General features: G+C 64.2%; 119 protein-coding genes, 1 tRNA gene and 3 pseudogenes (2 of these 123 cut by a window edge). 66 read left to right on the plus strand and 57 right to left on the minus strand.

Annotated features, from left to right (window positions below; genetic code table 11):
* The 7 genes from NO364_RS03580 to NO364_RS03610 all read left to right on the plus strand — a co-directional run.
* On the plus strand, positions 1-544 hold the 3' portion of the coding sequence (locus NO364_RS03580; protein WP_157688597.1) for a DUF7524 family protein. 38 nt of this gene lie to the left of the window's left edge; 544 of the gene's 582 nt are visible here — the last part of the coding sequence; its start codon lies beyond the left edge, outside the window; its stop codon occupies positions 542-544.
* A 67-nt stretch (positions 545-611) separates the two neighbouring features.
* Positions 612-1307, plus strand: a complete 696-nt coding sequence (locus NO364_RS03585; protein WP_233255297.1) for a YqjF family protein — start codon at positions 612-614, stop codon at positions 1305-1307.
* Entirely contained in the window at positions 1304-1726 is a 423-nt protein-coding gene (locus NO364_RS03590; protein WP_157688596.1) for a thiol-disulfide oxidoreductase DCC family protein, read from the plus strand. Before NO364_RS03585 ends, NO364_RS03590 begins: the two co-directional genes overlap by 4 nt.
* A 57-nt stretch (positions 1727-1783) precedes the next feature.
* The gene (locus NO364_RS03595) at positions 1784-3049 is read left to right on the plus strand and encodes a CaiB/BaiF CoA transferase family protein (protein ID WP_157688595.1); all 1266 of its coding nucleotides are present in this window, start codon (positions 1784-1786) and stop codon (positions 3047-3049) included.
* Between the two features lie 63 nt (positions 3050-3112).
* Positions 3113-6559 (plus strand): PAS domain S-box protein, encoded by a 3447-nt coding sequence (locus tag NO364_RS03600; protein WP_257628543.1) that lies wholly within the window; start codon positions 3113-3115, stop codon positions 6557-6559.
* 68 nt (positions 6560-6627) lie between these two features.
* Positions 6628-6990, plus strand: coding sequence for a DUF5518 domain-containing protein (locus NO364_RS03605; protein ID WP_257628544.1), 363 nt, complete (start codon positions 6628-6630; stop codon positions 6988-6990).
* A 626-nt stretch (positions 6991-7616) separates the two neighbouring features.
* Positions 7617-8285, plus strand: a complete 669-nt coding sequence (locus tag NO364_RS03610; protein ID WP_157688592.1) for a helix-turn-helix domain-containing protein — start codon at positions 7617-7619, stop codon at positions 8283-8285.
* 216 nt (positions 8286-8501) lie between these two features.
* Here the strand turns inward: NO364_RS03610 and NO364_RS03615 are convergent.
* Positions 8502-8585 (minus strand) — tRNA-Leu (locus tag NO364_RS03615).
* Between the two features lie 78 nt (positions 8586-8663).
* On the opposite strand from NO364_RS03615, the gene NO364_RS03620 reads away from it, so the two are divergent.
* Positions 8664-8972, plus strand: coding sequence for a transcription initiation factor IIB family protein (locus NO364_RS03620; protein WP_157688591.1), 309 nt, complete (start codon positions 8664-8666; stop codon positions 8970-8972).
* Positions 8973-9000: 28 nt separating this feature from the next.
* Here the strand turns inward: NO364_RS03620 and NO364_RS03625 are convergent, their stop codons facing one another.
* The 3 genes from NO364_RS03625 to NO364_RS03635 form a co-directional block, all read right to left on the minus strand.
* The gene (locus NO364_RS03625; protein ID WP_157688590.1) at positions 9001-9483 is read right to left on the minus strand and encodes a phosphopantetheine adenylyltransferase; all 483 of its coding nucleotides are present in this window, start codon (positions 9481-9483) and stop codon (positions 9001-9003) included.
* Between the two features lie 78 nt (positions 9484-9561).
* Positions 9562-10062: a winged helix-turn-helix domain-containing protein gene (locus NO364_RS03630; protein ID WP_157688589.1), complete on the minus strand. Its 501-nt coding sequence runs from the start codon at positions 10060-10062 to the stop codon at positions 9562-9564.
* Positions 10063-10111: 49 nt separating this feature from the next.
* On the minus strand, positions 10112-11188 hold the full coding sequence (locus NO364_RS03635) for a glutamate--cysteine ligase (RefSeq protein ID WP_157688588.1): 1077 nt from the start codon (positions 11186-11188) through the stop codon (positions 10112-10114).
* 404 nt (positions 11189-11592) lie between these two features.
* Here NO364_RS03635 and NO364_RS03640 point away from each other — a divergent pair, with 404 nt between their 5' ends.
* Complete coding sequence (locus NO364_RS03640; protein WP_049936312.1) at positions 11593-11892, plus strand: PadR family transcriptional regulator; 300 nt, start codon at positions 11593-11595, stop codon at positions 11890-11892.
* Between the two features lie 216 nt (positions 11893-12108).
* Here the strand turns inward: NO364_RS03640 and tenA are convergent, their stop codons facing one another.
* From tenA to NO364_RS03680, 8 genes are all read right to left on the minus strand, one after another.
* Positions 12109-12768, minus strand: coding sequence for a thiaminase II (gene tenA / locus NO364_RS03645; protein ID WP_157688587.1), 660 nt, complete (start codon positions 12766-12768; stop codon positions 12109-12111).
* A gap of 160 nt (positions 12769-12928) precedes the next feature.
* Positions 12929-13564, minus strand: coding sequence for a fibrillarin-like rRNA/tRNA 2'-O-methyltransferase (locus NO364_RS03650; RefSeq protein ID WP_157688586.1), 636 nt, complete (start codon positions 13562-13564; stop codon positions 12929-12931).
* Positions 13561-14406, minus strand: coding sequence for an NOP5/NOP56 family protein (locus NO364_RS03655; RefSeq protein ID WP_157688585.1), 846 nt, complete (start codon positions 14404-14406; stop codon positions 13561-13563). Before NO364_RS03655 ends, NO364_RS03650 begins: the two co-directional genes overlap by 4 nt.
* Before the next feature lie 70 nt (positions 14407-14476).
* Positions 14477-15616 (minus strand): mandelate racemase/muconate lactonizing enzyme family protein, encoded by a 1140-nt coding sequence (locus NO364_RS03660; RefSeq protein ID WP_157688584.1) that lies wholly within the window; start codon positions 15614-15616, stop codon positions 14477-14479.
* Positions 15617-15982: 366 nt separating this feature from the next.
* Positions 15983-16717, minus strand: a complete 735-nt coding sequence (locus tag NO364_RS03665) for an energy-coupling factor ABC transporter ATP-binding protein (RefSeq protein WP_157688583.1) — start codon at positions 16715-16717, stop codon at positions 15983-15985.
* On the minus strand, positions 16714-17439 hold the full coding sequence (gene cbiQ, locus NO364_RS03670) for a cobalt ECF transporter T component CbiQ (RefSeq protein WP_157688582.1): 726 nt from the start codon (positions 17437-17439) through the stop codon (positions 16714-16716). Before cbiQ ends, NO364_RS03665 begins: the two co-directional genes overlap by 4 nt.
* Positions 17423-17695, minus strand: coding sequence for an energy-coupling factor ABC transporter substrate-binding protein (locus NO364_RS03675; protein ID WP_257628545.1), 273 nt, complete (start codon positions 17693-17695; stop codon positions 17423-17425). Before NO364_RS03675 ends, cbiQ begins: the two co-directional genes overlap by 17 nt.
* Complete coding sequence (locus NO364_RS03680; protein WP_420191777.1) at positions 17692-18354, minus strand: energy-coupling factor ABC transporter permease; 663 nt, start codon at positions 18352-18354, stop codon at positions 17692-17694. The genes NO364_RS03675 and NO364_RS03680 overlap by 4 nt, the downstream gene beginning before the upstream one ends.
* A gap of 144 nt (positions 18355-18498) precedes the next feature.
* On the opposite strand from NO364_RS03680, the gene cobA reads away from it, so the two are divergent.
* From cobA to NO364_RS03740, 12 genes are all read left to right on the plus strand, one after another.
* Positions 18499-19395: a uroporphyrinogen-III C-methyltransferase gene (gene cobA / locus NO364_RS03685; protein WP_257628547.1), complete on the plus strand. Its 897-nt coding sequence runs from the start codon at positions 18499-18501 to the stop codon at positions 19393-19395.
* Positions 19396-19473: 78 nt separating this feature from the next.
* A complete protein-coding gene (cbiT, locus tag NO364_RS03690) occupies positions 19474-20031 on the plus strand; it encodes a precorrin-6Y C5,15-methyltransferase (decarboxylating) subunit CbiT (RefSeq protein ID WP_157688578.1) in 558 nt (185 codons plus the stop codon).
* On the plus strand, positions 20028-20735 hold the full coding sequence (locus NO364_RS03695; RefSeq protein WP_157688577.1) for a cobalt-factor II C(20)-methyltransferase: 708 nt from the start codon (positions 20028-20030) through the stop codon (positions 20733-20735). The genes cbiT and NO364_RS03695 overlap by 4 nt, the downstream gene beginning before the upstream one ends.
* Entirely contained in the window at positions 20732-21544 is an 813-nt protein-coding gene (locus NO364_RS03700) for a cobalt-precorrin-4/precorrin-4 C(11)-methyltransferase (protein WP_157688576.1), read from the plus strand. The genes NO364_RS03695 and NO364_RS03700 overlap by 4 nt, the downstream gene beginning before the upstream one ends.
* The gene (cbiG, locus tag NO364_RS03705; protein ID WP_157688575.1) at positions 21537-22505 is read left to right on the plus strand and encodes a cobalt-precorrin 5A hydrolase; all 969 of its coding nucleotides are present in this window, start codon (positions 21537-21539) and stop codon (positions 22503-22505) included. Before NO364_RS03700 ends, cbiG begins: the two co-directional genes overlap by 8 nt.
* Positions 22502-23314: a precorrin-3B C(17)-methyltransferase gene (locus tag NO364_RS03710; RefSeq protein WP_257628548.1), complete on the plus strand. Its 813-nt coding sequence runs from the start codon at positions 22502-22504 to the stop codon at positions 23312-23314. Before cbiG ends, NO364_RS03710 begins: the two co-directional genes overlap by 4 nt.
* A 2-nt stretch (positions 23315-23316) precedes the next feature.
* Positions 23317-24315 carry a precorrin-3B C(17)-methyltransferase gene (gene cobJ, locus NO364_RS03715; RefSeq protein WP_257628549.1) on the plus strand — a complete coding sequence of 333 codons (999 nt, stop codon included), beginning with the start codon at positions 23317-23319 and terminating at the stop codon, positions 24313-24315.
* 1 nt (position 24316) lies between these two features.
* A complete protein-coding gene (locus tag NO364_RS03720) occupies positions 24317-24559 on the plus strand; it encodes a ferredoxin (protein WP_157688572.1) in 243 nt (80 codons plus the stop codon).
* The gene (locus tag NO364_RS03725; protein WP_257628550.1) at positions 24556-25215 is read left to right on the plus strand and encodes a cobalamin biosynthesis protein; all 660 of its coding nucleotides are present in this window, start codon (positions 24556-24558) and stop codon (positions 25213-25215) included. The genes NO364_RS03720 and NO364_RS03725 overlap by 4 nt, the downstream gene beginning before the upstream one ends.
* On the plus strand, positions 25212-26423 hold the full coding sequence (locus NO364_RS03730; protein WP_157688570.1) for a CbiX/SirB N-terminal domain-containing protein: 1212 nt from the start codon (positions 25212-25214) through the stop codon (positions 26421-26423). Before NO364_RS03725 ends, NO364_RS03730 begins: the two co-directional genes overlap by 4 nt.
* Entirely contained in the window at positions 26423-26800 is a 378-nt protein-coding gene (locus tag NO364_RS03735) for a DUF3209 family protein (RefSeq protein ID WP_157688569.1), read from the plus strand. The genes NO364_RS03730 and NO364_RS03735 overlap by 1 nt, the downstream gene beginning before the upstream one ends.
* A complete protein-coding gene (locus tag NO364_RS03740) occupies positions 26800-28038 on the plus strand; it encodes an outer membrane protein assembly factor BamB family protein (protein WP_257628551.1) in 1239 nt (412 codons plus the stop codon). Before NO364_RS03735 ends, NO364_RS03740 begins: the two co-directional genes overlap by 1 nt.
* Here NO364_RS03740 and NO364_RS03745 read toward each other — a convergent pair.
* The gene (locus NO364_RS03745; RefSeq protein WP_257628552.1) at positions 28035-30203 is read right to left on the minus strand and encodes a VWA domain-containing protein; all 2169 of its coding nucleotides are present in this window, start codon (positions 30201-30203) and stop codon (positions 28035-28037) included. The genes NO364_RS03740 and NO364_RS03745 overlap by 4 nt on opposite strands.
* Positions 30204-30252: 49 nt before the next feature.
* Between NO364_RS03745 and cobN the strand changes: the two genes are divergently transcribed.
* Genes cobN through NO364_RS03765 form a run of 4 tightly spaced genes read left to right on the plus strand, consistent with a single transcriptional unit; the run spans position 30253 to position 36865 of the window.
* Positions 30253-34131: a cobaltochelatase subunit CobN gene (gene cobN, locus NO364_RS03750; protein ID WP_257628553.1), complete on the plus strand. Its 3879-nt coding sequence runs from the start codon at positions 30253-30255 to the stop codon at positions 34129-34131.
* Complete coding sequence (locus tag NO364_RS03755) at positions 34124-34801, plus strand: precorrin-8X methylmutase (RefSeq protein ID WP_157688565.1); 678 nt, start codon at positions 34124-34126, stop codon at positions 34799-34801. The genes cobN and NO364_RS03755 overlap by 8 nt, the downstream gene beginning before the upstream one ends.
* Complete coding sequence (locus tag NO364_RS03760; protein WP_257628554.1) at positions 34794-35561, plus strand: cobalt-precorrin-7 (C(5))-methyltransferase; 768 nt, start codon at positions 34794-34796, stop codon at positions 35559-35561. The genes NO364_RS03755 and NO364_RS03760 overlap by 8 nt, the downstream gene beginning before the upstream one ends.
* Positions 35558-36865: a cobyrinic acid a,c-diamide synthase gene (locus NO364_RS03765; RefSeq protein ID WP_257628555.1), complete on the plus strand. Its 1308-nt coding sequence runs from the start codon at positions 35558-35560 to the stop codon at positions 36863-36865. The genes NO364_RS03760 and NO364_RS03765 overlap by 4 nt, the downstream gene beginning before the upstream one ends.
* On the opposite strand, the gene NO364_RS03770 is transcribed toward NO364_RS03765, so the two are convergent.
* Entirely contained in the window at positions 36866-38662 is a 1797-nt protein-coding gene (locus NO364_RS03770; RefSeq protein ID WP_257628556.1) for a PAS domain-containing protein, read from the minus strand.
* A 141-nt stretch (positions 38663-38803) separates the two neighbouring features.
* Between NO364_RS03770 and NO364_RS03775 the strand changes: the two genes are divergently transcribed.
* The 5 genes from NO364_RS03775 to NO364_RS03795 all read left to right on the plus strand — a co-directional run bounded on the left by NO364_RS03775 (position 38804) and on the right by NO364_RS03795 (position 42637).
* Positions 38804-40318 (plus strand): sensor histidine kinase, encoded by a 1515-nt coding sequence (locus tag NO364_RS03775; protein ID WP_257628557.1) that lies wholly within the window; start codon positions 38804-38806, stop codon positions 40316-40318.
* A gap of 2 nt (positions 40319-40320) precedes the next feature.
* The gene (locus NO364_RS03780) at positions 40321-40758 is read left to right on the plus strand and encodes a response regulator (RefSeq protein ID WP_157688560.1); all 438 of its coding nucleotides are present in this window, start codon (positions 40321-40323) and stop codon (positions 40756-40758) included.
* Between the two features lies 1 nt (position 40759).
* Entirely contained in the window at positions 40760-41989 is a 1230-nt protein-coding gene (locus NO364_RS03785; RefSeq protein WP_257628558.1) for an ATP-binding response regulator, read from the plus strand.
* Between the two features lie 67 nt (positions 41990-42056).
* Positions 42057-42173, plus strand: coding sequence for a rubrerythrin-like domain-containing protein (locus NO364_RS03790; protein ID WP_157688558.1), 117 nt, complete (start codon positions 42057-42059; stop codon positions 42171-42173).
* A 38-nt stretch (positions 42174-42211) separates the two neighbouring features.
* Positions 42212-42637, plus strand: a complete 426-nt coding sequence (locus NO364_RS03795) for a DUF8009 family protein (RefSeq protein WP_157688557.1) — start codon at positions 42212-42214, stop codon at positions 42635-42637.
* Positions 42638-42703: 66 nt separating this feature from the next.
* On the opposite strand, the gene NO364_RS03800 is transcribed toward NO364_RS03795, so the two are convergent.
* From NO364_RS03800 to NO364_RS03820, 5 genes are all read right to left on the minus strand, one after another.
* Positions 42704-43675, minus strand: a complete 972-nt coding sequence (locus NO364_RS03800; protein ID WP_157691071.1) for a tyrosine-type recombinase/integrase — start codon at positions 43673-43675, stop codon at positions 42704-42706.
* Between the two features lie 38 nt (positions 43676-43713).
* Positions 43714-44091 carry a DUF5805 domain-containing protein gene (locus NO364_RS03805; RefSeq protein ID WP_257628559.1) on the minus strand — a complete coding sequence of 126 codons (378 nt, stop codon included), beginning with the start codon at positions 44089-44091 and terminating at the stop codon, positions 43714-43716.
* A 175-nt stretch (positions 44092-44266) separates the two neighbouring features.
* The gene (locus NO364_RS03810; RefSeq protein ID WP_257628560.1) at positions 44267-44956 is read right to left on the minus strand and encodes an SOS response-associated peptidase; all 690 of its coding nucleotides are present in this window, start codon (positions 44954-44956) and stop codon (positions 44267-44269) included.
* Positions 44957-45243: 287 nt separating this feature from the next.
* The gene (locus NO364_RS03815) at positions 45244-46920 is read right to left on the minus strand and encodes a transposase (protein WP_420191776.1); all 1677 of its coding nucleotides are present in this window, start codon (positions 46918-46920) and stop codon (positions 45244-45246) included.
* Between the two features lie 24 nt (positions 46921-46944).
* Positions 46945-47094, minus strand: a complete 150-nt coding sequence (locus tag NO364_RS03820) for a hypothetical protein (RefSeq protein WP_257628561.1) — start codon at positions 47092-47094, stop codon at positions 46945-46947.
* Positions 47095-47273: 179 nt separating this feature from the next.
* Between NO364_RS03820 and NO364_RS03825 the strand changes: the two genes are divergently transcribed.
* A complete protein-coding gene (locus tag NO364_RS03825) occupies positions 47274-47753 on the plus strand; it encodes a P-loop NTPase family protein (protein WP_257628562.1) in 480 nt (159 codons plus the stop codon).
* Here NO364_RS03825 and NO364_RS03830 read toward each other — a convergent pair.
* Together NO364_RS03830 and NO364_RS03835 are read right to left on the minus strand one after the other, a co-directional pair.
* A complete protein-coding gene (locus tag NO364_RS03830) occupies positions 47721-47999 on the minus strand; it encodes a DUF7521 family protein (RefSeq protein WP_257628563.1) in 279 nt (92 codons plus the stop codon). The two genes, NO364_RS03825 and NO364_RS03830, sit on opposite strands and share 33 nt — an antisense overlap.
* Positions 47996-48328, minus strand: a complete 333-nt coding sequence (locus NO364_RS03835; RefSeq protein ID WP_257628564.1) for a winged helix-turn-helix domain-containing protein — start codon at positions 48326-48328, stop codon at positions 47996-47998. Before NO364_RS03835 ends, NO364_RS03830 begins: the two co-directional genes overlap by 4 nt.
* A gap of 142 nt (positions 48329-48470) precedes the next feature.
* On the opposite strand from NO364_RS03835, the gene NO364_RS03840 reads away from it, so the two are divergent.
* Positions 48471-48935: a hypothetical protein gene (locus NO364_RS03840; RefSeq protein ID WP_257628565.1), complete on the plus strand. Its 465-nt coding sequence runs from the start codon at positions 48471-48473 to the stop codon at positions 48933-48935.
* 208 nt (positions 48936-49143) lie between these two features.
* Here the strand turns inward: NO364_RS03840 and NO364_RS03845 are convergent, their stop codons facing one another.
* The 6 genes from NO364_RS03845 to NO364_RS03870 form a co-directional block, all read right to left on the minus strand.
* Positions 49144-49692: a hypothetical protein gene (locus tag NO364_RS03845; protein ID WP_257628566.1), complete on the minus strand. Its 549-nt coding sequence runs from the start codon at positions 49690-49692 to the stop codon at positions 49144-49146.
* The gene (locus NO364_RS03850; RefSeq protein WP_257628567.1) at positions 49689-50300 is read right to left on the minus strand and encodes a DsbA family protein; all 612 of its coding nucleotides are present in this window, start codon (positions 50298-50300) and stop codon (positions 49689-49691) included. Before NO364_RS03850 ends, NO364_RS03845 begins: the two co-directional genes overlap by 4 nt.
* 199 nt (positions 50301-50499) lie before the next feature.
* Positions 50500-50853, minus strand: a complete 354-nt coding sequence (locus tag NO364_RS03855; protein ID WP_257628568.1) for a hypothetical protein — start codon at positions 50851-50853, stop codon at positions 50500-50502.
* Between the two features lie 384 nt (positions 50854-51237).
* Positions 51238-52485 (minus strand): carboxypeptidase-like regulatory domain-containing protein, encoded by a 1248-nt coding sequence (locus tag NO364_RS03860; RefSeq protein WP_257628569.1) that lies wholly within the window; start codon positions 52483-52485, stop codon positions 51238-51240.
* A complete protein-coding gene (gene ccsA / locus NO364_RS03865; protein ID WP_257628570.1) occupies positions 52485-54884 on the minus strand; it encodes a cytochrome c biogenesis protein CcsA in 2400 nt (799 codons plus the stop codon). Before ccsA (NO364_RS03865) ends, NO364_RS03860 begins: the two co-directional genes overlap by 1 nt.
* Positions 54881-55363: a thioredoxin family protein gene (locus NO364_RS03870; RefSeq protein ID WP_257628571.1), complete on the minus strand. Its 483-nt coding sequence runs from the start codon at positions 55361-55363 to the stop codon at positions 54881-54883. Before NO364_RS03870 ends, ccsA (NO364_RS03865) begins: the two co-directional genes overlap by 4 nt.
* A gap of 323 nt (positions 55364-55686) precedes the next feature.
* Here NO364_RS03870 and NO364_RS03875 point away from each other — a divergent pair, with 323 nt between their 5' ends.
* From NO364_RS03875 to ccsA (NO364_RS03885), 3 genes are all read left to right on the plus strand, one after another.
* Positions 55687-57171 carry a c-type cytochrome gene (locus NO364_RS03875; protein ID WP_257628572.1) on the plus strand — a complete coding sequence of 495 codons (1485 nt, stop codon included), beginning with the start codon at positions 55687-55689 and terminating at the stop codon, positions 57169-57171.
* 25 nt (positions 57172-57196) lie between these two features.
* Positions 57197-57877, plus strand: coding sequence for a cytochrome c biogenesis CcdA family protein (locus tag NO364_RS03880; RefSeq protein WP_257628573.1), 681 nt, complete (start codon positions 57197-57199; stop codon positions 57875-57877).
* A 119-nt stretch (positions 57878-57996) separates the two neighbouring features.
* On the plus strand, positions 57997-58650 hold the full coding sequence (ccsA, locus tag NO364_RS03885; RefSeq protein WP_257628574.1) for a cytochrome c biogenesis protein CcsA: 654 nt from the start codon (positions 57997-57999) through the stop codon (positions 58648-58650).
* Positions 58651-58776: 126 nt separating this feature from the next.
* On the opposite strand, the gene NO364_RS03890 is transcribed toward ccsA (NO364_RS03885), so the two are convergent.
* From NO364_RS03890 to NO364_RS03920, 7 genes and pseudogenes are all read right to left on the minus strand, one after another.
* Complete coding sequence (locus NO364_RS03890; RefSeq protein WP_114450606.1) at positions 58777-59451, minus strand: heme exporter protein CcmB; 675 nt, start codon at positions 59449-59451, stop codon at positions 58777-58779.
* Positions 59448-60209 carry a heme ABC exporter ATP-binding protein CcmA gene (ccmA, locus tag NO364_RS03895; protein ID WP_257628575.1) on the minus strand — a complete coding sequence of 254 codons (762 nt, stop codon included), beginning with the start codon at positions 60207-60209 and terminating at the stop codon, positions 59448-59450. The genes NO364_RS03890 and ccmA overlap by 4 nt, the downstream gene beginning before the upstream one ends.
* The gene (locus NO364_RS03900; protein WP_257628576.1) at positions 60206-60589 is read right to left on the minus strand and encodes a cytochrome c maturation protein CcmE domain-containing protein; all 384 of its coding nucleotides are present in this window, start codon (positions 60587-60589) and stop codon (positions 60206-60208) included. Before NO364_RS03900 ends, ccmA begins: the two co-directional genes overlap by 4 nt.
* Positions 60590-60627: 38 nt before the next feature.
* Positions 60628-62006 (minus strand): annotated as a pseudogene (locus NO364_RS03905) (transposase); the annotation flags it as partial.
* Positions 62007-62170: 164 nt separating this feature from the next.
* Positions 62171-62947: a sulfite exporter TauE/SafE family protein gene (locus NO364_RS03910; protein ID WP_257628577.1), complete on the minus strand. Its 777-nt coding sequence runs from the start codon at positions 62945-62947 to the stop codon at positions 62171-62173.
* 3 nt (positions 62948-62950) lie between these two features.
* Positions 62951-64225, minus strand: coding sequence for an NRAMP family divalent metal transporter (locus NO364_RS03915; RefSeq protein ID WP_257628578.1), 1275 nt, complete (start codon positions 64223-64225; stop codon positions 62951-62953).
* A 458-nt stretch (positions 64226-64683) separates the two neighbouring features.
* Positions 64684-66435 carry a transposase gene (locus NO364_RS03920; protein WP_420191774.1) on the minus strand — a complete coding sequence of 584 codons (1752 nt, stop codon included), beginning with the start codon at positions 66433-66435 and terminating at the stop codon, positions 64684-64686.
* A 252-nt stretch (positions 66436-66687) separates the two neighbouring features.
* Between NO364_RS03920 and NO364_RS03925 the strand changes: the two genes are divergently transcribed.
* Positions 66688-67098, plus strand: a complete 411-nt coding sequence (locus tag NO364_RS03925) for a DUF7475 family protein (RefSeq protein ID WP_420191773.1) — start codon at positions 66688-66690, stop codon at positions 67096-67098.
* A 67-nt stretch (positions 67099-67165) separates the two neighbouring features.
* Here NO364_RS03925 and NO364_RS18250 read toward each other — a convergent pair whose 3' ends face one another.
* The 8 genes from NO364_RS18250 to NO364_RS03960 form a co-directional block, all read right to left on the minus strand.
* Positions 67166-67315, minus strand: coding sequence for a DUF7563 family protein (locus tag NO364_RS18250; RefSeq protein WP_420191772.1), 150 nt, complete (start codon positions 67313-67315; stop codon positions 67166-67168).
* Positions 67302-67820 (minus strand): thiol-disulfide oxidoreductase DCC family protein, encoded by a 519-nt coding sequence (locus NO364_RS03930; protein WP_257628580.1) that lies wholly within the window; start codon positions 67818-67820, stop codon positions 67302-67304. The genes NO364_RS18250 and NO364_RS03930 overlap by 14 nt, the downstream gene beginning before the upstream one ends.
* Before the next feature lie 8 nt (positions 67821-67828).
* Positions 67829-68212, minus strand: a complete 384-nt coding sequence (locus tag NO364_RS03935; protein ID WP_257628581.1) for a 2Fe-2S iron-sulfur cluster-binding protein — start codon at positions 68210-68212, stop codon at positions 67829-67831.
* A 36-nt stretch (positions 68213-68248) separates the two neighbouring features.
* Positions 68249-68908, minus strand: coding sequence for a DNA protection during starvation protein (gene dps / locus NO364_RS03940; RefSeq protein WP_257628582.1), 660 nt, complete (start codon positions 68906-68908; stop codon positions 68249-68251).
* A gap of 121 nt (positions 68909-69029) precedes the next feature.
* A complete protein-coding gene (locus NO364_RS03945; RefSeq protein ID WP_257628583.1) occupies positions 69030-69668 on the minus strand; it encodes an IS6 family transposase in 639 nt (212 codons plus the stop codon).
* Positions 69669-69801: 133 nt separating this feature from the next.
* Positions 69802-70518, minus strand: coding sequence for a DUF2270 domain-containing protein (locus NO364_RS03950; protein ID WP_420191771.1), 717 nt, complete (start codon positions 70516-70518; stop codon positions 69802-69804).
* A gap of 75 nt (positions 70519-70593) precedes the next feature.
* Entirely contained in the window at positions 70594-71079 is a 486-nt protein-coding gene (locus NO364_RS03955) for a DUF6691 family protein (protein WP_257628584.1), read from the minus strand.
* Entirely contained in the window at positions 71076-71567 is a 492-nt protein-coding gene (locus NO364_RS03960; RefSeq protein ID WP_251328398.1) for a YeeE/YedE family protein, read from the minus strand. The genes NO364_RS03955 and NO364_RS03960 overlap by 4 nt, the downstream gene beginning before the upstream one ends.
* A gap of 290 nt (positions 71568-71857) precedes the next feature.
* Here NO364_RS03960 and NO364_RS03965 point away from each other — a divergent pair, with 290 nt between their 5' ends.
* The gene (locus NO364_RS03965; protein WP_251328397.1) at positions 71858-72103 is read left to right on the plus strand and encodes a sulfurtransferase TusA family protein; all 246 of its coding nucleotides are present in this window, start codon (positions 71858-71860) and stop codon (positions 72101-72103) included.
* A 9-nt stretch (positions 72104-72112) separates the two neighbouring features.
* Complete coding sequence (locus NO364_RS03970) at positions 72113-72685, plus strand: DsrE/DsrF/DrsH-like family protein (RefSeq protein ID WP_251328396.1); 573 nt, start codon at positions 72113-72115, stop codon at positions 72683-72685.
* A 291-nt stretch (positions 72686-72976) separates the two neighbouring features.
* Here the strand turns inward: NO364_RS03970 and NO364_RS03975 are convergent, their stop codons facing one another.
* Positions 72977-73981 (minus strand): arsenic resistance protein, encoded by a 1005-nt coding sequence (locus NO364_RS03975; protein WP_251328395.1) that lies wholly within the window; start codon positions 73979-73981, stop codon positions 72977-72979.
* Between the two features lie 258 nt (positions 73982-74239).
* The gene (locus tag NO364_RS03980; protein ID WP_257628585.1) at positions 74240-75097 is read right to left on the minus strand and encodes a universal stress protein; all 858 of its coding nucleotides are present in this window, start codon (positions 75095-75097) and stop codon (positions 74240-74242) included.
* Positions 75098-75302: 205 nt separating this feature from the next.
* On the opposite strand from NO364_RS03980, the gene NO364_RS03985 reads away from it, so the two are divergent.
* Genes NO364_RS03985 through NO364_RS03995 form a run of 3 tightly spaced genes read left to right on the plus strand, consistent with a single transcriptional unit; the run spans position 75303 to position 77987 of the window.
* A complete protein-coding gene (locus NO364_RS03985; RefSeq protein ID WP_257628586.1) occupies positions 75303-76730 on the plus strand; it encodes a cytochrome ubiquinol oxidase subunit I in 1428 nt (475 codons plus the stop codon).
* Positions 76723-77724 carry a cytochrome d ubiquinol oxidase subunit II gene (gene cydB / locus NO364_RS03990; protein WP_251328392.1) on the plus strand — a complete coding sequence of 334 codons (1002 nt, stop codon included), beginning with the start codon at positions 76723-76725 and terminating at the stop codon, positions 77722-77724. The genes NO364_RS03985 and cydB overlap by 8 nt, the downstream gene beginning before the upstream one ends.
* Before the next feature lie 2 nt (positions 77725-77726).
* Complete coding sequence (locus NO364_RS03995; protein WP_251328391.1) at positions 77727-77987, plus strand: hypothetical protein; 261 nt, start codon at positions 77727-77729, stop codon at positions 77985-77987.
* A 550-nt stretch (positions 77988-78537) separates the two neighbouring features.
* Here NO364_RS03995 and NO364_RS04000 read toward each other — a convergent pair.
* Both NO364_RS04000 and NO364_RS04005 read right to left on the minus strand, forming a co-directional pair.
* Positions 78538-79575: a sulfite exporter TauE/SafE family protein gene (locus NO364_RS04000; protein WP_251328390.1), complete on the minus strand. Its 1038-nt coding sequence runs from the start codon at positions 79573-79575 to the stop codon at positions 78538-78540.
* Entirely contained in the window at positions 79572-79721 is a 150-nt protein-coding gene (locus NO364_RS04005) for a DUF7512 family protein (protein ID WP_251328389.1), read from the minus strand. The genes NO364_RS04000 and NO364_RS04005 overlap by 4 nt, the downstream gene beginning before the upstream one ends.
* Positions 79722-80058: 337 nt before the next feature.
* Between NO364_RS04005 and NO364_RS04010 the strand changes: the two genes are divergently transcribed.
* The 5 genes from NO364_RS04010 to NO364_RS04030 all read left to right on the plus strand — a co-directional run bounded on the left by NO364_RS04010 (position 80059) and on the right by NO364_RS04030 (position 84266).
* Positions 80059-80301: a sulfurtransferase TusA family protein gene (locus NO364_RS04010; RefSeq protein ID WP_251328388.1), complete on the plus strand. Its 243-nt coding sequence runs from the start codon at positions 80059-80061 to the stop codon at positions 80299-80301.
* Positions 80298-81443, plus strand: coding sequence for an NAD(P)/FAD-dependent oxidoreductase (locus tag NO364_RS04015; RefSeq protein WP_257628587.1), 1146 nt, complete (start codon positions 80298-80300; stop codon positions 81441-81443). Before NO364_RS04010 ends, NO364_RS04015 begins: the two co-directional genes overlap by 4 nt.
* Position 81444: 1 nt before the next feature.
* Complete coding sequence (locus tag NO364_RS04020; RefSeq protein ID WP_257628588.1) at positions 81445-82071, plus strand: helical membrane plugin domain-containing protein; 627 nt, start codon at positions 81445-81447, stop codon at positions 82069-82071.
* A gap of 82 nt (positions 82072-82153) precedes the next feature.
* A complete protein-coding gene (locus NO364_RS04025; RefSeq protein ID WP_257628589.1) occupies positions 82154-83332 on the plus strand; it encodes an NAD(P)/FAD-dependent oxidoreductase in 1179 nt (392 codons plus the stop codon).
* A gap of 10 nt (positions 83333-83342) precedes the next feature.
* Positions 83343-84266, plus strand: a complete 924-nt coding sequence (locus NO364_RS04030) for a DUF1641 domain-containing protein (RefSeq protein WP_251328384.1) — start codon at positions 83343-83345, stop codon at positions 84264-84266.
* A gap of 36 nt (positions 84267-84302) precedes the next feature.
* Here NO364_RS04030 and NO364_RS04035 read toward each other — a convergent pair whose 3' ends face one another.
* Positions 84303-84545 carry a hypothetical protein gene (locus NO364_RS04035; protein ID WP_257628590.1) on the minus strand — a complete coding sequence of 81 codons (243 nt, stop codon included), beginning with the start codon at positions 84543-84545 and terminating at the stop codon, positions 84303-84305.
* A 130-nt stretch (positions 84546-84675) separates the two neighbouring features.
* Positions 84676-85866, minus strand: coding sequence for an MBL fold metallo-hydrolase (locus NO364_RS04040; protein WP_251328382.1), 1191 nt, complete (start codon positions 85864-85866; stop codon positions 84676-84678).
* 162 nt (positions 85867-86028) lie between these two features.
* Here NO364_RS04040 and NO364_RS04045 point away from each other — a divergent pair, with 162 nt between their 5' ends.
* The 3 genes from NO364_RS04045 to ctaD all read left to right on the plus strand — a co-directional run bounded on the left by NO364_RS04045 (position 86029) and on the right by ctaD (position 89455).
* Positions 86029-86748, plus strand: a complete 720-nt coding sequence (locus NO364_RS04045) for a helix-turn-helix domain-containing protein (protein WP_257628591.1) — start codon at positions 86029-86031, stop codon at positions 86746-86748.
* Between the two features lie 2 nt (positions 86749-86750).
* Positions 86751-87677, plus strand: coding sequence for a sulfurtransferase (locus NO364_RS04050; RefSeq protein ID WP_257628592.1), 927 nt, complete (start codon positions 86751-86753; stop codon positions 87675-87677).
* Between the two features lie 101 nt (positions 87678-87778).
* Positions 87779-89455 carry a cytochrome c oxidase subunit I gene (gene ctaD, locus NO364_RS04055; RefSeq protein ID WP_257629140.1) on the plus strand — a complete coding sequence of 559 codons (1677 nt, stop codon included), beginning with the start codon at positions 87779-87781 and terminating at the stop codon, positions 89453-89455.
* Between the two features lie 60 nt (positions 89456-89515).
* Here the strand turns inward: ctaD and NO364_RS04060 are convergent, their stop codons facing one another.
* Positions 89516-89917 (minus strand): helix-turn-helix domain-containing protein, encoded by a 402-nt coding sequence (locus tag NO364_RS04060; RefSeq protein ID WP_257628593.1) that lies wholly within the window; start codon positions 89915-89917, stop codon positions 89516-89518.
* Between the two features lie 242 nt (positions 89918-90159).
* On the minus strand, positions 90160-90621 hold the full coding sequence (locus NO364_RS04065; protein WP_257628594.1) for a ferritin-like domain-containing protein: 462 nt from the start codon (positions 90619-90621) through the stop codon (positions 90160-90162).
* A gap of 644 nt (positions 90622-91265) precedes the next feature.
* Here NO364_RS04065 and NO364_RS04070 point away from each other — a divergent pair.
* Positions 91266-91880 carry a class I SAM-dependent methyltransferase gene (locus NO364_RS04070; protein ID WP_257628595.1) on the plus strand — a complete coding sequence of 205 codons (615 nt, stop codon included), beginning with the start codon at positions 91266-91268 and terminating at the stop codon, positions 91878-91880.
* 273 nt (positions 91881-92153) lie between these two features.
* Here the strand turns inward: NO364_RS04070 and NO364_RS04075 are convergent, their stop codons facing one another.
* Together NO364_RS04075 and NO364_RS04080 are read right to left on the minus strand one after the other, a co-directional pair.
* Positions 92154-93443, minus strand: coding sequence for an MFS transporter (locus tag NO364_RS04075; RefSeq protein WP_257628596.1), 1290 nt, complete (start codon positions 93441-93443; stop codon positions 92154-92156).
* A 3-nt stretch (positions 93444-93446) separates the two neighbouring features.
* Positions 93447-94559, minus strand: a complete 1113-nt coding sequence (locus NO364_RS04080) for an MBL fold metallo-hydrolase (RefSeq protein ID WP_257628597.1) — start codon at positions 94557-94559, stop codon at positions 93447-93449.
* A gap of 88 nt (positions 94560-94647) precedes the next feature.
* On the opposite strand from NO364_RS04080, the gene NO364_RS04085 reads away from it, so the two are divergent.
* A complete protein-coding gene (locus NO364_RS04085; protein WP_257628598.1) occupies positions 94648-95382 on the plus strand; it encodes a helix-turn-helix domain-containing protein in 735 nt (244 codons plus the stop codon).
* 1042 nt (positions 95383-96424) lie between these two features.
* Here NO364_RS04085 and NO364_RS04090 read toward each other — a convergent pair.
* Positions 96425-96580 (minus strand): hypothetical protein, encoded by a 156-nt coding sequence (locus NO364_RS04090; RefSeq protein WP_257628599.1) that lies wholly within the window; start codon positions 96578-96580, stop codon positions 96425-96427.
* A gap of 338 nt (positions 96581-96918) precedes the next feature.
* Here NO364_RS04090 and NO364_RS04095 point away from each other — a divergent pair, with 338 nt between their 5' ends.
* The 12 genes and pseudogenes from NO364_RS04095 (at position 96919) to NO364_RS04130 (ending at position 107682) form a co-directional block, all read left to right on the plus strand.
* Complete coding sequence (locus NO364_RS04095; RefSeq protein ID WP_257628600.1) at positions 96919-97179, plus strand: hypothetical protein; 261 nt, start codon at positions 96919-96921, stop codon at positions 97177-97179.
* Between the two features lie 417 nt (positions 97180-97596).
* Positions 97597-97854: a hypothetical protein gene (locus tag NO364_RS04100; RefSeq protein ID WP_257628601.1), complete on the plus strand. Its 258-nt coding sequence runs from the start codon at positions 97597-97599 to the stop codon at positions 97852-97854.
* A gap of 2 nt (positions 97855-97856) precedes the next feature.
* Positions 97857-98006: a DUF7563 family protein gene (locus tag NO364_RS18255; protein ID WP_420191770.1), complete on the plus strand. Its 150-nt coding sequence runs from the start codon at positions 97857-97859 to the stop codon at positions 98004-98006.
* Positions 98003-98374: pseudogene (locus NO364_RS18260) on the plus strand (DUF7718 family protein); the annotation flags it as partial. The gene NO364_RS18255 and the pseudogene NO364_RS18260, both read left to right, overlap by 4 nt.
* 96 nt (positions 98375-98470) lie before the next feature.
* Complete coding sequence (locus NO364_RS04105) at positions 98471-98641, plus strand: hypothetical protein (RefSeq protein ID WP_257628602.1); 171 nt, start codon at positions 98471-98473, stop codon at positions 98639-98641.
* Between the two features lie 64 nt (positions 98642-98705).
* Positions 98706-98921 carry a type II toxin-antitoxin system HicB family antitoxin gene (locus NO364_RS18265; protein ID WP_420191769.1) on the plus strand — a complete coding sequence of 72 codons (216 nt, stop codon included), beginning with the start codon at positions 98706-98708 and terminating at the stop codon, positions 98919-98921.
* A gap of 156 nt (positions 98922-99077) precedes the next feature.
* Positions 99078-99452 carry a hypothetical protein gene (locus tag NO364_RS04110; RefSeq protein ID WP_257628603.1) on the plus strand — a complete coding sequence of 125 codons (375 nt, stop codon included), beginning with the start codon at positions 99078-99080 and terminating at the stop codon, positions 99450-99452.
* 147 nt (positions 99453-99599) lie between these two features.
* Positions 99600-99803, plus strand: coding sequence for a hypothetical protein (locus NO364_RS18270; RefSeq protein WP_157688186.1), 204 nt, complete (start codon positions 99600-99602; stop codon positions 99801-99803).
* Positions 99804-100571: 768 nt separating this feature from the next.
* Positions 100572-104675, plus strand: coding sequence for a PAS domain S-box protein (locus tag NO364_RS04115; RefSeq protein ID WP_257628604.1), 4104 nt, complete (start codon positions 100572-100574; stop codon positions 104673-104675).
* A 176-nt stretch (positions 104676-104851) separates the two neighbouring features.
* Positions 104852-105175, plus strand: a complete 324-nt coding sequence (locus NO364_RS04120; protein ID WP_257628605.1) for a cupin domain-containing protein — start codon at positions 104852-104854, stop codon at positions 105173-105175.
* Positions 105176-105960: 785 nt separating this feature from the next.
* Positions 105961-106659, plus strand: coding sequence for a TIGR00266 family protein (locus NO364_RS04125; protein ID WP_257628606.1), 699 nt, complete (start codon positions 105961-105963; stop codon positions 106657-106659).
* Positions 106660-107439: 780 nt separating this feature from the next.
* The gene (locus NO364_RS04130) at positions 107440-107682 is read left to right on the plus strand and encodes a hypothetical protein (RefSeq protein WP_257628607.1); all 243 of its coding nucleotides are present in this window, start codon (positions 107440-107442) and stop codon (positions 107680-107682) included.
* Positions 107683-107857: 175 nt separating this feature from the next.
* Here the strand turns inward: NO364_RS04130 and NO364_RS04135 are convergent, their stop codons facing one another.
* Together NO364_RS04135 and NO364_RS04140 are read right to left on the minus strand one after the other, a co-directional pair.
* Positions 107858-108034: a hypothetical protein gene (locus tag NO364_RS04135; RefSeq protein ID WP_251330625.1), complete on the minus strand. Its 177-nt coding sequence runs from the start codon at positions 108032-108034 to the stop codon at positions 107858-107860.
* Positions 108035-108209: 175 nt separating this feature from the next.
* Positions 108210-108527, minus strand: coding sequence for a hypothetical protein (locus tag NO364_RS04140; RefSeq protein WP_257628608.1), 318 nt, complete (start codon positions 108525-108527; stop codon positions 108210-108212).
* 202 nt (positions 108528-108729) lie between these two features.
* Here NO364_RS04140 and NO364_RS04145 point away from each other — a divergent pair, with 202 nt between their 5' ends.
* Both NO364_RS04145 and NO364_RS04150 read left to right on the plus strand, forming a co-directional pair.
* The gene (locus NO364_RS04145) at positions 108730-109188 is read left to right on the plus strand and encodes a hypothetical protein (RefSeq protein ID WP_257628609.1); all 459 of its coding nucleotides are present in this window, start codon (positions 108730-108732) and stop codon (positions 109186-109188) included.
* Positions 109181-109513: a DUF3784 domain-containing protein gene (locus tag NO364_RS04150; RefSeq protein ID WP_257628610.1), complete on the plus strand. Its 333-nt coding sequence runs from the start codon at positions 109181-109183 to the stop codon at positions 109511-109513. Before NO364_RS04145 ends, NO364_RS04150 begins: the two co-directional genes overlap by 8 nt.
* Here the strand turns inward: NO364_RS04150 and NO364_RS04155 are convergent.
* Both NO364_RS04155 and NO364_RS04160 read right to left on the minus strand, forming a co-directional pair.
* Positions 109477-109662, minus strand: a pseudogene (locus NO364_RS04155) (hypothetical protein); the annotation flags it as partial. The gene NO364_RS04150 and the pseudogene NO364_RS04155 sit on opposite strands and share 37 nt — an antisense overlap.
* Before the next feature lie 245 nt (positions 109663-109907).
* Positions 109908-110852 carry a hypothetical protein gene (locus NO364_RS04160; protein WP_257628611.1) on the minus strand — a complete coding sequence of 315 codons (945 nt, stop codon included), beginning with the start codon at positions 110850-110852 and terminating at the stop codon, positions 109908-109910.
* Between the two features lie 540 nt (positions 110853-111392).
* Here NO364_RS04160 and NO364_RS04165 point away from each other — a divergent pair.
* Positions 111393-112167 carry the 5' portion of an ABC transporter permease gene (locus NO364_RS04165; protein ID WP_257628612.1) on the plus strand. It continues 107 nt past the right edge of the window, so the window shows 775 of its 882 coding nt (coding positions 1-775); its start codon is at positions 111393-111395; its stop codon lies beyond the right edge, outside the window.

Raw genomic sequence — 112167 nt, forward strand, 5'->3', positions numbered from 1 at the left:
GCTTCACGACGTCGAGGCCCCCGCGGAGTTCGCGACCGCCGAGCCGTTCTCGGTCGAGCTCCGCAACCACGGTGAGGCCGTCCACGTCCACGTTCGCGCCGACGACGCCCTGTCGCCGGTCGCCCGCATCGACGCCGACGGCAATCTCTTCGTCGAGCGCGAGACCACCCGCTCGGTTCCCGTCGGCGTGAGCGACGTGGACGAGTCGGTCACGGGCACCCTCGAAATCTCCACCGGCTACGGCGCCGAGACACGCACCGTCGAGGTGACGGTCGAACCAGCCGACGACGGGGGGGCGGTCGACGTCGACGAGACGCTCTCCAGCCCCGCGAACGCGGCCGAGAGCACCGACACGACGCCACTGAGCCGGCGGCTCGCCGGGGCGCTCCCCGGACGACGGGCGCTGCCGGTCCTGCTGCTCGGCCTCGTCGCCGTGGGCGTCGCGGCGGCCGTCGCGAACGCCGTCGACAGCCAGCTGGTGCTCGTCGGTGCGGGCGTCGTCGTCGGCGCGGTACTCGTCGCCCTCGTCGTCCTCTTTCAGTGACCCGGCGACCGGTGACCCCCCGGCCACCGGACGGCGACGTTTTGGGGCCGGCGCCCCACGGTCCGGTATGGTCCCGCTGGAGATGGGCTGGCGACACCTGCTGTTCGAGAACTGGCCGGTCGACCCCGCCGTCGTCGACGCGCACGTTCCGGACGCGCTGACCGTCGACGAACACGACGGCCGCGCGTGGCTCTCGGTCGTCCCCTTCACCAACGTCGCGGTCCGCCCTGCGGGGCTGCCGGAGTGGGGTGGCTTCCGACTCCCGGAACTCAACTTGCGGACTTACGTCACCCGCGACGGCGAACCCGGCGTCTACTTCTTCAGCCTCGACGCCGAGGGACTGCTCGGCGTCCTCGGCGCGCGCCTCTTCCAGCACCTCCCGTACTACTACGCCCGGGTCTCGTTGACGGGCGACGGCGACGACGGGGTTCGGTTCGTCAGCCGGCGGCGCCATCCCGGCGCCCGCCCCGCGGTGTACGCGGCGACCTACCGCCCCGTCGGGCCGGGGTTCGAGGCGCGCGAGGATCCCCTCGCTCGCTTCCTCGTCGAGCGCTACCGCTTCTACACCGAGGCGCCGGACGGCACCCTCCGCTATGCCGACATCGACCACGACCCCTGGACGCTGTATCCCGCCACCGCCGACGTGCGGACGAACACGCTCTTTGCGGCCAACGGCTTCGAGCGACCGGACGCCACGCCGACGCGCTACTACAGTCCGGGGCTCGACGTGACCGCCTCGCCGAGCAAGGTCTGGGAGCGATGAGCGACGACGCGCTCCCCGAGGACCCGGTCCTCCTGTTCGACGGCGTCTGCAACCTCTGTAACGGGTTCGTTCGGTTCCTGGCTCCCCGCGACACGGCGGGGCGCATCCGCTACGCGTCGCTCCAGTCCGAGGCGGGGCAGGCGTTGCTGGCGCGGGCGGGGCTCCCGGAGGATCCGGACACGGTGGTGCTCGTCGAGGGCGACCGGGCCTACACGAAGTCCGCCGCCGTCGTCCGGGTCGCGGAGTTGCTCGGGTGGCCCTACCGCCTCCTCCGGGTCGCCCGCCTCCTCCCCCGACGGCTCCGGGACGCCGGCTACGACGTCGTGGCCGCCAACCGGTACGACTGGTTCGGCCGCCGGGAGCGGTGTATGGTGCCGGACGACGACGTGCGCGACCGTTTCCTCGACGACGGAGTGTGAGCGCGTCCCCGGCGCGCCCTCGGAAGGATTTTAGTCGGGTCGCTCGCAGGTTCGTGTATGACATCGAACGACGACGCGGACGCGGATCGCATCCTCGACGGCATCACCGTCGTGGATCTCACCACGTTCGTGACCGGCGGGTTCGCGACGCTGATGCTGGCGAACCAGGGCGCGGAGGTCATCAAGGTCGAACGGCCCGAGGTCGGCGACGACAACCGCCACTCCGGACCGCCCTTCGTCGAGCCGGACCCGGACTACGACGGCCCGGGGCGGACCGCCGACGACAACGGCGAGTCGCCTTACTTCTGGACGATCAACTACGACAAGCTGAGCGTCGAGTTCAACCTCAAGACCGACTCGGGGCTCGAAGCGCTGTACGACCTGGTCGAGGAGGCGGACGTGGTCGTCGAGAACTTCCGGCCGGGAACCGCAGAGCGCCTCGACGTCGGCTACGACGACCTCCGCGAGGTGAACGAGGATATCGTCTACTGTTCCATCTCCGCGTTCGGCGAGACGGGGCCGTGGAGCAGTCGCCCGGGGTACGATCTCCTGGTGCAGGGAACCAGCGGCATCATGAGCGTCACGGGACCGGAGGACGGCGACCCGGTGAAGGTCGGCCTGCCCCAGACCGACCTCATCACCGGCATGTGGGCGGCGTTCGGCATCGTCGGCTCGCTGTTCCGGCGGGAGCTCACGGGCGAGGGCGACCGGATCGAAATCGGGATGCACGACGCCGCGCTCCCGTGGCTCACCAAGCAGGCCGGCAAGGCGTTCGTCGGCGAGCAACCGGAGCGCATGGGGACGAAAGACCCCGTGCTCGCCCCCTACCAGGCGTACCCCACCGCCGACGGCTACCTCAACGTCGGCTGTGGCAACCAGAAGCTCTGGGAGGAGCTCTGTGCGGCTATCGACCGACCGGATCTGGCCGAGGACGACCGCTTCGCCAGCAACCCCGACCGCGTCGCCAACATGGACGAACTCGAAACCGAGCTGTCGGCGGTGTTCCGCGAACGGCCGACCGACGAGTGGGTCGACCTGCTGGCCGACGAACACGGCCTCCCCGTCGGCCCGGTCTACGACGTGCCGACCGCCCTCGACAACGAGCAGACCGAGGCCCGCGACGTGATTCGCGAGGTCGACCATCCCGCGCTCGGGACGGTTCCCGTGATCGAACACCCGCTCAACTACGAGCACGCCGACGCCGGCTTCGACGGCGCGCCGCCGCTCCTCGGCGAGGACACCGAGGCCATCCTCCGGGGACTCGGCTACGACGACGCCGCGTTGACGCGACTCCGGGACGAGGGCGCGATTCCGGGCGAGTAACGTCCGTGGGGGGCGGCCACACGCTTATATCCCGCCCCCGGTAAGGGGTGGCACTCACCGACGATGACCCCGAGTACGGAGCGAATCACCGTCCTCCACGTCGACGACGACCCGGCTTTCGCCGACATGGCTACGACCTTCCTCGAACGCGAGGACGACCGGTTCGACGTCGAGACGGCCACCGGCGCGGAGGAGGGACTGTCGCTGCTCGGGTCGATGGACGTCGACTGTATCGTCAGCGACTACGACATGCCGGGGCGGAACGGCCTCGAGTTCCTCGACGCCGTCCGCGAGGACCACCCGGATCTCCCCTTCGTCCTCTTCACCGGGAAAGGGAGCGAGGAGATCGCGAGCCGGGCCATCTCGGCGGGCGTCACCGACTACCTCCAGAAGGGCGGCGGCACGGGACGGTACGCCGTCCTCGCGAACCGCATCACCAACGCGGTCGAACAGTACCGCTCGCAGCGGGAACTCGAAGCCAGTCAACAGCGACTCTCCCTGTTCATCGAGCAGTCGCCGCTCGGCGTCCTGGAGTACGACAGCGACTTCGAGATCGTCCGCCTGAACGACGCCGCCGAGGAGATTCTCGGGTACTCCGAGTCGGAACTCCGCGGGGAGACGTGGGAGAAGATCGTCGCCAGCGACAGTTACGAGAGCGTCGATGCGGTCACGTCCAAGCTGGCGAACGGCGAAGGGGGCTATCACAGTATCGACGCGAACGTCCGCAAGGATGGCGAGCGGATCGTCTGTGAGTGGCACAACCGAGTCATCACGGACGAGGAGGGCGAGGTCGTCGCCGTCTTCTCGCAGTTTCAGGACGTCACCGAGCGCCGGGAGCGCCGGCGGCGGATCGAGGCGCTCCACGAGGCGACCCGCGAGTTGATGGCCGCCGATTCGCGTCAGACGGTCGCCGAGCGGGCGGTCGAGACGGCCCGCGACGTCCTCGGCCTGCAGATAAACAGCGTCTACCTCTACGACGGGGACGCCGACGCCCTCGTGCCTGCCGCGGTCACCGACGAGGCCGTCGAGTTGATCGGCGAGCCACCGGTCTACGACCCCGGCGAGAGCCTCTCGTGGGAGGCGTTTCGGACCGGCGAGGTCCGCGTGTTCGAGGACGTCAGCACCGAACCCGGTCGCTACAACCCCGACACGGCGTTCGGCTCGGAGATCATCCTGCCCCTGGGCGACCACGGCGTGATGTACGTCGCGGCGACCGAGGCCGGGGCCTTCGACGAGTCCGACGTCACGCTCGCGCGGACGCTCGCCGCCAACACGCAGGAGGCCCTCTCCCGGATCGAACGCGAGCGGACGCTCCGCGAGAGCCGTCGCCGCTACCGGACGCTCGTCGAGGACTTCCCCGACGGCGCCGTCTTCCTCTTCGACGAGGATCTGGAGGTCGTCCTCGCCGGCGGCGCCGAACTCGACGCCCTCGGGCTGGCCCCCGAGACGTTCGTCGGCCGGACCGTCGAGGGCGTCTTCGGCACCGACGTCGCCGACGTGCAGGCTTCCCACTACCGTGCGGCCCTCGACGGCGAGGAGCGGATGTTCGAGCAGTCCTATCACGGGGAGTGGTACCAAACACACATCGTCCCCGTCGACCACCTCGATACGATCGAGGGCATGGTCGTCGTGCGGAACGTGACCGAACGCAAGGAGTACGTCCGGCGCCTGGAGACGCTGATCAGCAACCTCCCGGGGATAACGTATCGCTGTCGGAACGAACCGGGGTGGCCGATGGAGGATCTCCGAGGGGAGGTCGAGGCGCTCACCGGCTACACCGCCGCAGAACTGGAGTCCGACGCCGTGAGTTGGGGCGACGACGTCCTCCACTCCGGAGACCGAGCGGAGGCCTGGGAGGTCGTGCAGGACGCCCTCGACGACGGCGACTCCTTCGAGGTCACCTACCGCATCCACGCGGCGGACGGCACGGTCAAGTGGCTCTGGGAGCGCGGCCGAGCCGTCCCCGACGCCGACGGCGAGCCGGCCGTCCTGGAGGGGTTCATCACCGACGTCACCGAGCGCAAGGAGCACGAGGCGACGCTCCGTGCCGAGCGCGAGAAGATCCGGCGACTGTTAGAGACCAGCCCTGTCGGCATCATGATCGTCGACCCCGACGGCTCGTTCCGACGGGCGAACGAACGCGCCGAGGAGATCCTCGGCCTCTCGCGGTCGACGATCACCGACCGCACCTACGACGACGCGGCGTGGAGCGTCGTCGACGCCGACGGCGAGCCCATGCCCGCGTCGGAGCTCCCGGTCAGGCGTGTCTTCGAAACCGGCGAGCCCGTGATGAACCACGAACAGGGAGTCGACCGCCCGGATGGGGAACGTCGGTGGATCTCGGTCAACGCCGCACCCCTGACCACGGCCGACGGCGAGGTCGAGGCCGTCGTCGCCGCGATGATGGACGTCACCGACCGACGCGAGGGGGAGCAGGCCCTCCGCCGCCGGACCGCGGAACTGGAGGCGACGACGAGCCGACTCCGGGCGCAGTACCGCCGCCTCTTCGAGGAGGCGCCGGTCATGGCCGTCGTCACCCGCCTCGAGGAGGGCACGCTGATCGTCGAGGACTGCAACCGCCTGTTCGCCGAGACGGTCGGTTACGACCGGACGGACGTCGTCGGCCGCGAACTCGGGTCCTTTTACACCCCCGACTCACGCCGTCGACACCGGACGGATGACGGCTACGAACCCGCGACCGTCGGCGAACTCGTCCGCACCGACCGAAAGCTCCGCACGGCCGACGGCGACGTCGTCGAGACGCTCCTCCGGTCGGTCCCTCGTCGGGACGCGGACGTGACCGGCACGCTCACCTTCTACATCGACGTCAGCGAGCGACGGGAACTGGAACGCGAGAAGGAGCGACTGGACGAGTTCGCGAGCATCGTCTCACACGACCTCCGCACCCCGCTCAACGTCGCCCGCGGGCAGGCCGAACTGGCACGGGAGGTCTGCGAAGCGGGCCGCGACAACCTCGATTCGGTGATCCGTGCCCACGAGCGCATGGAGTCGCTGATCGACGACCTGCTCGCGCTCGCCCGGAGCGGGATGGGGATCGACGAAGTGGAACCGGTCGCCCTCGACGACCTGGTCCGGGAGTGCTGGACCACCGTCGAGACGGGTGCAGCCGAACTCGTCGTCGCCACCGACCTGACGATCCGCGCCGACCGGAGTCGCCTCCGACAGCTGCTGGAGAACCTCGTTCGGAACGCAGTGGAGCATGGCTCCACGACCGACCCGGACGCCGGGACCGACGCGGAGACCGGCGTGACGGTCACTATCGGGGCGCTCGACGACGGCTTCTACGTCGCCGACGACGGCCTCGGCATCCCCGACGCCGAGCGCGAGGACGTTTTCGACGCCGGCTACTCCACCGTCGAGGACGGCACCGGGTTCGGCCTCAGCATCGTCGAGGGGGTCGCCGACGCCCACGGGTGGGATATCCGCGTGGTCGACGGTCCCGACGGCGGCGCGCGCTTCGAGATCACCGGCGTCGAGATCGTCGAGTAGGGTCCCGGGTCCATCGACGGCGATCCACCACCGAGCGGGTTTTCCCCCCGACCGCCGTGCGTGTGGGTATGACGGATTGGACCGCGGTCCTCTGGGGGTTCGTTGCCGGAATCGTCGCCGGCCTCCTGGCCTTCTTCGTCCCGATCATCGGGCACATCGGCGCGGGGCTCGTCGCCGGCGGCGTCGCCGGCTATCTCGCCGGCGGCGGCCTCGGCTCCGGTGCGTGGCACGGCCTGCTCGCCGGCGCCCTCGACGGCATCGTCATCGTCCTCCTGATCGTCCCCCTCGCCACCCTCGTCGGCGGCATCGGGGCCGGACCACTCGGTGGCCTCGTCGGCGGGCTCGGCGTCCTGACCGTCGGACTCGTCATCGCGTTCGTCGTCGCGCTCGACAGCGCCATCGGCGGCGCCATCGGCGCGCTGGTTTCGTAACCCGACGATCGATTCCGGTGACGACTGTGGAGTGTCCCGCCGAGCGTTCGAGCGTGGATCCATCCCCTGTTGTCGGCTTCCTCCCACGTTCGCGGGAGCGACGTCCTCGTACAGCCCACCGGCACACGGAGCGTTCCGAGGACGGCTGCAGCCGTGGGCTTTCCCCTGTGCATATAAGTGGGTTATAGGCTTAAGCTACAGAACGATGCGGTTACGTCCCTTCCGTTCGTTCGTATGGGACAGCGAAACCATGCCGACGACCGAGACAGCGCGACCGACTCGAAATTCTACCTCCCCGCCGGGATCAGCCCGTCGTCCGAGGCCAGTCGGGTCGAGTCCCTCCGGGCGATGCTGTTCAGTGATCGTCCCTAACACGGCGGGATAGCCGGGACCGATTCCGGTGAGCGGAGCGGTCTCGGGGAGTCCCGCACTGCCTGTATCGATCCTCCGAGCCGGTCGTGACGTGAAAAAACGAACGGCACCCCCTCTTCGGAGCTCGCGACCGACTCAGTTAAGCCACCACACGGCCACCGTTACAGTTCCAGTAGCACGCACGACAACGTCGGTACCGATCGGCCGTCTGAAAGACCGTAACCGCGGAACCACAAATACCACGCGATGGAACAATGACCGATATCAAAGCGGTCGTCCGAGTCGAGCATCCCGATATCGTCCTCACGGAGACAGTCACTCACGATCGAAGTTCGAAGGTCACGTCGGTGTCGGAGGCGGGAACCGACCCGACGTCGGGGAGATTCTTCTATCACATAGAATCATCCGATTTCTGCCGGTTCGAAGACGGATTACGGCACGACAGTACTATTGGCGAATTCGAACGAGTCATCGAAACCAGGGACGACGAGGCGATCTATAGCTTCGAGTATACCGACGACGCGAAGGTTCTCTCACCGGTCATCTCGGCTGCGAACGGTGTCATCCTCGACATGGAAAACGACGGACGCGCTTGGGTCCTAACGGTGTGGATGCCCGACCGATCCGATCTGGTTCCCCTCTGGGAGTATGCACAACAGCATGACGTCGATATCGATCTACTGCGTGTGAACGAATACGCTAGTTTGGGAACGACCGACGCCGGATTGACCGATAGCCAACGCGAAGCACTCCTCGTGGCACTCGAAACGGGATATTTCGAAGAACCACGGGACGTAACCCTCGGCGAGGTCGCCGCTGATCTGGATATCTCACAACCTGCAGCCAGTGGTCTCCTTCGGCGTGGAATCAAGCGACTCGTCATCTCGTCTCTGGTGGACGACGGTGACTCTCCGTCGGCGTGATTCGTGCTGCTCGTTCGTTCAAGCCCAGAAGTGCGCGAGACCGGATTCGAACCACGGTCACTCCGCATTGCTCCGTTCCCTGCTTCGAATCCGTTCCTGCTCTTCGCTCACTTCGTCCGCTCATGCGCGGGACCGGATTCGAACCGGACGAAACCTCGCTTCGCTCGGTTTCTAGGGTTCAAACCGCTCCTGCTCGTTCGTCGCTTCGCTCCTCACTGCGCGGGACCGGATTCGAACCGGCGGACCCCTACGGGACAGCGTCCTAAGCGCTGCGCCTTTTCCTGGCTTGGCTACCCGCGCGCATCACCGACTTGCCGCCGAGCGGGGTAAGAAGCTGTCGCCTCGAAGATTAAGTAGCCGGACGGCGAAGGGTGACACATGTATCGCGCGCGGGACCGCGTGGACAACGAGGAGTGGGTGGCCCGACTGACGCGGGCGGCCGACGGGCTGGACCTCGACACCGAGGCGCGGTCCAACGCGGTCGATCTCTTCCTCTCGAACGTCCCCGACGAGGAGCGCTCGAAGCCCGCCGTCGCGGCCGCCAGCCTCTACGCCGGCGCATTGATCGCCGGCGAGGAGCGCTCGCAGGGATCGGTCGCGGCGGCGATGGACGTGACGCGACTGAGCGTTCAGACGCGGTGGAAGGAGTTGCTTGCCGACTCGGGGTTTCGTCCTCCGGAGTGGTGACACGTAGCGGGCGGAAGGACGTCGAGGGTCAGTCGGTCTCGGGGGTGCGCTCGGGCGTGAGGTTGCCGTGGCGGTCGATCTCGCCGCGGACGATTCGCGTCGAGGAGATGCGCTCGCCGTCCTCGGCGGGGACGTGATCGACCACTTCGATCCGGAGTGGGGCGAGCCCGCGGGCCTCCCTGATCTCGTTGATGCGCTCGGCGCCGCTCCGGGTCTCCGGCGAGACGACGATGGCGTCGAATCCCGGTTCGGTGGCGATGCCGGTGGGTTCCTCGAGGCGTCGGATCCGGTAGGTGTGGTCGTACGCCGCGGCGAGGGCGTCGAGTTCGGCGTCGACGTCCGCACGCCGGTCCTCGAAGGGGCGCACGCGCCGGGGGACCTTCCGCGTCTCGGCGGCGAGGGCGTCGCTCGTGAGGCCGACAGTGACGTCGCCGAGTTCGAACGCACGGTCGAACAGGGCACGGTGTCCGTCGTGCACCGGGTCGAACGTCCCGCCAAGCGCGACCTGCATGTCCGGGCCCACGACTCGGCGAGACTTAAACGGGTCGACTCGTGGGATCCGGCCGTCCCCGACCGCAGTCCGGCGGTGTTACTCGTCGGCGTCCTCGACGGTGATTCGGACGGGGTCGGCGTCGCCGGCGTCGTTCGACTCCCCGTCCGATCCTCGCTCCAGGTTGAACACGGCGTTCAACTGCTCTTGCACCTGGCCGACGGCCCCCTGGACGAGCGTGCTCGGCGCGATGGCCTCGTACTCGTAGGGGTTGTTGCCGGCGCCCGCGCTCTCGCGCTTGTGGCGCTCGACGGTCCCCTCCTCGTGGAGCTGTGCCAGGGCCTCCCGGACCGTACTCGGGTAGAGACCGGTCCCATCCGCGACTTCGTCGCTCGTCGATCCGGGATGCTGCCTGAGGTAGACGTAGATCCGCGCGCGCGTCTCCGTGTCGAGGATCCACGCCAGCAGGTCGACGACGCCCTCGTCGAACTCCGTGACCGCGCGGTCCGCCTCGGCCTCCAGGCGCTCGCGAGGCGACACGTCGTCGTCGGTCGCCTCCGCGTCCGCGTCGAGCCGTTCGGAGCCGTTCTCTTCTGACATGTGTTCTCTAACGAAGGTCAGAACCCGGCGACCAAAAGGCTTGCTGCGCTCAGGCGAGCAACAGGGACTCACGGAGCGCCTCGGGCCCCTCCTCGCGGTTGAGGCGGCGCTGGCTGGCCGCGCCGCTGGGCGCGTCGAGCAGGTCGTGGAGGCCGTCGACGCCGAGGCGGTCGCACTCCCGGTCGACGAACGCGTCGAGCGAGACGGTGTCCTCGCCCGAGCGTTCGACGAAGTCGGCGTCGTGGCCGTAGCGCATGGCGCGCCACTTGTTCTCGTCGAGGAACTCGCGGCGGAGCGAGGGGAGCGTCTCCCCGTCGTCGTACCGGTCGGCTAGGTCGAGGACCAGCGCGTGGACGTACTCGGCGATGGCGAGGACCCGATCCGGGTCGGCCTGGGCGTCGGGTGTCCGCACCTCCACGGTGCCGTGGCCCGTGTGCGGACGCACGTCGTACCAGAGTTCGCCGCGGTCGTTGATCGACCCCGTCTCGACCATCCGCCGCTCGAACCGCCGGTAGGCCTCGAAATCCTCGAACGCGGTGGGGATGCCCGTGTTCGGGAGGTTCTCGAACACCTTCGCCCGGGCCGAGGCCAGTCCGGTGTCGAAGCCGTTCCAGAACGGCGAGTTCGCCGACAGCGCGAGGATGGGTGGCAGGTACCACCGGAGGCGGTTGGCGATCCAGGTCGCCTTGTCCGCGTCGTCGACGCCGACGTGGACGTGGAGGCCCGCGGTCGTGTTGCGGTGCTGTGGGTACTGGATGCGGTCGAGTTGGGCGCGGTACCGCTCCTTGGTGGCGTGATCGAGTTCGCGCCACTTCGCCGTCGGGTGGAGGCCGGCCGCGGCGATCCGGTAGCCGTGGTCGGCGGCGTGGTCGACCAGCGCCGTCCGGACCGTCCCCAGCGCGTCGGCCGCGTCGTCCGGTCGCTCGATCAGCGGCGTCTGGGTCTCGATGGTGAACTGGAACAACTCGTGATCGAGGCGGTCGACGAGGGGTTCGGGCGGGTCGCTCCCGTAGACCAGGTCGTCGATGCCGGCGGTCGGTCGCCCCGCCTCGTCGACGATGTAGAACTCCTCTTCGATGCCGAGCGTGCCCATCCGCTCGAACGCGTCCCGCGAGCCGAGATCCATCGACGCGTCGTTCGAGGCGGTCGATTAAATAAGTCGTGGACGCCGATCGAACGCGGCGACGGCCGTGTTCCGAACTACTGTAAGTCTCCCGAGACGTCGCCGGAGGACGGCCGGACCCGGTGCCCGCCGACGTGGCCGCTCGTCACCGTCGCGCAGGCAACGGAATCGTCTTCGGTCCCCGACCGCTCAACGACGGCCGGTGGGTGCCGACGAGAGGGCCCGATACCAGTATCAGCGGACGGTGACGTCGTCGGATTCCACCGTCGTTCCGAGCCCTCGGAATCCTCGGCCACCGTCCACGAATCGGGCTCACGGGCGATTTCGACGGTCATTCGCCCGAACGGAACTTTTCGTGTCCCACCGCGGAAGACATATAAGTATCGAGAGATAAATATAGGGCGACGATGCACGACTTGACCGGTTTCCAGCGAGATCTCCTGTACGTGATCGCCGGACTCGACGAACCACACGGACTCGCGATCAAAGAGGAACTCGAGGATTACTACGAGAGCGAGATTCACCACGGCCGACTGTATCCGAATCTCGACACGCTCGTCGAGAAGGGACTCATCGACAAGGGCCAGCGGGACCGCCGCACCAACTACTATACGCTGACGCGCCGGGGGCGCCGGGAACTCGAGGCACGCCGCGAGTGGGAGGACCAGTACGTCGCCGACCTGATCGAAGAGGCGACGCCGGCCTAACGGAAAAACAGCCGCGTCCGGGAGGGGGGGAAACTCCCGGGGCACCGTGCCCGTGACGCGGCACACCATCTAGATGCTCCGGACGCTTCAACTTCGCGGACGTGTGCATCGCCGTTACTCGACCCGATCGGCGAGGGTTCGCACTCGCCATCGACGGATCCTCGTCCCGCCGTAGTCTGCGGGTCCGGTGCTCGCTGGATCCGGTCGCGAACGCGGTTAGACTCCCCAGTCCTCCCGTGTGTAGGCCATCTCCCAGAATCGGTATTCGAGGCGGGCACTGGTCAGGAACGCCTCGCGCATGGCGTCGTGCTCGCCCGGATACCGTTCACCACACCGGTCGACGAAACCCCGCATCAGGCCGACGACGTCGCGGAACTCGTCGCTGGTGTACGTCTCGATCCACGGCGTGTATCGGTGTTCCTCCGTCGCGAGTTCCGCCGTGTGTTCCCCGATATCGAGGAAGCCCTGTCCACACGGGAACAGTGCTGCACTGATCTCCGCGAGCGACCCCTCGTATGCCGTCCGAATCAGGAAGTTCGTGTACGCTTCGCAGGTCGGAGCCTTCCGAACGCCCTCAAGGTCCTCCCGTGACACCCCGTAGTCGGCGGCGAACTCCCGGTGTAGCTCCATCTCGTGACTGAGCGTGCTGTGGGCGACGCTCAGGAGGTCCGTCATCGTCCCCTCGTCGCGCGCCTTCGCCCCGGCGATGGCGAACAGTCGAGCGTAGTCGAGGAGATAGCGATAGTCCTGTTCGATCCAGTACTGGAACGCCGATTCGTCCAAGGTTCCCTCCGCGAGTTCCACGACGAACGGATGCTCCTTCTGTGCCTCCCAGAGGTGGTCACCCGCCTCGAGCAGTCGGTCGCTGAACGCCATCGTACGGACTCACCTACCGAAGCCACCGTGATATATATATTGGTGGTATAACCGTATTATCACAGTGTGCACGGCCGACGTCGCCGACCGTCGTCGCGTCCCGCCGAATCGGACTCCGATCGGGGTCGATCGGTCGTGGTCCCGACGCCGCCGTCGGCGTCTACTCCTCCCGTGGACTGGCGACGACGACGAGGTGGTCGTCGTGGTGCCGGTCGAGCCGAGCCGTCTCCAGGATCTCGTAGTGCGCCCGCAGGTCGGCGAGGACGTCCTCGAAGACGGATGCGGGGTCGCGGGTCACGTCCTCGCTTCGGGCCTTGATCGCCGCGAGGAGTCGCCCGTCCGGGGCCAGAAAGCGCCGGTTGCGGGCCGCGACGCGGGCCTGGCCGCGGGTCGCCACGTCCTGGACGAGGGCGTCGAGATCCGACTCGACCACGTGGGCGTACGTCTCGGGCCGGCGGGCGTCCTTCAACAGCGGAAACAGGTTGGGGCGGGAGGCCGCCACATCGACCAGGTCGCGGGCGGGTCGGGGCGCGAACTCGACGGCGTAGGTCGGTCCCGCGAAGTCGGCGACGTGGCTGACCGTCGTCCCGCTCGCGGCGCCGAGATAGAGGACGCTCTCCCCGCCGGTCAGGCCGGTGTCGAGGCCCAGTTCCAGGGTCGCGCCGAGTTTCGACCGACCGGCGTCCCACAGGCGCCACGGGCCGTCCGTCGGCTCGCCGTACACCGGCTCCCCGCGGGTGGCGAGGCGCTCCCGGCCGTCGACCCGGCGCCGCTCGACGCCGTCGGGGAGGCTCATCGGTCGGCCCTCGCGCGGATGGTCGCGATGCGCTCGTCGAGTTCCTCGTGGAGCGACGGCCGGAGGTCGCCTGCGTAGTGGTCGATCCGCGCCGCGATGGTGAGTTTCCCTGCCAGCGCACGGGCGGCCGATCCGCGGTCCTCGGGCCGGGTGTTCCGGACGTAGTCGTGGGTGAAGATGACGCCGTGTTTCGGGGACGGTGCCCGTCCGGAGAGGTGGGCGAACAGCGCGTCCTCGGCGCCGAGCACCTGGACCGTTCCCGAGGGCTTCTTCGCGAGGGAACCGAGGCCGCCCGCGAGGGCGATCAACCGCGCGGCGAGCACCGGCCCGGCCATCCGGGTCAGGTTGGGCGCCACCGCCGGCGCCGCCCGCTCGATGTACGCGCGTAAGTCGTCGGCCTCGTCAGCCAGGTCGACCACCCGCTCGGCGAGGGAGACGGCGCGACGCTCCGCCGCCGTCTCGGCGTCGTGTCCGGCGATCGATCGGGCGCCGTCGACGCCCGGCTGGGCGTCGTCGAACAGCGCGCCCGCCCACTCGGCGACCCGCTCCGCGAGTTCGTTCGCCGTCCGCTCGGCGTCGTCCATCGCCCGGACACAGTGGATCAACTGTCGGTCGTCGGCCCGCTCGCGCTCGCGGACGGCCTCCCGAGTCGCGTGTACCGTCGCTTCGTGCAGGCGCTCGTAATACTCGTCTCGGTCGGCGGCGAAACCCTCTTCGACGGCGCGGGCGGGCCAGTCGTTCGGTTCGTCCGCACTCCCGCCTTCGATGGTCTCGCGGGCCGCGTCCACGTCGCCCGGGTCGACGTCTCGGAACCAGGCGACACCCCCGGATTCGTCACTCATATACGGGTCTTAGACACCCGGGTTGTAAATGCGCTTCCGATACGGCGCCTCGGAAGTCGCGTCGTCGGTTTCAGCCGTCTATCCGGTAGTCGGCCACCGCATCGAGGTCGACCTCCACGCCGAGACCGGGAGTGGACGGAATCGGTACCGTTCCGTCGTCCGGCGCCATACCGGGACCGGCGAGGGCGTCGCGGATCGGGTTCGGCGAGCGATCGTACTCCAACCACGGTCGGCCATCGACCGTCGCGATGAGGTGGAGGCTGGCTGCCAGTCCGACCGGCGTCCCCCACGCGTGTGGCACGACGTCGATCCCGTGTTCTTGGGCTCGGGTTACGATGCGCCGTCCGGGGGTGAGTCCCCCGACGATGCAGACGTCGGGTTGTGCGACGTCCACGCCGTGGACGTCGAACAGCCGAGTGAAGTCGGTCGGCGTGTGACATTCGCCTCCCGCGATCGGTACGTCCAGGTCGGCCCGAAGGGCGGCGTAGCCTTCGATATCTTCCGGTGCAACGGGCTCTTCGAACCATTGGACTCCCAGTTGGTCCAGCGCCCGTCCCACCCTCCGTGCTTCGCGCCGTGTGTAGGCGTAGTTGGCGTCCACCATCATCGTCACGTCGTCACCGACCCGCTCCCGGACGGTTCGCACGAGTTCGATGTCCTCGTCGGGCCCGTATCCGAGAAGCGAGAGACCGGTCTTCAGTTTCAACGCGCCCAACTCCTCCGCGTTCGCCGCCGCTTCGTCGGCTATCTCGTCGTATTGAACCGAGAGGTCGTCGGTATCCCTGAAGTAGTGACCGGTGGCGTACGCGCGGACGTCCCCGCGTTCGCGGCCGCCCAAGAGCACGGAGACGGGTTCGTCCAGCAGCTTTCCCTTGAGGTCCCAGAGTGCGATGTCCAGCCCGCTGATCGCGGGCAGTGGGACGACCGTCTGGTACGTCGCCCGACCGGCATCGTAGAGGTGATCGTAGAGGCGTTCCACGTGCAGCGGATCCTCGCCGAGAACGGTCGGTGCCAGGACGTCCTCGACTGTCTCCCGCGTTCCAGCCACCGGGCCCCAGCACTCCCCCCATCCGACCGTCCCGTCGTCCGCTTCGACCTTGACGAGGACCGCCGAACGGCGGTCCACCCACTCCTGTGCGTATCCGAACCGGTCTTCCAGCGGTGCCGATAGACCCACCGTCTCTACGCTCTCGATGGACACGTCGATCATGGAAGTGTGACGTCTACGAGGGTTCGTCCCGTCGTGTTGAAAACCCTGCCGACGGACGGGGTGGTCCCGCGACACGTCCACGCGCCGTCGCCGGGGCCGTGTCCCGAAACCGGGCGCCGTGGAAAACCCGCCGTGGACGGCCGGTACCAGCGCACCCGGCGGAGCGACCGCTGTCGGGGGTGTACGGAGGATCCGAGAGACGACGACGCTTTCGTGGGCGGGAGAGCGTTCCTGATCGGCATGGCATGTCGGTGGCAGTCATCCAACCCGGGCCCGCCGACACCGGCCGCCTCTCGTTCGGGAGGTGTAACTTCGGACGGTTAAATAACCGGGTCGATTCCCAGTAACGTTGGCTCGGGTGATTACTCATTTCCGACCGCGATCGGTCACGTCACCCACCTCGAACCGCCGGAGGCCGAACCGCTCGGGGTCGACGCCGTCGAGCGATCGACCGTGGTACGCGATCCGCCCCTCGTCGAGGACGCCGAAGCGGTCGCCGACGGCCGCGGCGAAGCCCGGGTAATGCGTGGAGACGACGAACGTGAGGCCCTCGTCGGCCAGGCCACGGATCAGGTCGACGAGGGCGCGCGTGCCCGGCCCGTCGAGTCCCGCGGTCGGTTCGTCGAGGACGAGGTAGTCGGGATCCATCGCCAACACGCCCGCGAGCGCGACCCGCTTTCGCTCGCCGTTGCTCAGCCGGCTACAGAGCCGGTCCTCGTAGCCGTCGAGGCCGACCCGGGAGAGCGCCCGCTCGACGCGGGCCTCGGTCCCCGCGTCGCCGTCGCGGTTGGCCGGGCCGAAGGCGACGTCCTCGCCGACCGTCGGGGCGACGAGTTGGTCGTCGGGTCGCTGGAAGACGAACCCGACCCGGCGACGGAGCGAGCGGAGCGAAGCGGCGTCGTAGGCGACGCGCTCGCCGCCGACGACGACGTGGCCGCGGTCGGGTTCGAGCAGGCCGTTGAACTGCTTCAGCAGGCTCGACTTGCCGGCCCCGTTGCGCCCGAGGAGGACGGTCACCGCCGCCGTCGGGGCGGTGAACTCCACCCCGCGGAGGACCGTCCGGTCGCCGTAGCCGAAGTGGAGGTCGACCGTTTCGATCACGCGACCCACCTCGCCGCGACGAGGGCGACGAGTACGACGCCGACGACGGCGTACCCCCCGCTCTCGTACTCGGGGACCGGCATCCGGCCGGCGTAGTTGCGCGACGCCATGGCGCGTTCGAACGCCTCCGCCCGGTCGATCGATCCCACCAGCAGCGAGGCGCCGACGAGTTTCGTCGTGCGAAACAGGGCGCGCCGCGAGTCGAACCCACCGCGGAGGCGGGCGGCCGTGTGGAGCCGTGCCGACCGCTCGACGAGGACCTGGATGCCGCGGTAGACGAGCAGGAGAAGTTCGATCACCGCCGACGGCAAGCGGAGGTCGTCGAGGGCGGCGACCAGTTCGGGGACCGTCGTCGTCAGCGCCAGAAAGGAGAGCACGGAGAGCGACGCCACCGCGCGCAGGCCCGTCCGCGCCGCGACGGCGAGGCCGCGGTCGGTGATGGTCACGGCCGGCAGGTCCAGAACCGGCGCGCCGGGGGTGACGACGGCGACGACCAGCAGGCTCGGCACCAGGAAGGCGAGGGGATACCGGAGGAGCGCGACGTAGGCCCGCCCCGCGGCGTGGATCGACAGACAGGCGAAGGCGACGGTGGCGACGGCGTAGACGGCCGGTCGCGTCGTCGTCGCGGTGAGCAGGAGCGCGACGAGGACGAAGTACACCCGTAGCGGCCCCTCGACGACGGGCGTGGCGGTCACCTGGACGTCCTCAAGCGTCCGGTGCATCCCCATCACTCGCTCGCAACCGGTCGAGGTACCGTCCGAGCAGGACCGCGCCAACGCCCCCCTGGAGAGCGAAGAGGAGGGCCTCGCCCGTCGCGTCGGGCGCCCAGGCGGGCGTCGCCCACCGGTCGTACGTCGGGGACCGCTCCTCGATTTCGGCAACGGCCTGCCCGTCGGTTCCCGCGAGGTCGCCGCCGGCCGTCGCGAGGAGGAAGACCACGGCGGCGACGACGCCGCCGAGCAGCAGGCTGCGTCTCACGACGCCACCCCCACCCGGCTCCCGTCGAGCGTGTCGAGACGGCACAGGTAGCCCACCATCGCCGCCGCGAGGAGGCCCTCGAGCACGCCGATGGGGAGCTGTGTGACGGTGAACACCGCCGCGAAGTCGAGCGCCGACGCGAGGACGCCGCCCGGGTCCGCCCCCGCGGGAAAGGCCAGCCCGAGTTGGAACGAGGTGACGAGATACGTCGTCCAGTCGGTGACCGCCGCGGCGACGAAGGTGGACCGTTCGAGCGACAGTCGCGGCCGGACGAGCCGGTACGCCGTCCACCCGACGAAGGGGCCGACGACCCCCATCGAGAGGACGTTGGCACCGAGGGTCGTCACGCCCCCGTGGGCGAGGAGGAGCGCCTGGTAGAGGAGGACCACGACCGAGACGAAGGCGGTGACGGCGGGGCCGAACAGCACGACGATGAGGCCCGTCCCGGTCGGATGCGAGGAACTCCCCGCCACCGAGGGGAGTTTGAGCGCCGAGAGGACGAACACGAACGCCGCACACACCGCGACCAGCGCCTTGGTGCGGGGATCGGTCCGAACGGCCGACAGCGTCCGCCGCGCGCCGTACGCCACGAACGGGAGTGCGAGGACCGTCCAGACGACCGCCCAAACCGGTGGCAGGAATCCCTCCATGATGTGCAAGTCGAGATCACTTCCCGTCGGTGCCGACTACCTCCCGTGTAAAAACAATACCGCTTGCGATAACGAAACTGCACTTTGGAAACACCTCCCTTCCGCCAGAAACACAAGTAGATTGAAGTTACTGCAATCAGCGCTTATCCACCGATGGAAGAGGACACCGCTCGGGGACCGGGAACGGGGAACGGACCGCCGGGACGCCCCCGGGACGCCGACGACGAGACGATCCGCCAGCCCTTCGACCGCGAGACGTCGACCCCGGAGCGGTCGCGGGCGACGGCGGGCCAGGTGTATCTGGTCGGCGCGGGGCCGGGCGATCCGGACCTGCTCACCGTCCGGGCGCGGCGGCTCATCGAGACCGCTGACGTGGTGTTTCACGACGCCCTCACCCGTGATACGCTGGTTCACCGCATCCCCGGAGCGGTTGAGGTCGTCGACGTCGGCAAGCGGGCCGACCGGAAGACGCCACAGGCGGAGATCAACGAGCGACTGGCCGACCGCGCGGCCGCCGGCGACGCCGTCGTCCGCCTGAAGGGCGGCGACCCGTTCGTCTTCGGCCGCGGCGGCGAGGAGGCCCAGTACCTCGCCGACCGCGACGTCGGGTTCGAGATCGTGCCGGGCGTCTCCAGCGTGATCGCCGCCCCCGGACTGGCCGGCATCCCGCTCACCCACCGCGACGTCTCCTCCCGCTTCACGGTCATCACGGGCCACGAGACGCCGGACAAGGGCGCGAGTACGCTCGACTGGGCCGCGCTCGCCGACGAGATCCGGAACGGGTCGACGCTCGTCATCCTCATGGGCGTCCGGACGCTGGAGCGCAACGTCACCGCCCTCCGGTCGCACGGCGTCGACGGCGACGTCCCCGTCGCCCTCGTCCAGAAGGCCGCCTGGGACGACCAGCGCGTCGTCCGGGGCTCCCTCGAGACCATCGTCGACGACGCCGAGGACTCCGCGATCACGCCCCCCGCGACCACCGTCGTCGGCGACGTGGTCTCGATCCGCGACGACGTCGCCGCCGTCCTCGACGAGTTCGAACCGGCCTGAGTCGCCGCGTGGGGTGAAACCCCGCTTTTTGTAGGACAAGCAAAATTGTTTTCATCCGGCCCCGAAATTGTGGTGGTGATGCCTCAGGTAGCGCTTCCGCACGACGCGAAGGCCGGGCCGACGAAAGCGGAGATACGTGGAGTGACGCTCCGGAAGTTGGACTTGCAGCCCACGGATCACTTCGTCGACGTCGGCTCCTGTACCGGCGCGGTCACCGTGGAGGCGGCCCGTCGCGCCGGCCGGGTGACGGCCGTCGAGCGAAAGCCCGACCGGCTGGAGGTGACCCGGAAGAACCTCGCCGCCAACGAGTACGACGCCGAGGTGTCGCTTCGCGAGGCGGAGGCGCCGGCGGGGCTTCCGGACGACGCGGACGCCATGTTCCTCGGTGGGAGTCGGAACTTCGAGGCCGTCCTCGATCACGCCGTGGAGACGGGCGTCGACCGGGTGGTGATGAACGTCTCCCGCGTCGAGGTGGCGGGCCGTGCCGTCGACGCCTTCCGCGACCGGGACCTCCTCTCGGAGGTCCTCCAGATCCAGGTGAACCACGGCTACGAACTCGCCGGCGCGACGAGCTTCCGGGCGGACAACCCCGTCTACGTCGTCGTCGGGCGCCGCGACGGGGGCGGTCTCGCGTGACCGTCTACGGCGTCGGCCTCGGCCCCGGCGAGGCCGACCTGATCACCGTCCGCGGCAAGCGGGTCCTCGAATCCGCGTCGACCGTTCACTCGCCCGGCCGCCTCTCGCGGTCGGTCGCCCGCGAGTACGTTCCCGACTCCAAGCTCGGCGACCTCGACTTCCCGATGACCCGCGACCCCGAGAAACTCCGGCGGGCGTGGCGGACGGCCGCCGACGCCGTCGCCGAGACGGCGGCCGACGAGGACGTCGCCTTCGTCACCCTCGGCGACCCGAACGTCTACTCGACGTTCGGACACCTCCGGCGGACGCTGTCGGCCTTCCACCCCGACGTGGACGTGGCGGTGGTGCCGGGCGTCAGCGCCGTGACGGCCTTCGCGACGGCGCTCGGCGTCGAGATCGAGGCCGGGACCGGCCTCTCGCTCCGGGAGGCCGCCGACGGCGCGGCGCCGACCGGCCCCGATCGGATGATCCTGTTCAAGGTCACCGACGCGGTGGCCACCCACGAGGGACTCGTCGACGCCGGCTACGACGTCCGCTACGGTCGCCGCCTGTTCATGGAACAGGGGGAGACCACCGTCACGAGCGACCCGACGGAGGTGGCCGAGCGCGACTACTACACGCTCGCGTACGCCGAACGGCGGGGGCTGGAGCGCGACCTGGCGACCGCCGCCTTCGAGGACGGCGAGCGGGAGGGGTCGGCGTGAGAAACGATCACACCGCCGGCGACGTCCGCGAGGGCGTCCCCTTTATCGGCGCCGGCCCCGGCGACCCGGGGCTGCTCACCGTCACCGGGAAGCGCCTCGTCGAGGACGCGGACCTCGTCGTGCACGCCGGCTCGCTGGTCAACAGCGAACTGCTGGAGGCGTACTGCGACGACGCGGAGCAGGTCAACAGCGTCGGCAAGGACCTCGAAGAGTTGGTCCCGCTGATGGCCGAGGCCTACGAGGCCGGGCGGACGGTCGTGCGCCTGCACAGCGGCGACCCCGCCGTCTACGGCGCCGCCCTGGAGCAGATGGACGCCCTCGACGACGAGGGTGTCCCGTCCTACTTCGTGCCCGGCGTCACCTCCGCCTTCGCCGCCAGCGCGACCCTCGGGACGCAGTTGACGCTCAACGAGGTGGCCAACCACGTCGCCTTCACCCGGCCACAGGGCAAGACCCTCTCGGCCGAGGAGGACCACATCAGCGACTTCGTCGGCTTCGGCGACGTGACGACGTGCATCTACCTGGGGACCCACGCCGTCAGCGACACGATGGACCGCCTGCTCGACGACGGCCACGATCCCGAGACGCCCGTCGCGGTCGTCTACCACGCCTCCTGGCCCGACGAGGACGTGATCCGGGGCACCATCGGAACCATCGGCGAGCAGGTCGAGGCGGCGGGCTACCGCGCCTCGGCGCTAGTGATAATCGGCGAGGCGGCCACCGGCGCCGGGTACGAGCGGTCGTACCTGTACGGCGACTGGGCGAACGACGACGACAGCGACACCGAGAGCGACACGAACCATGACTGAGAGCACTACCGACACGACGGACGACGGCTGTAGCACCCCGGACAGCGACGGGGAGGTCGCCGACGAGATCGCGATCGTCAGCTTCGAGCGCAAACTCGACACGGCCGAGGAGATCGAAGCCGGCCTCGCGGCCGACTACGACCGCATCGACATCCTCGAGTACCACGGCGACGTCTTCGCGGAGCACTGGGGCGAGTACGACTGCTTCGTCGGCCTGATGGCCAGCGGCATCGCCATGCGCAAGACCGCACCCCTGCTCGACGACAAGTGGGACGACCCCGCGGTGGTCGTCGTCGACGAGGAGCTGACGTGGGCCATCCCGCTCACCGGCGGCCACCACGGCGCGAACCAGGTAGCGAACGACCTCGCGGGCCTCGGCGCCGTGCCCGCGATGACGACGGCGTCGGAGGCGGCGGGCAAGCAGGGCGTCGAGAGCCGCGCGAAGGCCCTCGACACCCACGTCGTCAACGGCGACTCGACGGTGGCGACGAACCTCGCCGTCCTCGACGAGAACCTGGGACCGGTCGCCCGCCTCGACGGGCCGCGGGCGGTCCTCGTCGGCGACGACGTGACCGTCCTCAAGCGGAACACGGAGGCGGGCGTCGTCCTCGGCACCGGCAGCGTCTCCGGCGCCGACGCCGAACAGTTCCTGACCGCCTGGCGCGCGGCTCTCGACGAGGCGGACCTGACGCCCGACGACGTCGAGTTCGTCGCGACGGCGACCCGCAAGGAGGACGAACCCGGCCTGATCGAGGCCGCACGGGAGTTCGGCGTCGGAGTGGCCTCCCTCGACAAGGAGACCCTGGAGGCCTTCGAGGGGCCGACCCCCTCCAAGTCGAAGGAGCTGATCGGCTGGCCGGGCATCGCGGAGGCGAGCGCCATCGCGGCCGGCCGCGACCACGAACTCCTCGTCGAGAAGCGGCGACACGACGACGCGGTCACCGTGGCGGTGGGCCGATGACCGATCACGGCACCCTCTACGTCGTCGGCATCGGGCCGGGGCTGCCCGCCCACATGACCCAGCGGGCGCGCGAGGTCATCACCGGCGCCGACTGTGTCATCGCCTCGAACCTCTACCAGGAGTTCCTCCGGCAGGACGGGACGCTCCCGCCCGAGGGCGAGGGCGGCGAGGCTGACCCCGAGGTCGTCCGCTCGTCGATGGGACAGCAGGTCGAACTCACCCGCGAAGCCTTCGAGCGCGTCCGGGACGGCGAGGACGTCGCCAACGTCTCCGGGGGCGACCCGAACGTCTACGGCAAGTCCGACCTCGTCTTCACGATGGCCGACGCCGACGACGCCACGGACGTCCCGATCGAGATCGTCCCCGGCGTGACCGCGGCGCTCGGCGGCGCGGCGATGATGGGCGCGCCCCTCTCGAACGACTTCTGTACCGTGTCGCTGTCCGACAAGTGGCGCGGCTGGGACGAGATCGAGGAGAAACTCCGCGCGGCCGCGATCAGCGACTTCGTCGTCGTCCTCTACAACTGCTGGCGGAACTACGAGCGGGCGATCGGGATCCTCCGCGAGGAGCGGGCCGACGACGTGCCGGTCGGCATCTTCAACGACGCCGGCCGGGGCGACGCCGGCCGGAACGTCGACGGGGAGGCGTTCACCGTCACGACGCTCGGCGAGGCGGCGGCCCACGAGGAAGACGTCGGCGGCATGGGCACGTCCATCCTCGTCGGCACCCACGAGACCGACACCTGGCGCAACGACCACGAAACGTACCTCGTCACCCCGCGCGGCGGGCGTGACGTCGAGGACTTCTAACCATGAGCGAGACCAACGCGAACGACGGATCGAGGTGTGGCGCGACGACCGATACCGACGCGGCGGCGACCGACACGTCGGAGTCGAAGTGCGGCGGATCGACGACGGAGACGTCGGAGTCGAAGTGCGGCGGGTCGAAGTCGGAGACGTCGGAGTCGAAGTGCGGCGGGTCGAAGTCGGAGACGACCGACGAGAACGTCACGGCGACGGCCGACGACTTCGACGCCGACCCCGGCCGACTCGTCGCCGTCGGCCTGGGCCCCGGCGAGGCGAGCGGGATGACCGCCCGGGCGACGGAGGCGCTCCGTGGCGTCGAGCATATCGTCGGCTACACGACGTACGTCGACCTCCTCCCCGACGACGTCGTCGAGGCTGCAGAGGACGTCTACTCGACGCCGATGTGCGGCGAGGTGTCGCGAACCGAGGAGGCGGTCGACCGGGCGCTCGCCGGCAACGAGGTGGCCATCGTGGGGAGCGGCGACCCGAACGTCTACGCGCTCGGCGGCCTCGCGCTCGAGATCCTCGAATCCAAGGGTGGATCGGCGAGCGCCGTCGACTTCGAGGTGGTGCCCGGGGTGCCGGCCGCCCAGTCGTGTGCGGCCCGTCTGGGCGCCCCCCTCGTCAACGACACCGTCAGCATCAGCCTCTCCGATCACCTGACGCCGATGCCGACCATCGAGTCCCGCCTGCACGCGGCCGCCAAGGAGGGGTTCACGATCGCGATATACAACCCCTGGAGCCGCAAGCGCCGGGAGAACTACCAGAAGTGTTGTGAGATCCTCCTCGAACACCGCGACCCCGAGACGCCGGTGGGGATCGTCCACGCCGCGGGCCGCGAGGACGAGGAGACCGAAATCGTGGAACTGCGCGACCTCCCGGAACTCGGCGAGTCCGACCTCGTCGACATGACGACGACGCTTCTGGTCGGCAACGACGAGACCTACGTCTGGGACGGTCGGATGGTGACGCCGCGTGGCTACGAGCGGAAATACGAGTACTGAGATGTTCCGCGTCGAACTCGATCGGGAGGCCTGCGACGGCATCTTCGCCTGTCTCGTCCGCGACGACCGCTTCGTCGAGGACGACGCCGGCCTCGCGACGGTCGATCCGACGGCCGAGGGCGTGGTCGACGTCGAGCGGGCGGGCGAGCGCGTGATCGCCACCTTCGACGGCGACGTCGAGGACGCGACCCTCGCCGCGCGGGCCTGCCCGCCCGACGCCATCACCGTCCGGGAGGAACCATGACCGCCGAGGCACCCGCCGACCTGCTCGAGTGTCACCCGGAGACGGCCTACTTCTGGGGCCACGTCGCCGGCGACGGCGACGTCCGGGCGGACGGCCTCACCGTCCGGGCGCCGGACGAGGGCTGTGCCGACCGCCTCGTCGAAATCGCGGGCGGCGGCGACGTCGACCACCGCCGGACGGAACGCGAGTACGCCCACGATACGTCGATCACCCGGACCGAGGACGAGTACCGCGTCACCGTCGCCGGCGACGTGGCCGCACGCGGGAGCGCCGCCTTCGGCCTCCCGACGGGCGACGAGCGGGGCGGCTACCGCTTCGACGCCCTCGCGGACGCCCACCGGCAACTCCTCCGGGGACTCCTGGAGAGCTGCGGGACGGTCTGTTTCAAGTCCTCCTCGGGGACCGTGGGCATCTCCTTCGTCCACGACGACCGGACGCTGCTGGAGGCGGTCCAGGGGCACCTCGCGGACTGCCCGGTCGACGCCCCGGCCGACGACATCGGGGAGACGTCCTCCGGCGGCTACTGGTTCGGGATCGACGACGCGGCCGCCGGTCCGTTCGGCCGCTGGGTGTACGAGGGGAGCGAGGCGAGCGAGCTGTTCGCGCCGACGCGGCGGCGCAAGTTGCTCCGGAGCCTGGAGCAGGTGGAGGGATGATCGACGAGCAGCCGCTCGACGACGACGCGGTCCTGCTCGTCGGCCACGGCTCCCGCCGCGAGAAGTCGAACGAGCAGGTGCGCACGCTGGCGGCGGACCTGGAGGCCGAACTCGACCTGCCGGTCGACGCGGCCTACCTCGAACTCGCCGACCCGCCCATCGGGGAGGCCATCGAGACGCTCGCGCCCGCCTGCCGGACGCTGACCGTCGTCCCGCTGTCGCTGTTCGGCGCGAGCCACGTCAAAAACGACGTGCCGCTTGCCGTCCAGACGGCGCGGGCCCGACACGACGACCTGACGATCCACTACGGCTCGCATCTGGGCGTCCACCCGTCGCTCGTGGACCTGCTCGACGACCGCGTCCGCGCCGTCGAGGCCGACCTCGGTGTCGATCGGACCGAGGACGACGTGGCCGTCGTCGTCTGTGCCCGCGGGTCGAGCGATCCGGACTCGAACGCCGACGTGCACAAACTCGCGCGGCTCCTCTACGAGGGCCGCGAGTTCGACCGCGTCGAGGCCTCGTTCATCGGCGTGACGTCGCCGCTCCTCGACGAGACGCTCCACACCGTCACGAAGAGCCGCCCCGACGCGGTGGTCGTCGTCCCGTACATGCTCGGCGACGGGACGCTGACGGGGCGCATCGTCGACACGGCCGAGTCCTTCGACGACGAGTACCCCTACGTCGCAGCGGGCGCGGGCGCCCCGCTCGGGGTCGACGACCGGGTCGTCGACGTCCTCGTCGACCGCTGGCGGGCGGCCCGCTCGGACAGCGTCGAGATGTCCTGTGACACCTGCAAGTACAAGGTCGAACTCTCGGGCTACGAGGAGGACCAGGGCGGGGCACGCGCCATGCTGCGCTCGCTCGTCCATCAGGCGGAACACGCCGACCGTGAGGACGTCGGCGACGACCCGCACGTCCACGACGCGCCCGAAAAGCACGTGGCGGTCTGCACCAACCAGACGTGTGCCGAGAGCGGATCGGCGGCGGTCATCGAGGGACTCCGGCAGGGCGTCCGCGACGCCGAAGACTGCGACGCCCGGATCACCCGCACCTCCTGTCTCGGACAGTGCGGGGACGGCCCGATGGTCGCCGTTTACCCCGACGGCGTCTGGTACGGCGGCGTCACCGCCGACGACACCGACCGCATCGTCTCGTCCCACCTCGACCGGGACCGCATCGTCTCCGAACTCGTCCACCAAACGCTATAATGGCTTGCGCAGAACTCGAAGCGCTTCGACTCGCACTGATGAACATGACCGGTACCGTCGACGAGAGCGTCAAACAGCACGCCGAGGCCGAAATCGGCGACGAACTGGAGGCCGGCGGCCCCATCGCGGCGCTGGCCGCGGCCGAGACGCTCGACGAGATACAGCGCCACCTCGAAGCGGCCCTGATCGACCTCGAAGAGGAGGCGATGGCGGCCGACGCCACCGACCCAGACGGGGCCTACCTCCGGGGACGGGTCGTCGCCGTCCGCGACGCCGAACGCACCGTGCGCCGGCTCCGTGAGCGGACCGACGCCGTGCTCGACGACCTCGGCGAGGCCCACCACACGCTCCACGAGACGTTCCCGACGGAGGAGTGATGCCCGAACTCGTCGACCCGGCGCGGCGGTCGCTGGGCGACCTGTCCCCTGCGGGGAGCCGCCACAACCGGGCGCGCTCCGGGGCGGCTATCGCCGACGACCGTCTCTTCGCGGGCGGGGCCGACGGACGCGTGGCCGCGCACCGCCCCGACGCGACGCCCTTGGAGGGCTGGGCGGGCCCGGGCGACCAGTCGACGGCCGACGAGCGGTACGCCGTGTCGCTGGCGGCGACGGCGGATACGCTCGTCGTCGGCGAACGCGGCCCCGACGGCCGCGTCGCCGCGCTGTCGCCGGCCACGGGCGAGGTCCGGTGGCGCTACGCCACCGCGGCGGACGTCGGGACGGCGACTCGGGAGTCGCTTCTCTTCCAACCGTACGTGGTCGACGCGGCCGTGATCGACGACACGGCCGTCGTCGCCGCCCGGCGGTACGACCGTGACGGCGACGACCGGACGTGGCCGAGCGTCGTCCTCGGGGTCGACCCCGACGGCGGCGTCCAGTGGCGCTACGCCGCCCACGCCTCGCCCATCGCCGTGGACGTCGGCGACGGGCGCGTCGTCGTCGCGTACAACCGCTGTACGGCCGACCACGTGTACGGTCTGGTCGTCCTCGACGCCGATTCGGGGGCCCTCCTCGCCAACTGGGACCCCGGAACCGAGGGTGACCGCCGCGTCGGCGACGTGGCCGTCGTCGACGACGGCATCGCCGTCGCGAGCCACGGCGACAAACACGGCTACCTGCTCGATTTCGACGGCGGCGAGCGGTGGCGGGTCGACCTGGCGAGCGAGCGGTCGGTCGACGGCGACACGGTCTACGCCTACCCGAACCACGTCGCCGTCGCCGACGGAACCGCCGTCTTCGTGACGGGCAACACCTACGCCGCGTCGACCCGCGACCCGGACGCCCGCCACCCGCGGGAACATACGGCCGTCGCCGTCGACGGCGGCGACGTCGCCTGGACCCACGACGTCGGCGGGTTCGCCCGCGGCGTCGCGGCCAACGGGTCGTTCGTCGCCGTCCCCTCGGCACAGCACTTCCGGGAGCGGTCGGCCGACACCCACGCGGTCCACCTCCTCGACGCGACCCGGGGCCACCTCGATTCACGGTCGCTGCCGGGCGTCGCCGCGGCCGTGGCGCTCGGTGACGACGCCCTCGCCGTCGTCGAGGAACCCGTCGAGTACCACGACGAGGGCGTCACGCACGGGACCCACCGCCTGCACGCGTGGCGGGTCCGTTAGTCCCGCTCGACCGACGCCGCGGCGTCGGCGACGACGTCGGCGGTGAGGTCCGACAGGGGAATCCGTCGCCCGCCGGTCTCCTCCTCGATGATTCCCGTCACGCCCGTTCCGCCGCCGGCGTCGACGGGGGCCGAAGACTCTCCGCCCCCACCCGGACGACGTTCGGCGGCGTCGACGAGGACGACCGACGCGTCGCTTTCCGCCAGCCGGCGGGCCGCGGCGCGGGTCGCCGCCGTGGGGCTCCCCTCGGCGACGTTCGCGCGCCCGTCGGTCACGACGACGACGAGTCCGGCGTCCGCGTCGGATCGCGTCACGAGTCGGGTCGCCGTGTCGAGTCCGTCCGGGAGGGGCGTCCGGTCGCCGGTCGGCAACTCCTTCAGGTGGCGGGCCGCGAGCGTGACGCTGTCCGTCGGCGGGAGCAACACCTCCGCCTCGTCGCCGGCGACGGCGACGAACGCCACCTCGTCCCGCCGCTCGTAGGCGTCGCGCAGGAGCGCCATGACCGTCCCCTTGGCCTCGCGCATCGCCGGGCGCATCGACGCGCTCGCGTCGACGACGAAGACGACGAGCGTCCCCGCACTCCCGCGCCGGACGGACCGCCGCAGGTCGTCCTCGCCCACGTCGGCCCGTCCCGCGGCCGCGGCGGCCCGGACCGACGCCGCCGCGTCCACGTCGTCGCCCGGGCCCGCGCGCTCGGTCCGCACCCGCGAGCCACGCGACCCCGCGGCGGCGTCGGTCCGGGCGCGGGACCCGCTCCCGTCGCTCGTCGACGCCGTCACGTCGTCGGCGGGCGGGCGCTCGGCGTCGCCCACCTCGGCCCGCCGCTGACCGGGGACCAGCGGCGTCGCCTCGTCCTCCGCGTCGCCGTCGCTTCCGCCGTCGCCGTCGCTTCCGCCGTCGCCGTCGGATCCGTCGCCGCCGCCCTCGCCACCGCCGCCAGCCGGTCCCGACCCCTCGGCGCTCGACGGCGCCGACTCCCGGGTCGGGCCGTCGCCCTCGGCGTCCCCCTCGCCGCCGGGCCCGTCCCCGCTCGACCCGTCGTCCGCCCCGCCGGTGTCGGCGTCACCCTCGCCGTTTTCGTCGCCGTCTGCGTCACCCTCGCCGTTTTCGTCGCCGTCTGCGTCACCCTCGCCGTTTTCGTCGCCATCGCCGTCGCCATCGCCGTCGAAGTGATCGTCGAGGACGTCGTCGGGGTCGGGTTCGTCGTCGAAGGGACGGCGCCGGAGACGGTGGGGGAGCGCGAACGCCGCCGCCTCGCGGACGTCCGAGCGGAGCACCTTCGCCCGGCCGTCGAGCGCCGCGAGCGTTCGCGCGGTGCGGGCGGTGGCGATGTCGGCCCGGTGGCCGTCGACGCCCGCGTCGCGGCACAGTTCGGCGATGTCGGTTTTGAACTCCTCGGGGAGGGTCACGTCGCCGACGCGTCGCCGCGCGTCGCGCAGTCGCTCGCGGAGGGTGTCGGTCTCGTCGTCGTACGCGGCGGCGAACGTCTCGGGGTCGGCGTCCCGGTCGAGGGCGCGGTCGATGACCTCGACCCGGTCGTCGACGGCCTCACAGCCCGTGACCGTCGCCTGGAGGGCGAACCGGTCGCGGAGCTGTGGGCGGAGGTCGCCCTCCTCGGGGTTCATCGTCCCGACGAGCGTGAACTCCGCGGGGTGGGTCCGACTCACGCCGTCGCGCTCGACCCGGTTGACGCCGCTCGCGGCCGCGTCGAGGAGGACGTCCACCAGGTGGTCGTCGAGGAGGTTCACCTCGTCGACGTAGAGGATCCCCCGGTTGGCGCGGGCGAGGAGGCCGGGGTCGAACGCGGCGTCGCCGTCCAAGGCGTCGGCCACCGACAGCGTCCCGACCACGCGCTCGCGGGTCGCGCCGAGCGGGAGGGTCACCAACGGGACCGACCGCGTCTCGACCGGCGGGTCGGCCCGCTCCCGACACGACGCACACTGCCTGTCCGGGTCGGCCGGCGGACAGCCGTACGGACAGTCCGCGACCGCGCGCTGCTCGGGCAACAAGTCGACCAGCGCCCGGACGGCCGTGGACTTGGCCGTCCCCTTCTCCCCGCGGACCAGCAGACCGTCGAGCGCGTCGTTCGCCGTGACGGCCAGCAACGCCCGCTTCAACTCCTCCTGCCCGACGATGGCCGGGAACGGTGTGTGGTGACGCTCCATGTGAATACGAAAGTTTACTTGTAGTACCGCAATAATGCTTTATCAACTCATGCCGACGATCGGGCTGTACACGGCGACCGAGAACGAATTGGGAGCGGTCCAGCGGGCGGCTGGACGTCTCGACGACGTCGACCTCGTGGTCCGCTCCGAGAGCGACCTCGACGACGGGACCGATACCGACGCGTTCGTCGACGAGGTCGAGTCCGCGACCGCCGTGGTGCTCTGGTTGCACGGCTCGGAGGGGAGCATGCCGGGCTACGACCACGCCGTCGAGCGACTTCGGGACGCGGGCGTCCCGCTGATCGTCAAGGCGACGGGCGACGCCTTCGCGTTCGAGGACACGACCGTTACCGCGGACGACCGGGACCGTGTGTACGAGTATCTCGACGGCGGCGGCGTGGTGAACCTCGCCAACTGCTGTCGGTTCCTCGCCGCCACCTACGACGACGTCGACGTCGCGTACGACGACCCGGTCGACCTCCCGACCGAGGGCGTCTACCACCCCGATCACCCCGGGATCGAGTACGAGGAGCTCCTGGCGACACACGACGAGGGCAAGCCCACCGTCGGCGTCTGGTTCTACGAGTCCCACTGGACGCACGCGAACACGCGGTACGTTGATGCGCTCGTCCGAAAGTTGGAGGAACTGGGAGCGAACGTCCTCCCCGCCTTTTGCAACCCGGCGAGCGACGAGGCGGGCCAGGAGAACGCGGAGTGGGTCGCGCGCAACTGGTTCAGCGACGACGACGGCCCCGTGGTCGACGCCGTCGTGAGTTCGTTCATGTTCTCGCTGTCGATGAGCGAACGTGGACGGGCAGCGAGCGACGAGGGCGAGGGCGCCGAGGACGTCTTCCTCACGGAACTGGGCGTCCCCGTGTTGCAGGCCATCACGACCATGCGCTCCCGGTCGCGCTACGAGTCGAACGACACGGGCGTGATGGGCTTCGAACTCGCGCTGTCGGTCGCACTCCCCGAGTTCGACGGCAACGTCATCACCCACCCGATCAGCGGCAAGGAGCGCATGGACGACGAGGCGGGCATCGGGAGCGCCCCGAAACAACATTTCCCCATCGACGACCGGATCGACCACGTCTCCCGGCTGGCGGTCAACTGGGCGCGGCTCCGAGACGTCCCCAACGACGAGAAATCGGTAGCGGTCGTCCTCCACAACTACCCGCCGAGCGACGACGGCATCGGGACTGCCTTCGGCCTCGACAGCCCCGAGAGCACCGTCAACCTGCTCGACGAACTCGACGCGCGGGGCTACGCCGTCGAGGACTCGCCGACCGACGGCGCGGAACTCATCGACCGGCTCACCGCCCAGTTGACCCTCGATTCGCGGTGGGTCGCCCCGGAAGACGTCCGGGAGCTGAGCGTCGACACCGTCTCGCCCGAGCGGTACGCCGAGTGGTTCGCGACCGCCGACGAACGGTTTCGGGAGAACGTCATCGAGGAGTGGGGCGACCCTCCCGACCGGCCCTTCGCCATCCCCGGCGTCGAGTACGGGAACGTCCTCGTGACCGTCCAGCCGCCCCGCGGGTTCGGGATGGACCCCTCGAAGGTCTACCACGACTCGGACCTCCAGCCGCCACACGACTACTTCGCCTTCTACGCGTGGCTGCGCGAGGCGTACGACGCCGACGCCGTCGTCCACCTCGGCACCCACGGGAGCCTGGAGTGGCTCCCCGGCAAGACCGTCGGCCTGAACGGGGCGAGCGCGCCGGATAGGCTGATCGACGACCTGCCGAACGTCTACCCCTACATCGTCAACAACCCGGGCGAGGGGACACAGGCCAAGCGCCGCTCCTACGCGGCGGTCGTCGACTACCTGACGCCGGTGATGAGCAACGCCGGGACCTACGACGAACTCGCGGAACTCGAGGAGCTGGCCGACCAGTACCGCGAGGCCGGGATGGAGGACGCCCGCAGCGACGACGGCGAGCACCTCGAAACCCTCCTGCGCGAGAAGGTGGACGACCTCGACCTCGCGGTAGAACTCGGGATCGCCGGCGGGATCGACGACCGAGCCGACGTCCGCGGTCCGGACGCGGCCGGCTCCACGCTGGCCGAGGGGGCGGTCGCCGGCGACGACCTCTCGGTCGACGAACTGGTCGAGCGGGTACACGAGTACCTCACCGACGTGAAGACGACCCAGATCCGGATGGGGCTGCACACGATGGGTGAACCCCCGGAGGACGACCGGCTCGTCGAGTACCTCGTCGCGCTCACGCGTCTGGAGAATCCCGGCGGACCCAGCCTCCGGGAGAGCGTCGCGGGCGTCCTCGGCGTCGACTACGGGCGGATGCTCGACGAACCGGGCGCGTACGACGAACGGCTGGGCATGACCCTCTCGGAGGCGGCCGACGAGGTGTACGAAACCAGCCTCGACCTCGTCGGGACGCTTGCAGCCAACGACTTCGACGTGCCGGAGTCGGAGGCGACGGCCGACCCCGACGACGAGGTGAACATGAACCTCTTGGTCGTGGATATCGACCCGCTGGGCGACGCCCGTGCCAAGCGGGGCGCCCACGACGACCTGCGCGAGGCGCTGTCGTTCATCCGTGACGTGGCCGCGCCACGGGTCCGGGGCGCCGAAGCCGAGATCCCCCGGACGGCGGACGCCCTGGCCGGCGGGTACGTCCCCCCGGGCGGCAGCGGCGCCCCGACCCGCGGCGGCGTCGACCTGCTGCCGACGGGGCGGAACTTCTACACGCTCGACCCACGGAAGGTGCCGGCCAGGAGCGCCTGGCAGGTGGGCAAGGAGGTGGCGACGGGGACTCTCGAACGCCACCACGCCGAACACGACGAGTACCCCGAGGAGGTGGGCGTCGTCGCGTGGGGGACGCCGACGGTGCGGACCCGCGGCGAGACGGTCGCACAGGTGCTCGCGCTGATGGGCGTCGAGCCGACCTGGACCGACGCCGGCCGCGTCGACGACGTCGAACCGATCCCGCTGGAGGAGCTCGGGCGCCCTCGCGTCGACGTGACGACGCGGGTCTCCGGCCTCTTCCGGGACGCCTTCCCGCAGGCCGCGAGCGTCGTCCACGACGCGGTGGACGCCGTCGTCGAACTCGACGAACCCCACGACAGGAACTACGTCAAGAAACACGTCGAGGAGGAGGCGGCCGACCTCGAAGCCGAGGGCGTGGACGAAGACGAGGCCGACGACCTGGCGAGACGGCGCGTCTTCACGACGAAACCCGGCGGCTACGGCGCCGGGACGAACAAGGCCGTCGACGAGGGCGAGTGGGACGACCGCTCGGACCTCGCGGACGTCTACGTCCAGTGGGGCGGGTACGCCCTCGGCTCCCGCGGCCGGGTCTCCGAGGCCCACGACAGCTTCGAGCGGCGACTCGGCTCCGTCGAGGCGACGGTGAAAATCGAGGACACGGCCGAACAGGACGAGTTCGACAGTTCGGACTGGTACGCCTTCCACGGCGGGTTCATCACCGCCGTCTCGGAGATCGCGGGCGAGGAGCCGGCCTCCTACGTCGGCGACTCTAGCGACCCCGACAACGTCGACGTCTACACCAACGAGGAGAAGGTGCGCAAGACGATGCGGGCCCGCGTGCTCAACCCCGACTGGCTCGACAGCATGGAGGAACACGGCTACAAGGGCGCGGGCGACCTCTCGACGACCGTCGACGTGGCCCTCGGCTGGGACGCGACGACCGGCGTCGTGAGCGACGCGCTCTGGGCCGACCTGGCGGACGCCTACGCGTTCGACGAGGATCGACGGGAGTGGATGCGGGACGTGAACCCGTGGGCGCTGGAGAGCATCACCGCGACGCTGCTCGAGGCGATCGGCCGCGACCTGTGGGACGCCGCCCCCGAGGTGGCGGACCGACTGCGCGACATCAACCTCTCGGTCGAGGGCGACCTGGAGGCCGAGACGACCGACCGAAACGAGGCCATCACCCATGACTGACGACGACTACGCCGACCTCGGCGCGACGACGGAGCAAGCGATGGATATCGCGGAGACGAGCATGGACATCGTCCGTTCGTTCGTCCCCACGGAGACGCTGAACGACCGGCTGCGGGCGAAGGCGGTCCACTCGACCGGCTCCCCGGACTTCCAGCATCTCATGCGGTTCCAGAACGACCCCGTGGTCGCGGGCGCCCGGGCCGTCCTCGACGAGCGGCCCATCGTGACGGACATCACGATGGTCAAGTCGGGGATCACGGGGCGGGGTCACGACTGTCGGGTGCGGAAGGCCATCGGCAACGGGACGGAACTGGCCGCCGAGACGGGGATGACCCGGACGGCGGCCTCGGTCCTCGAACTCGACCGCGAGGGGGTCTACGACGGCGCCATCGCCGTCGTCGGCAACGCCCCCACCGGCGCCCTGGCGCTCTGTGACTGCATCGAGGACGGCACCCGGCCGGCCGTCGTCGTCGCGACGCCCGTGGGGTTCGTCAAGGCGGCCGACAGCCGCAAGCGGGTGCGCTCTGTCGCCGCGGAGCACGGGGTCCCCGCCGTCACGAACGTCGGCACCCGCGGCGGGAGCGGCCTCGGCGCGGCGCTCGTGAACGAACTGATCCACGTCGCCCGCGACGTCCGTGAGGGCGACGTGACACTCCCCGGCGATGAGTGAGGACTACGACCTCGACGCCGGCCCGGACCCGGCGGCGGTCGCCGCCGCGACGCCGGAGCCGGACCCCGACGCCCTCGACGACCCGGTTCACGCCGTCGGGATCGGTCCCGGCAACCCGGACTACCTCACCCGCCGGGGCGCGCGGGCGATCCGCGAGGCGGACGTCGTCGTCGGCTTCGAGACGGTCGTCGACTTCGTCGCCGACGGGACCGAGGCCGATCTGCTCACCTGTGGCTACGCCGACGAGGCGGCGACGCTGTCGGTGTTCGCGGACCGCGTGGCCGCCGGCGACCACGGGACGGCCGTCCTGATGGGCGATCCGAACCACTCGGGCTACCAGTTCCTCGGCAAGGTCGAACGGGCCGTCGATGCGCCCGTGACCGTGGTGCCGGGAATCTCGTCGCTCCAGGTCGCCGCGAGTCGGGCACGGACGCCGATGGAGGACGCCGCGTTCGTCACCCTCCACAAGAGCGGCGACCTCGACCCTGATCTCGACCGCCTCGTCGACGCCGTCGGCGACCGACACCTGCTCGTGCTCCCGCGGCCGTTCGACTGGATGCCCGGCGACGTCGCCGACCTGCTCGTCGAGTCGGGCGCCGATCCCGCGCTCGACGCGCTCGTGTTCGAACACCTGACACACCCGGAGGAGCGGGTGACACGGACGACACTCGGCGACCTCCGCGGATCGGCGGGCGGGGGCGACCGCGAGTCGACACCGTACTCCGACCTCTCCGTGCTCGTCGTGCGGGCCGACCCATGAAAGGAGTCGTCCTCGGCGGCACGAAGTCGGGCGTCGGCAAGACCGTCGCGACCCTCGCGGTCCTCCGTGCCCTGGCGGCCGACGGCTATGACGTCCAGCCGGCGAAGGCCGGCCCCGACTTCATCGATCCGAGCCACCACGAGGCCGTGACGGACACCCCCTCCCGGACCCTCGACCTGTGGCTCGAAGGTCGCGAGGGTCTGCGCCGTAACTACGCGCGCGGCGACGGGGACGTCTGCGTCGTCGAGGGGGTGATGGGCCTCTACGACGGCGACCGGTCGAGCACGGCGATGGTCGCCGAGGCTCTCGATTTGCCGGTGGTGCTCGTCGTCGACGCGAAAGCGGGCATGGAGAGCGTCGCCGCGACGGCCCACGGCTTCCGCGAGTACGCCACCCACGCGGGCCGGGACGTCGACGTCGTCGGCGTGATCGCCCAGCGTGCCCACGGCGGCCGCCACGAGTCGGGGATCCGGGAGGCCCTGCCCGACGACTTGGCCTACCTCGGCCGGATCCCGCCCCGCGAGGACCTGGAGATTCCGGAGCGACACCTCGGGCTCCACATGGGCGCGGAGGCGCCACTGGACGGTGACGCCCTCGACGCCGCCGCGGCGGGCATCCGGACGGATCGGCTGCTGGACCTGGCGCGGACGCCGCCGCGGACCGCTCCCGCCCCGGTCGGCGGTCCGACCGGGGCACGGATCGCCGTCGCCCGCGACGCCGCCTTCGGCTTCGTCTACCCGGCGACGGTCGAGCGCCTGCGCGACCGGGCGACGGTCGTCACCTTTTCGCCGCTCGCGGGCGACGACCTGCCCGCCTGCGACGGGGTCTACCTGCCGGGGGGGTACCCGGAGCTCCACGCCGCCGACCTCGAAGCGAGTCCGACGACGGACGCCCTCGCGGCGGCGGCGGCCGAGGGCACCGCCGTCCTCGGGGAGTGCGGGGGGCTCATGGCCCTCGCCGAGTCGCTGACCACGACCGAGGGGGAGCGCCACGCCATGGCCGGCGTCCTGCCCGCCGACGTCCGGATGCACGACCGGTATCAGGCGCTCGATCACGTCGAGTTGCGGGCACGGCGGGACACCCTGACCGCCGCGGCCGGCGACCGGCGGCGCGGCCACGAGTTCCACTACTCCAGCGCGACCGTCGACGACGACGCCCGCTTCGCCTTCGACGTGGTCCGGGGATCCGGCATCGACGACGAGCGGGACGGCCTGGTCGAACACCGGACGCTCGGCACCTACTGTCACCTCCACGCCGAGAGCGGGGCTATCGACGCGTTCGTGGCACGGGCGGTCGAGGACTGATCAGGTGGCGTCCACGCCCCGCACGTCGAAGCGGGCGCCGCCGTCGGCGCTCTCGGTCACGTCGACCGTCCACCCGTGGACGTCGACGAACTCGCGGACGATTTCGAGGCCGAAACCCGTCCCACCCTCGTCCGTGGAGTAGCCCGCCTCGAAGATCCGATCCCGTTCGGATTCGGGGATTCCGGGGCCGTCGTCGGCGACGTAGAAGCCGCCGTCCGTCTCGCCCACGGTGACGACGACGTCGTCGCCGCCGTGTTCCACCGCGTTGCCGAGGAGGTTCGTCAGGAGTCGCCGGAACCGGCGCGACTCGGCGTTGACGGTCCGCTCGGTCTCGACCCGGAGCGTCGCGTCCCGCGTCTCGATGTCGGACCAGCACCGCGTAACCATCGTCGGCAGCGACAGGGCCTCCCGATCCATGTCGCCGTCGGTGTCCCGGGCCAGCGTGAGGAGGTCGTCGATCAGCGCCTCGATCCGGGCGTGGGCGTCGGCGACCGCGTCGAGGTGTTCGTGGCCGGCCTCGGTCGCACACTTGGCGAGTTCGAGTTCCCCCGCCGCCACCGTCAGCGGGTTCCGGAGGTCGTGGGAGAGCACGCCAGCGAAGCGTTCGAGGCGCTCGTTCTGCCGTTCGAGACGGCGACGGTACCGGCGGTACTCGGTCACGTCCTCCTGGAAGCCGACCCAGCGGGCCACCTCGCCGTCGTCGTCCCGGAGCGGGGCGATGCTCACCCGGTTCCAGAACGGTTCGCCATCCCTCCGGTAGTTCCGGAGGGTGACCGTCGCGGGTTCGCCGGCCTCGATGGCCTCGTTCAGCGTCTCGACGGGCTCCGAGTCGGTGTCCGGCCCCTGGAGGAACCGGCAGTTGCGGTCGAGGGCCGCCTCGCGGTCGTAGCCCGTCATCTCGACGAACGCGTCGTTGACGTAGATCATCGGGTTGTCCGCCCGCGAGGGGTCGGTCATCGTGATGCCCGTCGGCGCCTCGTCCATGGCGCGGGTCCTGTAGTCGAGTTCGCGGCGTCGCCGGCGCTCCGCCGAGACGTCGCGGAGGATGCCGACGCTCCCCTCGAAACACTCGCCGTCGTAGGGCAGGGCGGCCATGTGGTCGCGACACCGGATCGGGTCGCCCTCCTTCGGGACGATGTCGACCTCGAACTGACTGCTGTCGGGGCCGTCCGCCGAGAGGATCCCCCCGAGTTCCGATTCGGCCCGCTCGACGGCCGCATCGTCCTTGATGAGCGAGGGTAGACTGCCGATGATCGTCTCCCGATCGTAGCCAGTCAGCTCCGCGAAGGACTCGTTGACGAACTCGAACCGTCCGTCCGCGTCGACGACGTAGACGGGGTAGCCGAGGGCCTCGATCACCGTCGAGTAGCGGTCGGCGACGGCCTGCGTCCGGCGGTCGTCGAGGACCTGTTCGACGCGGTTGGCGAGGCGGCGCTGCTGGTCGGGTCCACCCTTCTGGAAGTAGCCGGTGACGCCGGCGTTGAGCGCCCGGCTGGCGATCTCCTCGCTCCCCTTGCCCGTATAGAGGATAAAGGGCGTCGTGATCCCGTGCTCGCGGGCGGCCTCGAAGAAGGCCAGCCCGTCCATCGCGGGCATGTCGTAATCGCTGATGATACAGTCGACGTCGGCGCCGGCGTCGGCGTCGTCGGCGACCCGCGAGAGCGCCGCCTCGGGCGACGTTTCGGTCAGCGTCGTGACCTCCCAGCCGAGCTCTCGATCGAGGAACGACGACGTGAGATCCAGCACCGCCGGATCGTCGTCGACGTGTAACAGCCGAAACGTGTCGGTCGCGCTCATGCGGTCGCGGTGAATCGCAGTCGGTTCGCCATCGTTCGGGTATCCTATGGGCGCCGGAATCAAATACGCATCCCCGTGATTACCAGCCGTGAAAACGGGAGCGACAAAGGACTAAGTGCGCGCCTCGGCAGTGTCGACCGGATGCCACCGAACCGACGGATCTCCCTTGCACTGCTGTCCGGGATCGGAGCGATACTGACCGGCGTGTTGCTGTTCGACGTCTACGAGGACTGGCAGGTGCAGGGCAACAGCCTCGCGTCGACGGCCGTCGAGAACGCCCTCCCGTTCGTGCTCGTCCTGGGGTTGTACTACTCGATCCATCGGCTCCGCCGCGGGTCGTACGACGACGCGTTCGTGGGGACCGTGACGAAGTGGACGGTGGCGGGCGTCCTGATGATGGGGGGGTTGACGGCCTGGGTCGTCGGCATCCAGGTCGTGCAAAACGAGGTAAAACCCGTCATCATCGTGTTACAGACGGCGGTGGTCGGCACCGTGGCGGGGCTGATCGTCGGGCAACGGACCGCCAGCGTCCGGCGGGAGCGGGATCGGACCCGACGCGAGAAGGAGCGCTTCCAAGCCCTGTTCGAGAACGATCCTTCGGGGATCGTCTCGCTCCGTCGACACGGCGACCGCCTCGTCGCCGAGTCGGCGAACCCGAGCTTCGAGTCCCTGTTCGGCTCGGTCGAGGGCCAGGGGCTGGGGACGGCGCTCCCGCAACTGGATGACGGGACCATCCGGGCGTTCCGGACGCATACGGACGACCACGAGCGGTTCACGGCGGAGACGACGCTCCGGACCGAGGATGGGACGAAACACTTCGTGGTCGAGCTGGTGCCGTTCGGCGTCGAACAGGTGGCGGAGTCGCGGAGTTACGCCATCTTCCAGGACGTGACCGAGATCAGGGAGACGGAGGCGGAACTCGAACGGACCGTCCAGCAGCTCGAACGCTCCAACGAACAGCTCCAGCAGTTCGCCTACGTCGCCTCCCACGACCTCCAGGAGCCGCTGCGGATGGTCTCCAGCTACGTCGACCTGCTCGACTCGGAGTACGGGAGCGAACTCGACGAGGAGGCCGACGAGTACATCGAGTTCGCGGTCGACGGTGCCCAGCGGATGCAGGCCATGATCGACGACCTCCTGCAGTACTCCCGGGTCCACACGAAAGGCAAGAAGTTCGAGGAGACCGATCCCGAGGCTGCCCTCGAACGGGTGTTGCGGGACCTCGAACTCCTGATCGAGGAACGGGACGCGACCGTCACGTACGGCGACCTGCCGTCTGTCGTCGCCGACGCGAACCAGCTCGGCCAGCTCTTCCAGAACCTGATCGACAACGCCATCGAACACGGCGGCGACGGCGACGACCCGCCGACGGTCCACGTCGCGGGCGAGGAACGCGAGGATTCGGTCGTGTTCTCCGTCGCCGACGACGGTCCGGGCATCCCGGCGGACCAGCAGGACCGCGTGTTCGAACTCTTCGAGCAGTCCAGCCGGGACGACGAGGGGACGGGCATCGGCCTCGCCATCTGTCGACGGATCGTCGACCGCCACGGGGGGGATATCTGGATCGAATCCGAGGAAGGTGAGGGAACGACGTTCCACGTCGAGTTCCCCACGCGCCCGCCCCAACAGTCAACACACAGCGGTCGAATGGAGTGACCATGTCGGAACGCGAGCCCGTGGAAATCCTCCTGGCGGAGGACAACCCCGGCGACGTCAAGCTGACGCGGAAGGCCCTGGAGAAGGGTCGACTGGCGAACAATCTCCACGTCGTCACCGACGGCGTCGAGACGATGCAGTTCCTCCGGGGCGAGGAGCCGTACACCGACACGCCACGGCCGGATCTCGTCTTGCTCGATTTGAACATGCCCCGGAAGGACGGGAGAGAGGTGCTCGCGGAGGTGAAAAAGAGCGAGGACCTCCGGCGCATTCCGGTGGTCGTCCTGACGAGTTCGGAGGCCGAGGAGGACGTGATCAAATCCTACGAACACCACGCGAACGCCTACCTGACCAAACCCGTCGACTTCGACGGCTTTATCGACGTCGTCGGCACCCTCGAGGAGTTCTGGCTGCAGGTGGTCAAACTTCCGCCCGAGTGAGATGTCGAGCGAGCCGGCGAACGGGTTGGACGTCCTCCTCGTCGAGGACAACGAGGGCGACGCACGGCTGATCCGCCACCACCTCCGGGTCGACACCAGCAGCGTCTTCGACCCGCCGAACCTGACACACGTCGACAGCCTCCCCGCGGCCGTCGATCGGCTGGCCGAGTCGGCGTTCGACCTCGTCTTGCTGGATCTCGGCCTCGCCGACAGCCAAGGCATCGAGACGCTAGAACGACTCAAAGACCGTATCGAGGCCGAGGAACTCCAGTCGGTGCCGGTCGTGGTGTTGACCGGCCTCTCCGACGACGAGACGGCGCTCCGGGCCATCGAGGCCGGGGCGCAGGATTACCTCCTCAAGGACAACCTCGACGGCGCCCTGCTCGAACGGGCCATCCGCTACGCGATGGAGCGCCACCGACAGGAGCGCCTGCTGAAACGACAGAACGAGCGCCTCGAACGCTTCGCCAGCATCGTCTCCCACGACCTCCGGAACCCGCTGAACGTCGCGAAGGGACGGCTCTCCCACGAGATGGGACTGCGCGAGGGGACCGACGTCTCGACCGAACACGTCGAGGAGGCGGTCGACGCGCTCGATCGGATGGAGGAACTCGTCGACGACCTGCTGGCGCTCGCCCGCGACGGCCGGTCGGTCGACGAACTGGAGACGGTGGCCCTCGACACGTCCGTTCGATCGGCCTGGGAGAACGTCCCGGCGCCGGCGAGCCAACTTCGCGTGGACGTCTCGGGGACCGTCGAGGCCGACCCCGCGCGACTAGCGCAGCTGTTCGAGAACCTGTTTCGGAACAGCGTCGAACACGGTTCGACGGGCAACCGGACGGAGTCCGGCGACAGCGTCGAACACGGTTCCACGAGCAACCGGACGGAGTCCGGCGACAGCGTCGAACACGGTTCCACGAGCAACCGGACGGAGTCCGGCGACAGCGTGGAACACGGTTCGACGGACACCCGATCGGAGGCCGACGGGGTGACGATCACGGTCGGGCGAGTCGGGGACGGTCTCTACGTCGCCGACGACGGTCCCGGGATCCACGAGGACGACCACGACGACGTCTTCGAGGCGGGCTACTCGACGAGTGTGGACGGGACCGGCTTCGGCCTCGATATCGTCCGCGAGATCGCCGAGGCCCACGGGTGGACGGTCGACGTGACCGAGAGCGCCGACGGCGGCGCCCGCTTCGAGATCACCGGCATGGGACTCGACGGGTAGCCGTCGATGTCGCTCCGCTCACAGTTCGTGGTAAGGTTTAACATGGACAATCTCGTACGGTCTCGTGATGACGGAAGGGTCGCCGTTCGAGTGTGAGTCGTGTAACGAACGCGTGAGCCCCATCTCCTACCGAGCGACGTGTCCCGACTGTGGCGGCACGTTGCGCCGCACACCGGTACAGTAGCCGAGACGTTTTCCTCCGGCGGTCCCTACGGACGGCCGATGGCGGACGACGACGCGGCCGCCGCCGATCCGACGGCCATCACGGTGCTCGCGGTGACCGTCGAGGACGTAGTGGCGGCCCTCGAAACCAACTGGCGAAGCGACCGCCACACCGTCCTCCGGGTTACCCCACCTTTCTCCGGGCGCATGCGCGCCCGCATCCATCGGCCCGGCGCTGCCGACGATACCGGGGCTCTCCACCTCGATCCGTCGACGTTCGTCGACGACCCGCCGGCCTACCCCCACCCGGACGAGACGGCGGACCGCCTCCGCGAGGCGGGCCGGTACACCACCGAACGCCACCACGACCGACACACCGCGGCCGTCGCGGCGTGGCGAGACGACGTTCGGGACGCCCTCGTCGACGCCGTCGATTTGCCAACCGACGAGGGCCCCCATCGCGTCGACGTCGCGTATCTGGGCTGAGCGGTGAGCCGCGGTACGGATTTAGTATAGCGACATGGGATTTATCGACCCTCCGCTCCGGGCAGGTCACGTCAACTCGTAGATGTTCCCTTCGTACGTCCGACGGACGCGGTCCCCCCAGTCGTGGGTGTAGGTGTCGATGACGTCGCTGGCGACGTCCCCGCGGAGGTACTTGACGATGCCCCGGTCACCGGTGCGGTCCCGGAGGTGGGTGGTGAAGAAGTGCCGGAAGTAGTGAGGGGTGACGTTCTCCTCGGCGCCGCCGCCGTCGCGGTGCCAGCCGTGTTCGCTCGCGTGGGTCTCGACGACGTGGTGGACGACGTGTGGGGTCACCCGGCGCCCCCAGCTGTCGCCGGTGCCCACGAACAGGGGGTCAGCCCGGGAGACGGGATCGGGACGGACGGCCAGCCAGCGAACGAGCGTCCGGCGGAGTTCGTCGTCGACGGGGATCACCGTCGCACGCTTGCGTTTGTTGGCCGCCGTCCGGCGTTCGCCCTCGGTGACGTCGCCCACGGAGCGGTCGGCGGCGACGAACAGCGCGTCGCCCCGCCCGTCGAGTTGTGGACGGACGGAGACGTCGAGTGTCTCGCGGGTCTCCGGGATCGAGAGATCCCGCAGGTCCAGGTTACAGAGTTCGCCGACACGGACGCCGGTTTTGAGCATCGTCACCACGAGCGCGCGGTCGAGCGGGTGGGCGATGTCGGCGAGGAAGGTCCGCATCTCGGGGACGGAGATCTCGCGGCGCGTCGGGTCGGTGTTGATCCGCTCGTCCATCTCCTCGACGACGAGGGTCATCGGGTTGTCGTCGAAGGTCCCTACCTGCGTCATGTAAGCATAAAAGCGGTGGAGGTAGGCCGCGTAGGTCGCGACGGTACTCCCCGCGACGGTGCCGCGCAACCGGTGAATCCACGCCATACAGTCCCGATGTTCGGCCGCGGCGGGCCCAACGCCGCGCTCGTCGGCGAGGAACGTCTCGAAGTCCCGCAGGACGCGTTCGTAGGCCGCACGCGTGCGGTCGGTCTTCCCGTGGTAGGTCATGTCCTGTAGGAAGTACCCGACGGGATCCTCGCCGTCGCTCACGGGTCCTCCACCAGACGGTAGCCACCCGCCCGTCCGCTGTACTGGATCGCGTTTCGCTCCTGCAGGTCCGAGAGCGTCTCTTCGAGGCGGTCCTCGATGTCTTCGGTGACCGCGCCCAGGAGCTCGTCCCACGAACGGCCGTCCTCCCCGTCGAGGGCGTCTTTCACCAGGGGTTCGAGCCCCGAACTCCCACCTTCACCGGCTTCCTCGCGTTCGGTCAGGTCGGGCACCTCGAAGTCCCGGCGTCCGGCTTGGACCATCGTCCGGACGAACTCGCTCTGACTCATCCCCAGCCGGTCGGCGTGTTCGCGCCAGCGATCCTTCTGGTAGGGAGGCACGTACGTCTTCACCGCGACGCTGTCAGTGTTGCCCATACCACCCCCTGTATGGCCGGGGACTTCAAAGTGGTCCCACTCACCGAGATAAGGGCCTTTATTTGGTTCTGTGGGACCTATCTTACGCCGGGGAAACTAGGTTATTTGTGATACTAGGTCCAATATTCCCGCGAGTATAGTACCAAATTCACAAATACAATATTTCTCGGTCTCCCTACGCCTCGGCCGGTTCGATCAGGTCCGGCGCGTCGTTCCGCGGATCGTTCACGCGCTGGGAGACGGGGTGGGTCTCCATCTCCGCGGCCGGGCACGGCTCGAGGAGCGCCGCCGCCTCCTCGACGGATCCGTGGAGCCACGTCGACTCGGCCTCCCGATCCAGGATCACCGCCATGCGGTGGTGGAGGTCGCTCACGAGTTCGTTCGGCTCAGTCGTTACGACGGCGAAGGACTCCACCGGGTCCGGATCGGCCGAGACGTCGCCCGTGCGGAACTCGCCGAGGCCGGTCTGCCGGGACGGCGGCTCCCAGCGTGACCAGATTCCAGCCATCGCGAACGGCCGGTCGTCCTCGAAGGCGACGCGATACGGGCGCTTGCCCGCCGAGCGATCCACCCACTCGTAGAACCCGTCGGCCGGAACCAGACACCGACGCCGTTCGAACGCGTCCGCGAAACTCGGCTTCCGGGTTATGGTTTCCGCGCGCGCGTTGATCAGATCCGTCGAGGCCTCGTCGGCCCACGAGGGGATCAGCCCCCACTGTTGGGTCCGCATCCGATCGGCCCCGGACGTCACGACCGGCAAGGCCTGCCCCGGAGCGCAGTTGTACCGCGGCTCCCACTCCACGTCCACGTCGAACCTGTCCGCCAGTTCTTCCGCCGGCGTGAACAGGGTGTACCGCCCACACATGTCCTCCGATCGGGTCGCGGTTCGTATAAACCGTCCGACCGCGGACGTCTCCCCAGATGATAAACCATATCACGCTATACAGAATGATGGTGCCATGGAAGTTGAGACCACAGCGGGTTTAGCGGGGCTGTGATGCGTAGTATCGGCCGATTCAGTGAACCGAAACTAACTCAGATTGCTCTCCAAACGGCCATGCTTGTTGAACTGACAACCGTATACGCGAATTTCGGCGACTTCCGGTAGCGTTGCCACTCAGACGCCGCGCTACCACGGGGAGAGTCCCGTCACTATCCGATTCCGGTTTCCTTCTTCAACAGCGTCAGCGTGTTGTCGGCCGTCACAATTGGCGAGTGTTCGTATTCACCAGTCAATTCGACCTGCACAAGCAGGTCCACCGCTCGCCAGATCGAGTACAGCAGACACGCGAACGCGAAGTAAAAGAACCGGAGACCGAAGTCTTTCGACGTCGTTGCGGCCATGAACCGCTTGATCGATTTGTAGCCACTTTCGATCTCCCAGCGATAGCCGTACTCGGTAAGGAACCCACTACTGCGATTCGTCATAAACACCGAGTACTGCCGGTGATCCTCGTGCTCAGTGTTCTCTTTCCGGCGGTAGATCAGCGTCGTCTCGTGCCATTCGTTCTTCCCGAGGTGGAGCTTCCGGTCGGTCTCGTATCGATCCCGATCTCGTTGGAGCAACCGGTTGGCCTGGGCTTTCTCACTGGTTTGCATTCGTTTCGGGACGACGTATGAGAGCCCACGTAGGCTGAGCATCTCCAAGACGTGCTGACTGTCGAACTCCCGATCCATCAGTACGTTATCGACGTGAACCATCTCCTCGGCAGAATCCAAGAGGTCCTCGACGATTTCTAAGCGGGACTCTCCCTTCCGAACTGGCCGTGCGTCTAGCACAATCGGCACGGCATTCCCTACTAACTGGACGGTGGCCCACTGGTAGGCGTACTCGTCAGTTTTCTCCTTCGTGCCGATGATTTCGTCTTCGTGGCCCGTTCTATCACCAGTGAAGGGGTCTGCTTCGGTGATATCGATGGCGATGATTCCGGCTCGGAAGAACTCCTCAGTCTCCGCGACTTCGCCCAGGAGCCTGTTGACGGCCTGTCGGTACATCTCGCGGATCTTCGCGATTGAGAGGTCACGAATGTGTTCTCGATGGGAGTGACCTAACGGTGTCCGCTCACGAGTCGACTCGTAGGTGAAGCTCCGAGCGCCCTCGTTGGCCGCGAGGCGCTCACGAAGTCCGAGATACGTCTGTAAGTCCCAGTAAGCGTTCTCGTGAATCTCACAGCCCTCACCTCGATCCAGTGAGAATGCCGGGAAGACAACGCGACTGACGTGCTCCGTAATTGTTGCTGCTTCGTTGAGGACAGCTTGATCGTCTGGGTCCGATTCGTCCTCCTCGTCACCATGAGATGGTAGGTGTCGCTCTGGTTTCCGCGGGACTGCAACATCCGCGTTCTGGGCTTTGATCAGAATCGTCCGGGCGGCTGTCTCGACTGTACTGCGAAGTTCGGCGGGGAATCGTTTGTGCCAACTTCGCCACAGCGTCGACTGGTTCGGGACACTTTCTAAGCCCAACTGCTCGCAGAGCGCCGGGCGACACCCGAGATACTCGACCAGCGCTGTTTCGTGGGGCCACCCGTGGAGCTCTTTCAAGATAAAGACGCGAAAGAGAGTATCCATCTCGTAGCGAGTTGACCCTGCGTATCGATCATGCGCGTCGAATTCGAAATACGCCAGCGGAAGTGCGCAGATGAAGTTCTCGACCGACTCGTGGCGGTCGTGTCTGAACCAGGTCTGCGAGACAACTCTGATATCCGATTCCAGCCCGTCTAGCGAGCTTCGCTCGTACAGCGGTGTCGAATCGTACACTGGCCAATCAGCGTGTGGTTGGTCGGCGATCCGTCGAAAGACGGTTCTGCGAGACTCACGAGTTGGGATCACTACGAGACGCTGAACACGACTCGCTCAAAAACGCCGCTCTCTCGAGGAGCCATACTGATCGATCGATTCTCTCTCGATATTCACAATCGTTGATTCTGTATCACGTAGTTCGTCGTTGAGGATTTCTTTCAGGATAGCGTAGAAGCGCCAGAAATGATCGTCTGCGAGGCTCATATCGTCACGTCAGACACCTTCAGCAGGCTTGCGATTATCGATGCGACGTACCGCTTGGGGTTGTCGGCCAGCCCGTACCGTGAAGACGGTCGTGAGGAGTATATTTTTCACTCACTGGTGTTCCGGTTGGGGTCGACTGGCAGGATCTTGCTGCTCACGGTGTCGTTGACTACCCGGAGGTGTGGGTCTATCTGTATACGACGAACCGACAGCGAAAGGAGGACATCAAGGAGTTCGCGGCGAACAAGCCGGGTCAGGGGCTCATCTACTGTGATTCCCTCGAAGATGGCGAGAAGTTAGCGGATGAGTTGAGTGTTCCGTTTGTGAACGGGGAGACGCCGCCGGACGAGCGTATCGAGACGATTCGCAAGAACAAGGTGGCCATCATCTCTCGCGTCGGGGATGAAGGGCTGTCGCTGTCGAATATTGACTGGACGACTGAGTATGACTACCTCGGCCAGTCTCGACGCCAAGGGATCCAGCGCGCGGACGCCGAGTTCCCCCTCGGCGATCCGGTGGACTGCGGTATCGAGCCGTTCGTCCGTCCGGACCCAACCGCCGGGGACGAATCACTCGCACTCCAGCCGGTTCGTCCGTTCCCCGAGGACGTGGCGACTGGGAAACGCCTATCGGGTGGGACGGCGGGTCAAGGACGCTAGAATGAACAGCAGGCCGCTCGAAACGATGAGCGCCTGCATGATCGCGGCCGACTGGAGGGAGGTTCCGAACAGGCGGTAGATGAGCCCCTCACATATCGTCCCTACGCCGATGAACACGAAGCCCACCGCGACGTAGAGCATCGGCGCACTTTCGTTTCGCCGATAGCCGTGATACGCGAGATAGGCGACGACCAGACTCAAAACGAGGGTGATCAGCTTGACGATCAGCACCGGGGGAGCGATCATCGCTCCTCTCGCATGTTCGTCCACAGCGAGGTGAAGTTGTCCGCCAGTTCGTCCCGTGTCTCCACCGACAGCGAGAGTTCGCCGTCGGACACCGCGACGTGGAGTTCTTCGAGCGTCGTTTCGAACTGGCTTCGGTGCTTGCCGTCGGCACCGACGGTCGAGTGCTCTCGGATGAGGTCGTACTCCTGCAGCGTCGACACCCGACGATAGATCGTCGTGAGCGAGGCATCACAGATGTCACTGAGATCTTTCGCCGTCCGTGGCTCCTGGTCGGCCACGAGGAGGATCCGTCGTGAGTACTCGTCCGCGAGGACTTGAAAGATTGTCACGTCGATCTCGCCACGTCCCATACATCCATTCACGAGTGCGACTGTCAAAGTAGCGACGGTTCGACCTGTCGTGCCGGGAGCCTCCCGGCGTAGATAGCTGTGCGTCGTTTGCACAATCGTGTAAACCGTCACCGTCATTTTGATGATCGAAGACAGATCGATCGGCGTGTTCTCCGCACGACGCTGTCTCGCGACCGCCTCGCTCGTCGGCGCCGGGTCGTTCGTCCTCTTCGGCGCCGTGACGGGGCTACTCCCGAATCCGATCTACATCCGGCAGATCCCACGGACGCCACTTGACTACCTCTTTTTCGTCCTCATCGCCGGATTCCTCGGCGGCTACACGCTACAGCGGACTCCCGACGGGGTGAACGACAATGGAGCGGCGACGGCGAGCGCTGCCGTCGGATTCCTCGCGTTCGGCTGTCCGATCTGTAACGCCGCGTTGCTCGCACTGTTCAGTAGCTCCACGCTGATAACGTATTTCGACCCACTTCGGCCGCTGCTGGGCGCCGTGAGCGTCGTCCTCTTTTGCTGGTTGCTCTACGCCCGTTCTCGCCGCGGGTGTGACGACTGTGCCGGGAGCCGGCCGGGGTCGCGATTCGGGTGACCCGCGCACAGCCGGCACGTCTCCTACGTGTCGACGGACTCGGATGCCAGCCGGGGCGGGGGCGAGCCCCCACCGGCTACTCCTCGGCATCGGCGGCGCCCGGCGCCGGTCCCGTTCGGACCCCCGTCTCGGCCGACACCCGGTGTGATGTGGCTGTCGACCCGGTACCGGACCGGGTCGCGTCCCCGTGAGGATCGAGGCGGATCGGTTACGCCTCCTCGCCCGTCGGCGCGAGCTCGCATCGACGGGGATGCCCGGTCCGCGAGAGATAGCCGACGAGGAGGACGAGACCGCCGAGACGGAGCAGATTCCCGTCGAACGGCATTGCGGCGAGTGCCCCGACGAACCCGAGTAGCCCGAGCACGCCCGCCCCACAGCTCGCACAGCCCGACGCGACGAGGCCAGGCAGGACGCTCCACAGACTTCGGGCGCCGGTGGGACCGGCGTCGCGAACCCGTGCGACGGTGGTCGTGAGGGCGACGCCGGTCGCAACCGCGTAGACGACGATCAGGCCGAGGCCGGTCCCCCCGACCGTCCGGTACGTGTTCGCGGTGAGCGCGAGGAGCGCGTCGTCGGCGTAGCCGGGACCCGCCCCGAGCATCTGCATCGAGTACGTCGGGAACGCACTCAACACCAGCACGCAGTACGTCGTGACGGCGAAGCCGACCGTCGCGAGCGTTCGGCGGACGGTGGTGAACGGGTAGCCGAACGCCGCGAGTAGCCGCGAGACGTGGGCACCGAGTGCAGACCCGCTCATGCGTTCTGTATCCTCGAGATGGCGGTTTCGAAGCGGTCGTACGGCTGGGCGCCGACGAGTTTCCCCGCCGCTTCGCTCGCGGTGTCGAAGAGGATGAATACCGGCGAGCCACGGATGTCGAACGCGGCCGCCTGCGCGACGTCGGCGCGAATCGACGACTCGATTTCGCGTCCCCGTTGCCGCATACAGGTGTCGACGGCCGCCGCGTCGACGCCGTCGACTCGCCTCGTTATCCCGAGGAGGTTCGACCTAGACGCCCATCCCGATCCTTTCTCGCCCTGTGCTTCGAACACCGCCGAGTGCCACGGCCAGTACCGAGACGGCTCCTCATCGCGCACCTGCCGCCAGACGCATCGATCCATCACGGCCGCCGTCATCGACGCCTCGCTGAGATAGGGGTATTCGATGAATACGATACGAACGGTGCCCGTTCGGACGTGGTTCTCGACGAGTTCCGGGAGCGTCTCCCGCTCGAACCGTCGACAGAACGGACACTGGTAATCGCTCCAGTAGTACAGGTCGAGCGGCGCGTCCGGCGTCCCCATGATCGGATGGCCCGTCAGGTCGATGCCGAAGTCCGTCGACTGCGAACTCCCGTGAAACGGCACGGTCGTCAACGTCGTCGACCCGGCATCAAGGTGAGAAGCTCCGTAGACCACGCCACCACCGGCAAGCGTCGTCCCGATACCGCCCAGTACCGCACGACGTGTCACAAGCGAGTCCGGTCGGTCCATACGGTATACGCGGCGGACGGACAGTAAATGACGTTCGGCGATATGCCGAGTCCGAAAACGCGGCGTCCGAACGCTATCCGAGCGACGGCTCGACCGTCTCCAGTGCCGCCTCGAAGTAGGCGGGCGAGAGCGACACCTCGTCGGTGTGCTCGTTCGCCTCGGGACCGGGGTAGGCGTCGGCCACTGCCCGCACCACGAACATGGCAACCTCCCGGCAGACGGCCGTGAGGTCGGCGCCGGAGTAGCCTGCCGTCCGCGCCGCGAGGTCGTCGAGGTCGGCGGCGGCGAGGGGCTTCTCGCGGGTGTGGACGCCGAGGATGACGGCGGCGGGGACGACACCGATCCAGCAGGCATGGCTGCTCCCGACCCGACCGAGGCAGTCGGTCCCGAATCGAGCGACGCTCCGGCACCCGACCCGTCCGAGCACGCGGCCCCCGACCCGACCTCGTCGTCGCCGGGCCAGCGCCCGACTCCGACGACTTACTCGCGGAGGCGATGGGCGGATCCGAAGGCGGCGAGCAGCCGCCAGCCCCCAGCCGACGAGTCGCCGACGCCTGACGAGGACACCGCCGCGGCGTCCGAACCGGCGCCAGACCGTAGCGCTGAGACCGATACCGAGCGGACCACCCTTCGGATCACCCGCGACGTCGGCGAGATATTTGGCGTTGACGAACGAGAGTACGAACTCGCCAGCGGGGACGTGGTGACGTTCCCGACGCCGAACGCCGAGCAGCTACTCGATCGGGACGCCGCCGAACGGCTGGACTAGCCGAGCCGTCCGACCGACGCTCGAAACTCGTAAGCGACGCGTCTAGTCGCCGCGGGAGAGCAGGCGCGGGCCGAGGAGTCCGACAACCACCATCCCGGCGACGGCGCCGAGGATCGACAGCCCTGGGAACGGCGGGATGGAGGCACCGGCGGAGGGCTCCGTCTCCGCCACGGCGTCGCCCGTGCCCGCGACCGACTCGCTCCCGCTGGACGCACTCGCGCCCGTCGCGTTCTGCGTGCGTGCGCCGTCGAGGTCGAACCGAACCGTCTCACCCGCCTCGATCGCCCCGTCGGAGGTGAGTAGTGGGATCGGCGCCTCACCGAGGCGGAGGTTCTCGGAGCGGTCGACCGCGTTCGGGTCGTACCCCTGCATGACGATGGCGAGCGACCGCGTGTCCCGAAGCGGCGCCGTCTCGATCCGCGTGCCGTCGAGGTCGGCGGCGACCCCGACCCGTGTGGTGCCGTTCGCGGGAACGGAGACGTTGATCCTGACGCCGGCGTCGGTCCGCCGGTACTCGGCCGCTTGTCCCCCTGCCATCGCCGCGTACGGCGTGGCGTTTGCCGGCACGGGGAGTTCGACCAGCCCCACGAACGGCCGGTCGGTCGGGTTCCGGAGGGTGATCGTCCCGATCACGCTCGGCACGGTCGTCTCGTTCGCCGGCGGCACGACCTGCAACACGTACGGCGTCTGGCTGTCGTTGGCGACCCGAAGAACCGATTCGTCCGTGGTCGGCGGGCGTGCCACGAGGGCGGCGGTCCCGTTTCCGGACGCTTCCACCGTCGTCCGGTAGCCGACGCCGTCGACGGTCGCCCGGACGCGATAGGTCTCCGTCGATTCGACCGGGGCGACGGTGAACCGGCCGTTGCCGTCGGTTTCGGTTTCCGTCACGACGAACCCTCGATCGTCGATAACTTGGATGGGGACGCCGGACAGCGGCGTTCCCGACGCGTTCGTGACGCGCCCGTCGATCGCTCCCGAGAGGCTGATCGACGCGCTCGTCGTGTTCCGAAGCACCTCGTAGTGGGTCGTGTTGCCGTACGCAACCCGGACGGCGTACGCCGACGCCTCGTCGACGTCGACCGAGAACGACGAGCCCCGTACCGTCGTCCGTGCGGGTGTGCCGGCGCGTTGCTGGTTCGCGGTGACGGGGACGACGGTCACCTGTGCCCCGTCGGCGCTACCGCCGTCGACGGTGACGGTCCCGGAGACGGACACCGTCGACTGTGCCGTGGCGACCGGGACGGCGGCGACGCAGGCCAGCACGACGACGAGCGCGAGGAGACGGTTCATCAGTCCGCAACCTCCGGATTCGTCTCGTGGGCCGGCTCCCGAATCGCCGTGTCGGTCACCGCGCCGTGGCGCGGGTCGAAGAGGGCGACGAGGCTCATCCCGAGAAGCAGCGCGACGATGGCGACCCGCATCAGCGTGACGAACGGCACCTGCTTAACCGTAATCGAGGCGGTGCCGTCACTGACGCCCGCGATGACGTACGTATCGGTGACGAGGCCGCGGTCGATGACGACATCCCTGACCTGCATCCCGCCCTGTTCGGGGTAGCGCCGCTGCCCGGCAATTCCGGACGCACGGAGTTGGTTCCCCTCGTACACCGCGAGCGAGACGCCCTCCGCGACGACACGAGTCGGGACGACATTCTCCGGTGGGTCGGCCGTCGGCCCGACCGTCTCCGCCCTCGCGAGGACGACGGCGTCCGCGCTCGGCACGAAGTTCCACATCAGGCGTCCTCGAGCGACGATGCGCTCGCCGGTCGTCGCCGTGGTCGCCGTCCCGTTGCCGGCGAGGCCGACCCAGACGCTCGATCCGTCGAGTTGGACGACCGTCGCCCGCGGCCCTTCGCGGATGTCTGTCACCGTCCCGTGGACCGTCTGAACGGAGCCGTTCAACGAGGAGCCGCGCCGCACCACCTGATCGGTCGAGAGCGCGTACGTCCCGACCGCCGGATCCTGCGGGAACTCGGTTCGGGAGTGACCGAGGACCCGCACCGAGTAGTCGGAGCCGGGAACCGCCTGCCGGGTGGTGTCCATCGATCCGTCCCCGACGCCGGTCGCCATCACGGACGCCTGACCGGCCAGCACGTACATGAACGGCAAGGAGAGGACGAGAAGCGCCGCGCCGACGTGGATGAGGGTGATCCCCGTCTGCTTCAGTTTCGCGTCGCGGGACGCCGCCGCCCGGATACGGCCGCCGGTCCGTTTCACCGTCCCGAGGATGGCGTAGGCGACCGGTGGCAACACCGACGCGGCGCTCGCCGATCCGACGAGTTCGTAGACGAGGGCGTCGTTCGGTCGCGTCGACGCCAGTTGCCACGTCTCGGATGGGAAGACGAACGCGCCGACGATAGTCGCGGCGGTGAAGACGCCGAGTCCAGCGAGCGCCCGCGTGCGTCCGTCGGCATCGTAATCCATGTAGAACCCGAGGAGCAGGAGGAGTCCGAGGACGAGCGGGTAGCTCCAGAGGTTGTAGTAGCGCGCCTCGACCGAGACTTCAAGTCCGGTGATCGCGTTTCGCAAGAGCGGGAAGGAGAGCCCCCAGAGCGAGACGAACGTCAAGAGGCCGAAGCCGAGGACGGCGAGGTGAACGAGATTCGCGCGGCGGAGCCACCGGTCGTCGCCACCATCTCCGTCCCCGTCGTCCGTTTCGAGGAGCCAGTAGGTGACCGGGAGGACGACGCCGAGCGCGGCGGTCAGACCCATGAGAACGAGGAAGGCTGCACCGATGCCGCCGTCGGCGAACGAGTGGACGCTTCGGAAGACGCCGCTTCGGACGACCGACGTGGTGTACACCACGAGCGCGAACACCGTCGCGGTCATCGCCGGAGCGAGGACGCGATAGCGACCGGTCGGTTCGTAGGCAGTGACGGCGTGGAGCGTCGCGGTCAGGAAGAGCCACGGGATGAGAATCGCCGTCTCCACGGGGTCCCACGCCCAGATGCCGCCCCACCCGAGGACCGTGTACGACCAGAGGCCGCCGAGCGCGACGGCGGCGGTCAGGAACAGCCAGCTCAGGCGGAGCCAGCGCGTGACGCTCCCGTGCCACGTCGGAAAGACGCCGCCGTTCCCGCGGAACAGCGAGACGAAATGCGCCGACCCGATGGCGAACGGCATCGCCAGTAGCGCGTAGGATATGAACATCACCGGCGGATGGATGGCCATGTAGGGATCGACCAGGAGGGCGTTCAACCCCTGCCCCGACGTCGGCACGAAGCCCGGCGGGGCGCCGGGGAACGCCGTCCGAATCGACGCGAACGGGCTCTGCGCCAGCAGCATGCCAGTGAAGTACGCGACGAGGCCGAGGGTGAGACCGTGGACCAGTTTCGCGTGTTGGTCGGAGATGCCGCGAACCGTCCCTGCGATCATCGCCACGATTGAGACGATAGCCGCCCACAGCAACACCGATCCCTCGTTGGCGGCGTAGACGCCCGTTACCCGGTAGAGAAGCGGCAGGTAGGATGCGGTGTTCTCCCAGACGTAGGCGTTCGAGTAGTCGGTGGTGACGAACTGGTAGGTGAGATGCAGCAACGCCGAGACGAGCAACACCGCGGCGGCCGCGGTGAGTTTCGGGACGTGTGCGACGTACGCGTCGTCGTCGGCGACGTAGGCACGGCCCAGAATACCGACTCCCGACAGCGCCGCACCGAAGGCCAGTCCGAGCAGGACCGTTCCGACGTTCATGCCGACCCACCCGAGGCGTAGCGTTGCTCGGCCGCGTCGAGGTAGGAGAGGAAGTCGTCGGTCCCGGCGTAGCCGTTGACCCGGACCAGCACCTCGCCGTCGGGCGTGATGATGACGTGCTGGGGCGGGTAGTTGACGTTGTACTCCTGTTGCATCCGGGCCGACTCGCCACCGTCGTCGTCCAAGTTCACCGCCACCTTGACGAAGTCGTCGAGTTTCGACTGCACCGCCGGATCGGCGTACGCCTCCCGGTTGTAGTCCTCACAGTAGGTACACCACGTCGTCCAGAAGTAGACGACGATGGGTTTCCCCTCGGCTGCCGCAGTCTCCTCCGCGGCCGTCACGTTCGTCTGCCAGCGCGTGTCCCCGTGATACGAGTAGTTCTCGTCGCTCAGCGTAGGTGCTGCATGCATCGAAAAATACCCAATACTGAGCAAGACCACGAAGAAGGCGAGCGTCATCGCCTTTCGAGGCTTCATTGGTGACCGGCAGTAACGGCTTCCCCTAGTAAAACCTACTGTCTCGTCCCTCGATCTGAAAAACTCGAACTGTGCCGAGGGCCGTCTAGATGCCCGATACACCCGGAAATCGTCGATCTCCAGTTTCGACTGCCCGCGGATCGTCCGCGACCAAATCGACTCCGTTTTTCGCAGCAAGAAAAGACACCAAGAGTATTTATAGGATTAAATCTCGCCGAGAAAAACGGAGAAAGCTTTATGTGGTGTGTGTAGATATGGCGACTTACTGCACACGAGCGGAATACAGATATGATAGGTACATTGGATCGGTTGACGGAACACGCATGAGTCGGGAAGACTCAAATCGCCCGAGTGGGGGAGATTCGACGCTCCTGCTCAAGCCCGCGCTGGGCGTCGTCGGGATCGTGGTCGCTGCCGTCGTTCTGGTGTTCGCTCTCAACGGCGTTCTCGCGTACCTCGGTGTCGGTGCGATCGGCCCGGGGGCGCCGGCAGCCCAAACCGGCGGTCAGCCGGCGGCGGCTGCGAGCAACGCCAGCGGCGGGGGCGACGGTGGCGGTGGTGCCGCCAACACCGGTAGCGTTCGAGCGCTTCCGGCGACGTTCAGCGGGCAGAAGTGGTACAGCGAGGACCTGCGCGACCAAGAGTTCGCCTACAGGGACCCGAACGCAGGCGAGGAGATCAAGTTCCAGCCCAAGAAGATGAACAACTCGACGTTGCCCGAAAACGAAAAGCGGGCCGAACTCGTCCGGGAGGGGCGTAGCCTGTTCGCCAACACCTCGGAGGAGATGCCCGAACACGTCGGCAACGACCTGTCGTGTGCGAACTGTCACGGCGGCGGTGACCTGCCGACGACGACGGGTATGGTCGGGCAGGACATCAACCTAATTCCGCTGGTCGGCACCGCCGCAGGCTACCCCGAGTGGACGGGCCGCACCGAGCGCATGCGCGACATGCGCCAGCGGATCATGGGTTGCTTCCTCCGGAGCATGAACTCGCCCGGCTCCGCGGAGGGTATGCCCGCCTACGACAGCCGCGAGATCCAGGCGATGGAGTCGTACATGGTCTGGCTGAACAAGGGAACCCCCAGCAGTCGCGTCCCCTACTGGCGGCATCTGGAGAAGCCGGAGGGCGACGAGAAGGTGCCGGTACCCGAGGTCAATCCCGTCCGTGGGGCGGAGCTCTACCTCGAGAACTGTGCGTCCTGCCACGGGGCGGACGGACAGGGTATCGAAGGGCAGTACCCGCCGCTGTGGGGTGAGGGCTCGTACAACGACGGCGCCGGCATGGGTCGGATGTACACATCAGCCGCGTTCATTCGCGAGGCGATGCCCTACGGCGCGGGTCATACGTTCTCCAACTGGGAGGACGTCCAGGACGTCGCCGGGTACATGAACGCCCACAAGCGGCCGCATCTGCCGCGCCAGCCCAAAGACTGGGCCGTGTCGGGTGCCCCCGACGAGGGGATCTACTACGACCGCGTCCAGCAACGTCACGGCTACGACATGAATCCGATGACAAAGAAGCTGATGCTGGCCGGTATCCCCATCGACGACTCGGAGCTCACCGAGGACATGATCCCGGAGGACACGAGTCGGTACGACCAACCGCTCCGCAACGAGTCGGTCGACGGCTCGTGGCAGACCACCTGGATCCGGACGTACGAGAACGTCGGGAACGAGACGGCGACAAACGCGACGGCGACGAACGCGACGACGACGAATACGACGGCCTCGAACCAGTCGGCGATCACGCCGCAGGCTGCGGTCACGTCGGCGATAGCGGACGAGGAGTCGCACGCGGCCAGCTGACGTGCCGCACCGAACTACGGACTAAATGCTCGAAACACCCTCCACGGTCGCGGTCTTTTTCGCTGGCGTCCTGACGATACTGACACCGTGCTGTCTACCGATGATCCCCGTCCTCGTCGTCGGCGCGAACGGGCACCGTCTCCGCCCGGTCCTCATCGTCGCGGGCAGTACGATGACCTTCACCGCGCTGGGCGTGGTGACGGGGTCGGTCGGGTCGATAACGCCGGCGACGATCCGCGCCCCCTTCGCCGTCCTCATGCTCGCGTTCGGGGTCGTACTCGCGGACGACGACGTGAACGCGGCGTACAGCCGGTACGCCTCGCGGCTCGCCGGGCGGGCGACGGCCCTGACTGGACGGGTCGACGAGGACCGCCACCCGCTCGCGAACGCCTTCGTGGTCGGCCTGTTGCTTGGCGTCATCTGGCTGCCCTGTGTCGGTCCTGTCCTCGGCGGCGTCCTCGCGTACGTCGGCTCGACCGCGGGCATCGTCGGCGGCGCCGGCCTGCTGTTCACTTACGGCGTCGGCTTCTCGCTACCGCTACTCGGGGTCGCCTACGCCGGCCGGTCGGGCGGGCGGCGACTGCTCGACTGGGAGCCCGGGGAGGGCTTCCGAACCGCCACCGGGTACGCGTTCGTCCTGCTCGGACTGGCCGTTCTCTTCGATATCGACAAACTCGCGCTCGCGTCGCTCACGGACATGCTCTAATAGCCATGCCTACAGATCAACGAAACGAACGGAACCGATCACGGTCGAATCGCTTCAGTGCCGCGCGGATCGTCGGCCGAATCACTGGGATACTCCACCGTGTCACGCGGAGCCGCGCCGTGAAGTGGGGGACGTTGCTGTTCGGCACGCTCTCGTTCGTCCTAGTGTTTGGCTACGCATCGAAGACGATGTACGGCATCGAACACGGTGGCAACCTGCTCGCCTACTGGCACATCGCTCTCGCGTGGGTCGCCTCGGCGGCGCTCGGCACGACGTTCGTCGGGAGTGTACTCTTCCTGCGCTATCGGGGGCACTTCTGGAGCCGCCTCGCCCACAGCGCTGGGGAGCTCGGCTTCCTCTTCGCGACGCTGACGCTCCTGCTAGGGAGCGCGTGGGGCAAAGTCATCTGGAACTCGTGGTGGGAGTGGACGGACGTTCGTCTCGTCACCTTCCTGATCGTGTGGTTCATCTACGCGGGCTATCTCGTGGTGTCGTCGGCGACGGACCCGAACACGGGTGACCGCTACACCGCGGTGTACGGCGTCGTCGGCTTCGTCACGGTGCCTATCTCCTACGCCTCGACGCGGCTGTGGACGCCCACTTTCCACGAGACGACCATCGGGAATCCGGAGGTCAGTGCGAACATTGACCCGACGACGCTGCTCGTGACCGTCGTCGCGGCAACGTTCCTGTACGTCTACCTTCTCGGCGTCCGGATCCAGGTGCACGAAGTCGAAGACCGTCTCCGCGGACACACCGGTGGAAGGAGGTGATCGTATGGAACCACTGCTCCTGTTCGGCTACACGGCGTTGTTCGTCGCGTTCTTCGGGTACGCGGCGTATCTCCAGCGCAAGCTGAGCCGCGTCGAGCGACGACTGAACGACCTTCGCTAGGCCGGCTACTCCTCGACGACGAAATCGAACGTGGCGAGGCCCGCAAGTAACAGGACCGCGGTGTATATGACGAGCAGACGGAGCCACGACCCGGTCGGAGCGCCCGCCGTGAGCGCCGCCGTCAGTTCGACGCCCGCGAGCAACACGGGGACGACGAGCGGAACGAGCAACAGCGGCAAGGCGAGCTCGTCGAGGCCGGCGCGGAAGGTGAGCGTCGCGACGACGACGCCGACGGCAGCGAATCCGACTGCCGCGACGGCGAGGACGCCGAGCAGGGCGAGCGCCGTTCGGAGCGTCGGGGCGTAGCCGAGCAACACCGCCGTCGCCCCGAGTGTCAGCACGTTCACGGTGAAGACGAACAGCGACGTGCTCGTCACTTTGCCCAGATAGATGGCGGATCGGTCCACTGGTGCAAGCAGGATGCCGTCGAGGGCGGCGTCGTCGTCCTCGACGGTAGCCGTCTTCGTCACGCCGAGTGTCCCGCCGAAGACGAACGCGATCCAGAGGGCGCCCCGGCCGAGTACCGCCGGATTCCGGAACGTTTTGACGAAGCTGAACGCGAAGGCGAGGACGATCAGTAGGGCGAACATCGCCATCGTCGTCGTGACGCGTCGGGAGCGGCTCTCGATGCGGAGATCCTTCCGGACGATTCGGAAGACTGCGGCGAGAAACGACCTCACCGGTCGAGGCCCTCGTTCGATCCGTTGTCGACGCCGATCGTCCGGCGGTACGTCGTTTCGAACGCCGCTGCCGACGTTTCGCCGAGGTCGACATCCGCCCGTAGCCGGCCGCGGTCGACGACGAGTGCCCGATCACACCGACCGACTCCCCGGTCGAGGTCGTGAGTCGTCAGGAGGACGGTCCGGTCGTCGAACCCGTCCAGGATCGTCGCGAGGTCGGCCACGGACCGCTGGTCGAGGCCGGCGTACGGTTCGTCGAGCAAGAGCACGTCGGGACGGTGAAGGAGCGCCCGGGCAAGCGACAGCCGTTTGCGGAGACCGTGTGAGAACGCCCCGGGGTACTGACTCGTCCGTCCGCCCAGGTTCACGGCGTCGAGTACCGCCTCGCAGCGCGCCGCGGGGTCATCGACTCCGTGGAGATCGGCGTGAAATCGGAGGTTCTCGCGCGCGCTGAGGTCGTCGTACAGCATCGACTCGTGGGTCACGATGCCGACCGTCCGGTGGACGCCGTGGTCACCGGGCACGAGTTCCGCGCCGCCGAGGGTGATGGTTCCGCTCGAGGGGCGGGCGAGCCCAGCGAGCATACGCAGGAGGGTCGACTTGCCGGCCCCGTTCGGGCCGAACAGGCCGACCGTCTCGCCCGGTTCGACGGCGAACGAGACGCCATCAACGGCCGTGACCCGACCGTACACCTTCGTAACGTCGTCGGTTCGTACCGCCGACGGCGCCGTGGGATCCGATCGGGCGTCTGCCGTCATCGAGTGTCGTCCGGACGCTCGGAGCCCTCGTGGGCACGGACCGAGAGCTGTTTGGCGACGAGTCTGTCACCCTCGACCTGCCCTTTCGCGACGACGATCCGGCCCTCGGCCATCGTGTCCGGGAGCGTCCCCTCGTAGACGACGGTCATCGAGTGGTTGCCGTCGGTCACCTCGAACGTCGCCGTCCGGCCCCCCGTCTCGAGGTTCTGCACCGATCCTTCGAGGTTCACCCACTCGCCCTCGTACTCGTCCTCGGAGAGCTGTGTCGGACTCACGAACGCGGCGGAGGCGTTCATGCTCGTCGCGCCCAGCACACCCAGGAGCACGAGGATTGCCACCGTCGTGACGAGAAGTTTGTTCTTCCGTCGCACTACGCTCATATCATATGCCGGCGCTCTTGATTGTGTCGGATGGTTTCCGACTGCCGCCGGTGAGAGCCGTGCGTGCCCCGTCCACGATCATCCACCAGCCACTCATTGTCGTCGAGATGCGGTTTTCGATCAGTCTCGTAGCGGTCCGTTCCCTTCTTGAGGAGCCGTTTCGCTTGCGCTTTCTCACTCGCCTGCATCCGCTTCGGGACGACGTAGTACAGCCCGCGCTGGCTGAGCATCTCAAGGATGTGCTGGCTATCGAACTCCCGATCCATCAAGACGTTATCGACATGAACAGCCGCCTCTGCCGAGTCCAAGAGGTCCTCGACAATCTCCTTGCGCGTATCGCCTTTGCGTACCGGCCGCGTGTCTAACACGATTGGAACAGCATTTCCGACCAGCTGGACCGTCGCCCACTGGTAGGCGTACTCGTCCAATTGCACCTTCGTCCCGATAATCTCGTCTTCGTGGCCGATTCGATTATCAGTAAACGGGTCTGACTCCGTAATATCGATAGCGATGATACCAGCCCGGAAGAACTCCACTGTGTCTGCTACCCGGTCCAGCAGGCGGCCAACAGCTTGCCGGTACATTTCCCGAATCTGTTCGATGGAGAGGTCACGAATGTGCTCGCGGTGGGCGTGACCGAGCGGCGTCAGCTCCCGATTAGACTCGTGGACGAAGCTCCGAGCGCCCTCATTGACGGCTAAGCTTTCTCGAAGCCCCAGATACGTCTGAAGGTCCCAGTAGGCGTTTTCGTGGATTTCACAGCCCTCGCCACGTCCAGTGAGAACGCTGGGACCGCAACACGGTTAACATTCTCAGTGATGGTCTCGGCCTGCTCTAATACGGTCTGGTCATCGGGGTTCGATTCCGTATGCTCGTCACCGTGTCTACGGCTCTGTCGGTCTGGCCCACGCGGGACTGAGACGCCCACATTTTGCGCTTTAATGAGGAGGATTCGCGCTGCTGTCTCGGCGGTATTTTGGAGTTCAGCAGTGAACCGTTTGTGCCAGCTGCGCCACAATGTTGACTGATCCGGTACAGACTCTAGGCCAAGTCGGTCGCAGAGACCAGGGTGCTGGGTGAGGTATTCGATGAGGGCGGTCTCGTGGCCCCAGCCATGGCATTCTTTCAGCAGGAACAGGCGAAACAGTGTCTCCATCTCGTAGCTCGTTGAGCCTGCGTATCGGTCGTGGGGATCGAACTGGACGTATGCGAGCGGTAATGCTTGGACGAATGGTTCGACGGTCTCGTGATCGTCATGCTGGAACCAGGTTTCCGCAACGAGACGAATATCCGATTCTACTCCGGGGAGTGACGTCCGATCGAACAGCGGGCTCGACTCGTACGTTGGCCAGTCAACGTAGGATAGCTGGACGATCCGGCAGAAGACAGTGCGACGAGACTCACGGGTTGGGGCCACAGAGGAATGCTGAACCCGGGATGTTCAAGTATTCGTTCAACTGCTCAATACAGGTGAGATACTCATCCCCGTACAGATAGAGCGCCCAGCCACCCTCTAGACCATTCCTGCCGCACGACAGGCCCGGCAGTCGTTCGGCGAATCGGCCTGACGGATCGGCTCTCTCAGTGTAGGGCGATATACGGCCCCAGCAGCAGCATCAGAACCGCGAGGAACCGCGTCAACCTGTCGGCGTCGACCGCCTGTGCGACCCGCCAGCCGAGCACGACGCCGACGAGTTCGGGGACGCCGATGGCGACCACTAGGGCCCAAGAAACTGCGTCGCGCACGACGTAGCCCAGGGTCGCGAACGCCGCGATGAAGATGGACTGGACCTGCGCGACGCCGACGGCGAACAGCATCGGCACGCCGAGTGCGACCAGTAGCGGGACCGTGAGTACGGGGCCGCCGACGCCGAGGAGGCCTCCAGAAATACCGACGAATGTGCCAACGGCGGCGACGCCGAGCGTCCCTCGCGTCGAGGTCGTGTCGTAGCTGGCACCGCCTGTGCCGTAGCCAGACCGGTAGAACACGAGCACGCCCGTCACCATCACCAGTCCACCAAGCAACAGCCCGAAAGCACCTCTCGAGACGAACGCGCTGAGCCGGACGCCGCTGAGTGCGCCGACGAGCCCGGTGACGCTCAGGACGCCGGCGGAGCGCGGGCCGCCGTGGGAGCCGAGTTCTCCGGAGCGGTAGTATCCTGCCGTGCCGACAAGTCCCGTGGCGATGAACGTCGCGCTGGCGGTGCCGACGATGGTCGCCGGCGGCAGGTCGGTTAGCGCGTACAGCGCGATGGTGACGAAGATACCACCCGGTCCGACGGCGGTGATGCCGATTCCGGACAGCAGCGAGATGACCAGCAGGAGAGCGAGGGTTCCAGCGGGGATGCCAGCGGGCATTCCTCAGAGCCCGCCAGACAAGATGGCGTTGATGACGAACCGACCGGCACTCCACGCGGAGTAGACAGCCAGTAGGATGAGCGCGCTATTGAGGATGTTCAGTTTCCAGCCGTTCGTGTACTCACCCATGACATCGCTATCGTTGACCGCCCAGAATAGCAGCAGAGCGGTTATCGGGAGTCCGATAACTCCGTTGTACGCGGGGAAGAGAATAATCATATTGATGACACTCAGTCCGAGATACTGGTGGACGAGCGGCGAGAGGCTCCCGACCCCGACGCCGACGACATAAATGAGCTTGAACAGGCGAGTGCTCTCGGCGAACTCCTCGCCCATCGCTTCCGGGATCATGTACGCGGGCGCCCACATGATCGGAACGATGCTGTTGAACGCGGCCGCGAGCGTCCCGACGAGGAAGACAACCATCGCCCACTCGCCGAGAACGTTCGCGAGGGCCTTCCCCGGTGTGAGGAAGGTCTCAAGGTGGGTGTAGCCAGCCGGCCGCAGCACGGCGGCAGCTGCGACGACGATGGCGATCGTGGTGACGCCACCGACGGCGTAGCCGATGGAGAGGTCGCGGCGCATCGTCGGCACGTCGGACTTACTTGTCCAGCCCTTGTTTTCAACGAGCTGTGACTCGAGAAAGAAGTTCGGCCAGAGCGCGGTCGTCCCGAGGATACTCACCGCGAGCGCCATCGCCCCGGCCGATTCGATTGCGGGAACGAATCCCTTCGATACGGCGACGAGGTCGGGGCTACTCACGCCCGCGACGACGACGTACGCGATGAGGAGACCGAACATCATCGTGACCATCACCTTCTCAACCATGTCGTAGCCGAGGATACCGATGACCATGGCTGTCAGTCCGGTCAGGTAGGCGAACGGATGCCAGCCGATTCCGTGGAGACCGAGGAGGACGACGATCCCCTTCCCGACGGCCGCTGTGAGTTCGAGGGTCCACGCGATACAGCCGACCGCCAGCAGAACCATCAGGATGGTCGCGACGGTCGAGCCGAGTCTCTTCCGTGCGAACGCCGCGAGCGACTCGCCGAAGATGCCGAGTCGGGCGCTCATGTCCTGTGCCATGAACCCGAGGAGGACGGCGCCGACGACGGCCCACAGGAGACCGTACCCGTAGCGGACCCCGGCGGAACTCGCGATGAAGACCGACCCCGAGCCGAAGTAGCTCGCGACCATCACGAATGCGAGACCGTACTGCTGGAAGAGTTCGGTGATTGTGAGGTCTGGCGCTAATCCGGTGAATGATTTGGTTTCCATATGTGACTAGTCGAAATTATTGGTTTTTAGCCGATTCGAGAGCAGTCGCTCCCACGGAGTATTCTGGCACGTTGCCCCGAAACTGCCGAGACTAAGCGCAGAATGTAGGTATTCAATCCATACGGAAATATGCTGTGAAATCCTGCCGCGACTACTGCCGTATCTGACCACACCCGGCCTTCTGGAGCGTCCGCTTGAGCCAGTTGCGACAGTCATTCGGGACTTTGCCGGACGATGTATTCGCAGATACACTGAGAAGTCACGCAATCCGCGTTTCCTGAATGAACTCTGGACTTTCGGACCATATGCATTGAGAGTCCCAGTCTCAACTACTGTGAGCCGGGGGAAGTTGAGACTACAGCAGGTTTAGCGGGGCTGTGATGCGTGGTTTCGGGCGAATCGATAGTAGAACCTGCTTCAGATCTCTCTCCAAACGATCATTCTTGTTGAGATAGAAACTAATTCGGAGTGTTTCCGTGGCCTCGGATAGTGTAGCCACTCAGACGCTTCGCTAACCCAGACGGAGTGTCTCTCTCCCCGACTCCGGTTTCCTTCTTCAGCAGCGTCAGCGTATTGTCGGCTGTCACAATGGGCGAGTGCTCGTACTCTCCAGTCAACTCCACCTGCACGAGTAGATCGACTGCTCGCCAAATCGAGTACAGCAGACACGCGAACGCGAAGTAGAAGAACCGCAGTCCAAAATCCTTCGACGTCGTGGCGGCCATGAATCGCTTGATCGACTTGTAGCCGCTTTCGATCTCCCACCGGTAGCCATACTCGGTGAGGTGGCCGGTCCCCCCGTTCGTCATAAACACTGAGTACTGCCGGTGGTCGTCGTGCTCTGTGTTCTTTTTGCGGCGATAGATCAGCGTCGTCTCGTGCCACTTGTTCTGTCCGAGATGCAATTTCCGATCAGTTTCGTATCGGTCCTTTCCCCGTTTGAGGAGGCGCTTGGCCTGGGCTTTCTCGCTGGTCTGCATCCGCTTGGGAACGACGTACGACAGGCCACGCTGGCTGAGCATTTCCAGGACCTGCTGGCTGTCGAACTCTCGGTCCATCAGTACGTTATCGACGTGAACCAGCTCCTCGGCTGAATCCAAGAGGTCCTTGACGATTTCCAAGCGGGACTCCCCCTTCCGAACTGGCCGTGCGTCCAGTACAATCGGAACGGCATTCCCTACTAACTGGACGGTAGCCCACTGATAGGCGTACTCGTCAGTCTTCTCCTTCGTCCCGATGATCTCGTCTTCGTGGCCCGTTCTATCACCGGTGAAGGGGTCAGCCTCGGTGATATCGATGGCGACGATCCCGGCTCGGAAGAACTCCTCTGTCTCCGCGACTTCGCTCAGGAGCCTGTTGACGGCCTGTCGGTACATCTCGCGGATTCCTGATACTGAAAGGTCACGAATGTGCTCTCGGTGGGCGTGGCCCAACGGCGTCTGATCCCGAGTCGATTCGTAGACGAAACTGCGAGCCCCTTCATTAGCAGCCAATCTCTCGCGAAGCCCCAGATACGTCTGTAAGTCCCAGTAGGCGTTCTCGTGGATTGCACATCCGTCGCCACGATTTAGTGAGAACGCCGGGAAAACGACGCGGCTGACGTGATCGGTGATCGTTGCCGCCTCGTTGAGGATAGCTTGATCGTCTGGGTCTGGTTCGTCCTCTTCGTCACCGTGAGATGGGAGGTGCCGTTCTGGTTCGCGCGGAACAGCGACATCTGCGTTCTGGGCTTTAATCAGTATGGTCCGCGCAGCTGTCTCGACGGTACTGCGAAGCTCGGCAGTGAACCGTTCGTGCCAACTGCGCCATAGCGTCGACTGGTCCGGAACACTCGCCAAGCCCAACTGCTCACTGAGTGCTGAGCGGCACTCGAGGTGCTCAACGAGGGCAGTTTCGTGGTCCCATCCGTAGAGTTCTTTCAGCAGAAACAGACGAAACAGCGTCGCCATTTTGTAGCTCGTTGAGCCCGTGTACTGATCGTGGGCGTCAAACCGGACATATGCGAGCGGCAACGAGTGGACGAATGATTCGACTACCTCGTGTTCATTGTGGCTGAACCATGTTTCCGCGACGGTACGAATATCCGATTCCAACGCAGGAAGCGAAGAGCGATCGAACAGCGGCGTGGACTCGTATACAGGCCAGTTGGCGTAGGTCCGTTGTGCAATCTGTTGGAAAACAGTGCGGCGAGACTCACGTGTTGAGGGCACGAAAGAACGGTGATTACGACACGTTCAAGAATCTCATCAGTGTTGTATGCTCTTCATGAAATCAACTCGTATAGAGTGGGCTCTACTCCCAAGCACTTCATCCCATATCATCGAACGGCATATTTCGACAACAGAAACAACAGCTACTACCAGGATCCATCGTAACCAGTTATCAAAGAGATAATTTCGATTATTGTTAGAAAGTGAGAACAGTGCATTTCTTTCATTACTATGTCGTTAGCACCATCAATTGTGACTGCCCAATCAGCTACACGGCAGGGAGAATCGATATTTAACCCCCCATCGAATCCAGTTGGGTATCTCGCAATCCTTGCAGCGTTGGTTACCGGAGTAATACACCTCCTGTTGGGACCGCGCGTGATGGGTTTCAGTCAGTTAATGGGGATCTTGTTCATCCTGAATGGACTCGGATTTTTGGGTGGGGCTGTATTATATGTGACATCATACTGGCAGAGGGAACTGTATCTCGTTGCAGCGGGCTATGCCATCGTGACAGTAATCGCGCTGTTTGTCTTCCAAGGGTTCAGCCTCGATGCTTTCTATATGCAGGGCTCACTCAATCCGATGGCTGTCGGATCAAAAGCTGCTGAGCTCGTCCTTGCGGCCTGTGCAAGCTATCTGTACACGCAGGTCACGCCCTGATTGTTGTAGAAAATTAAAACGCACCACCGCCGTGGGAGAACTCGGGACCGGGTTCAGGATTCTTGCCTCACTCGTGAGGACGTCGTTCGAGTGTAATCTCTCCGATACCTGCCCTTGCGGAACAATTGGGACAGGCATACACACGACCGGTCTCATCACCAAATACCCGAATAAATCGTTCAGAGACGTGTTTGCCGCAGTTTTCACACACTGGCATATGTCTCTCTCACTGCTGATTGGCGCGATTCTCCCGTCCCGAGGGTACTGTAAACATTCCGGACGAAGTTATCATACTTCGCCGTTGCAGCGTCACTGAGCGAACGAGTGCCACCGAGGTTGGCGGCGTATCGTGTCGAACCAACGGCTACGCACATCGTGTCAGCGATACGCTCAAACTTGTCTTCGACAAGGTCCTGAACGAACGTCGAGAGACTAGCACGGCCGCACAACTCACCGGCAGCAGCCTGACCGAGCCACATTTGGTCTGCAGTCACTTCGACAAATGCCAGTGTAAACGGTGGCTCGTCGAACTGGGCAGTGAGGAACTGCTGTGCAGCATCACCGTTCCACGCGAGGACACCGACTTTAGGGAGTCGCCGGAGTACCGACGCTGCTGCCGAACAGAATGGATACCCCCCATCGAAGATGAGGACTGCTTCGTACGCTGGCTCTACGCGGTCTCGATCTGCTGTTTGGGCCGGCTGTGAGTCGTTTGTACTCATAGGTCCGTCTAGCCGTTCAGTTTTGAGTTGCCTGGCGGTCGGTCGTTAGCGGCTCTAAATTCGAGGAAATCGTCGTGTTGGTCAACGACAATGGTCGTGTCAGTCCGTGGCTTTGCAGTGCAGGGCAGTATGTAGCCGGCCTCGTCGTCCTCGTCGTAGTACCGACGCGCGTTCGGGTGGACAACGTCGCCGTCGACGAGGCGGGCAGCACAGGTAGTGCACCAGCCCTGCTGACAGTCGGCCGGCAGCCACACACCCGCCGAACGCGCGGTCGCGAGGATCGTCTCGTCTGTGCCCACTTCGAGATCGTAGGTCTCACCGGCCTCGTCCAGCGACGAGCCCTCGGGGACCACGATCGTGACGGTCCACATTTCGTTCGACGATTGTGTCATGACAGTGGGTTGGGGTGGGAGCGTCGACTATTGAGGTCAGGCCGAGTCGTTGAACCGGTTGTTCGTCGAGTAAGGCGCGTCGCCGGGTTCGCCGCGGGCGAAGTGGCCGGCCGGGTTGATCTCGTCGTCCCGTTCCTTGCTTAGTAGCTCGATGAACCAAGCTTCGTGGTCCATCTCCTCGTTGAGGATCCGCTGGGCCATGTCGTAGGTGCGTGGATCGGCACCACGGGTCATGTCACAGATCTCGCTCCATGTCCGGATGGCACACCGCTCTGCCTCCAGCAACACTTCAAGAATGTCCTCTACCTCCAACTCGGACGTGTCGAACCCGCCGCTGTCGTCCATCGGCGTCGGCACTTCAGCGTCGGGACAGGAGGCTCGATCCGCGAAATCGCGGATATCGTTGGGCAACGACCCTTCGAGTTCGTAGATCCGAGGCACGACAAGTTCGAAGTGTGCCCGATCTTCGAGACGCGCGTCTTCGGTGATCTCCTTGTAGTCTTCCTCACCAGCGAGATGCATTCGCAGATTGGTGTAGTAGTAGTAGGTCGTGAACTCCGCACCGATGGCGTCGATCAGTTTTTCGCGGAGCTCCTCGGGATCGAGTCCGCGCTCACGGATTACCTCCATGCCGACTCGTTTGCTCGTGTCACCCGGTTCGACGGTTCCGGTGGCGTGGGATTTCTCTTCAGACATCGCATGTCGTACAAGGATGGGATTATACATCAGATTAGTTTTGTCCTGCGACAACTATAGTTTTGAATTCCGAAATGTGTTGTTGAGTGGTATGAGTGGAAAGGTCGAGTGTCAGGTCGCGTTAACTTTGGCATCGATTCCACCAGACGGCGAGGGCTTGGAGCCACGATTCTGCGGTCGTCGGCTCCACGTGGCTGAACGTATTTGAAAACGAAGAGGTTCGTCGTTTTACTTCTCTAAATAGACGTTCGACAGCATTCCGATTGCCATGGAGTTCGTATCTGCAATCGAGGCCGTGTCGATCGAGGGCAGTTTTGAGCCACTGAGCATCGTCGACGAGAAACACGGCGGTTTCGACGTCGTGTTTCTCACGTAATTCACTCAGGAAGATTTCGGTGAGACCGGTCGTATACGTGCTAAAGAGCCGGATATGAAGGAATGTGTTCGTTTCAGGATCGATGGCGGCGTACAGCCAGTATTGCTGATCGTTGATTCGAATCACAGTTTCGTCGAGTGCAACGTGATTCGGGCTCGCACCGCCTTCGGGCTGTAGATCGGCCTTCTGTACCCAGTTGTGGACGGCCGTTCGAGAGCGTTCGACACCCAACCTCTCAAGAATCGAGATGGTATTCGAAAGTGATAGTCCTGCCACGTGCATCTGAATACCGAGTCGCATCGCGAACTCGGGTGTCCGCTGACGCTCCACAAAATCTAATTCGATCCAGTCGCTATCGTCGCTGAGGCGTGTGATTTCTGGCATAGAGCACTACGAAATCATCACGCCTCACTCTTCACGCTTAACTTGACACGACCGAGTGTCAAAGTATCAACTAGCAGCGCTCGTCTTTATTCTCAGCACACGTCGATGAAGCGGGTCAGTCCGTCAGGAGCGTTCAGTTATTCCGCCGGAGGTTTTTTTCACGCAGTTCGTCGCTCGCGTGCCACACCCGAGGACGAAGGCCAAGGAGAATCGCACCGAGCATAAGGAGTCCAACTAATCCCGTGACGACGGCTCCTGGGATGATACCGACCCGAGCACTCGCGGGCCACGTATCGCCGGCAAACGCCGTAACGCGCAACAACCACGCTCCATTCAAAATAATGAAGAGCGGCAAGTACACCCGGCGGAGTCGATGGGCAATTGCCTCCTCCATCGTAATTTTGAGCGTCGGACGCGCGTAATCCGACGCAAGTTTCTGGCGCCACTGTTGATCCTCAAGCGATCGGTTTGGATCGAGACCAGGCGCCCAGACGTTTTGCTGGAGTGAACGAACCCGACTCCGCCAGATATCGTATGCCCGGTATCGGCGTGCCTCGATGCTGAGGAACAATCCCACCGCGGCGTTTCCGATGAGAATGACGTAATGTGGGTTTGTCTCGTTCGAGAACGCCCACGTCAGGATTGCTGCCATCAGCAGGACCGCCCAGTTGGTGGTACGATCGAGACGCTCGCGCCACAATTTCATACGGTGGAGTTCGCCGCGATAGAGATGTGCGAGCGCCGAACTCGGCCCCATCTCGACATCAAGGAGTCCCATACCGACACGCGCGTTCGGAGGGTCGTCACCGCCCCCCTCGGCTTTCGAGGCATCGTCGCCGTTTGAAGTCATAGCTCCGGATACTGACGCCGACTCAAAAAGTACTTTGAACCATGTGCAATACTCTCAACAATACTGTCCCGAAGGTCAGTCATCAGCCGTGATCGAATGAGAGGACTCGGTTTGACTCCGCGAGCGCAAGTAGCCTTGGATGTACGCACCGACGAACATCCCGGCAATGGCCCAGAGGATAGGGAGATTGCCGATGCCGAGGCTGGCATACGCCGCGCCGGGACAGATGCCGGACACGCCCCAGCCGACGCCGAAGACCACGCCGCCGATGGCGACGTTCCGATCCATCGAGCGAGTTCGTCGGCCATACTGATCGCTGGATAGCGGCGCCCGATCGAGGAAGTGAGTGGCAATATAGAAGGTCATCCCCGATACGACCGCGGCGCCACCCATAACGAGGATCAGGCCGAGGTCGTCGAACTGGAGGAAATCCAAGACGACCTCGGGTCGGGCCATCCCGCTGTACGCGAGGCCGAAGCCCTGGATCAGTCCGCCGAGGACCACCAACGGGAGGAACAGCGGATGCCGGTCGGTCGTGCTGCCGTCGGCATCCCGGCTCATGGCGTTACCCCCAGCGCGGCCACGACGGTCGCCGTGATGATGGCGACGCCGACGAAGAGGACGACATTCACGAGCGAGGTGGTAGAGGCGGATCCGAGACCACAGACGCCGTGACCGGCGGTACAGCCCTTCCCGATGCGCGTCCCGATCCCGACGAGGACGCCGCCGCCGAACAGTCGCCACGGCTGGACGCTCGTGACGAAGGGGCCGGGATCGAGGACCAGTCCCCAGAGCGCCGCCCCCGCGACGATGCTGAAGGCGAAGACGACGCGCCAATCGCGCGAGGCGATATACGACGGGCGGTTGAACCGTGGGACGTTCGAGACGTACGAGAGCGTGGTCTCGAGAAACGTGCTGTTCCCGGGAATGATAGCGGTCCCGAGGTAGATAACCGCGATACCTACGGCGACCATGACCCCGCCGACGAGATACTGGATCGTCCCGCGGGGGAAAAACGTCATTGCCGCCTCCAGCGCACCTTCGATCATGGCGCTCCCTCCGGCTCACCAGACGTGCGACACGGACCGATTCGCGTCCGAGCTGACTGCGTCATTCGCCTGTGTATTGTAGATATAGCGCAATAAACTCTCGGATGTTCCCCGGAGACCCACCAACTCAGACCCGGATTTAACGGGAGAATAAGCGTTCCAGCGCCGTATAACGCACTTCTCTCACACTCGATCGCCGCCGAGGCCACACCTATGCGTGCAAGTATTGGGCATTATATCGATAACCTTATACGCCTCTCACCGGTATTGAACGGTGAGGAAGATCACAGATGAGCTCGAACATCGACGTGACGGAGACACTGGACGTGACGGGGCAGAACTGCCCGATGCCGGTGATCAAAACCAAAGGCGCCGTGGACGAACTGTCCCCGGGCGACGTTCTCGAGGTCATCGCGACCGATTCGGGAAGCATGAGCGACATCAAGGGCTGGGCCGAGTCCACCGACGGTGTCGAACTCGTTGAGCAGGTCGAGGGCGACGGGACCTACACGCACTACGTGCGGAAGACGGAGTAAGTTCCCACGATGAGCACGGAGACACCCTCACAGCCAGACACGCCGTCGGCCGACGAGCTCCGCACCCGGATCGATGATCTGGAGGCGGAGCTCGCGGATCTCCGGAGCGAAGTCGAAGACGGCCCGAAGAAGATGGTGATCATCGCGACGAAGGGGACACTCGACATGGCGTATCCGCCGCTCATCCTCGCGTCGACGGCGGCCGCCTTCGACTACGACGTCACCGTCTTCCACACGTTCTGGGGGCTCGAGATCCTCCACGAGGAACACGCCTCGAACCTGAAGCTGAGTTCGGTCGGTAACCCCAACATGCCGATGCCGAACGTGCTCGCAGCGTTGCCAGGGATGGACGAGATGACGACCCGGATGATGCGCAAGCGCATCGCCGACAACGACGTCGCCTCGATCGAAGAGCTCGTCCAACTGTCACTCGACAGCGGCGTCGAGCTACAGGCGTGTCAGATGACCATCGACCTCCTCGGCTACGACGAGGAGGACTTCTTCGACGGCGTCACTGTCGGCGTCGGCGCCGCCACCGCGTTCCAGGAGATGGCCGAGGCCGACATCCAGCTGCTCGTCTGAGCGGTATCGTAGTCTCGTTTCTTCGGAGCCGACGTATCGGAGCCGAGCGCACGCGGTTTCTCTCGTCGTCGTGAGACCAGCGCTGTTACCGTCGCGGACAGGAGTGTGATCGAACTGGATCCACCGGCGCATTGAATCCGCGTCCGTCTACGCTCGTCGCCGCGACGCCGAACGCGGACTCGACGGAAGTGGTCTGGCGGGGCGCGGGGGGACCAACCACGCCCGATCGGTGGTAGCAGGGAGCGAAGCCTAACCGTTTCGTTGTCGGAGGACAACTCCGTGCCCGATAGGTCAGATCACCGCCCTGATCACCTCGCGGACCGTTCGTCCCGTCCCGACCACGTCGCGGCGGTAGTGCATGTAAACGGCGCCAAGCGGTGGCTGGACGAGATACGCGAGCGCGATGGGGAGGACGGCCTCGGTCGGCGGAAAGCCGGGGGCGACGACGAGCGCCACCCCGATGGAGAGGTTGCGCATGCTGGTAGCGTACACCAGCGCGGTTGAGCGTTCGGCGTCGAGGAGTGCGCCACCCAGTCCCGCCCCGACGGCGAGGATGATGGCATAGAAGACGACGAGCGGAACGACGGTACTGGCGGAGCCGATCGGATCGGCCAGGATCGCCGTCGAGCGCATCGTCATCGCGATGAAGACGATGAGCATGACACCGAACGAACTCACCCCGCCAAAGGTGGGTTTCATGCGCTTGAACGACTCGGGACCGTACCGACGGAGCAGCAGTCGGCGAGTAAGCGTGCCGGCGACCATGGGCGTCACGATCACGACCGCGAGTTGTCGGTACAGGGCTGCCGGATCGACCCCGACGTTCCCCGGGACGAGCATCGAGAGGTACGCCGGGAGAATGAGGAGGGCGAGCAACAGGTTGGCCGCCATCGCGACGAGGGCGGATTCGAGGTCACCCTTGGCGAGCCCCGTCCAGGCGGCGGTCATGCCGGACGTCGGGATGAGGGCGACGAGATACAGGCCGATAGCGTACTCGATGGCACCGGCGAAAAAGAGCCGCGAGAGCCCGACTGCGAGCAGGGGCGCGACCAAGAAGTTGATCAGTAGGCTCAGCGACACCGGTTTCGCATGTCCGCGGACGTTGAGAATCTCCCGGAGGTCGATGTTGATCATCATCGGGTAGATCATCAAGAACAGGACGGGCACGACGGCGGCCTTCAGCAGATCCTTCGTCTCGGGGCCGGCGACCTGCCCGAACGCGAGTCCGGCGGCGAGCGAACCGATGACCACGTAGATCAGGTGCGCCTTGATCCCGGCGAGTACTCGCTGGATCATCGTCCCCCCGTGCGTCCACGGTGTGGCGTAGCGCGACCGGCGCGGGGCGTCGGGGCGCCGGGATCAATCGCCTCGGATAGTATTGTGTTTTTCATACACAATTATTGGGCAATCAGATCGTATAACCATATCTCTGTCGTGGGCCAACTCGCCACGGCGGTCGCCGTCAGCCGGGCTATCGATTCGACTCCGGAGAGTCAGTCTTAGGACGCGTCGAACGGAACAGTCCCGCCACGGGTCAGAACCCCGGACCGCGTCTCAGCGCGGTGTCGACGACTCGGGCGGAACCAGCAAGACGTTGTTGCGTCCGCGGGCGACGACCGATTCGGACGTGCTCCCGAGGAGGAGTCGACGGAGTCGGCTCTGGCCTCGCGACCCGAGTACCGTCACCGTTGCCCCAACTTCCGCCTCCATGGTGAGAATTTCGTCGACGACCCCGCCGCTCCGGACGGCCGTCGAGACGTCGATGCCCCTGGTCGTCTTGAGTTCGTCGGCGAGATCGGCCAACCGGTCGCGGGCCGTGGCTTCGGATTCCTCGGCCGCCCGTTGTTCGCGGCTCCGGACGTGCAAAAGAGTCACACGCTGCGTCGCACCGTGCAGTCGCGGGATGAAGCCGAAGGCCCGTCCAGCGTTCCCCGAGAAGTCCGTCGCGAAGAGAACGTCCTGAAACAGGTGCTCTTTCACCACCGAGTGCGTGGAGTCCTCCGCCGCGATGCGTTCGATCAGTAGCGGTCGCACGGCGGTCCGGGCGACGTTGCGTGCCGTGCTCCCGATCAGCCGGGCTTCGAGGGGGCTCTGGCCGCGAGAACCGATGACGATCATGTCTGCGTCGAGTCGCTCGGCGAACCCGTTGATGCGTCGGTGTGGCGTCCCGCGGGCGACGTGTGTCTCGACGGTGAAGCCCGCGGATTCGAACACCTCGCGTTGCGTCCGGAGGGCATCGTGCCGGTTCGAGGCGACGTCCATTCCGGGCAAACCGGTGGAGACGTTGTCCGGGACGACGGTCACGAGATGAACCTCCGTGACGCCGATGTTCTCCAGACAGTCGAGACACGTTCGTGATTGGATGGCGGCTTCGTTCGCGTCCGAGAGGTCCGTGGCAAACACGATGCGCATGGTTCTCAGTTCGCGCTGCCAATATTAGTATTGTACGAAAATTCCAATTTTCCGAAGCGGGCCTGCGCCGAGCGACCTCCGTCAAGTAGACCTCTGTCCCCGGATCGGCGTGGGTTGTCCCTCGACAACCGAGGAGGGAGGGTCGTCGGTGCCGTACGTAGTGGTGAACAGCGCACCGAACGGGCCGTTCAAGAGGAGACACAACATGGTCGATCCAGTTATCGCAAGCCGGGTACAGTTCGCCCTCACCACCATCGTCCACATCATCTTTCCCGTGATGAGCATGGGCCTCGCGCCCTTCCTCGTCTACTTCACGTGGAAAGAGGTTCGCGGTGGTGAGGCAGTCTACGAACAGCTCAGACGGTTCTGGACCAAAATATTCGCCGTCAGTTTCGTCGTCGGGACGGTGACGGGCATCGTCCTCGAGTTCGAGTTCGGCACCAACTTCGCCGCCTTCTCGACGTTCGCGGGAGAACTGTTCGGTGGCCCATTGGCGACCGAGGGGATGATGGCGTTCATGCTCGAAGCGACGTTTCTCGGCATCTTCGTCTTCGGACGCGAACGCGTCTCCGATCGGCTGTACTTCGTCTCCAGTCTCGCTGTAGCCGCGGGCACGTGGCTCTCGGCCGTTTGGATTCTCATCGCGAACTCGTGGATGCAGCTCCCGCGCGGGTACGAACTCGTCGAGCGCGGGGGGCAGACGGTTGTCCACCTCACCGACCCGCTCGCCGCGTATCTGAACCCGCGGTTCATGTTCATGTACGTCCACATGCAGAACGCCGCAGTCGAGTCGGTCGCGCTCTTCATGGCTGGGGTCGCGGCGTACCACATCTTCAAGCACTACGTCTGGGGATATTCGGTGCAAGAGGTGGATTTCTGGGAGAAGACGCTGAAGATTGCGATCGTCGCCCTCCTCATCACCGCGCCGCTGCAGGTACTACACGGCGACATGTACGCCCGGCACGTCCACGAGACGCAACCACAGAAGTTCGCCGCGATGGAGGCCGTCTGGGAGACCGACTCGTACGTGCCGGAGTACCTCATCGCCTTCCCCACGAGCCTTGATGATATCACGAACCCTCGCGCGAAGGAACTGTTTGGCCTCGGCATCCCAGGCGGGGCATCGTGGCTCGCCAGCGGGGGTGATCCACAGGCCACTATACGCGGGTTGAACTCCTTCGACACCGAAGCGCCTCCGGTCGCCATCGTCTTCTGGTCGTTCCGGGCGATGGTCGGCCTCGGCTTCTGGTTCATCCTGCTCGCGTTCTGGGGCGGATACCGGTGGTGGCGCGGCGAACTCCTCGAGGACGACCTGCTCCACAAAGCGCTGATGGGCTCCAGTCTCCTCGGTATCCTCGCCGCCGAACTCGGCTGGGTCGTCACCGAGGTGGGACGACAGCCGTGGGTTGTCCAGGGTGTGCTGAAGACGGCCGACGGCGTCTCCCCCGGGCTGACCGGGACCGAAGCGACGATCACGCTCGCGGGGTTCGTCATGGCGTACGCGAGCCTGCTCGCACTCTACAGCTACGTCGTCGCACGGATCATCCGGGCCGGCCCACCCAGCACCGAGGAACTACGGACGTTCGTGACCGAGGCTGACGAGCCGACTGCGGGGGCGCCCGGCGATGACTGACTACGGTGCCTTCGCCGCCGGTCCGCTGTTCGGACTTCCGCTCCCGGAGCTGTGGTTCGCGCTCGTGTTTGCTATCCTCGGGACCTTCCTCTTTCTGGACGGGTTCGACTTCGGCGCCGGCGCGCTCTTCGCCACCCGCGAGGACGACGAGGAGCGCGAGACGATCCTCGCGGCTATTGGGCCGTTCTGGGACGGCAACGAGGTGTGGCTCGTCGTCTTCGGCGGAGCACTCTTCGCCGCGTTCCCGGCAGTGTACGCCAACCTGTTCAGCCGGAACTACCTCCTGTTGTTCGGCGTGCTCGCCGCGCTCATCTTGCGAGGGCTGGCCCCCGAGATGTACGAACAGCGCCACGATACCGCGTGGCAGCGGTGGTGGGGTCGGTCGTTCGTCACCGGGAGCGTCCTCGCCCCCTTCCTTCTCGGTGTGTTCACCGCAAACTGGCTCACGGGATCCGGTGCGCTCTTGACCCCCGCGGGCGTCGCCGTCGGCTTGGCACTCGTTGCGCTCACCGTCGTCTCCGGGGCCGCCTTCCTGCGGGTAAAAACGACCGGATCGCTGCGAGAGGATGTCCGCCAAACGGGCGAGCGTGCCCTCGTCGCCTATCTCGGACTGGTTGTCGTGGCGCTTGGGTTGGTCGCCCTGTCGACGCCGCGGCTCGCGGCGGCCGTGACGACGCCGCCGGTGCTCGTGCTGGTCGCCACGTCGGTCGGCCTCGGCGCCGGCTACATGGCCGCGCTTCGGACCGGCCGTGACCTACTCGCCCTCGTCGCGAGCGGGCTGTTGACCTACGGACTCGTCGCCGTCGTCGCGCTGCTGCTCTACCCGCTCGTCGATCCCGGCTCGGGGCTGTCGATCTCCGAGGCAATCATCGCTCCCCTCGCGTTGAACATCATGTCGGTCGCCTCGGCGCTCCTGTTGCCGCTCGTCGTGACGTACTTCGTCGTCCTGTACAGCGCGTTCAGTGGGCCGGTACAGCCGACGGAGTCGTACTAACCGTGCCGACCGACGATGCGGACGCCGGGTCGGCTGCAGCGTCCACCGGATCACGCCCCGACACGCGACTCCTGTCGCGGATCGTCGTGGCGTGGGTCGAACTAACGCTCGTTGGCTTCGTCGGGGCCGCACTCGCGAGCGCGACGAGCGGCCCGCCACGCTTCGTCGTCTTCTTCGGGACGACGCTGCTGACCGTCGGCGTCCTGTTTTACAACCTGGATCGACACGTCACGGCGCGGCTGGCCGCGAGCGACGGGGGATAACGGGCGGTCACCGCAACGCGGCCGCCTCCTCTCGACCCGCGCGAACCGTTTGGCGGCGGTGTGTTGATCGACGATCCGGACCCGTGGCGTTCGACGGAGTGCAGGATTCCCCGATTGAGACCCGTCAGGGTCCGTTCTTCCCACGGCGATCGGTCGGTTGCCGTGTCTATAGTAGCGTTTGGAACTGTTCGCACACCTGATCGCAGGATGCCGTGCGATCAGGTGTGCGGTGACTTACAAAGGCTACTATAGCTCAAGACGGGCGGCTATCTTCGGAAGGACATTGTCCCGATCCGTGCCGCCGAGATCCGACTCCCAATCTCGGTCCCCGCGTCCCAGCCGTTGCACGGCACAGAGGGGTGCCGAATTCCTCCGATCTCCAGTCCACGTCCGAAACAATCGAGACGGCGTCCCACTGCAGGCCGAGTCTCGGACCAGTCGTGCTCCGGCTGCACGAGTGGCATTTTCAGAACGAGTTCGTCGGGAACTCGACTACCGGTGGTGTGGGCCAGCGACGACCGACAGGGGGCGTCGGATCGTGACAGACACGTCAGTCGCTCGTCGACGTGACGGCTTCCGGTTCGGCCTCGGTCCGAAGTTCACGGATGCTGCTGAGGACCACGGCACCGGCGACGAGGAGCGCCGCGCCGACGATGACGACCAAGCTGACCACGTTGAGCACGTCGATCCCGAGGAAGTTCCCGATCTGTCGGATCGCGACAGCGAGGGCACCGAGAAGGAGCATCACGCCGAAGTAGATCTTGATTCCGTCCTCGTCGACGAGGCTCGTCGCGGCGGCGCCCATGCGAGCGCCGAGGGCGCTCCCGGCGAGAAGTGGCGCCACGATGGAGAGATCGACCGCCCCGGACTGCGCGTAGAGGAACGACCCGATGCCGCCGGAGAAGACGATTTCGAAGAGGTCGGTGCCGACGGCGACGGGGACGGGGACGCCGATGGCGTAGAAGAGCGCGGGCATACGGATGAAGCCGCCACCCACGCCCAGGAAGCCGGAGAGCAGGCCAGTGAAGAAGGCGACGAGAAGCACCATCCACAACGAGACGGTGATACCGCCTCGCAGCGAGATCATCGGCGGGATGCGATACGACTGAATCCGCTTCGCGATGTCGGGAATGTCGTGGTCGTCACCGTCGGCGTCCTCGACATCGTGACTGAGGCCACCGTCCCCGTCACGGAGCGCCTCGCGAGTGACGAAGACGCCGATACCGCCCAGCAGGGCAACGTACGCGACGCTCACGACGCTGTCGGCGAGACCGATGTGCTGGAGATACTCCAGCCCGAGTTTCCCGACTTCGATGCCGAGGGTCGTGCCGACGATCATCGACACGCCGAGTTTGTAGTCGACCTGCCCCAGGTCGCGGTGTTTCAGGGTGGCGATGACGCTCGTCCCGAAGACGAAGGCCAGTCCGGACCCGACCGCGACGTTCGGTTCGTACCCCATCACCAGGAGGGCAGGGGTAACGAGGAAGGACCCGCCCATCCCGAAGAAGCCGAACAGGATGCCGATGAGGAGGCCGAAGCCGGCGAACATCCCGAGCAACGCGACGCTGATACCGAGTAGTTCCATCATTTCCCCCGGAGCATTCCGACCACGTACAGTCCTGTGAGTCGTTCGAGTGCCCCGTATCCCAGATAGAGGATCGCGGCCTCGACTAACACGAGACCGACGAGTACGGCGGCCTGTGCGTTCCCCGAGAGCGTCTCGATTCCGAACATCACCGATCACCTCGATTCGATGTGGCGTTCATCGTAGGTTCCTGCACACTCGCCAGTAGAGCGCTGGCGTAGATAATAGTTTTGGGAGTAATGGACAATACTATATTTTCCTAACGAACGAGTGGCGATAAGTAAGTTACTAATAAGTTATATTGCTCTCGGCCAGTTCGAAAGATATCTCCGGGTTTTATGCCCATTCACGGCTCAGAAACCGGTACTAAAGGAGAAAATCGATTCGCCTGTGACCGCACGCGCCCCCGAGAATATATAAAACCGGCCGAAAAGTTGTCTTGCGACAAACGCACACATAATACTGCTCGGCTACCTACACCGGACCATGTCCGAAACTGACGAGCGAGCGGATGTCACGGTCGATGCGGTCGGCTCGTCCTGCCCCGGTCCACTGATGGACCTCATCGGCAAGATGAAATCGGTCGAGTCGGGGACGGTCGTCGAACTCCTCAGTTCGAACGAGGGGACCGAGAAGGACCTCACCGAGTGGACCGAACAGTCGGGGCACGAACTGGTCGACATCGTCGATCACGGTGACCACCAGTCGTACTACGTCCGAAAACGATGACCGAACGCATCGTGATCGTCGGGGCGGGCACGGGTGGTATCGTCCTCGCAAACAACTTGGCTGAGGAACTCGCGACGGAGATCGACGCGGGGGACATCGAAGTACAACTCGTCAACGACGGCGAGGATCACGTCTACAAGCCGACATGGCTGTACGTCCCCTTCGGGGAGAAGACGCTCGCCGACGCGACCCGACCGCTCGTCGATCTCGTCGACGACCGGATCGATCTGACTATCGACCGAGTTGACGGAGTCGACACCGACGACAAGACCGTCTCGCTCGCGGGGGCAGGTGTCGACGAGTCGTACGACCACCTCGTGCTCGCGATGGGCGCACAGGTGACGCCCGAGGAGACCCCCGGACTGGCGGAGGGTGGACACCACTTCTACGGACCGGAGGGCGCCGCAGCGCTCCGCGACGAACTCGCCGAGTTCACCGAGGGGCATCTCGTCGTCTCCGTCGTCGGCGTCCCACATATGTGTCCGGTCGCGCCGCTCGAGTTCGCGCTGATGGCCGACGCTTGGTTCCGTGATCGTGGCCTGCGCGAGGACGTGGATATCACGTACACCTATCCGATCGGTCGCGCCCACGGCATCGAGTCGGTCGCCGAGTGGGCGGGACCACTCATGGACGACCGTGATGTCGAGGTGGAGACGTTCTTCAACGCCGAGCGGGTCGACCCCGATACGAAGACGATCCACACAGTCGAAGGACGGGAACTGGACTACGACCTGCTCGTCGCTATTCCGCCTCACGACGGGAGCGATCTGGTGCGGGAGGCGGGCCTCGGCGACGACGGGTGGGTCGACGTCGACCCGAACACGCTCGAAGCGCGCGGAGCCGACGACGTCTACGCGCTCGGCGACGTGGCGGATCTCCCGACGAGCAAGGCCGGGAGCGCCGCCCACTACGCGGCCGGGGCGCTTGCGGACCGGCTCGCGAGCATCGCCCGCGGCGAACGTCCGACCGCCGAGTACGACGGCAAGACCGTCTGTTTCATCGAGAGCGGGACGGACGAGGCGACGTATATCGCCTTCGACTACGAGGAGTCGCCCACGCCGAAACCCCCCTCGAAGCTCATCCACTGGTCGAAGCTCGGCTACAACCGCTCGTACTGGCTCACTGCCCGCGGGGTGTTGTGAGATGAGCGCGACCGACGAAGTGGGGGACGTTCCCCCGGAGGTGATCGACGCCATCGCCGAGAACCCCGAGGCGGTCGCGGCGGTGCTCGAACGATCGGGACAGCTCTCGTCCATGCTCGACGCGCTGGCGCTCGTCGAGGACGCCCTCGACGACCGGATGGTCGAGGATTTGACAGGGGACGCGACGACGCTCGGTCTGGCGGCCGCCGAACTTGCCGACGACGGCACCGTCGAACTGGGACGCGCCGTCGGCGCGAACGGTGCCGACCTCGCGGACGCCCTCGACCGGGTCGCAACCCTCCAGCGGACCGGGACGCTCGACCGTCTCTTCGAGGTGGCCGACACGCTCGCGCTCCTGACGGACGCGGCAGATGATGAAATGATCGAGTCGACGGTTGCCCGCGGCACTGCGCTGGGCGAAATCGCAACGACGGCGGCGGACGACGACGTGAAACGCGGGATCGAGCGTCTCCTCGACGGCGTCGGCGACGCCACCAACGAGGGAAGCGAGCCACTTGGACCGCTTGGCCTCGTCCGCGCGCTTCGCGACCCCGAGGTGCAAGCTGGCGTCGGCTTCCTCGTCGCTGTCGCGCGCGGAATCGGCACCGACGGGGCCGCCGACTCGTGAGCCGAGTACTCCGTGGCACGATGGTGAATCGCCTGCGACGACCGACGACCGACGACCGATCACGACCCCCTATTCGATCACTATGACAACGACAACCCGACCGAACGTGCTGATACTGGGCGGCGGGGCTGGTGGGACGATGACGGCGAACATGCTCCGACGGCGACTCGACGCGAACATCACCGTCGTCGATCGAGACGCGACCCACCGATACCAGCCGTCGTACTACCTCATCCCGTTCGGCTACATGGATCTGGCCGACAACAAGCGAGCGGAGCGGAGCTTGCTCCACGACGAGGTGCGGTTCGTGGAGGACACCGTGGAAGCCATCGATCCCGACGACCGAACGGTCACCGGGGAGGGTGGAACGTACGAGTACGACTACCTCGTCGTCAGCGTCGGCAACAGCCTCAGACCCGACCACGTCGATGGAATGGTCGAAGGCTGGGAACGAACCGACTCCGTGTTCCCTTTCTATCACGCCGCCGCAGCTGAGGCACTCGGGGACGCCGTTGACGACTTCGAGGGCGGAACCTTCCTCGTGACCGTCCCGGACACGCCGATCAAATGTGGCGGCGCGCCGCTGAAACTCGCCATGCTGATGGAGGAGTACCTCCGCGAGCGGGGCGTCCGCGAAGACGCCGAAGTGGTGATGACCAAGCCCGGCCCGCACGTGTTCGGGACCGGCCCGAAGGCACCGTATCAAGAACGGATCGAGGAGATCTGGGCCGAGCGCGACATCACGTTCGTCCCCAACTTCACTGTCGACTCGGTCGATTATGAGGCGGGTGTCGTCCACTCCGAAGAGGGCGACGAACTCGAATACGACCTCTACGCCCCCGTGCCGCCACAGCACGGCCACGAATTCCTCGTTGAGCGGTCGCCGCTCACGAACGGCGGGGAATACGTCGACGTCGACGATCACACGCTACAGCACCGGACGTTCGACGACGTGTTCGCCGTCGGCGACTGCGCGGACGTTCCAACGTCGCGAACCGCCTCGGCGGCCCGAAAACAGACCCACGTCGTCGCCGACAACATCGAGCGATCGATCGCTGGCCGCGACCTCGTCGCGGACTACGACGGGTACACCGCCTGTCCGATCCTCGTCGAGAAAGGGAAAGCGATGATCGCCGAGTTCGACTACGAGTCACCCATCTCGGCACCCGTCGTCAGCCGACTGAACTGGATTCTCGACATCAACGTCATCCCGTCACTGTACTGGAACGTCTGGATGCGCGGCTACGACCCAGTGCCATGAGGTGGCTACAATGAGTGAACATTCCTCTCTGACGGATGAGGCGGCGGACGCAGACGCAGAACTCGATCGCATCCGTGCGCGAGTCGCCGCGAACGCGGACGATCTCGTCGCGCTGCTGGATTTGCTCGCTGCGGTGCGAGGTCTGAGCACCGACCTCGTCCCCGAGGCACGGACGGCGGTCACGGAGAACCGCGAGCCACTTGCCGACCTCCGGACCTCGCTCGAACGCGAGGAGACGCTCGTTTTGCTCCAGCGGGTCGGCGACAATGCCGAGACACTCGCCGACTTACTCGACCTGCTCGACGTGACACGTGATCTCGCAGCGGACCTCGTTCCCGAGTTGCGGACGGTCGCCGTGGAGAACCGGAGCGAGATCGAACAGTTGCGCCTCGCGTTCGAACGCGAGGAAACGCTGACGCTGCTTCGTCGCCTCGGTCAGAACACGGAGACGTTTCTTGACCTGCTGACCCTCCTCGACGTGACCGGGAGCGTCCTTTCGGACTTCGTCCCGGCCGATGACGACGAACTCGCGCGCCTCGAGGCCGATCTCGAGCGTCTCGAAGCGGCGTTCGAGCGCGAACCGACCCTCCAAGCCATCGAAACGCTCGGCGAGAACATGGAGACGGTCGTTGGCCTCGGCTACCTCCTCGAGGGATTTGGCGACGCGACCGGCCGATCCCCACGCGAGTACTACGAACTGGGCGAACAACTCGGCCGCGCCGTCGATGTCGCGGAACGGGCGAGTGATCCCGCAGTACTCGATGTCGTCGACGCGGGCGCAGGAGCGATCGCGGACGGAGACATCGACCGCCGGGTCGGTCTTCGGGGGCTGATCGGCGCGTTTAGAAACGACGACGTGCAGCGCTCGCTCGGAATGCTCGTGGAGGCTGCAGAACGAATCGGTGCGACCCGTGCTCCCGACGACGAAGAGTGACGACGATTCGCAGTCGTCGTGCCACTGTGACCGATTTTACACGGAACCACCCGGTCCAGGTCCGTGCTCGTCCGGATGCTCGAACGAGAGGCCGATCGCGACGAGCAACAGCGCGGCCGGGACGAACGGAAGCGCCGAGATGGCAGTCACGATATCGTTGTGGACCAGGCCGTATGTGACGGCTGCGGTAGCCAGCGAAGCAGCCACCACGGCGGCGAGTCCGAGACGACGATCCACGTGGATCGACCGAAGTCGGGCAAGTAGTTCGGTGCCATTCATCACGAGTATCCGTAGCCGCCGTATCGACATACAGGTTCAGTTGCCACAGGACAACTGGCATCGATGTGTGTTCGATTGGCCGACTGTCGTCGTGGAAAAATGCGTTGAGTCCGTTCAGTCGGCGACGCGATCAGTCGCCGGCGAGCGACTCCTGACTGGCCGCGCAGTTGTTCGGGCCGAGTTCGAGTTCGAACGCCTCGTCGTCGTCGGCCGTCTGCTGGCCGAGGTTCGTGGCGATGATGTCCTCGTAGTTGCCGGGGCGAGGCGGCATGTCCGAGAGGATGAGTTCGACGAACGCCTCCTCGTCCATCGACAGCGCGTCCATCCGCTCTTTCAGATCACCGAGCGGTGCGGTGTACGTCCCGTCGGCAGCGGGTTCGGCAGCGTCGCTGAAGTGTGCGCCGGCGACGAGCGTCTCGTCAGGGAGAGTGAGCACCCGTTCCTGGAGCGACTCGTAGAGCATCCGAGCCGCGTCGGGCGCTCCCTCGTCACCCTCCTCGAGGTCCGGTCGGGCGACGCTCTCGATGAAGAGCCCGTCGCCGGTCGCGAGCAGGCTGTCGCCGACGAGGTACGAGGTCATGCCGGTCGTGTGCCCGGGCGTGTAGACTACCTCGATGTCAACCTCGCCCACAGAGAGCACGTCGCCGTCTTCGACCGTCTCGATGATGTCGGCGTACGTCACGCCACGGTCGACGGCAGCCGCCGGGATGACGCCGCGAACGCCCTCGTCGTCCAGTTCACGGACGCCGCTGACGTGGTCCGCGTGGATGTGCGTGTCGATGGCGTACTTCAGTGTCGCATCCAGCTCGGTTGCGTCATCGAGGTAGCGATCGGTGAAGGCCCGGAGCGGGTCGATCACCGCCGCCTCGCCGTCCGAGACGACGAGGTACGCGAGACAACCGGACGATGGCCGCTGGTACTGATACACCGTGCCGGGGCCGTCGTACTCCTCGATTTCCAGTCGCTCGTACAGCCGCGCCCACCCGTTCATGCCGTCCTGCAGGTGGACCACGTCTCGTCCCGCCTCCTGCAACAGGCCGGCGACGTACTCGCTGGCCCCACCCTTCGCACAGAGGACGACCAGCGGATTGCCCTCGGGCACGCGGTCCAGCAGATCGTCGTCGAGTTCGTCCAAGAACTCGTAGTACGGGATATTCTCGATGTCGACCGAGTCGCCGTCGATTCTCCACTCCTCGAAGTCACCCTCGACACGCGTGTCCAGAATGGTCACGTCCTCACCCGCGTCGATTCGGCTCTTGAGGTCCGCAGCCGACAGCTCGTCGATCGGTTCGTCGGGCGTCGGGAAGTCGTCTGGGTCCATCTTCGCCCCAATATTACTCAGCTAATGTATTAAATATTGCGCAATTTCCACAATATAGATAGGATGAAACAGCATCAACCGAGCACAGCGAGACACGGGATTTTCCCGCCAGTAGAATCGGATCGTAAACGGTTAGTTTGTCCCTCCACAACAGGCGAAGTAATGCGCGAATTTCTCTTTTCTCTGGTCTACTCCTCGGGCATTGACGCATATATGGATGCCTTCATCGAAAACGAGTCACTCCTCTCCGAAGCGGTCATCTCGTGTCTCGACAGCGATAAGTTCTGGCGAATAGAGCGGGTGACAGGTGAGCCCGAGGCACTCGACCGGCTTGACTCGCTGTTGCTTGACGAGATGCTCGACCGCGAGTCGATCAGCACTCGCGCGTGTCGGAGTACCCGACAGCACAGCCTGCTCGAAGCAGACAATCGCTCCCGAGTCGTCTACACACTCCTCTCGGACGTATCGTACTGTGATGCAGTCCCGTTCATCGCGGTTCAATACCTCACGGGGGGCACCGTCTTCGAAGTTGTTCGTGAACAGAGGGAAGCACGATGGCGAATTCTCATGCAGAACGACGAAAAAATCGGGATGGTATACGATACTCTCGGCGCACGACTCGCTGACGGAATCGAGTTCGAGTTTGGACACCTCGAGGATGCGACGGGATGGCAAAACGAACTCCTCTCGTCACGGCAGGTCCGGAGCGAACAACAGCAGGTTCTGGAACTGGCCGTCGACAGGGGATACTTTGAGACCCCCCGCGAGGTGACACTTGACGAACTCGCTGACGAACTTGACATACCTCGGTCGACGGTTTCGTACCGACTGCGCCGAGCGACTGCCGAACTGGCGAAGGGATACGTCGAGGAGGAATACTAAGTATGCATCCAGACGACACATCAGATAACAGCACGGATCTTCCGAAGGACGACCCGGAACGAGAACCGGAGACGACACATTCGAAAGAAGCCCTCGTCTCACCCCAGTGGGTCGCCGATCGACTCGATCAATTCCAAAGTGACGATACGGCCTTCCGACTCGTTGAGGTCGATGTCAACCGGGAGTTCTATCGAGACGGGCACGCTCCAGGTGCGTGTGAACTCGACTGGGAGACCGATCTTCAGAGCGAGACGTGGCGTGATATCCCGAGTCCGGACGAATTCGGGCAACTTATGCGCGATCACGGCATCGCAAATGACACCACTGTCGTCGTCTACGGCGACAACTCGAACTGGTTCGCGACACACCTGTACTGGCAGTTCACCATGTATGGCCACGACGATGTGCGGGTGATGGATGGTGGTCGCGAATACTGGATGGAGCAGGGGTTTCCGACGACTCAGGAGGTTCCATCCTTCCCGACAGCGGAGTACACCGTTCGTGAAGTAGACGAGTCACATCGTGCGTTTCGAAGCGACGTGTACGAGGCACTTGACTCCGAGACGATGCTTATCGATGTCAGGATGCCGGAAGAGTACCGCGGAGAGCTAACAGCTCCACCTGGCATCGATGAGACGGCACAGCGCGCCGGCCACATCCCGGGCGCCATCAACGTTCTCTGGGCGGACAACGTCGATTCAAACGGTCGATTCAAGCCGCCACAACGACTTCGGGAACTGTATGCATCCCACGGTGTGACGCCCGATGACGACGTTATTGCGTACTGTCGGATCGGCGAACGATCATCGATTACGTGGTTTGCCCTTCACGAACTGCTCGGGTATGAGTCGGTGCGGAACTACGACGGATCGTGGACCGAATGGGGGAATTTGATTCGGGCCCCAATCGCCTCCGGGAAGGAAGAATGACTATCCTTGATCACGGTTTGTCGTGCGACAATTTATGATATACGTGGGTTCGAGACGAGTTCTCTCCCATGGCAACCTCGCAGGTAGCACTAACACTCGTCATGGGTGTGTTCCTCTTGATCATCGCCGTGTGGCTTGCCCGAGTCGAGAACTGGCGAACGTACACATCCTCGGGCACCGGTAGCACTGGTACCGTTCAAGAGCACCACCGCGAAAAGCCATCAGGAATCATCCGCTGGCTGACTACCGTCGATCACAAGGACATCGGGATTCTCTACGGTGTGTACTCGATCATTATTTTCGGACTCGCGGGCTTCAGCGTGCTAATCATGCGAATCGAGTTACTGGCCCCCGAGCAAAACATCATTTCGCCCTCACTGTACAATGCACTAATGACGAGCCACGGAATCTCGATGCTCATCCTGTTCGGGACGCCGATCCTGGCGGCCTTCTCGAATTATTTCATTCCACTGCTCCTCGGGGCCGACGACATGGCATTCCCGAGAGTCAACGCCATCGCGTTCTGGTTGCTTCCACCATCTGCTTTGTTAGTGTACGCCGGCTTTCTGGTTCCGACGTTCCCGGCCGCACAAACCTCTTGGACCATGTACACCCCGTTGTCGATCCAACAGCCGAGTCCGGCTGTCGATCTCATGCTTCTCGGACTCCACCTCTCCGGAATTAGCGTGACGATGGGGGCGATCAATTTCATCGCGACGATCTTCACCGAACGTGCCGAGAAGGTGACGTGGGCAAACTTGGATATCTTTTCGTGGACCGTCCTCACTCAATCCGGGCTCATCCTCTTTGCATTCCCGTTGCTCGGAAGTGCGCTCGTTATGTTACTCCTCGACCGCAACCTCGGGACGACGTATTTCGTCGTCGATGGGGGCGGACCGCTTCTCTGGCAACATCTCTTCTGGTTCTGGGGGCACCCGGAAGTCTATATTCTCATCCTGCCGGCAATGGGGTTCGTGAGCCTGATCCTTCCGCGATTCGCAGGACGACGGCTCTTCGGCTTCAAATTCGTCGTGTACTCGACCCTCGCGATCGGTGTCCTCTCCTTTGGCGTCTGGGCGCATCACATGTTCTCGACGGGAATGGATCCACGATTGCGCGCCTCGTTCATGGCCGTCTCACTCGCGATTGCAGTCCCCACGGCGGTAAAGACGTTCAATTGGATGACGACACTCTGGAACGGACAACTGCGACTCGCGGCCCCGATGCTGTTCTGCATCGGCTTCATCGCTAATCTCATTATTGGCGGGGTAACGGGCGTGTTCCTCGCGTCGATCCCGGTTGACCTCCTCCTCCACGACACCTACTACGTCGTCGGTCACTTCCACTACTTCCTCATGGGTGGGACCGTGTTCGCGGTCTACAGTGCGATTTACTACTGGTTCCCACTCGTCTCGGGACGCATGTACCAGCGGACACTCGCGAGGTGGCACTTCTGGTTGAGTATGGTTGGAGTCAACGTGACGTTTTTCGCGATGATCATACTCGGATACGGCGGGATGCCACGCCGGTACGCGACGTACCTTCCGCAGTTCACGTCACTTCATCAGATCGCCACGCTTGGGGCTGTTATCATCACGATCGGACAACTGGTGTGGTTGTATAATATGGTCACCTCGTGGATGGAAGGGCCAAAAGCCGATCCGGACCCGTGGGACCTCGATGGAACGAGGCTCAAAACGGCGGAGTGGGAGTGGTTCGAGCGGAAACGTGAACTAGCAATAGCCGACGGTGGGGAGACATCCGACCGAGACGAATAAGCGACAAATTACGTGTTTCAGTCCGGAGAGTCGGTATAGCTGGAATTTTTCGATTACTCGTTATCCTTCAACGGGCGAAGTGACGTCACCACGTTCGTACTTATCCTCGAATTGTTGGATGAGCTGTCCCATTTTAGCATACCAATCGTTCAGCAGTCGCTGCATGTCGTCGGCGACCACCGAGGGAGCGGTCGGCAAATAGACGTGATAGTATCCTCCGTTGTCGTAGTTGACCTGTTCTTTCTGAACGAATCCTGCGTTGCGAAGCCGCTGAATCGAACGATACGCCGTCGAACGCTCCCGATCGACGGCCTCTGCAACTTCGTCGACGGTGAGCGGTTCCTCAGCATTAACGAGGATCTGAAAGCACTGCTTGTCGAGATCTTTGAGTCCATGGAAGCATTCGAGAAGACCCTCACACTCCATGTCTTGGCGGAGTTGTTCGGACATCGAATCTGGCATTCTTACTTCCCAGTAAGGGCCGCACTGTTAAAACAATTGTGCGGAGTATTCACAATTCTAACGAGTTGGTCGGAGACATCGGGACTGTAGACGGCTACTGACGGAGTCTACCGGAGAGCTCAAAAAGCGGCCGGAGCTATTGGTAACTGTGGCGTTTCATACTGGCCGACGAGTTCCCTACGAGAGATCCGGACCGATTGGTGGCCATACCGAGACGGCGCCGAGCGAATACTGACTGGAAGTCAGTCCTCGCTGTATTCCTTTTCGAAACCTCTGAATTCGGTCCGGTGAGCCTCCTCATCGGCGAGAATCTCCACAGCAAGATCCTCGGTTACGGGATCATCGGCGTCCCGCGCTAAGTCAACCAGTCGGCGATACGTTTTGATCGCATCTTCCTCAGCATCAAGGACGCCCCGAATGACTGCAAGGACATCGGTTGAATCTTCGGGTGGCTGAAGACTTTCTTGTTTCGCAGTAAATGACGCGGAACCGGGGGGCCGGGCGTCTAGTTGCTTGAGTCGCTGACCCAATAATTCTGCGTGGCCGAGTTCTTCTTGAATATCCTCTTCGAGACTTTCTTTGATTTCTTGAGCTCGAACGCCCTCAAGAACGATCGAGTTGGTTCGATAGTTCATCACTGTCTCCAGTTCCTCCATGTATGCACTCTGAAGTACCTCAACGACTTCCTGATTGTCTGCTGTCATCGTATAACACTCGACGCGTAGACGCTTCAATACACAGTTGGTGTGCGACAATCAAAGCCACGGAGCGATCGCTCTGATGGATTCGTTTTCCTCGAGGGAAGCGTGTTCTTATAATGCCCTGCGCAAGATTCCGTCGATAAGCGTGTCTGAGTGATGTCCGATCTTGTGTTGACCCGCGGATGAAGTTGCGAGTACCTTTGTTAGCAACAAGTCCAACCACGCACTCAAAAATCCGTCCAACCGGTCGGTACAGAGAGCCGGTTCATCATCTGTAGGAAACCTTCACCAACACGTTCTAATCACCGAGAGAAGAACTCCCAGATATGCCCTCCCGAGATGCTCCTTCCACACAAAAGCAATCACTCGTAACTGCACTTCAAGGGGCTTAGTCCAGACGTTCGTTCTCGATACACTTGGCCGACTCTTCGGATAGTCGACGCACCTGCGGAACGCGACATCGCCGTCTCCGGGGGCTCGGCCTGTCACTCGGGCGACCCGTCGCCATCACGGGTCCTCATCGAGATGGGCGTCGACCCAGACCAGGCAATGGGAGCTGTCCGCTTCTCGATGGGCCGAGAGACGACCGACGAAGACGTTGCGTACGTCACCGAAAAGCTACAAGAAGTGCTTCACGAAGTTCCTGCATGAGCAACGTCGAGAGCTTCGTGCGGTTCTGCGAGAGCGAGTTCGGCTCGGCGGTGATGGACTGTGAGGCCGCATACATCAAGCAACACGTAGCTCCCGATGATCGGATCCTCAACGTCGGCTGTGGTATCGGTTCGCTCGAAGAGCGATTCACCGACTACGATATCGTCGGTATCGACATATCAGAGGCGATGGTACGGACGGCGCGACAGCGTACTTCTACACCGTTTCTGGTCGACGATGCGCGGACACTCCCGGTGCGAACTGACGCAGTAGACGCCGTCGTCTTCGTGGCAACACTGGAGTTCATTTCGGAGATCGAGGCTGTCCTCAAGGAAGCAACTCGCGTGCTCCGATCGGGCGGCAGGATCGTCGCGCTGATACTAAATACGCGATCCGAGTACGTCCAGTCGAATCTTAGGCGAGACGGGTCGTACTTCCAGCAGATGGTTCATCGCGACTCCGAGGCGCTGGCCGACAGAGTGCTGAACACCGTCGACGGAACGCAGGAGTACTTCCTGGGCATCGCCGACGAAACCGTCGTCGAGAGCAGTGATCCAACCACCGCTGCGGTTACTGCGGTTGTGGGGACTCCTATCGGAGATTCAAAATGACCTTGGCGACAGCGTTCCACGGAGAATCTAATGGCTGATTCTGACGAGCGATCTGACTCGCCGCTTTTCGAGGCGAAGCGGTACGATGAACCATCGGTCTTTACGCCGGAATCCCTGGTCCGAGAAGCGCGTCGCCAGAAAGACCTCCCCGAGCAGTCCGTTCCCGATATTTGTGTCCTCGGTCCTCGATGGACGAGTACCTCCGGATCGTCGAGGACGCCGACAAAGTTTTGACGTTCAGTTGATCCAGTTCGGATAGAGAGGTGTTCCCTCTCAGTCCTCAGGTATTGCTCCCGTAGGAGGCTCCGTCGCAGGCGCTGGTGGTTCGTGCGTCCCGAAGTCAGGATGGGTCTCTTCCATCCAGACGTACACGACAGCACCGGAGAGGAACATCAGGATGGCGGTCATGTAGAACGCGGCTTCGGGATTTACAAACTCCATCGAGAGGCCGATCAAGATGGCGCCAACACCGTATCCGGAGTCGCGCCACATCCGGTAGACACCCATCCCGGCCGACCGCCACGTCGGGTGGGCGGCATCGCCGGGAACAGTCATCAGATTCGGGTAGAGCAACGCCATCCCGAGGCCGGAGACGGCTGCAAGCACAGCCCACAGGAGGTATCCCTCGACGAACACCATCCCGAGGACACCGGCCCCAGCGAGGAACATCCCCGCGATCACGGGCGGTCGACGACCGATGCGGTCCGCGAGCCCGCCTGTCGCGATCTGGGAGAAGTACATTGCGCTGTGGACGCCGACGACGACACCAACTGCCGCGATCCCCAGTCCCTGACTGGTCAGATAGAGCGGCACCGCGATCCAGAACAGCGTGTCGACGAAGTTCTCGATGTGGCCGGCCTGTGCCGCGGCGAACAGCGTCTTGTCACCGTAGGTGGCTCGCTTCAGCACTTCGTTGAATGGGAGGTTGGCGTCGTGGTGGTCATCGTCACCCTCGGCCTGCGCGTACTGGACGGTCTCTTTGATTAGGAAGATCGAGATGAGGAACGCTAGCACGACGACGGCGGCGAGGAAATAGAATGGCTCGGGCCGGAGACTCGTCTGGGCCGCGATGACGCCCGTGATCCAGGCACCGGCGGCGACGCCGGTGTAGCCAAACGCCTCGTCGATACCAACTGCGAGCCCGCGCTGATCGGGGCCCGCGAGGTCGACCTTTGCGTTGATCGCCATACTCCAGGTGAGTGCCTGATTGATACCGAGAAGGATGTTTCCGGCCGTGATCCACCCCCAGGTGGGCGCGAAGATGAGTATTACTGGCAGCGGCAGCGCGGTAGCCCACCCGAGGATGAGCACTGGTTTGCGGCCGTACTCTTCGCCCCACTTCCCGGCGTAGAGGTTGAGCAGCGCCTTGACGAACCCGAACGAGACGACGAACGAACCGATCACCAAGAACGACGTGACACCGAGGAGTTCCTCGCCTAACACCGGCACAACGGCACGTTCGGAACCGATGGTTAGCCCGGTCGCGAACACCAGCAGGACGTGCAGCGAGAACTGTCCGAGGTGTTCACGGATACCCTGTCGGAGATCGGTTGCTGTACTCATGGATTACTCGGCAGCGCAGTTGTTCGGCCCCAGCTCCAAGTCAGCCAGTTCCGCGTCAGCGACCGATTCCTGTCCGATGTTCACCCGCTTGACGCGCTCGAAATTCGGTGGGTGATCGGGAATATCGGAGGCGAGCGTCGAAATAAAGTCCTCACGACTACGCTGAAGATCCCTGTTTCTGTCCGTAACCTCACCGAGCGTGGCAGTTACCGGTGGTTCGGGCGAACCGGGATCGTGTGCGGGAAGGACGAGAATGTCGTCCGGGTACTCCAGCAACCGCTGGAGGCTCTCGTACAGCGTGGCGGCGTTGGCCTCAACATTGGAGTCCTCGATGCCAGCTTCGACGCCGAGTTCGACGCGGCCGACGCTCTCGTGAAAGAGCGTGTCGCCCGTCAGCAGTGCCGTACCGCCGACATCGAACGAGACGCTCCCTTCACTGTGACCCGGCGTGTGGATCACGGAAATTTCGACGGTGCCGATAGTGATGGTCTGGCCGTCTTCGAGTGGAGACGCATCGATTCCAAGTGCGTCCGCGGGATGGAGGTAGTAGGGAACGTTATGACGGGTAGCGAGGTCTGCACCACCGGAAACGTGGTCAGCATGAGCGTGTGTATCGAGCACAGCCACAAGGTCGACGTCGTACTCGTCAATCACCGTCTCGTAGGCGTCAAGATTGTGGGAGGCATCAAAGACGGCTGCCTGGCCATCTGAGATGAGAACGTGCGAGAGACACCCCTTCCCTGGGCGGGTGATCTGAATCAACTGGCCGTCGATATCGACCGGAACCGCGGCGTGTCGGTGAACCCGACTCCAGCCGCTCATTCCGTCTTCGAGGGTCGTGGCATCGTACCCCATTTCCCATAACACGTCCGTCGCAGTCTGCGAGACGACACCCTCGGTGCACACAGTGACAATTTCCTTCTGTTTGGGCAACTCCGTGAGCGAGTCTTTCGCCGTGGCTGGTTCGCTGACCAGACGGTCGTAGACATCAATGTTCGTGCTGCCAGGAATATGCCAGTCTTCGAAGTCCTCTCGGTGACGTATGTCTAGAACGAGTACGTCATCGCCGTCAATTTGCAACCGCCTGCTGAGTTCATCCGGTGCAGTCTCTGACATCGGTACCAACCTGTAGGAAGAGTATTTGAATATAGGCACTGCCGGACATGACCGGTACCGTTAATTCCGACGATCCACAATACCCAGTATGGCCCTGTACGAGGCGTCGCTCCGGGTGAAACACGAGTGTCCATACCGAGCGATATCTGAACGCTACCCGGACCTCACCATCCGCGAGTGGCCGTTGAGTGACTGCCAAGTGCTGGAGATCTCGTCGGAGCAAACACCGACAGACCAACTCCTCAATGACATCGATCGTCTCGGAACGGTTCTCCACGAGTCAGTCGACGACTCCGGCTACCACGTTGTAACACAGTCGTGTCTCTGTTCCCTTGAACAGTCGATAATCGACCGCTTCGAGGATCACAACTGTTTGTACCAGTCACCAACGATCTATCGGCAGGGCTGGGAACACTACACTGTTATCGCCTTCGACGAGGACGACATCCGGGCATTACTCGGCGACCTGCGTGCCGACCGAGATATCGAACTCCTCTCGAAAACCGAGATTGCGGAGAAACAAATTCCGCACAGTATGCTGACGCCGGTCGATCAGCTGTTCGACGACCTCACCGACCGGCAACTGGCAGCACTCCAGTTGGCGCTCGAAAGCGGATACTACGAGCAACCACGGCAGACATCACTTCGTGAGATTGCTGGCCGGACATCCGTCTCGAAGTCGACGTACGAGGAACACCTCCGGAAAGCGGAGAACAAACTTCTCACCAACGCCGGGCGATTCCTCCGACTGGTAACTGCGACCTCAACGACGAATCCTCTCCAAGCGAGGCGACAGAGACCGTCCGAACAAAGTGCGGACTGAGATCCGTTTCTATCACGGTTCTAATGGAAGAGCAGCTGGCCGTGCATTGAGAGCGCCAGTCTCAACTACTGCTTGCACTGGACCTGACCGTGAGTGTCGAGGTTCTCGACGAGCCAGTGATTCTGACAGCGCCGACAGCCGACGACCGAGTATCGCGGGTCGGAGTGGGGGCGAACATCGCTCTCGGGGGAACCAGTAGGGTTGTCGTCCATCAGGTCGCGAACGCCGACCTTGCGCGCTGACGGCTCGACGGGCCGTCCTACCCACGGATACTCTCGTCCCCCTCACTGTCTCGAGCAGCGGCGCTGACGCTACGCGTCGCTCGCGATGAGGGGCAAACGTTTTGTCCATGGGTTGCGGAAGAAGAGGTACGGGTTCCAACCATACCTTATTCCCCAGTCCGAAGTGGGATTCGGACTGGGGTTCTTCCCCAACGCTGTGAGCGGTTAGCTTATCTTGTGCCTTGGACGATGAATCTTCTTGCCTCGCCTTAAAATCCCCGCCGGCGTCAGACGTTTTGACCACAGAATTTGTTCCTAGAATATAACATACGGTGGCGGGGAAGGGTGATCTTGGTCGCGGTGCGATCATCCCCCAAACCCGTATATCACCGCGAGTTTCTCTGCCGACCACGCGCCGGCCGCGTCGGCGTGGAGCAGGGAGCCTGTTATCGCGTGTCCTGCTCCTCATGGAGTTCCCGAACCGCGGTGCGGATGAGTTCGCTCTTGCTCGCCAACTAGCCCTCGTTGATGAACCTCGGCACGGAGATCGCCCGGCATCCGCACCGTTTCGCGACGCACCCGAGCGTCGTCAGGGTGGTTGGTGGTGCTCACCAGTGATCAACATTCTAGAACGCCCCCGAGTCGTTCGAGATCCGCACCAGAATACTGGTATGAATCGTGGCGCTAGCAGAGCCTGTCCGGACGCGTGCCGTCCCGGGCAAAGTGCGTGTGATCCCATCGTCGCGCCCAACTTGCCAGTCTCTCCCTGGACACGCACCTTCTGTCGGCACGCCATCCCGGACGATCGAATCCGGACCTCACTAGCATTCGCCCTCTTCAGTAGCATTGGTGAGACGGCATACCCCGACCCGGATCGCCTCGCGACCAGCATCGGTCGGCGCGTAGCCGTTGGTGCGGCCGTCGATCCCCGTCTTCGCGATCAAATCACGCTCGATCGCGAGCGTCGCGACTGCCACGAGGCAATCCCGCTGGAAGACGACCAAGTCGTGCCACACCGTGGTTCGACAACGACAGATCCACCGTCGGAGCGCAACAGATCATCTTCGGGAATACTGTTACCCCACGTACGGATCTATCGTTCTATTTTGTGGGGTAACAGCAGACAAACCAACGACGATTCTGATGGCTTGCCAGTCGAACGTGAGATGGCCAGCAGATAGCTGCATTCGAAGCAGAAACTTCGTGGGCGGCGGCCAAGCGATGAATTTCAGACGCGATAGATTGGGGTGGTCATCTGGAACATCGAGAGGTAACGGGCGTATGATTTATCGATCGTGTTCCTAATTCACACTGTATGGCCGGTTGGAGCGATCACGAGGATGTCCATCCAGAAGAAAAACAATACAGCGTCGTCCGAATGGATGAGTGGAAAGCACCGTCAGATGACGATTTTGCAATTAAGCTCGCCGAAATTGACTCGATTGAAGAGGCGCCAACGACCGTGGCGGGCCGTGGTGAATCAATTGTGATTCTTGACAAGGACGGAAACACGGTCTCAGTCACCGAAGGGCCAGAGCATCCAACGGACACGACAACCCGCGACGAAACCGAGTGATTCGGCCAGTTGAGAACCTCAAACGGGTGGAGAAAGGGCCCGTCGCTGGTGTTTGTACATACTAGCTCTGTGGGGGACTATTCTAGAGATCTATTGGTGCCTATCGATGGAGGATGTCAGCTGTTGCTGTGTTTCCAGCCCTGATTGGAAACGGTTGAGGACTTCTGTTTGGTGCTGTGAGCAGGCCATGAGGGCGACTGCTCCGGTTTGGATTGGGAGTACTGGTTGATGGAGATTGTAGTGTGCGAGCTGGCAGCTGGGGCAGTGGATCCCTCCAGCCGGTCGATGCTCTATGACGTCTGCTCTACCAGTAGTCGTGAGTTCGCAGATAGAAACGAACTGGTCGACGTGGTCTCCGCAACCGATGATAGGGATGGTAAGCTGATCCAGAAGTAGGAAGGAAACATCGTCGTCGTCATGGCTGTGGAGAGCAGACTCACAGTCCTCGCACTGGATGGGTGGATGGCCTTCGATGTCGTCAGGAGCCGGCCGAGTAGCATCTACTGGAGGCATACTGAGAGGTATGCAGAGCGGTTGATCGCCATACAGGTAAGTTATGGGATGAATAGAATCATACTAAGTTCGGAATTTATGATTGACAGCAAGCAGAACGGGACTGAGGGCCAGCGAATCTGGAGACTCCTCGAAAGTACCACCGATTGCGGAGCGAAGTGATCATGCCTGAGTGCCAGAACTGTGGTGCCCACGTCACCGAGCGCTACGTTCGGGTTTTCACCCCCGACGATGTCGACGAACCGCGCGTCTGCCCCCGCTGTGAGGACCTTACTCGTGACGGAGATGGAACGGTTCGAGAGACGCGAACATGACTGCTCCCTCGCTCCCCTCGGGGTTTGACATCTCGAAACACGTCGTCGCTACCCGAGCAGACTGTGCTCTTACCGTCGGGTTCGACCGCCAGCAGGGGTACATCCCACGCTTCCTCGTCCAGCTGCACTACCAGACTGCGACGACGCCTGTCGAGTGGGACGTGATCGCCCGGATGGATCACAATGAGACCAGCGCGACCGGGCACGACGTCTATCGTGAAGGACTCCACGTCGATATCAACCGCCGGAGCGCTCAAGAAGTCCATCTAGCCCCTCGACACGGCCCGCTCCCGGCGAACCGCGGGGCCGTGATTCGGGGTTGTGTCGACTATCTCGATGCCGGAGCGGACTACTTCGTCGACGTCTTTGAGGAGCGTCACTCACCAGGGAGTCCGCCGCGGTGGACTCCCGATGGGGGTGAGCAAGAACCTACCTTTATCCGTTCGCCGCTGGTAGATGGAGGTATGAGCCGGAACGCGGACGCCGACGCGCTCTCTCGCGAGGAGCTGACGGAGCTGCTCGCTGACGCGACGGGTACCGAACCCGAGACCCTCGATCGCGAGGCGCGCGACATGGAGATCGCACCGCCGGTCAAGGCCGACGTGGTCGACGAATCCAGTGATTGCCAGAGTTAGTCTTCGGTATCATTCGAGAATCGTTGCGCGATACTGGTGGGGACGCCAACACATCCTCTGAAGTATGTGCCGAGCTCGCAACTCCGATGACATCGGCGACGTGACACTCACCTTGGAAGATGGACGGTACGTCGCCCGAGACGAGGAAACGGATGTCGCGAGCCAAGGCAAGACACGTCCAGAGGCGTTAGCAAACCTCGCCGAAGCGCTCAAACTTCACGAGCGGCCGGTCCCCGATGGGGTGGATGTCGACGGCCCCTCGTCAGCGCCTTGGTTGTAGCAGATACGCTTTCCAATTGGATCTGGGCCTGTACTTGCTATTTTCCTCATCAGTGCAGACCACTGGTGCTGAGATTCAGTGCACCCGCTCCGGGGCGAGGAAGTAAGAAAAGTTACCCCACAATATACAATAGACTACTGCGTGGGGTAACAAACAATGAGCGAGTCAGGAAAACCAGAGGCTCCGGATCTCCCCGCGTACGTGACCGACCCCCTTGAGCGACAATCACCCGAACAACTGGAGACGGTCGCCGCCTATGCGGCGGCACTCGCGGACTGGAAGCGGGCACAGCGCGAGGCGGACGCGACTGCAACACGGGCTGCCGAGGCGGTCGACGAGGAGGCTATCGACGATCTCGAGGAGCGGGGGTTCGAAACTGATCCCGACGCCTACGAGGACGTGCCGTCGAAAGCGTACATCACGATCAAGGAGACCAAGCCCGGCTATCACTACTATTACTGGCAGTGGCGTGAGGGCGATAGCTGGGCGAATGCGTATATTGGGCCCGTTACGTCAGATGATGATTCGTAGAGCAGCACTTACTCGATCTCTGTTAGTAATGGCGTGACCGATACAGAGGGTGGATTCAACGAAGAGAGATACCGATAGTAGCATTTCGGCCGATGAAACAGCGGCCAGGTGATTTTGAGTATGACCAGCGAAACACGATACTGAGTCATGCGCGAACGACCCTGTCCGGATTGTGATGTCCAGATGGAACAGACGAACGTAACCGCTGAGGGCGTCGGTGACCTGTACATCGAAACTGAGAGAGACGGCGGTATCCTCGACCGCCTCGGCGTCGGGTATCAAACTCCACTTTCTGCATGTCTTTGTCCGGAGTGTGGGCTCACTCGACTCTATGCGGACCTCTCTGAGTAGTCAGGGGAGAAGACGTATGCCCTCTATCGAGTCGTTCCCGACGAAACGCGGTACAGTACGGTTCACTGAGGAGTACGTGTACTTCCAAGAGTCCTTTTCGGGGTATCTTAAGTCACTCTACCGAGACTATTGGCAGCGCGGAACGTGGTGGTCTAGTAGTGCCCTTGTCGCCTACGCGTTTGCGTTTCCAATCGGTGTCTGGTGGGTACTCAGCGCGGTCCGCGATGGCAACTTTCTCCACATCGCTGCCGTTGGTGGATTGATGCTCGTACTTTGGGGAGTGCATTTCGCACGCGGGTTCCGATCGCCGGACCGAATTCGACTTGATACAATCGAGCAGGTCTCTGCAACGGATGGCATAAAAGGCCTGACACGTCCTCGACTCGTTGTTAGATACACTGACGGGGGAACGACCTATAAACGCCGCGTGAACCTCCCAACACTTTACACGAGTGGTGGAGAGACAGTATACGAACAGGTACAGGAAGCGTTTACCGAGCGCGGATTCTGAACGGCGCCATTTATCGGGCGAGGACATCCGTTGAGAGGGTATAGCAATGCTGAATACGCGCGCTGTATGCAGCACTGCCTTCGATAACTACTTGATCTCTGTCAGAAATGCGGTGACCGACTCAGAGCGCAAAGTCAGCACCAGAGCGTTTTATTTCAAATACTTGATTATGAATTAATCTCCCGTATCGACAAGACCAATTTCAGTTCTTATAATGCCACAACACATTTTTGATGATGGTCACACGTCTGTGTATCATGCAACTCAGTTCTCACCAAAAGATTCGGATTCTCCACGTCGATGACGACCCCTCAATCACGGATCTGACAGGGACGTTTCTCGAACGCGAGGACAACCGGTTCGCTGTCGAGACAGCGACCAGCGCCGACGAGGGACTGGAGAGAATCAACGACCGCCCGCCTGATTGTGTCGTCTCAGATTACAACATGCCCGGGATGGATGGGATCGAATTCCTGCAGGCTGTCCGGGAAGAGCACCCTGATTTGCCGTTCATTCTGTTTACCGGCAAAGGCAGTGAGGCCGTCGCCAGCGATGCTATCTCTGCGGACGTCACCGACTATCTGCAAAAGGGGTCAGGGTCCGAACAGTACGAACTGCTGGCCAACCGGATCCGCAACGCCGTCCACGCACGACGCGAGAGCCAACGGGCCGACAGACAGGAACAGCTGATGCGATTAACGGAGTTTGCTGGTGAGACGGGTGGGTTTGAAATCGACGTGGACAGCGGTGACCTCCTGCTGACTGACGGCACTCACCGACTCGTCGGATTGTCCGACGACGCTCAGATTACGCTGGAGGAAGCGATCGAACTCTACCACCCGGACGACCAGGCGGACGTCCGACAGACCGTTACCCGGGCAGCCGAGACCGGCGAAGAAACGTATGGCACCTGGCGTCTCCAGACGCTGGACTGCGACGAACGCCTCGTGGACGTGACCATCACGCCAGCAACCGAGAACGACGACGTCACCGCTCTTCGGGGTGCAGTCCACGACGTTACTGAACGCACAAAACGTCGACGGGAGCTCAGAGAGAAACAACAGTTCATCGAACAGGCACTCGATACATTAGATGACTTGTTCTACGTGATCGACACAGACGGCACCCTCCGACGGTGGAACAACCAGGTCCCGCAAACGACGGGGTACGCTGACTCGGAGCTGGCCGATATGCGGGCGATCGAACTGTTCCCCGAGGACGACCGCGAAACAATTGCCGACGCGATCCAGTTGGCCGTTTCGGGTGAAACAGTCACTGTCGAGGCCGACCTGCTCACTGCCGACGGTGAGCGTCGCCCCTACGAGTTCACCGGGGCGCGTCTGACCGACGCCGATGGGAGTACGACTGGACTGGTCGGAATCGGACGGGACCTCACCGAGCGCAAACGGCGCGAACGCCGGTTCCAGGCGCTCGTCGAGGAATCCAACGACATTATTTCGGTTGTTGATGCCGAGGGGGTCTATCAGTACCAGAGCCCATCGCTGGAACGGATCTTGGGACACGACCCCGCGGAGACGATTGGCGAGCAGGTATGGGAATACATCCATCCAGAGGACCACGAGCGTGTTAGCAACGAATTCGAGGCGTGGGTGAATAATTCTGATAGAACGCCAAAAGGCATCCAGTACCGTGCTCGCAACGCTGACGGTACCTGGCACTGGATGGAGTCAAATGGAAGTGACCAACTCACCAATCCGGCCGTCGAAGGATACGTCGTCACCAGTCGTGACATTACCGATCGTAAAGAACGCCAGCAGGAACTAGAACGGACCCATGACCTCTTGTCGAACATGGAGGAGTTGGCCGACGCTGGCGCGTGGGAGTACGATTCTGAGAGTGAACAGCTTATCATAACGGATGGAACACGCCGGCTCTACGGGCTCGATTCGGAGGCAAGTCTCACGCTTGAGGAGGCGCTTGACGCTGTTCATCCTGATGACCAAGACCTGCTCGCCGACCGGTTCAACAACTGTCTCGAAACAGGCGAGCCATACGAGATGGAGGTGCGACTCACCACGCTCGATGGAGAACAGCGGTGGATCATCGCCCGAGGTGAGCGCGTCTCCGAGAGTGAAACCGGCAGCGTACTACGTGGCTACATCGGGGATATCACCGGCGAAAAAACACGGGAACGGCGGTTGACCGAATTGAACCGAGCCACACAGGCACTGCTGACGGCAGAAACCAAGCAGGAGGTCGCCAACATCGGGGTCGAGGCCGCCAGTGACGTCCTTGACCTCCAGGCAAACGCCATCCACATCTCCGAGGCCGACGACACGCGGTTAGTACCCATGGCACAGACTGATGAAGTGGCGTCGCTCATCGGAGAGACATCACCCCTGCCAGTGGCGGATAGTATCGCGGGACGAGTCTACCGGAACGGCGAGCCGGCAGTGATCGCAGACGTCCAACAGGATCCGGATGTCCACGACTCCGAAACGAATCTCGGGGGCCATTTGTATCTGCCACTTGCGGACCATGGAATCCTGATCGCCGGCTCCGAGAAGCGAGCAGCGTTCGACCAACGGGACCTCACGCTCGGGGGACTGCTGGCGGGGACTCTCGTCGCAGCACTCGACCGCGTTGAGCGCGAACAGACGGCGCGGCAGCGACAACAACAACTCTCGCTGTTTTTCGAGGAATCCCCGCTCGGGGCAGTCCAATGGGACGACGAACTCCGGTTCGAACGATTGAATGAGCAAGCCGAATCACTCCTCGGGTACAGTGAAGCGGAACTACGCCAGGAGCCGTGGAAAGTGGTCATCGCCGACGAAGACCGCGACCACATGCGCGACACCGTAGAGTCACTCCTCGATGCCGATGGCGGAGAGTACGAACTCAATCGAAATGTCCGAAAGGACGGCGAGGTAATCACCTGCGAGTGGTACAACCGTGTCGTCACCGACGCAGATGGTGACGTCCAGTCAGTCTTTTCGAAGTTTCAGGATGTTACCGACCGCGAGCAACGTAAGACTGAATTAGAAGAGTACGAGACGATCATCGAGGCACTCAGCGATGCGGTGTACGTGCTCGACGAGGAGGGGCAGTTCAGGTACGTCAACGACGAGTTCGTGGAGTTGGTTGGCTACGACCGGGAGACAATTCTCGGGAACACGCCGTCGCTAATCAAAGACGAGGAAGCCGTCCAGCGGGCCGAGCAGGAACTAGGACGGTTACTGTCGAGTGCCGGCCCGGAAACCGTTATATTCGAAGTGACGATCCACACCCGCGAGGGCGACCCGATTGTCTGTGAAGATCATATGGGCGTCCTTCCGTACGGGGGAGACCAATTCGATGGATCAGTCGGGACACTCCGGGACATCACCGACCAGAAAGCACGAGAGCGGAAGCTAGAAGCGGTCAACAGCCAGTACCAGACACTGATCGAGAGTTATCCCGCCGGCGCTATTTTCCTGTACGATACCGACCTTCGAGTCGTCCGTGCTGGTGGAAGTGAATTATCTGAGGTTGGTTTGTCTCTCGAAGAGATTGAGGAGACCACACCACGGGACCGGTATCCACCCGAAATCGCCGAGGAACTCGTCGGCACCATCGAGAACGTTCTGGCCGGAGAGAGCCACACGTTCGAACAGGAGTACCAGGGCGAACACTACCGGGTTCAAATAGTTCCTGTGGAGGTGGGTCAAGAAGAGGTCACCTATGCGATGGCCGTGTCACAGAACATTACTGACCAGACTGAGAACAGACGGGAACTCAAACGCCAGAACGAGCGGCTCGACGAGTTCGCAAGCATCGTCAGCCACGACTTGCGGAGTCCACTTGGCGTAGCCGAGGGGCATCTCGAACTGGCCGCGGAGACCTGCGAGAGTGACCATCTGGCCCGGGCAACCGATGCCATCGACCGGAGTCAGGCACTCATCGACGACCTGTTGACGCTGGCACGAGAGGGCGACAGGGTGGACGAGACTGAACCTGTGGAGATTGCAAAGGTGGCAGAGAGGAGTTGGCAAACTGTGGAGACGCGACAAGCGACACTCGACGCTGACGAGTCAGGGGTCATCGCAGCCGACCGGAGCCGGCTCCAGCAACTGTTCGAGAACCTCTACCGGAACGCAGTCGAACACGGCGGCGAAGACGTGATAGTGTCCGTCGGCGCGGTAGACGACGGCTTCTACGTCGCGGACTCGGGCCCCGGCATCCCCGAAGCCGACCGCGAGGACGTATTCGATGCAGGATACTCGACGAACGAGGACGGGATCGGATTCGGCCTGCGGATCGTCGAGCAGATTGCCGTCGCGCACGGGTGGGAGGTTGCAATCACTGAGAGCGAGGAGGGCGGGGCCCGGTTCGACATCACCGGCGTTGAGAAAGGTGCGTGACCGACTCGCGCCTTGCATCTTGTATGACGGATCAAATATCATAGGGATTTGGTAGAAAACAACGGGTAGGTTTCGCTTGTTATGATGGGGTGTAGACTCGGTCTGTACGCAGCCAAACTGTTCGTCTTGACTCAAGCCGGACAGACTAAACCTATCGGTACCTAATTGTATTCTGTATGGAATCCTTTACCGTAAGCGATGCTGCAGCAGACGTATCGGATGATGAAGAGTCAATTGAAAAACTTCGAACTGATGCCGTCAGCCTCGAAATAATGACCTTTGAGGAGGGCGATGAGGATCCGATGCATGCCCACGGCGAAGATGAGATCTATCATGTTGACTCCGGGAACGCAAAACTCAACGTTGAGGGAGAGACCCGCGATGTCTCTGCGGGTGACGTGATCCATCTTGAACCGGGAACCGATCATCAGTTCCTTGACTTTGAAGACAAACTTGTTATGACTGTGCTGTACGCTCCAGCTAAGGGATCGGCTGAGTAAGGCTCAGCCGTCTTGATATCAAGTTGTATCCGAGACAGATTCCAGTCAATAGTAGTGAAATCGTCCTAACCTAAATCGGTGAGTTGAATTGCCTCACCCGATGTAGCTGCGATCTGGCCAACGAAGGCCGTGAGCACTGAGCCCTGTGTGTGGCCGACGTTTTCATCTGCGAGCCACTGTGGGATGACGTCGTTGCCAAGGATGGGTCGTTCGCGAGCGGGTACCATACTGAACAGAGTGCAACGTTCACACACATTCGAGGACAGCGGCGTGACACGGTATCACTCCGAGTCACACGAGGATATGAGGGGCGTCATTGATGTGATCAAATGACCATGGAACCAATCGAAACGCAGTCTCCTCTGCACACAGCGATCCCTGACACAACGTTAGTTTCAGCGGTGGTAGCCAATACCATACCTGTTGTTGGGGTACTCGCGTTCGATATGTTGGCCCTGTAGTTTCGGCATACACCGGTTGATGCAGACCGATAACCTCGTAGAGTTAGCCGAGGAGTATGCAGTGCAACCACGCAATTGGCTCGCTGTCTGTTCGCTGTTGCTTTGGCTGAAACGGTGGTACACAGTATATATCCCTACATTTCAATCGATTACCTGCAGATGAGATTCAACAGGAAGCAGATAGCTGGCATAACCGCTGTGGCACTCACTGTAGTGTATAGCCTTCGCCGCTGGCGTGATGACTCCGCCACTGTAGACGACTCCGAGTTCGATCCTGAACAGACGGCTCCAATTGCGGACTGATAACCGATCGAAATACCACCAATGGACTACGAATTCTCACACCGACCGTCGTACACGCACTTGACCGTCTCACTACAACAGGGTGAATCAATCATCGCTGAACCCGGTGCGATGGTCGGTCACTCGACGACTGTTGATGTCGAGACTGAAACGAGCCGCGATGGGTTGCTCAGCTCAGCTAAATCGATGCTGGGCGGCGAATCGATGTTTACCAACACGTTCGTTGCCAGAGAGGGGTCAGGACAGGTTACCCTGGCACCGCCAACACCAGGAGACATGATGGCCCACGAACTCAGGAATGAAACACTGTATTCGACTGACGGGGCGTTTGTCGCCGGAACAGAAGGTATTGATATCGATTCGGAGGTCGGTGGTCTCAAATCGATGCTCAGCGGGGCCGGGATCACGCCGCTCGCACTGAAAGGTAGCGGCACAGTCTTTATTGACGCCTACGGCGGCCTTGAAAAATTAGAGTTGGCCGCAGGCGAATCGTACGTTCTGGATAACGAGCATCTTATCGCGTGGGATGACACGATCGAGTACTCCACTCGACGGGTTGGCGATCTAAAATCAACGCTGTTGAGTGGTGAAGGGCTTGTCTTCGAGTTTACTGGCCCTGGGACAGCGTGGTACCAGACCCGTGATATAGACTCACTGGTGGAGGTCATCGCTCCGCGACTGCCGAATCAGGACTCAGGCAACGGCATTGAGTTGGAATAAATGGTTGCCTGAATGCAGTATAAGCCGGTGGTGCAGCGGCGACCAAAATTTGTGGACGTAAACTACTACGCGACCTCATGCGGTAGTCCGGAGCAATCTAACCTGTTTGCTGAGCAGTTAGCAGAGAATACTAACAACCGAACGTGTCAGTAAAAAAGTTGAAACGGTAGTGAGTGATCACTCTCGTTCATCTAACACTGTGAGTCGTTCAGATCGAGTAATCGGACTCACTATACCCAGTCTCATCGCTATCTGATTCGATTTCGGTTCCCGGTGAATCTCCTTGTCGTTCAGAACTTCCTGAGTCAGTTGTGGATGCCTCTGATGATTCTGTAGTGAGGGCAGCTCTGAGACTACGCCCGCGATATCTACCAGCATTCGGGCGTTGCAGAAACGTGCAATATGTCGCACATCAAGGCGCACTACTACCGGAGCAACGAGGATCTCAATCCAACCGGATTTGTCCGAGTTGGTTCCGAGAGTGAGTGGTCGGACTCCCCCATCGAGACCAGCTCACTAACTCAAAAATCACATCGATGTAGAACCAATCCACTAGGGCTCGCGTAAGACACGCGCCTTGTATTCATCACTCGGCGAATCATTCTATCCAGTAGTTGATAGACAACCGGGTGACTGAAACAGAGGTTTTAGCAAGTAATAAAATATGTGGCTATCAATGTTTTCGGGTGCGAAACTATGACCTCCCCTGTTTAGGAACCGGCAGCAAAAGATAGAGTTAGTATAGTACATATGAACCGTCGTACAGGATTTGCGTTCCCAATGATTTTAATCGGTCTCTGGTGGGGACATACTGCTATTTCTCAATCAGGGATTGTTTCATTGCTGATGGGAATTCTAGCTGTCACGCTGACGTGTTTTGGTGGTGGGATTCTCTCCGGCATTTTTCAGCCTGAAGCTATCCCTGACGAGGAAATGAGTACTCTTGCAAGTCGTGTTATTGCATCTATGGTTATTGTCGGTGTGCTATCTCTTCTGATGATTGTACTGCTTCCGTATCTTTGATCATCTGTATCAGTCATTCATTATTAGAGATTATGATTAAGCGACTGCTACATAATCCTATGACTCGACTGCTGGAACTGCTAGCACTTGGAGTGCAAGATACGCACTCTATAGTCAGCACGCACTCCAAAACATAGCACCTCTCAAGGATTTCAATAGAGCCAGTACAGAGGAATCATCCGTCGAGAACGTTCTCGGTTATCGCAGCACTGACGACGTAAATCGGGAGTAGGAAAAGTATCATCATCACTGGAATGACGATGAATTCAGGCGTATGACCGTCCCCCCTTTCGTAGATCTGCACGGCCAGTAAGAAAACGATCAGAGCGAGAAAGAATTCCGTCCGGTCCATGATCTGGTTAATGTATCAGATAGTATTACGATTGTGATATGCCTGAAGTTGCACGGTTGGACAGTATAGGTGCAGACTTGCCCAAAACTGCTTCAGGTCGACAGGAGATGCGGCACTACGACCAACATCCCCCGCCCTCTTGTACGGTGGGTCATCCACTCTCGGTTCGACTCTCTCAAACAACGACATCGTCGTCCGTATCCGAACTGCGACTGTCCCGCCATCGCAGACCGGCAACGACACCGGCGAGGAACGCTCCAGCGGCGAAACCCACGACACCGATCTCCGCTGTCCCCGAGAGGGCAGTCGAAACCTGTAACAGGCTGTACGCCAGCCAGAACGAACCCATACACGCCACCATATAGAACTGTTGCTGTGATCGATTGCCGCTCGCGTATTGGTACACGGCGAAAACGAGAACGACCAACCAGGCGAGTCCAAGAAGTATACCGAGTGTCGAATCTGGAACTCCGAGCACTGCGGGGAGGGCCATACGGAGTCGTCAATCGGGACTGACAAAAATTTTTGATGAGTCACGAACGAAGATGAGCCGAGAACCGATCGAATCACGACCAGAATTCAGTACCGGATCACCGACTAACCGGGAGAAACACGATCAGTGTCAAAAAGTGGATGCCACACGAACGAACAATAGACGAGACAGCACTTTTCCCGTTCGCTCTGGAACCGAGAATATGGTCCCCCTCCGTAGAGTACTCGTCGGCCGTCCACGCAGTCGCTTTCAGCGACTGCTCAATGTCCTCGTTATCCTCACGATCCTCACCGGGACATTCGGTGCGTACGCGCTCGGAATCTTTCAGGTGACTGGTGGTGTGATCGTCCTGCCGGCAGCGGCGACACTCGTCGGCTTCCTCGTCGCCGTTGGCGTCGGGGCTCGACGTGGTGGACTGGTCATCGCGTGGCTCGGCCTGTTCGCGGCCTACATCGGCTTTCGGGCCGACTGGGCGTTCCTCGAGCTCTCGAGTCACTCGCTCGACGGGCAGTTCGCCTTCCTCTTCGACCCGGTCGGATTGGCGGTGCTCGGCATCGCGACCCTCATCATCGGAACCGTCGGGTTCGCCGTTGGATATCTCGGCAGATCAAGTATCGAACGACTCCGAGAGAAAGTGGTGTCTCAGCAGTCCCATGACTGAAGACGCGCCGTCTGCGATCGGAGCGGGAATCTTCGTTGGTGTCCTCGGCGTACTGATCAAGTACGTGGGTGTGGTGGGCTTGATCGCTGGATACGACCCCGAGAAGGTTACAGACGAAGAGGGTCTAGCTGACTTCATTGGCACGAACGCACTCTACGTGGCGGTCCTAACGGTCTGCGTCGGTGTGCTGGAACTTCAGCCGTCGACCGTCGACAGCGAGTGGTACTGGATCGTGTTCGTGCTCGCCATCGTTGTTATCGCCGTCCGAATGATCCGGGGTGCTCGCCGCTACGAGTCCACTTCCGAACGGAACAACACTAACTGAAGCGCCACCGGACCATAGACGCTCTGTGGACCAGTCACAACTTCCACGACGCGCTTTGCAGATGTGGACGCATCCACAGGGAGCGCAGTCTCCACAGGTGTTGATTCGGAGTATCCCACTCCTACTTCTTCGAGGCCGCGAGACCGAATCTTCTCACTCCCGGATATCGTATTGGTGGGTTGATTCTCCTAGGCAGCCTCAGTCTCGCGTACATCGGTAGCGGTCGCCTGCGGTAGCAGGTCTCGGGACACGTTCAACCTGACTTATTTTACGTTTCGGTAGCACCACTCACGCACATGCCCTCCACAAGATTTGGATCCAGAGTGATGAATTGGGCAACGAGCCAACGAAACCTCACGATCTTCGTCTCCCTATTCGCCGCATTTCCACTGTCCTACGCGTTCGAATCAATAGTTTCCTGTGAAGCATGGGTCTGTGGTGACCCTCTCGCTTCGTCAGGCCAGACGTCGACGAAGACGTCTCGATGATCGACCACCTTTCGAAGGCGACCCGTATCACGATCGAGCGTGACCTCAATGAACGGGTCTACAAATCCCGTAACGGCGGTGAGTGCCAGTGGAACCACCTGGGCGTACGCATCGGGGGCAGTAATACGGAACGTGACCGTCGCTTCGTTCTCACGCACACGCTCCCACGTGGCCCGGTGGGGGCGAATATACTCTTGCAGTAGCGGATCAGAGCTGTCGTGATTGACTCCGACGCCACTCCGGCCAGTCTGGTCTGTGACCTGGATGTCCCCTGCAGCTGTGCCCCCACTCGGCGTCGGTGCGTCGAAATCGTACAGTATCGTCCCATCCGTGACGTACATCACGTAGGTCAGCGGCAGCGAGTCAGCACCGAACGCACGGTTGTAGTGCAAGAGGGCTGGCAGCGTTCCATGCGGAGAGAGGTACTCTAGGCCGGGCGCCCGTTCAGGTGTCACGCTCGCCAGCAGTGGTGCGTCGAAGGTGGTGAGCGCGTGCAGATGCCGACGTCGAGAGTGTTCGTGCCACTGTTGGTGGCGACCCAACTCGTAGGGCGCCTGGTCAGTCCAATCCCGTCGGATTTCGATATTAGTGAGTGCCCGGTGGTCGACCGCAAATCGGTGGGTGGCCGCAGCGATGATGCGCCCGCGTGGCGTCTCTCCCGTCGGTCGTTCGGGGGAATACAGACGGATGTCGCCGATCCGGGCACCGAGGTAGCTCGTCGCCAGTGCCGTCGTTCCGCCAAGAGCGGTCACAAACTGCCGTCGGTTCATTCCGTGTTCCCCGTCCGCGGGACTGTCGTCGAGTCGGTTGAACTGGATGTGGGCGTCGCCGACTGGGTCGGCGGGGTCCACTGGGCGACCGCCCGTGAGCGATTGCCGTCCGGAGCGACCCACACGAGGCGTGCAGCGGCTGGTTCTGGCATCTCGTGAATCACACTCGCTCCCGGCGAAATGGGGAAGGTATCGACAGGGTCGCCACGATCGGACACCTCGTCGCTCGCGACCCAGACCGTTCGGTGGAGTGTATCGGCCTCCGTTCGCACCACGAGGAGCGCGGTATTCGCTGCTGTCAGCCGATTCCCCCGCTCGAATCGAACGGCCAGTTCCGAGCGATCACTGTCCCAGTTGAACGAAACGAAGATGTTCGGTTGACTTGCGGGGTACGCCGTCGTCGAGGGACTCGCAGGCGCGACCGAACAGCCCGCGAGAACGGTCGGTAGTGACGCGAGGAGGGCACGTCTCTGCATACTGGGTAGCCCAACGGACGGCGTAAAAATGAATTGGACGTTGTCGTGATGGGTGGGGCAGCGGTCCCGCGCGAAGACGGGGGCGAAAGCAGACACTGAGCGTACAAGAGCAGAGGTTTTGTGACGGCTTGCTGTCTCTCCAGCCATGCGGTGGTCCCCGCTTGCACGCAGCGAATACCGGACAGTCCTCACCTCCAAGGGAGCGTGGATACTCGCTCTCCTCGTCGTCCTCTGGGGGTTCCGACCGACCTACGCCGGGTGGGACGCGGTCGGACGAAATATCACCATCGGATACATCCAGATCGGCGTCGACCTGTTCCTTCCGATCGGTGCCCTCCTCCTGTCGTATCAGTCACTCATCGGTGAACGAACCACTGGTAGCATCAAATTCCTCCTTGGGTTGCCGCTGACGCGGACACAGATCCTCTTCGGGAAGACGACTGGGCGGTTCGTGGGCGTCGGGACGGCGATCGTCGCGGCGACGGTCGTTCTCGCCGCAATCGGCCTCGTCGAACACGGCACGTTCGGTCTGCTTCCCTTCCTCGGAACGCTCGTCGCAACACTGTTACTCGCCAGCGCGATGGTCGCCGTCGGCGTGTTCGTCTCGACGGTCACCCGACGAACCGTGACCGCCGCGGCAGGGGTATTCGCGTACTTCCTCGTGACGCTGTTCTGGAGTCAGATCGTCACGTCACTCTATACGGCCGTCACCGGCATTCCGGTCGACCCATACGATGCGCCGGCGAGTGGGCCGCTCTTTCTCGCGCTCAGACTGACCCCCGATGGCGCGTATAACGTCCTGACGAACTGGTTTCTCGACGTCGGCAACTCGACGGAACTGTTCCACATCGTCTACACCAAACTCGCTCCAGGTGTCTCTGTGAACGCCTTCGTCGTCGAGGCGGCATTCGACGGCGGCG

It is taken from the genome of Haloplanus salinarum, assembly GCF_024498175.1.
In the GTDB taxonomy this organism is placed as follows: Archaea; Halobacteriota; Halobacteria; order Halobacteriales; family Haloferacaceae; genus Haloplanus; species Haloplanus salinarum.

Coding starts and splice junctions, on each gene's coding strand:
- dps (WP_257628582.1), bottom strand. CDS start 68,908: ATGTCTGAAGAGAAATCCCACGCCACCGGAACCGTCGAACCGGGTGAC.
- NO364_RS03640 (WP_049936312.1), top strand. CDS start 11,593: ATGCACGACTTGACCGGTTTCCAGCGAGATCTCCTGTACGTGATCGCC.
- NO364_RS03585 (WP_233255297.1), top strand. CDS start 612: ATGGTCCCGCTGGAGATGGGCTGGCGACACCTGCTGTTCGAGAACTGG.
- NO364_RS03655 (WP_157688585.1), bottom strand. CDS start 14,406: ATGAGTGACGAATCCGGGGGTGTCGCCTGGTTCCGAGACGTCGACCCG.
- NO364_RS03745 (WP_257628552.1), bottom strand. CDS start 30,203: ATGGAGCGTCACCACACACCGTTCCCGGCCATCGTCGGGCAGGAGGAG.
- NO364_RS03710 (WP_257628548.1), top strand. CDS start 22,502: ATGACCGATCACGGCACCCTCTACGTCGTCGGCATCGGGCCGGGGCTG.
- NO364_RS03730 (WP_157688570.1), top strand. CDS start 25,212: ATGATCGACGAGCAGCCGCTCGACGACGACGCGGTCCTGCTCGTCGGC.
- NO364_RS03775 (WP_257628557.1), top strand. CDS start 38,804: ATGCCACCGAACCGACGGATCTCCCTTGCACTGCTGTCCGGGATCGGA.
- NO364_RS04140 (WP_257628608.1), bottom strand. CDS start 108,527: ATGGCCCTCCCCGCAGTGCTCGGAGTTCCAGATTCGACACTCGGTATA.
- NO364_RS04065 (WP_257628594.1), bottom strand. CDS start 90,621: ATGACAGCAGACAATCAGGAAGTCGTTGAGGTACTTCAGAGTGCATAC.
- NO364_RS03930 (WP_257628580.1), bottom strand. CDS start 67,820: ATGAGTACAAACGACTCACAGCCGGCCCAAACAGCAGATCGAGACCGC.
- NO364_RS18250 (WP_420191772.1), bottom strand. CDS start 67,315: ATGCCAGTGTGTGAAAACTGCGGCAAACACGTCTCTGAACGATTTATT.
- NO364_RS04020 (WP_257628588.1), top strand. CDS start 81,445: ATGAGCGCGACCGACGAAGTGGGGGACGTTCCCCCGGAGGTGATCGAC.
- NO364_RS04050 (WP_257628592.1), top strand. CDS start 86,751: ATGCATCCAGACGACACATCAGATAACAGCACGGATCTTCCGAAGGAC.
- NO364_RS03985 (WP_257628586.1), top strand. CDS start 75,303: ATGGTCGATCCAGTTATCGCAAGCCGGGTACAGTTCGCCCTCACCACC.
- NO364_RS03735 (WP_157688569.1), top strand. CDS start 26,423: ATGGCTTGCGCAGAACTCGAAGCGCTTCGACTCGCACTGATGAACATG.
- NO364_RS04145 (WP_257628609.1), top strand. CDS start 108,730: ATGGTCCCCCTCCGTAGAGTACTCGTCGGCCGTCCACGCAGTCGCTTT.
- NO364_RS04000 (WP_251328390.1), bottom strand. CDS start 79,575: ATGATGGAACTACTCGGTATCAGCGTCGCGTTGCTCGGGATGTTCGCC.
- NO364_RS03870 (WP_257628571.1), bottom strand. CDS start 55,363: ATGAAGCCTCGAAAGGCGATGACGCTCGCCTTCTTCGTGGTCTTGCTC.
- NO364_RS04120 (WP_257628605.1), top strand. CDS start 104,852: ATGGAATCCTTTACCGTAAGCGATGCTGCAGCAGACGTATCGGATGAT.
- cbiQ (WP_157688582.1), bottom strand. CDS start 17,439: ATGCACCGGACGCTTGAGGACGTCCAGGTGACCGCCACGCCCGTCGTC.
- NO364_RS03620 (WP_157688591.1), top strand. CDS start 8,664: ATGTATCGCGCGCGGGACCGCGTGGACAACGAGGAGTGGGTGGCCCGA.
- NO364_RS03720 (WP_157688572.1), top strand. CDS start 24,317: ATGTTCCGCGTCGAACTCGATCGGGAGGCCTGCGACGGCATCTTCGCC.
- NO364_RS03960 (WP_251328398.1), bottom strand. CDS start 71,567: ATGATCGAAGGTGCGCTGGAGGCGGCAATGACGTTTTTCCCCCGCGGG.
- cydB (WP_251328392.1), top strand. CDS start 76,723: ATGACTGACTACGGTGCCTTCGCCGCCGGTCCGCTGTTCGGACTTCCG.
- NO364_RS04040 (WP_251328382.1), bottom strand. CDS start 85,866: ATGGACCCAGACGACTTCCCGACGCCCGACGAACCGATCGACGAGCTG.
- NO364_RS04125 (WP_257628606.1), top strand. CDS start 105,961: ATGGACTACGAATTCTCACACCGACCGTCGTACACGCACTTGACCGTC.
- ccsA (WP_257628570.1), bottom strand. CDS start 54,884: ATGAACGTCGGAACGGTCCTGCTCGGACTGGCCTTCGGTGCGGCGCTG.
- NO364_RS03965 (WP_251328397.1), top strand. CDS start 71,858: ATGAGCTCGAACATCGACGTGACGGAGACACTGGACGTGACGGGGCAG.
- NO364_RS03945 (WP_257628583.1), bottom strand. CDS start 69,668: ATGCCAGAAATCACACGCCTCAGCGACGATAGCGACTGGATCGAATTA.
- NO364_RS03635 (WP_157688588.1), bottom strand. CDS start 11,188: ATGGATCTCGGCTCGCGGGACGCGTTCGAGCGGATGGGCACGCTCGGC.
- NO364_RS03780 (WP_157688560.1), top strand. CDS start 40,321: ATGTCGGAACGCGAGCCCGTGGAAATCCTCCTGGCGGAGGACAACCCC.
- NO364_RS03595 (WP_157688595.1), top strand. CDS start 1,784: ATGACATCGAACGACGACGCGGACGCGGATCGCATCCTCGACGGCATC.
- NO364_RS03790 (WP_157688558.1), top strand. CDS start 42,057: ATGACGGAAGGGTCGCCGTTCGAGTGTGAGTCGTGTAACGAACGCGTG.
- ctaD (WP_257629140.1), top strand. CDS start 87,779: ATGGGTGTGTTCCTCTTGATCATCGCCGTGTGGCTTGCCCGAGTCGAG.
- NO364_RS03740 (WP_257628551.1), top strand. CDS start 26,800: ATGCCCGAACTCGTCGACCCGGCGCGGCGGTCGCTGGGCGACCTGTCC.
- NO364_RS04045 (WP_257628591.1), top strand. CDS start 86,029: ATGCGCGAATTTCTCTTTTCTCTGGTCTACTCCTCGGGCATTGACGCA.
- NO364_RS03660 (WP_157688584.1), bottom strand. CDS start 15,616: ATGATCGACGTGTCCATCGAGAGCGTAGAGACGGTGGGTCTATCGGCA.
- NO364_RS03625 (WP_157688590.1), bottom strand. CDS start 9,483: ATGCAGGTCGCGCTTGGCGGGACGTTCGACCCGGTGCACGACGGACAC.
- NO364_RS03755 (WP_157688565.1), top strand. CDS start 34,124: ATGACTGACGACGACTACGCCGACCTCGGCGCGACGACGGAGCAAGCG.
- NO364_RS03875 (WP_257628572.1), top strand. CDS start 55,687: ATGAGTCGGGAAGACTCAAATCGCCCGAGTGGGGGAGATTCGACGCTC.
- NO364_RS03590 (WP_157688596.1), top strand. CDS start 1,304: ATGAGCGACGACGCGCTCCCCGAGGACCCGGTCCTCCTGTTCGACGGC.
- NO364_RS03650 (WP_157688586.1), bottom strand. CDS start 13,564: ATGAGCCTCCCCGACGGCGTCGAGCGGCGCCGGGTCGACGGCCGGGAG.
- NO364_RS04135 (WP_251330625.1), bottom strand. CDS start 108,034: ATGGACCGGACGGAATTCTTTCTCGCTCTGATCGTTTTCTTACTGGCC.
- tenA (WP_157688587.1), bottom strand. CDS start 12,768: ATGGCGTTCAGCGACCGACTGCTCGAGGCGGGTGACCACCTCTGGGAG.
- NO364_RS03915 (WP_257628578.1), bottom strand. CDS start 64,225: ATGGAAACCAAATCATTCACCGGATTAGCGCCAGACCTCACAATCACC.
- NO364_RS04100 (WP_257628601.1), top strand. CDS start 97,597: ATGGCTGTGGAGAGCAGACTCACAGTCCTCGCACTGGATGGGTGGATG.
- NO364_RS04115 (WP_257628604.1), top strand. CDS start 100,572: ATGCAACTCAGTTCTCACCAAAAGATTCGGATTCTCCACGTCGATGAC.
- NO364_RS03610 (WP_157688592.1), top strand. CDS start 7,617: ATGACCGATATCAAAGCGGTCGTCCGAGTCGAGCATCCCGATATCGTC.
- NO364_RS04030 (WP_251328384.1), top strand. CDS start 83,343: ATGAGTGAACATTCCTCTCTGACGGATGAGGCGGCGGACGCAGACGCA.
- NO364_RS03860 (WP_257628569.1), bottom strand. CDS start 52,485: ATGAACCGTCTCCTCGCGCTCGTCGTCGTGCTGGCCTGCGTCGCCGCC.
- NO364_RS04105 (WP_257628602.1), top strand. CDS start 98,471: ATGAGCCGGAACGCGGACGCCGACGCGCTCTCTCGCGAGGAGCTGACG.
- NO364_RS18270 (WP_157688186.1), top strand. CDS start 99,600: ATGCGCGAACGACCCTGTCCGGATTGTGATGTCCAGATGGAACAGACG.
- NO364_RS18255 (WP_420191770.1), top strand. CDS start 97,857: ATGCCTGAGTGCCAGAACTGTGGTGCCCACGTCACCGAGCGCTACGTT.
- NO364_RS03840 (WP_257628565.1), top strand. CDS start 48,471: ATGATCGAAGACAGATCGATCGGCGTGTTCTCCGCACGACGCTGTCTC.
- NO364_RS03810 (WP_257628560.1), bottom strand. CDS start 44,956: ATGTGTGGGCGGTACACCCTGTTCACGCCGGCGGAAGAACTGGCGGAC.
- NO364_RS03820 (WP_257628561.1), bottom strand. CDS start 47,094: ATGAGCCTCGCAGACGATCATTTCTGGCGCTTCTACGCTATCCTGAAA.
- cbiT (WP_157688578.1), top strand. CDS start 19,474: ATGCCTCAGGTAGCGCTTCCGCACGACGCGAAGGCCGGGCCGACGAAA.
- NO364_RS03980 (WP_257628585.1), bottom strand. CDS start 75,097: ATGCGCATCGTGTTTGCCACGGACCTCTCGGACGCGAACGAAGCCGCC.
- NO364_RS03770 (WP_257628556.1), bottom strand. CDS start 38,662: ATGAGCGCGACCGACACGTTTCGGCTGTTACACGTCGACGACGATCCG.
- NO364_RS03975 (WP_251328395.1), bottom strand. CDS start 73,981: ATGATCCAGCGAGTACTCGCCGGGATCAAGGCGCACCTGATCTACGTG.
- NO364_RS03845 (WP_257628566.1), bottom strand. CDS start 49,692: ATGAGCGGGTCTGCACTCGGTGCCCACGTCTCGCGGCTACTCGCGGCG.
- NO364_RS03630 (WP_157688589.1), bottom strand. CDS start 10,062: ATGTCAGAAGAGAACGGCTCCGAACGGCTCGACGCGGACGCGGAGGCG.
- NO364_RS03760 (WP_257628554.1), top strand. CDS start 34,794: ATGAGTGAGGACTACGACCTCGACGCCGGCCCGGACCCGGCGGCGGTC.
- NO364_RS04110 (WP_257628603.1), top strand. CDS start 99,078: ATGAGCGAGTCAGGAAAACCAGAGGCTCCGGATCTCCCCGCGTACGTG.
- NO364_RS18265 (WP_420191769.1), top strand. CDS start 98,706: ATGTGCCGAGCTCGCAACTCCGATGACATCGGCGACGTGACACTCACC.
- NO364_RS04070 (WP_257628595.1), top strand. CDS start 91,266: ATGAGCAACGTCGAGAGCTTCGTGCGGTTCTGCGAGAGCGAGTTCGGC.
- NO364_RS03805 (WP_257628559.1), bottom strand. CDS start 44,091: ATGGGCAACACTGACAGCGTCGCGGTGAAGACGTACGTGCCTCCCTAC.
- NO364_RS04130 (WP_257628607.1), top strand. CDS start 107,440: ATGATTTTAATCGGTCTCTGGTGGGGACATACTGCTATTTCTCAATCA.
- NO364_RS04060 (WP_257628593.1), bottom strand. CDS start 89,917: ATGCCAGATTCGATGTCCGAACAACTCCGCCAAGACATGGAGTGTGAG.
- cobN (WP_257628553.1), top strand. CDS start 30,253: ATGCCGACGATCGGGCTGTACACGGCGACCGAGAACGAATTGGGAGCG.
- NO364_RS03950 (WP_420191771.1), bottom strand. CDS start 70,518: ATGACTTCAAACGGCGACGATGCCTCGAAAGCCGAGGGGGGCGGTGAC.
- NO364_RS03800 (WP_157691071.1), bottom strand. CDS start 43,675: ATGACCTACCACGGGAAGACCGACCGCACGCGTGCGGCCTACGAACGC.
- NO364_RS04095 (WP_257628600.1), top strand. CDS start 96,919: ATGGCCGGTTGGAGCGATCACGAGGATGTCCATCCAGAAGAAAAACAA.
- NO364_RS04150 (WP_257628610.1), top strand. CDS start 109,181: ATGACTGAAGACGCGCCGTCTGCGATCGGAGCGGGAATCTTCGTTGGT.
- NO364_RS03605 (WP_257628544.1), top strand. CDS start 6,628: ATGACGGATTGGACCGCGGTCCTCTGGGGGTTCGTTGCCGGAATCGTC.
- NO364_RS04075 (WP_257628596.1), bottom strand. CDS start 93,443: ATGAGTACAGCAACCGATCTCCGACAGGGTATCCGTGAACACCTCGGA.
- NO364_RS04010 (WP_251328388.1), top strand. CDS start 80,059: ATGTCCGAAACTGACGAGCGAGCGGATGTCACGGTCGATGCGGTCGGC.
- cbiG (WP_157688575.1), top strand. CDS start 21,537: ATGACTGAGAGCACTACCGACACGACGGACGACGGCTGTAGCACCCCG.
- NO364_RS03880 (WP_257628573.1), top strand. CDS start 57,197: ATGCTCGAAACACCCTCCACGGTCGCGGTCTTTTTCGCTGGCGTCCTG.
- NO364_RS04025 (WP_257628589.1), top strand. CDS start 82,154: ATGACAACGACAACCCGACCGAACGTGCTGATACTGGGCGGCGGGGCT.
- NO364_RS04035 (WP_257628590.1), bottom strand. CDS start 84,545: ATGAATGGCACCGAACTACTTGCCCGACTTCGGTCGATCCACGTGGAT.
- NO364_RS03910 (WP_257628577.1), bottom strand. CDS start 62,947: ATGCCCGCTGGCATCCCCGCTGGAACCCTCGCTCTCCTGCTGGTCATC.
- NO364_RS03970 (WP_251328396.1), top strand. CDS start 72,113: ATGAGCACGGAGACACCCTCACAGCCAGACACGCCGTCGGCCGACGAG.
- ccmA (WP_257628575.1), bottom strand. CDS start 60,209: ATGACGGCAGACGCCCGATCGGATCCCACGGCGCCGTCGGCGGTACGA.
- NO364_RS03795 (WP_157688557.1), top strand. CDS start 42,212: ATGGCGGACGACGACGCGGCCGCCGCCGATCCGACGGCCATCACGGTG.
- NO364_RS03600 (WP_257628543.1), top strand. CDS start 3,113: ATGACCCCGAGTACGGAGCGAATCACCGTCCTCCACGTCGACGACGAC.
- NO364_RS04005 (WP_251328389.1), bottom strand. CDS start 79,721: ATGTTCGGAATCGAGACGCTCTCGGGGAACGCACAGGCCGCCGTACTC.
- cobA (WP_257628547.1), top strand. CDS start 18,499: ATGGAAGAGGACACCGCTCGGGGACCGGGAACGGGGAACGGACCGCCG.
- cobJ (WP_257628549.1), top strand. CDS start 23,317: ATGAGCGAGACCAACGCGAACGACGGATCGAGGTGTGGCGCGACGACC.
- NO364_RS03765 (WP_257628555.1), top strand. CDS start 35,558: ATGAAAGGAGTCGTCCTCGGCGGCACGAAGTCGGGCGTCGGCAAGACC.
- NO364_RS03785 (WP_257628558.1), top strand. CDS start 40,760: ATGTCGAGCGAGCCGGCGAACGGGTTGGACGTCCTCCTCGTCGAGGAC.
- NO364_RS03830 (WP_257628563.1), bottom strand. CDS start 47,999: ATGATCGCTCCCCCGGTGCTGATCGTCAAGCTGATCACCCTCGTTTTG.
- NO364_RS03935 (WP_257628581.1), bottom strand. CDS start 68,212: ATGACACAATCGTCGAACGAAATGTGGACCGTCACGATCGTGGTCCCC.
- NO364_RS03955 (WP_257628584.1), bottom strand. CDS start 71,079: ATGAGCCGGGATGCCGACGGCAGCACGACCGACCGGCATCCGCTGTTC.
- NO364_RS04015 (WP_257628587.1), top strand. CDS start 80,298: ATGACCGAACGCATCGTGATCGTCGGGGCGGGCACGGGTGGTATCGTC.
- NO364_RS03725 (WP_257628550.1), top strand. CDS start 24,556: ATGACCGCCGAGGCACCCGCCGACCTGCTCGAGTGTCACCCGGAGACG.
- NO364_RS04085 (WP_257628598.1), top strand. CDS start 94,648: ATGGCCCTGTACGAGGCGTCGCTCCGGGTGAAACACGAGTGTCCATAC.
- NO364_RS03900 (WP_257628576.1), bottom strand. CDS start 60,589: ATGAGCGTAGTGCGACGGAAGAACAAACTTCTCGTCACGACGGTGGCA.
- NO364_RS04080 (WP_257628597.1), bottom strand. CDS start 94,559: ATGTCAGAGACTGCACCGGATGAACTCAGCAGGCGGTTGCAAATTGAC.